112 protein-coding genes (1 of these 112 only partly in view) are annotated in these 112684 nt (G+C 72.0%); 55 read left to right on the plus strand and 57 right to left on the minus strand.

Annotation, left to right across the window (positions count from 1 at the left end):
• The first annotated feature begins 33 nt into the window (after positions 1-33).
• The gene (locus tag ACFPFQ_RS43755; RefSeq protein ID WP_379629183.1) at positions 34-1314 is read left to right on the plus strand and encodes an MFS transporter; all 1281 of its coding nucleotides are present in this window, start codon (positions 34-36) and stop codon (positions 1312-1314) included.
• A gap of 73 nt (positions 1315-1387) precedes the next feature.
• Here the strand turns inward: ACFPFQ_RS43755 and ACFPFQ_RS43760 are convergent, their stop codons facing one another.
• Entirely contained in the window at positions 1388-2566 is a 1179-nt protein-coding gene (locus tag ACFPFQ_RS43760) for a citrate synthase 2 (RefSeq protein ID WP_379629184.1), read from the minus strand.
• Positions 2567-2800: 234 nt separating this feature from the next.
• Here ACFPFQ_RS43760 and pdxH point away from each other — a divergent pair, with 234 nt between their 5' ends.
• The 4 genes from pdxH (at position 2801) to ACFPFQ_RS43780 (ending at position 7941) form a co-directional block, all read left to right on the plus strand.
• Complete coding sequence (gene pdxH / locus ACFPFQ_RS43765; RefSeq protein WP_379629294.1) at positions 2801-3487, plus strand: pyridoxamine 5'-phosphate oxidase; 687 nt, start codon at positions 2801-2803, stop codon at positions 3485-3487.
• A gap of 230 nt (positions 3488-3717) precedes the next feature.
• The gene (locus tag ACFPFQ_RS43770) at positions 3718-4995 is read left to right on the plus strand and encodes an MFS transporter (protein WP_379629185.1); all 1278 of its coding nucleotides are present in this window, start codon (positions 3718-3720) and stop codon (positions 4993-4995) included.
• A gap of 120 nt (positions 4996-5115) precedes the next feature.
• Positions 5116-6411 (plus strand): citrate synthase, encoded by a 1296-nt coding sequence (locus ACFPFQ_RS43775; RefSeq protein WP_379629186.1) that lies wholly within the window; start codon positions 5116-5118, stop codon positions 6409-6411.
• 144 nt (positions 6412-6555) lie between these two features.
• Positions 6556-7941: a cryptochrome/photolyase family protein gene (locus ACFPFQ_RS43780; protein ID WP_379629187.1), complete on the plus strand. Its 1386-nt coding sequence runs from the start codon at positions 6556-6558 to the stop codon at positions 7939-7941.
• 240 nt (positions 7942-8181) lie between these two features.
• On the opposite strand, the gene ACFPFQ_RS43785 is transcribed toward ACFPFQ_RS43780, so the two are convergent.
• Positions 8182-8778 carry a pentapeptide repeat-containing protein gene (locus ACFPFQ_RS43785; RefSeq protein WP_379629295.1) on the minus strand — a complete coding sequence of 199 codons (597 nt, stop codon included), beginning with the start codon at positions 8776-8778 and terminating at the stop codon, positions 8182-8184.
• 58 nt (positions 8779-8836) lie between these two features.
• On the opposite strand from ACFPFQ_RS43785, the gene ACFPFQ_RS43790 reads away from it, so the two are divergent.
• Entirely contained in the window at positions 8837-9370 is a 534-nt protein-coding gene (locus tag ACFPFQ_RS43790) for a hypothetical protein (RefSeq protein WP_379629188.1), read from the plus strand.
• A gap of 106 nt (positions 9371-9476) precedes the next feature.
• Here ACFPFQ_RS43790 and ACFPFQ_RS43795 read toward each other — a convergent pair whose 3' ends face one another.
• Genes ACFPFQ_RS43795 through ACFPFQ_RS43805 form a run of 3 tightly spaced genes read right to left on the minus strand, consistent with a single transcriptional unit; the run spans position 9477 to position 13318 of the window.
• Positions 9477-10664 (minus strand): ABC transporter permease, encoded by a 1188-nt coding sequence (locus ACFPFQ_RS43795; RefSeq protein WP_379629189.1) that lies wholly within the window; start codon positions 10662-10664, stop codon positions 9477-9479.
• The gene (locus ACFPFQ_RS43800) at positions 10661-11572 is read right to left on the minus strand and encodes an ABC transporter ATP-binding protein (protein WP_379629190.1); all 912 of its coding nucleotides are present in this window, start codon (positions 11570-11572) and stop codon (positions 10661-10663) included. Before ACFPFQ_RS43800 ends, ACFPFQ_RS43795 begins: the two co-directional genes overlap by 4 nt.
• Before the next feature lie 30 nt (positions 11573-11602).
• Entirely contained in the window at positions 11603-13318 is a 1716-nt protein-coding gene (locus tag ACFPFQ_RS43805) for a sigma-54-dependent Fis family transcriptional regulator (RefSeq protein ID WP_379629191.1), read from the minus strand.
• Between the two features lie 466 nt (positions 13319-13784).
• On the opposite strand from ACFPFQ_RS43805, the gene ACFPFQ_RS43810 reads away from it, so the two are divergent.
• From ACFPFQ_RS43810 to ACFPFQ_RS43835, 6 genes are all read left to right on the plus strand, one after another.
• Complete coding sequence (locus ACFPFQ_RS43810; protein ID WP_379629296.1) at positions 13785-15419, plus strand: methane monooxygenase; 1635 nt, start codon at positions 13785-13787, stop codon at positions 15417-15419.
• Between the two features lie 105 nt (positions 15420-15524).
• Entirely contained in the window at positions 15525-16586 is a 1062-nt protein-coding gene (locus ACFPFQ_RS43815) for an FAD-binding oxidoreductase (protein WP_379629192.1), read from the plus strand.
• The gene (locus ACFPFQ_RS43820) at positions 16583-17770 is read left to right on the plus strand and encodes an aromatic/alkene monooxygenase hydroxylase subunit beta (protein ID WP_379629193.1); all 1188 of its coding nucleotides are present in this window, start codon (positions 16583-16585) and stop codon (positions 17768-17770) included. The genes ACFPFQ_RS43815 and ACFPFQ_RS43820 overlap by 4 nt, the downstream gene beginning before the upstream one ends.
• The gene (gene mimD, locus ACFPFQ_RS43825; protein WP_379629194.1) at positions 17767-18144 is read left to right on the plus strand and encodes a propane 2-monooxygenase effector subunit MimD; all 378 of its coding nucleotides are present in this window, start codon (positions 17767-17769) and stop codon (positions 18142-18144) included. The genes ACFPFQ_RS43820 and mimD overlap by 4 nt, the downstream gene beginning before the upstream one ends.
• Positions 18145-18278: 134 nt before the next feature.
• Positions 18279-19964, plus strand: a complete 1686-nt coding sequence (gene groL / locus ACFPFQ_RS43830) for a chaperonin GroEL (protein ID WP_379629195.1) — start codon at positions 18279-18281, stop codon at positions 19962-19964.
• Positions 19965-20083: 119 nt separating this feature from the next.
• Positions 20084-21184 (plus strand): amidohydrolase family protein, encoded by a 1101-nt coding sequence (locus tag ACFPFQ_RS43835; protein WP_379629196.1) that lies wholly within the window; start codon positions 20084-20086, stop codon positions 21182-21184.
• Between the two features lie 144 nt (positions 21185-21328).
• Here ACFPFQ_RS43835 and ACFPFQ_RS43840 read toward each other — a convergent pair whose 3' ends face one another.
• Together ACFPFQ_RS43840 and ACFPFQ_RS43845 are read right to left on the minus strand one after the other, a co-directional pair.
• Positions 21329-22672, minus strand: a complete 1344-nt coding sequence (locus ACFPFQ_RS43840; RefSeq protein WP_379629197.1) for an MFS transporter — start codon at positions 22670-22672, stop codon at positions 21329-21331.
• A 34-nt stretch (positions 22673-22706) separates the two neighbouring features.
• Complete coding sequence (locus ACFPFQ_RS43845; RefSeq protein ID WP_379629198.1) at positions 22707-23423, minus strand: gamma-glutamylcyclotransferase; 717 nt, start codon at positions 23421-23423, stop codon at positions 22707-22709.
• A 27-nt stretch (positions 23424-23450) separates the two neighbouring features.
• Between ACFPFQ_RS43845 and mtnA the strand changes: the two genes are divergently transcribed.
• Positions 23451-24419, plus strand: a complete 969-nt coding sequence (mtnA, locus tag ACFPFQ_RS43850) for an S-methyl-5-thioribose-1-phosphate isomerase (protein ID WP_379629297.1) — start codon at positions 23451-23453, stop codon at positions 24417-24419.
• A complete protein-coding gene (locus tag ACFPFQ_RS43855) occupies positions 24416-25588 on the plus strand; it encodes an MFS transporter (protein ID WP_379629199.1) in 1173 nt (390 codons plus the stop codon). Before mtnA ends, ACFPFQ_RS43855 begins: the two co-directional genes overlap by 4 nt.
• A 173-nt stretch (positions 25589-25761) precedes the next feature.
• Here ACFPFQ_RS43855 and ACFPFQ_RS43860 read toward each other — a convergent pair whose 3' ends face one another.
• The 4 genes from ACFPFQ_RS43860 to ACFPFQ_RS43875 form a co-directional block, all read right to left on the minus strand.
• Positions 25762-26145: a type II toxin-antitoxin system VapC family toxin gene (locus tag ACFPFQ_RS43860; RefSeq protein WP_379629200.1), complete on the minus strand. Its 384-nt coding sequence runs from the start codon at positions 26143-26145 to the stop codon at positions 25762-25764.
• Positions 26142-26432, minus strand: a complete 291-nt coding sequence (locus ACFPFQ_RS43865) for a type II toxin-antitoxin system Phd/YefM family antitoxin (RefSeq protein ID WP_379629201.1) — start codon at positions 26430-26432, stop codon at positions 26142-26144. The genes ACFPFQ_RS43860 and ACFPFQ_RS43865 overlap by 4 nt, the downstream gene beginning before the upstream one ends.
• A gap of 111 nt (positions 26433-26543) precedes the next feature.
• Positions 26544-27167 carry an MBL fold metallo-hydrolase gene (locus ACFPFQ_RS43870; RefSeq protein WP_379629202.1) on the minus strand — a complete coding sequence of 208 codons (624 nt, stop codon included), beginning with the start codon at positions 27165-27167 and terminating at the stop codon, positions 26544-26546.
• On the minus strand, positions 27164-28249 hold the full coding sequence (locus tag ACFPFQ_RS43875) for an S-(hydroxymethyl)mycothiol dehydrogenase (protein WP_379629203.1): 1086 nt from the start codon (positions 28247-28249) through the stop codon (positions 27164-27166). Before ACFPFQ_RS43875 ends, ACFPFQ_RS43870 begins: the two co-directional genes overlap by 4 nt.
• Positions 28250-28331: 82 nt before the next feature.
• On the opposite strand from ACFPFQ_RS43875, the gene ACFPFQ_RS43880 reads away from it, so the two are divergent.
• Together ACFPFQ_RS43880 and ACFPFQ_RS43885 are read left to right on the plus strand one after the other, a co-directional pair.
• The gene (locus ACFPFQ_RS43880; RefSeq protein ID WP_379629204.1) at positions 28332-29084 is read left to right on the plus strand and encodes an enoyl-CoA hydratase/isomerase family protein; all 753 of its coding nucleotides are present in this window, start codon (positions 28332-28334) and stop codon (positions 29082-29084) included.
• Between the two features lie 68 nt (positions 29085-29152).
• A complete protein-coding gene (locus ACFPFQ_RS43885) occupies positions 29153-29545 on the plus strand; it encodes a DUF3224 domain-containing protein (RefSeq protein ID WP_379629205.1) in 393 nt (130 codons plus the stop codon).
• Here ACFPFQ_RS43885 and ACFPFQ_RS43890 read toward each other — a convergent pair.
• Entirely contained in the window at positions 29530-29961 is a 432-nt protein-coding gene (locus tag ACFPFQ_RS43890; protein ID WP_379629206.1) for an acyl-CoA thioesterase, read from the minus strand. The two genes, ACFPFQ_RS43885 and ACFPFQ_RS43890, sit on opposite strands and share 16 nt — an antisense overlap.
• The gene (locus tag ACFPFQ_RS43895; protein WP_379629207.1) at positions 29958-30683 is read right to left on the minus strand and encodes a MerR family transcriptional regulator; all 726 of its coding nucleotides are present in this window, start codon (positions 30681-30683) and stop codon (positions 29958-29960) included. Before ACFPFQ_RS43895 ends, ACFPFQ_RS43890 begins: the two co-directional genes overlap by 4 nt.
• Positions 30684-30766: 83 nt before the next feature.
• Between ACFPFQ_RS43895 and ACFPFQ_RS43900 the strand changes: the two genes are divergently transcribed.
• From ACFPFQ_RS43900 to ACFPFQ_RS43915, 4 genes are all read left to right on the plus strand, one after another.
• Positions 30767-31987 carry an acetyl-CoA C-acetyltransferase gene (locus tag ACFPFQ_RS43900; protein WP_379629208.1) on the plus strand — a complete coding sequence of 407 codons (1221 nt, stop codon included), beginning with the start codon at positions 30767-30769 and terminating at the stop codon, positions 31985-31987.
• Between the two features lie 2 nt (positions 31988-31989).
• Positions 31990-34146 (plus strand): 3-hydroxyacyl-CoA dehydrogenase NAD-binding domain-containing protein, encoded by a 2157-nt coding sequence (locus tag ACFPFQ_RS43905; RefSeq protein ID WP_379629209.1) that lies wholly within the window; start codon positions 31990-31992, stop codon positions 34144-34146.
• A gap of 153 nt (positions 34147-34299) precedes the next feature.
• On the plus strand, positions 34300-35259 hold the full coding sequence (locus tag ACFPFQ_RS43910; RefSeq protein WP_379629210.1) for a hypothetical protein: 960 nt from the start codon (positions 34300-34302) through the stop codon (positions 35257-35259).
• 162 nt (positions 35260-35421) lie between these two features.
• Complete coding sequence (locus ACFPFQ_RS43915) at positions 35422-35820, plus strand: VOC family protein (RefSeq protein ID WP_379629211.1); 399 nt, start codon at positions 35422-35424, stop codon at positions 35818-35820.
• Positions 35821-35844: 24 nt separating this feature from the next.
• On the opposite strand, the gene ACFPFQ_RS43920 is transcribed toward ACFPFQ_RS43915, so the two are convergent.
• The 4 genes from ACFPFQ_RS43920 to ACFPFQ_RS43935 all read right to left on the minus strand — a co-directional run bounded on the left by ACFPFQ_RS43920 (position 35845) and on the right by ACFPFQ_RS43935 (position 40502).
• Positions 35845-39006: an ATP-binding protein gene (locus tag ACFPFQ_RS43920; protein WP_379629212.1), complete on the minus strand. Its 3162-nt coding sequence runs from the start codon at positions 39004-39006 to the stop codon at positions 35845-35847.
• A gap of 46 nt (positions 39007-39052) precedes the next feature.
• Positions 39053-39505, minus strand: a complete 453-nt coding sequence (locus ACFPFQ_RS43925) for an SGNH/GDSL hydrolase family protein (protein WP_379629213.1) — start codon at positions 39503-39505, stop codon at positions 39053-39055.
• Positions 39506-39515: 10 nt separating this feature from the next.
• Positions 39516-40049: a YbhB/YbcL family Raf kinase inhibitor-like protein gene (locus ACFPFQ_RS43930; RefSeq protein ID WP_379629214.1), complete on the minus strand. Its 534-nt coding sequence runs from the start codon at positions 40047-40049 to the stop codon at positions 39516-39518.
• Positions 40050-40142: 93 nt separating this feature from the next.
• Positions 40143-40502 (minus strand): DUF1330 domain-containing protein, encoded by a 360-nt coding sequence (locus ACFPFQ_RS43935; protein WP_379629215.1) that lies wholly within the window; start codon positions 40500-40502, stop codon positions 40143-40145.
• Positions 40503-40600: 98 nt separating this feature from the next.
• On the opposite strand from ACFPFQ_RS43935, the gene ACFPFQ_RS43940 reads away from it, so the two are divergent.
• From ACFPFQ_RS43940 to ACFPFQ_RS43965, 6 genes are all read left to right on the plus strand, one after another.
• Positions 40601-41419, plus strand: a complete 819-nt coding sequence (locus ACFPFQ_RS43940) for an ABC transporter ATP-binding protein (protein ID WP_379629216.1) — start codon at positions 40601-40603, stop codon at positions 41417-41419.
• Positions 41416-42084 carry a hypothetical protein gene (locus tag ACFPFQ_RS43945; protein ID WP_379629217.1) on the plus strand — a complete coding sequence of 223 codons (669 nt, stop codon included), beginning with the start codon at positions 41416-41418 and terminating at the stop codon, positions 42082-42084. Before ACFPFQ_RS43940 ends, ACFPFQ_RS43945 begins: the two co-directional genes overlap by 4 nt.
• 303 nt (positions 42085-42387) lie before the next feature.
• Complete coding sequence (locus ACFPFQ_RS43950; protein WP_379629218.1) at positions 42388-42750, plus strand: GntR family transcriptional regulator; 363 nt, start codon at positions 42388-42390, stop codon at positions 42748-42750.
• The gene (locus ACFPFQ_RS43955; RefSeq protein ID WP_379629219.1) at positions 42747-43652 is read left to right on the plus strand and encodes an ABC transporter ATP-binding protein; all 906 of its coding nucleotides are present in this window, start codon (positions 42747-42749) and stop codon (positions 43650-43652) included. The genes ACFPFQ_RS43950 and ACFPFQ_RS43955 overlap by 4 nt, the downstream gene beginning before the upstream one ends.
• Positions 43649-44395: a hypothetical protein gene (locus ACFPFQ_RS43960; protein ID WP_379629220.1), complete on the plus strand. Its 747-nt coding sequence runs from the start codon at positions 43649-43651 to the stop codon at positions 44393-44395. The genes ACFPFQ_RS43955 and ACFPFQ_RS43960 overlap by 4 nt, the downstream gene beginning before the upstream one ends.
• A gap of 45 nt (positions 44396-44440) precedes the next feature.
• Positions 44441-44764: a DHCW motif cupin fold protein gene (locus ACFPFQ_RS43965; protein WP_379629221.1), complete on the plus strand. Its 324-nt coding sequence runs from the start codon at positions 44441-44443 to the stop codon at positions 44762-44764.
• Here the strand turns inward: ACFPFQ_RS43965 and ACFPFQ_RS43970 are convergent, their stop codons facing one another.
• The 6 genes from ACFPFQ_RS43970 to ACFPFQ_RS43995 all read right to left on the minus strand — a co-directional run bounded on the left by ACFPFQ_RS43970 (position 44765) and on the right by ACFPFQ_RS43995 (position 47433).
• The gene (locus ACFPFQ_RS43970; RefSeq protein ID WP_379629222.1) at positions 44765-44944 is read right to left on the minus strand and encodes a hypothetical protein; all 180 of its coding nucleotides are present in this window, start codon (positions 44942-44944) and stop codon (positions 44765-44767) included. It abuts the gene before it with no gap.
• Positions 44941-45141 (minus strand): hypothetical protein, encoded by a 201-nt coding sequence (locus tag ACFPFQ_RS43975; protein WP_379629223.1) that lies wholly within the window; start codon positions 45139-45141, stop codon positions 44941-44943. Before ACFPFQ_RS43975 ends, ACFPFQ_RS43970 begins: the two co-directional genes overlap by 4 nt.
• A complete protein-coding gene (locus ACFPFQ_RS43980; RefSeq protein WP_379629224.1) occupies positions 45138-45569 on the minus strand; it encodes a hypothetical protein in 432 nt (143 codons plus the stop codon). Before ACFPFQ_RS43980 ends, ACFPFQ_RS43975 begins: the two co-directional genes overlap by 4 nt.
• 150 nt (positions 45570-45719) lie before the next feature.
• Positions 45720-46295 carry a DUF1349 domain-containing protein gene (locus ACFPFQ_RS43985; RefSeq protein ID WP_379629225.1) on the minus strand — a complete coding sequence of 192 codons (576 nt, stop codon included), beginning with the start codon at positions 46293-46295 and terminating at the stop codon, positions 45720-45722.
• Between the two features lie 18 nt (positions 46296-46313).
• The gene (locus ACFPFQ_RS43990; protein ID WP_379629226.1) at positions 46314-46445 is read right to left on the minus strand and encodes a hypothetical protein; all 132 of its coding nucleotides are present in this window, start codon (positions 46443-46445) and stop codon (positions 46314-46316) included.
• 37 nt (positions 46446-46482) lie between these two features.
• Entirely contained in the window at positions 46483-47433 is a 951-nt protein-coding gene (locus ACFPFQ_RS43995; RefSeq protein WP_379629227.1) for a LysR family transcriptional regulator, read from the minus strand.
• Positions 47434-47520: 87 nt separating this feature from the next.
• Between ACFPFQ_RS43995 and ACFPFQ_RS44000 the strand changes: the two genes are divergently transcribed.
• Genes ACFPFQ_RS44000 through ACFPFQ_RS44010 form a run of 3 tightly spaced genes read left to right on the plus strand, consistent with a single transcriptional unit; the run spans position 47521 to position 51163 of the window.
• A complete protein-coding gene (locus ACFPFQ_RS44000) occupies positions 47521-48555 on the plus strand; it encodes a maleylacetate reductase (RefSeq protein ID WP_379629228.1) in 1035 nt (344 codons plus the stop codon).
• Entirely contained in the window at positions 48552-49409 is an 858-nt protein-coding gene (locus ACFPFQ_RS44005) for an intradiol ring-cleavage dioxygenase (RefSeq protein WP_379629229.1), read from the plus strand. Before ACFPFQ_RS44000 ends, ACFPFQ_RS44005 begins: the two co-directional genes overlap by 4 nt.
• Positions 49406-51163, plus strand: coding sequence for an FAD-dependent oxidoreductase (locus ACFPFQ_RS44010; protein ID WP_379629230.1), 1758 nt, complete (start codon positions 49406-49408; stop codon positions 51161-51163). Before ACFPFQ_RS44005 ends, ACFPFQ_RS44010 begins: the two co-directional genes overlap by 4 nt.
• Positions 51164-51190: 27 nt before the next feature.
• Here ACFPFQ_RS44010 and ACFPFQ_RS44015 read toward each other — a convergent pair whose 3' ends face one another.
• Entirely contained in the window at positions 51191-52009 is an 819-nt protein-coding gene (locus tag ACFPFQ_RS44015; RefSeq protein WP_379629231.1) for an alpha/beta fold hydrolase, read from the minus strand.
• An 82-nt stretch (positions 52010-52091) separates the two neighbouring features.
• On the opposite strand from ACFPFQ_RS44015, the gene ACFPFQ_RS44020 reads away from it, so the two are divergent.
• Together ACFPFQ_RS44020 and ACFPFQ_RS44025 are read left to right on the plus strand one after the other, a co-directional pair.
• The gene (locus ACFPFQ_RS44020) at positions 52092-53423 is read left to right on the plus strand and encodes a PLP-dependent aminotransferase family protein (protein WP_379629232.1); all 1332 of its coding nucleotides are present in this window, start codon (positions 52092-52094) and stop codon (positions 53421-53423) included.
• Positions 53424-53445: 22 nt separating this feature from the next.
• Positions 53446-54066, plus strand: a complete 621-nt coding sequence (locus tag ACFPFQ_RS44025) for a GNAT family N-acetyltransferase (RefSeq protein ID WP_379629233.1) — start codon at positions 53446-53448, stop codon at positions 54064-54066.
• A gap of 131 nt (positions 54067-54197) precedes the next feature.
• Here the strand turns inward: ACFPFQ_RS44025 and ACFPFQ_RS44030 are convergent, their stop codons facing one another.
• Positions 54198-55052, minus strand: coding sequence for a YsnF/AvaK domain-containing protein (locus ACFPFQ_RS44030; RefSeq protein WP_379629234.1), 855 nt, complete (start codon positions 55050-55052; stop codon positions 54198-54200).
• 37 nt (positions 55053-55089) lie between these two features.
• On the minus strand, positions 55090-55992 hold the full coding sequence (locus ACFPFQ_RS44035) for a CAP domain-containing protein (RefSeq protein WP_379629235.1): 903 nt from the start codon (positions 55990-55992) through the stop codon (positions 55090-55092).
• Between the two features lie 65 nt (positions 55993-56057).
• Between ACFPFQ_RS44035 and ACFPFQ_RS44040 the strand changes: the two genes are divergently transcribed.
• Entirely contained in the window at positions 56058-57275 is a 1218-nt protein-coding gene (locus tag ACFPFQ_RS44040) for an amidohydrolase family protein (RefSeq protein WP_379629236.1), read from the plus strand.
• A gap of 15 nt (positions 57276-57290) precedes the next feature.
• Positions 57291-58235: an asparaginase gene (locus ACFPFQ_RS44045; protein WP_379629237.1), complete on the plus strand. Its 945-nt coding sequence runs from the start codon at positions 57291-57293 to the stop codon at positions 58233-58235.
• A 310-nt stretch (positions 58236-58545) separates the two neighbouring features.
• Here the strand turns inward: ACFPFQ_RS44045 and ACFPFQ_RS44050 are convergent, their stop codons facing one another.
• From ACFPFQ_RS44050 to ACFPFQ_RS44145, 20 genes are all read right to left on the minus strand, one after another.
• Positions 58546-60063, minus strand: a complete 1518-nt coding sequence (locus ACFPFQ_RS44050) for a PucR family transcriptional regulator (RefSeq protein ID WP_379629238.1) — start codon at positions 60061-60063, stop codon at positions 58546-58548.
• Complete coding sequence (locus ACFPFQ_RS44055; protein ID WP_379629239.1) at positions 60060-61112, minus strand: DUF917 domain-containing protein; 1053 nt, start codon at positions 61110-61112, stop codon at positions 60060-60062. Before ACFPFQ_RS44055 ends, ACFPFQ_RS44050 begins: the two co-directional genes overlap by 4 nt.
• A 59-nt stretch (positions 61113-61171) precedes the next feature.
• Positions 61172-61891, minus strand: coding sequence for an SDR family oxidoreductase (locus ACFPFQ_RS44060; RefSeq protein ID WP_379629240.1), 720 nt, complete (start codon positions 61889-61891; stop codon positions 61172-61174).
• The gene (locus tag ACFPFQ_RS44065) at positions 61888-62982 is read right to left on the minus strand and encodes a DUF917 domain-containing protein (RefSeq protein WP_379629241.1); all 1095 of its coding nucleotides are present in this window, start codon (positions 62980-62982) and stop codon (positions 61888-61890) included. The genes ACFPFQ_RS44060 and ACFPFQ_RS44065 overlap by 4 nt, the downstream gene beginning before the upstream one ends.
• Entirely contained in the window at positions 62982-64052 is a 1071-nt protein-coding gene (locus ACFPFQ_RS44070) for a DUF917 domain-containing protein (RefSeq protein ID WP_379629242.1), read from the minus strand. Before ACFPFQ_RS44070 ends, ACFPFQ_RS44065 begins: the two co-directional genes overlap by 1 nt.
• Complete coding sequence (locus tag ACFPFQ_RS44075; RefSeq protein WP_379629243.1) at positions 64049-65602, minus strand: hydantoinase/oxoprolinase N-terminal domain-containing protein; 1554 nt, start codon at positions 65600-65602, stop codon at positions 64049-64051. Before ACFPFQ_RS44075 ends, ACFPFQ_RS44070 begins: the two co-directional genes overlap by 4 nt.
• Positions 65603-65605: 3 nt before the next feature.
• Positions 65606-66958: a purine-cytosine permease family protein gene (locus ACFPFQ_RS44080; protein ID WP_379629244.1), complete on the minus strand. Its 1353-nt coding sequence runs from the start codon at positions 66956-66958 to the stop codon at positions 65606-65608.
• Positions 66959-67159: 201 nt separating this feature from the next.
• Positions 67160-67924 carry a sugar isomerase domain-containing protein gene (locus ACFPFQ_RS44085; protein ID WP_379629245.1) on the minus strand — a complete coding sequence of 255 codons (765 nt, stop codon included), beginning with the start codon at positions 67922-67924 and terminating at the stop codon, positions 67160-67162.
• A complete protein-coding gene (locus ACFPFQ_RS44090) occupies positions 67921-69153 on the minus strand; it encodes a hypothetical protein (protein WP_379629246.1) in 1233 nt (410 codons plus the stop codon). Before ACFPFQ_RS44090 ends, ACFPFQ_RS44085 begins: the two co-directional genes overlap by 4 nt.
• Positions 69150-69830, minus strand: coding sequence for an N-acetylmannosamine-6-phosphate 2-epimerase (locus tag ACFPFQ_RS44095; RefSeq protein ID WP_379629247.1), 681 nt, complete (start codon positions 69828-69830; stop codon positions 69150-69152). Before ACFPFQ_RS44095 ends, ACFPFQ_RS44090 begins: the two co-directional genes overlap by 4 nt.
• On the minus strand, positions 69830-70768 hold the full coding sequence (locus ACFPFQ_RS44100) for an N-acetylglucosamine kinase (protein WP_379629248.1): 939 nt from the start codon (positions 70766-70768) through the stop codon (positions 69830-69832). The genes ACFPFQ_RS44095 and ACFPFQ_RS44100 overlap by 1 nt, the downstream gene beginning before the upstream one ends.
• Before the next feature lie 7 nt (positions 70769-70775).
• On the minus strand, positions 70776-71612 hold the full coding sequence (locus tag ACFPFQ_RS44105; RefSeq protein WP_379629249.1) for a carbohydrate ABC transporter permease: 837 nt from the start codon (positions 71610-71612) through the stop codon (positions 70776-70778).
• Positions 71609-72523: a carbohydrate ABC transporter permease gene (locus ACFPFQ_RS44110; RefSeq protein WP_379629250.1), complete on the minus strand. Its 915-nt coding sequence runs from the start codon at positions 72521-72523 to the stop codon at positions 71609-71611. Before ACFPFQ_RS44110 ends, ACFPFQ_RS44105 begins: the two co-directional genes overlap by 4 nt.
• Before the next feature lie 2 nt (positions 72524-72525).
• Positions 72526-73845 (minus strand): ABC transporter substrate-binding protein, encoded by a 1320-nt coding sequence (locus ACFPFQ_RS44115; protein ID WP_379629251.1) that lies wholly within the window; start codon positions 73843-73845, stop codon positions 72526-72528.
• A gap of 42 nt (positions 73846-73887) precedes the next feature.
• Positions 73888-74652, minus strand: a complete 765-nt coding sequence (locus tag ACFPFQ_RS44120) for a GntR family transcriptional regulator (protein WP_379629298.1) — start codon at positions 74650-74652, stop codon at positions 73888-73890.
• Positions 74653-74967: 315 nt separating this feature from the next.
• Positions 74968-75705 carry an SIMPL domain-containing protein gene (locus ACFPFQ_RS44125; RefSeq protein ID WP_379629252.1) on the minus strand — a complete coding sequence of 246 codons (738 nt, stop codon included), beginning with the start codon at positions 75703-75705 and terminating at the stop codon, positions 74968-74970.
• Between the two features lie 25 nt (positions 75706-75730).
• Positions 75731-77173, minus strand: coding sequence for a glutamate decarboxylase (locus ACFPFQ_RS44130; RefSeq protein WP_379629253.1), 1443 nt, complete (start codon positions 77171-77173; stop codon positions 75731-75733).
• 68 nt (positions 77174-77241) lie between these two features.
• Positions 77242-77961: a helix-turn-helix transcriptional regulator gene (locus ACFPFQ_RS44135; RefSeq protein ID WP_379629254.1), complete on the minus strand. Its 720-nt coding sequence runs from the start codon at positions 77959-77961 to the stop codon at positions 77242-77244.
• Positions 77958-78488, minus strand: a complete 531-nt coding sequence (locus ACFPFQ_RS44140) for a 3-keto-5-aminohexanoate cleavage protein (protein WP_379629255.1) — start codon at positions 78486-78488, stop codon at positions 77958-77960. The genes ACFPFQ_RS44135 and ACFPFQ_RS44140 overlap by 4 nt, the downstream gene beginning before the upstream one ends.
• Positions 78489-78550: 62 nt before the next feature.
• Positions 78551-80029, minus strand: coding sequence for a PLP-dependent aminotransferase family protein (locus ACFPFQ_RS44145; RefSeq protein ID WP_379629256.1), 1479 nt, complete (start codon positions 80027-80029; stop codon positions 78551-78553).
• Between the two features lie 6 nt (positions 80030-80035).
• Here ACFPFQ_RS44145 and ACFPFQ_RS44150 point away from each other — a divergent pair, with 6 nt between their 5' ends.
• Together ACFPFQ_RS44150 and rnhA are read left to right on the plus strand one after the other, a co-directional pair.
• Positions 80036-80593, plus strand: a complete 558-nt coding sequence (locus tag ACFPFQ_RS44150) for a hypothetical protein (protein WP_379629257.1) — start codon at positions 80036-80038, stop codon at positions 80591-80593.
• Between the two features lie 42 nt (positions 80594-80635).
• Positions 80636-81118: a ribonuclease HI gene (gene rnhA / locus ACFPFQ_RS44155; RefSeq protein WP_379629258.1), complete on the plus strand. Its 483-nt coding sequence runs from the start codon at positions 80636-80638 to the stop codon at positions 81116-81118.
• Between the two features lie 414 nt (positions 81119-81532).
• Here rnhA and ACFPFQ_RS44160 read toward each other — a convergent pair whose 3' ends face one another.
• The 3 genes from ACFPFQ_RS44160 to ACFPFQ_RS44170 all read right to left on the minus strand — a co-directional run bounded on the left by ACFPFQ_RS44160 (position 81533) and on the right by ACFPFQ_RS44170 (position 86733).
• Positions 81533-85621, minus strand: a complete 4089-nt coding sequence (locus ACFPFQ_RS44160) for a molybdopterin-dependent oxidoreductase (protein ID WP_379629259.1) — start codon at positions 85619-85621, stop codon at positions 81533-81535.
• 137 nt (positions 85622-85758) lie between these two features.
• Positions 85759-85992, minus strand: a complete 234-nt coding sequence (locus ACFPFQ_RS44165; protein WP_379629260.1) for a hypothetical protein — start codon at positions 85990-85992, stop codon at positions 85759-85761.
• A 66-nt stretch (positions 85993-86058) separates the two neighbouring features.
• Positions 86059-86733 (minus strand): MerR family DNA-binding transcriptional regulator, encoded by a 675-nt coding sequence (locus ACFPFQ_RS44170; RefSeq protein WP_379629261.1) that lies wholly within the window; start codon positions 86731-86733, stop codon positions 86059-86061.
• Between the two features lie 155 nt (positions 86734-86888).
• On the opposite strand from ACFPFQ_RS44170, the gene ACFPFQ_RS44175 reads away from it, so the two are divergent.
• Positions 86889-88127: an erythromycin esterase family protein gene (locus tag ACFPFQ_RS44175; RefSeq protein WP_379629262.1), complete on the plus strand. Its 1239-nt coding sequence runs from the start codon at positions 86889-86891 to the stop codon at positions 88125-88127.
• Positions 88128-88203: 76 nt separating this feature from the next.
• On the opposite strand, the gene ACFPFQ_RS44180 is transcribed toward ACFPFQ_RS44175, so the two are convergent.
• Positions 88204-89463, minus strand: a complete 1260-nt coding sequence (locus ACFPFQ_RS44180) for a bifunctional 3,4-dihydroxy-2-butanone-4-phosphate synthase/GTP cyclohydrolase II (RefSeq protein WP_379629263.1) — start codon at positions 89461-89463, stop codon at positions 88204-88206.
• Positions 89464-89631: 168 nt separating this feature from the next.
• Between ACFPFQ_RS44180 and ACFPFQ_RS44185 the strand changes: the two genes are divergently transcribed.
• Complete coding sequence (locus tag ACFPFQ_RS44185; RefSeq protein WP_379629264.1) at positions 89632-90135, plus strand: flavin reductase family protein; 504 nt, start codon at positions 89632-89634, stop codon at positions 90133-90135.
• 13 nt (positions 90136-90148) lie between these two features.
• Here ACFPFQ_RS44185 and ACFPFQ_RS44190 read toward each other — a convergent pair whose 3' ends face one another.
• The 3 genes from ACFPFQ_RS44190 to ACFPFQ_RS44200 all read right to left on the minus strand — a co-directional run bounded on the left by ACFPFQ_RS44190 (position 90149) and on the right by ACFPFQ_RS44200 (position 93388).
• A complete protein-coding gene (locus ACFPFQ_RS44190) occupies positions 90149-91060 on the minus strand; it encodes a hydroxymethylglutaryl-CoA lyase (protein WP_379629265.1) in 912 nt (303 codons plus the stop codon).
• 13 nt (positions 91061-91073) lie between these two features.
• Complete coding sequence (locus tag ACFPFQ_RS44195; protein ID WP_379629266.1) at positions 91074-92294, minus strand: CaiB/BaiF CoA transferase family protein; 1221 nt, start codon at positions 92292-92294, stop codon at positions 91074-91076.
• 86 nt (positions 92295-92380) lie between these two features.
• Entirely contained in the window at positions 92381-93388 is a 1008-nt protein-coding gene (locus tag ACFPFQ_RS44200) for an AraC family transcriptional regulator (RefSeq protein ID WP_379629267.1), read from the minus strand.
• A gap of 266 nt (positions 93389-93654) precedes the next feature.
• Here ACFPFQ_RS44200 and ACFPFQ_RS44205 point away from each other — a divergent pair, with 266 nt between their 5' ends.
• Positions 93655-95145 carry an aldehyde dehydrogenase gene (locus ACFPFQ_RS44205; protein ID WP_379629268.1) on the plus strand — a complete coding sequence of 497 codons (1491 nt, stop codon included), beginning with the start codon at positions 93655-93657 and terminating at the stop codon, positions 95143-95145.
• Positions 95146-95184: 39 nt separating this feature from the next.
• Positions 95185-96363, plus strand: coding sequence for an LLM class flavin-dependent oxidoreductase (locus ACFPFQ_RS44210; protein WP_379629269.1), 1179 nt, complete (start codon positions 95185-95187; stop codon positions 96361-96363).
• Positions 96364-96441: 78 nt separating this feature from the next.
• Here ACFPFQ_RS44210 and ACFPFQ_RS44215 read toward each other — a convergent pair whose 3' ends face one another.
• Complete coding sequence (locus ACFPFQ_RS44215; protein ID WP_379629270.1) at positions 96442-96822, minus strand: MarR family winged helix-turn-helix transcriptional regulator; 381 nt, start codon at positions 96820-96822, stop codon at positions 96442-96444.
• A gap of 72 nt (positions 96823-96894) precedes the next feature.
• Between ACFPFQ_RS44215 and ACFPFQ_RS44220 the strand changes: the two genes are divergently transcribed.
• Positions 96895-97299, plus strand: a complete 405-nt coding sequence (locus ACFPFQ_RS44220) for a RidA family protein (protein ID WP_379629271.1) — start codon at positions 96895-96897, stop codon at positions 97297-97299.
• 14 nt (positions 97300-97313) lie between these two features.
• Here the strand turns inward: ACFPFQ_RS44220 and ACFPFQ_RS44225 are convergent, their stop codons facing one another.
• Positions 97314-97718, minus strand: a complete 405-nt coding sequence (locus tag ACFPFQ_RS44225; protein WP_379629272.1) for a tautomerase family protein — start codon at positions 97716-97718, stop codon at positions 97314-97316.
• Positions 97719-97804: 86 nt separating this feature from the next.
• On the opposite strand from ACFPFQ_RS44225, the gene ACFPFQ_RS44230 reads away from it, so the two are divergent.
• The gene (locus tag ACFPFQ_RS44230; RefSeq protein ID WP_379629273.1) at positions 97805-98362 is read left to right on the plus strand and encodes a CGNR zinc finger domain-containing protein; all 558 of its coding nucleotides are present in this window, start codon (positions 97805-97807) and stop codon (positions 98360-98362) included.
• Positions 98363-98583: 221 nt separating this feature from the next.
• Here the strand turns inward: ACFPFQ_RS44230 and ACFPFQ_RS44235 are convergent, their stop codons facing one another.
• Positions 98584-100059, minus strand: coding sequence for a carboxylesterase/lipase family protein (locus ACFPFQ_RS44235; RefSeq protein ID WP_379629274.1), 1476 nt, complete (start codon positions 100057-100059; stop codon positions 98584-98586).
• 297 nt (positions 100060-100356) lie between these two features.
• On the opposite strand from ACFPFQ_RS44235, the gene ACFPFQ_RS44240 reads away from it, so the two are divergent.
• From ACFPFQ_RS44240 to ACFPFQ_RS44265, 6 genes are all read left to right on the plus strand, one after another.
• Positions 100357-100596, plus strand: a complete 240-nt coding sequence (locus ACFPFQ_RS44240) for a helix-turn-helix domain-containing protein (RefSeq protein WP_379629299.1) — start codon at positions 100357-100359, stop codon at positions 100594-100596.
• 25 nt (positions 100597-100621) lie between these two features.
• Complete coding sequence (locus ACFPFQ_RS44245; protein WP_379629275.1) at positions 100622-100759, plus strand: hypothetical protein; 138 nt, start codon at positions 100622-100624, stop codon at positions 100757-100759.
• Positions 100753-101301: a hypothetical protein gene (locus ACFPFQ_RS44250; RefSeq protein WP_379629276.1), complete on the plus strand. Its 549-nt coding sequence runs from the start codon at positions 100753-100755 to the stop codon at positions 101299-101301. The genes ACFPFQ_RS44245 and ACFPFQ_RS44250 overlap by 7 nt, the downstream gene beginning before the upstream one ends.
• Positions 101279-101548: a cytochrome P450 gene (locus ACFPFQ_RS44255; RefSeq protein ID WP_379629277.1), complete on the plus strand. Its 270-nt coding sequence runs from the start codon at positions 101279-101281 to the stop codon at positions 101546-101548. The genes ACFPFQ_RS44250 and ACFPFQ_RS44255 overlap by 23 nt, the downstream gene beginning before the upstream one ends.
• Positions 101549-101617: 69 nt before the next feature.
• Positions 101618-102103 carry a DUF2975 domain-containing protein gene (locus ACFPFQ_RS44260; protein WP_379629278.1) on the plus strand — a complete coding sequence of 162 codons (486 nt, stop codon included), beginning with the start codon at positions 101618-101620 and terminating at the stop codon, positions 102101-102103.
• Positions 102103-102324 carry a helix-turn-helix domain-containing protein gene (locus ACFPFQ_RS44265; RefSeq protein WP_379629279.1) on the plus strand — a complete coding sequence of 74 codons (222 nt, stop codon included), beginning with the start codon at positions 102103-102105 and terminating at the stop codon, positions 102322-102324. The genes ACFPFQ_RS44260 and ACFPFQ_RS44265 overlap by 1 nt, the downstream gene beginning before the upstream one ends.
• A 22-nt stretch (positions 102325-102346) precedes the next feature.
• On the opposite strand, the gene ACFPFQ_RS44270 is transcribed toward ACFPFQ_RS44265, so the two are convergent.
• Positions 102347-102838: a DUF4357 domain-containing protein gene (locus tag ACFPFQ_RS44270; protein ID WP_379629280.1), complete on the minus strand. Its 492-nt coding sequence runs from the start codon at positions 102836-102838 to the stop codon at positions 102347-102349.
• 381 nt (positions 102839-103219) lie between these two features.
• Between ACFPFQ_RS44270 and ACFPFQ_RS44275 the strand changes: the two genes are divergently transcribed.
• From ACFPFQ_RS44275 to ACFPFQ_RS44310, 8 genes are all read left to right on the plus strand, one after another.
• Positions 103220-104077, plus strand: coding sequence for an ABC transporter ATP-binding protein (locus ACFPFQ_RS44275; protein ID WP_379629281.1), 858 nt, complete (start codon positions 103220-103222; stop codon positions 104075-104077).
• A complete protein-coding gene (locus ACFPFQ_RS44280; RefSeq protein ID WP_379629282.1) occupies positions 104074-105099 on the plus strand; it encodes a FecCD family ABC transporter permease in 1026 nt (341 codons plus the stop codon). The genes ACFPFQ_RS44275 and ACFPFQ_RS44280 overlap by 4 nt, the downstream gene beginning before the upstream one ends.
• Complete coding sequence (locus tag ACFPFQ_RS44285; protein WP_379629283.1) at positions 105096-106181, plus strand: FecCD family ABC transporter permease; 1086 nt, start codon at positions 105096-105098, stop codon at positions 106179-106181. Before ACFPFQ_RS44280 ends, ACFPFQ_RS44285 begins: the two co-directional genes overlap by 4 nt.
• A 242-nt stretch (positions 106182-106423) precedes the next feature.
• A complete protein-coding gene (locus ACFPFQ_RS44290) occupies positions 106424-106684 on the plus strand; it encodes an MbtH family protein (protein ID WP_379629284.1) in 261 nt (86 codons plus the stop codon).
• 8 nt (positions 106685-106692) lie between these two features.
• A complete protein-coding gene (locus ACFPFQ_RS44295; protein ID WP_379629285.1) occupies positions 106693-108303 on the plus strand; it encodes an amino acid adenylation domain-containing protein in 1611 nt (536 codons plus the stop codon).
• A gap of 4 nt (positions 108304-108307) precedes the next feature.
• A complete protein-coding gene (locus tag ACFPFQ_RS44300; RefSeq protein WP_379629286.1) occupies positions 108308-110683 on the plus strand; it encodes a phosphopantetheine-binding protein in 2376 nt (791 codons plus the stop codon).
• Between the two features lie 84 nt (positions 110684-110767).
• The gene (locus tag ACFPFQ_RS44305; protein WP_379629287.1) at positions 110768-111805 is read left to right on the plus strand and encodes an ABC transporter substrate-binding protein; all 1038 of its coding nucleotides are present in this window, start codon (positions 110768-110770) and stop codon (positions 111803-111805) included.
• A 69-nt stretch (positions 111806-111874) separates the two neighbouring features.
• A protein-coding gene (locus ACFPFQ_RS44310; protein WP_379629288.1) for a non-ribosomal peptide synthase/polyketide synthase crosses the window boundary here: on the plus strand, positions 111875-112684 show its 5' portion. The gene runs 17931 nt beyond the window's last position; only the first 810 of its 18741 coding nucleotides appear in the window; its start codon is at positions 111875-111877; its stop codon lies beyond the right edge, outside the window.

A 112684-nucleotide genomic window follows, 5' to 3' on the forward strand; every position in this document is an offset into this window, starting at 1 on the left:
TTCCGCGACGGCCGCCGGGTGAGGCTGCATGGTGTGACTGAGCTGAAGGCCGCGCGCACGCGGCGCATCCACCCCGCGTGGTGGGTGGCCGCCGTGACGTTCCTGGCACTGGTGGGTGCCTCGGGATTCCGGTCGGTGCCCGGCGTGCTGATGGAACCGCTGCACCATGAGTTCGGCTGGTCGGTGTCCACGATCTCGGCCGCGGCCGCGGTCAACATGGCGCTCTACGGCCTGACGTCGCCGTTCGCGGCGGCGCTCATGGAGCGCTTCGGCATCCGCAGGGTCGTCACCGGCGCGTTGCTGGTCGTGTCGGCGGGCAGCGGGCTCACGGTGTTCATGACGGCGAGCTGGCAGCTGATCCTCTGCTGGGGTGTGCTCGTCGGGCTCGGTACCGGGTCGATGGCGCTCGCGCTCGTCGCCACCGTCACCGGGCGCTGGTTCGTGGCGCGGCGCGGGCTCGTCTCCGGTGTGCTGACGGCGGGTGGCGCGGCAGGGCAGCTCGTGTTCCTGCCCGTGATCTCCCAGGTCGCCGAGACCTACGGGTGGCGGCCTGCCGCGCTCGGTGTCGCGTTCGCGGCGCTGGCCGTGGCCCCGTTCGTGGTCTGGCTGTTGCGCGACCGCCCGAGCGACGTCGGGGTGGTGCCCTACGGCGGCACCGCGGCCGACAACGTCGCGCCGGTGCGTACGGGCGCCGCCCGCATCGCCATGCGCGCACTGTTCTCGGCATGGCGGACCAAGCCGTTCTGGTACCTCGCGGCCGGCATGATGATCTGCGGCGCCACGACGATGGGCCTGATCCAGCCGCACTTCATCCCAGCTGCGCACGATCACGGCATGCCGATGACGATGGCCGCCGGGCTGCTGGCGGTGGTGGGGCTGTGCGACATCGCCGGCACCATCGCGTCCGGCTGGCTCACCGACCGCATCGATCCGCGCCTGCTGCTGCTGGCCTACTACGTGCTGCGCGGGCTATCGCTCATCGCGCTGCCGTCGCTGTTCGGGCCGGACATCCAGACCAACATGCTGGCGTTCATCGTCTTCTACGGGTTGGACTGGGTGGCCACGATCCCGCCGACGATGGCGCTGGCGCGGGCCCACTTCGGGGCGTCGGCACCGGTGGTGTTCGGCTGGATCTTCGCCTCCCACCAACTGGGGGCCGCTCTCATGGCGTTGGGCGCCGGGATCGTGCGCGACGAGCTGGGCTCCTACGACCTGGCGTGGTACCTGGGCGGCGCGCTCTGCGTCGTTGCCGGCGTGCTGTCGCTGATGGTGCGCCGGACCGCTGTGCCCGCCGCCGGGCCCGCTCTCGCCTGACGGCGCCAACACAATGGCCGCCGCGCCGACGTCAGGACGTCGGCGCGGCGGCCATGTGGTTGGCGCGGTGGTGTCAGCTGTGCCGGATCTCGCTCCAGCCCTCGACGTCCTCGGGCTTGCGGGGGCCCGGGCCGATGTACTGCGCCGACGGGCGGACGAGCTTGTTCTCCCGCTTCTGCTCCATGATGTGGGCCGACCAGCCTGCCGTGCGGGCGCTGGTGAACATCGCCGGCATCATGTGCGGGGGCACCTCGGCGAAGTCGAGGATCACCGCGGCCCAGAACTCGACGTTGGTCTCGATCGGGTGGTCGGGGCGGCGTTCGCGCAGGATCTTCAGCGCCGCCTGCTCCAGGGTGGCGGCCACCTCGTAGCGCGGTGCGTTCAGCTCCTTGCAGGTACGCCGCAGCACGCGGGCGCGGGGGTCCTCGGCGCGGTAGACGCGGTGCCCGAAGCCCATGAGCTTCTCGTGCCGGTCGAGGATGCCCTTGACCAGGCCCTCGGCGTCGTCACTCTGCTCGACCTCGGCGATCATCGGCAGCACGCGGGCGGGAGCGCCACCGTGCAGCGGCCCCGACATCGCGCCGATGGCGCCCGAGAGCGACGCCGCGACGTCGGCGCCGGTGGAGGCGATGACGCGGGCGGTGAACGTGGAGGCGTTCATGCCGTGCTCGGCGGCGGAGACCCAGTAGGCGTCGATCGCCTGGATGTGCGCCGGATCGGGCTCGCCGCGCCAGCGCGTCATGAAGCGCTCGGTGATGGTGGTGCACTCGTCGATGCGTGCCTGCGGGACGGCCGGGACGCCGATGCCCCGCGCCGACTGCGCGACGTAGGACAGCGCCATCACCGAGGCGCGCGCGAGCTGCTCGCGGGCCTCCTCGGGGGCGGTGTCGAGCAGCGGCCGGTAGCCCCAGTAGGGCGCGAGCATGGCCAGCGCGGCCTGCACGTCCACCCGGACGTCGCCGGTGTGCACCGGGATCGGGAACGACTCGGCCGGCGGCAGTCCGGGGCCGAACCGGCCGTCGACGAGCAGGGCCCAGACGTTGCCGAAGGTGACCTTGCCGACGAGATCCTCGATGTCGACGCCGCGGTAGCGCAGCGCGCCGCCGTCCTTGTCGGGCTCGGCGATCTCCGTGCGGAACGCCACATGTCCTTCGAGGCCGGATTTGAATCCCGGCGGTGGCGGCGGTACGGAATCGTTGGCGTTCTGGGCAGGCGCGGTCGGCGCCGTCTCAGCGGTCGGCGCAGTGGACACCGCGTCCTCCTCATCGTGATCCCCGACTTGGCAGCCCCGGCCGTCGACGCCGGTGCGGCATCGTTGACCAGGAGTCGCCCCCTCCTCGGACACGGTTGTCCGACTCGGGTGCTGCCCACGGCCGTCCGGGACGGCTACCGTGGTTGGCGTCACCCTGCCCGCGCAGCACGCGTGAGGCAACGGTGCAGCTGGGTGGCATCGGTCACCGGCCACACCGGCGTGATCGTCGGGCACGTGGTCGCGCCGACGGGGGCAGGGAAGGACTCGCTGGTGGATCAGCATGTGGCGGGGATGCGGGTGGACTACCGCACCTCCGGATTCGACGTGGACGCGCTCGCTCCGACGTGGCACGAGCAGTTGCAGGCCTGGTTCGCCGAGGCCGAGGCCGCCACCGTCGTCGAGCCCAACGCGATGGTGCTGGCCACCACCGACGACGACGGCAGGCCCTCGTCGCGCACCGTGCTGTGCAAGGGCATCGACGCCCGCGGCGTCGCGTTCTTCACGAACTTCACCTCGGCCAAGAGCCGTGACCTGCGAGCCTCGCGCTACGCGTCGGCCACCTTCCCCTGGTACCTGGTGCACCGGCAGGTGCATCTGCGCGGCGGCGTCGAGCTCGTGTCACCGGCCGAGACCAGGGCCTACTGGAACAGCAGGCCGCGCGGGTCGCAGCTGGGTGCGTGGGCGTCGGCGCAGTCGGCGGTGGTGCGCGACCGCCGTGCGCTCGACGACGCGCTGGACGCGGTGACGCAGCGGTTCGCCGACACCGAGAACGTGCCACTGCCCGCCCACTGGGGAGGGTGGCGCATCGTGCCAGAGCACGTGGAGTTCTGGCAGGGCCGCACCGATCGCCTGCACGACCGCCTGCGCTTCGAGCAGAACGCGATCGACCGCACGTGGACGGTGCGCCGGTTGGCCCCGTGATCGAGAATCCGCCTACCGGGAGGGCTGCCGCAGCTGCTCCGGCCCGGCCGAAGTGGTAGGTCTGATCTGTGACACCGCCCGTTCCCGATGATCCGACCCGGCCCAACGCGTTCGTACAGGACGGGCCGACCCGCCCCATCCCTTCGGGAGCCGAAGCACCCACCCGTCCGACGCCCGCGGCGCAGCAGCCCACCGCTGCGCTCCACGGTGGCGGCCCGACCACGGTCGCGATGGCCGCAGAATCGCCCACCCGCCGGATCGCCAGGGCCATCCGGGGCACCCTGACCGACACCCGCCCGCTGCGCACCCCCGCGTACCGCAGGCTCTGGACGGCCGGGGTGATCACCACCGTCGGGGCGCAGCTGTCCGTCGTCGCGGTGCCGGCGCAGATCTACGAGCTCACCGGATCGTCGGCCTACGTCGGGCTGACGGGGCTGTTCGGGCTGGTGCCCCTCATCGTGTTCGGGCTCTGGGGCGGCGCGATCGCCGACGCGGTGGACCGGCGCACCGTCCTGCTGCTCACCGGCGGCGGGATCGCGCTGTCCTCGCTCGCGCTGTGGGTCACCGCCGCGAGCGGGATGGGCGGGGTGTGGGCCGTGCTGTGCCTGTTCTCCGTGCAGACGGCCTTCCTCGCGATCAACCAACCGGCGCGCAACGCGGTGATCCCGCGGCTGCTGCCTGCCGCCGAGCTCCCCGCCGCCAACGCGCTCAACATGACGGTGTTCCAGGTCGGGGCCATCGCCGGACCGCTGCTGGCCGGCGTGCTGATCCCGGTGCTGGGCCTGCCCACGCTGTACCTGATCGACGCGATCGCGCTGCTGGCCACGCTGTGGGCCACCTGGAAGCTGCCGCCGGTGCCGCCGCACGCGTCGCCGGAGCGCAGGCGCGCGGGGATGCGCGAGGTCGTCGACGGGTTCCGCTACGCCTCACAGCACAAGGTGCTGCTGGTCTCGTTCCTGATCGACGTCGTGGCGATGCTCGGCATGCCCCGCGTGGTCTTCCCGGAGATCGCCCAGACCAGGTTCGGTGACCCGCCCGGTGGCGGGTTCGCGCTGGGCATCATCTTCGCCGCCATCCCGCTCGGCATGGTCGCAGCCGGGGTGTTCTCCGGCAGCCTCACCCGGATCCGGCGCCAGGGCGTCGCCGTCACCGCCGCGATCTGCCTGTGGGGCATCGGGGTGGCGCTGTTCGGGCTCACGAGCTCGCTGTGGCTCGCGGTGCTCTGCCTCGCGCTCGCCGGCGCCGGTGACATGGTCAGCTCGACGTTCCGCAGCTCCATGCTGCAGTCGGTGGCAACCGACGAGATGCGCGGGCGGATGCAGGGCGTGTTCCTCGTCGTCGTGGCGGGCGGGCCACGGCTCGCGGACCTCTGGCACGGGCCCGCCGCGGCCGGCTGGGGCCCCGGCCCGGCGGCCACCGTCGGCGGTTTCATCGTGATCGTCCTCGCGGCCGTCGTGGTGGTCGCGTTCCCGGCGTTCTGGAGGTACCGGGCACCCACATCCGGGTGAGAGCGGTGATCACCACACCCGTCGCGCGCCACGTCACACAGCCTGCGCAGGCGCGAAACCCGCCCTGCGCACTAGCGTTGTTCCCAACCACGGAAAACAAGAGTGTGAGGGAACCTCCACATGGCTGACGACACGACCGCCGTACTTTCCTACCCCGGCGGCGAACACAAGATGGCGATCAGCAACGCCACCGAGGGGGCGCCCGGGTTCGACATCAGCAAGCTGCTGCCGACCACCGGTCTCGTCACCCTCGATTCGGGCTACGGCAACACCGCGTCCTGCACCTCGGCGATCACCTACATCGACGGCGACGCCGGCATCCTGCGCTACCGCGGCTATCCGATCGATCAGCTCGCTTCCGGCTCCACGTTCATCGAGACCAGCTACCTGCTCATCTACGGCGAGCTCCCCACGCCGAGTGAGCTCGAGGCGTTCACCAACAAGATCAGCCGGCACACGCTGCTGCACGAGGACCTGAAACGGTTCTTCGACGGCTTCCCCCGCGACGCGCACCCGATGCCGGTGCTCTCGAGCGCCGTCAGCGCGCTGTCCACCTTCTACCAGGACAGCCTCGACCCGTTCGACGAGGACGCCGTCGAGCTGTCCACCGTGCGCCTGCTGGCCAAGCTGCCGACGATCGCCGCGTACGCGTACAAGAAGTCGATCGGCCAGCCGTTCCTCTACCCGGACAACTCGCTGGGCCTGGTGGAGAACTTCCTGCGCATGACGTTCGGCTTCCCCGCCGAGCCCTACGACGTGGACCCCGAGTTCGTGCGCGCGCTCGACACGCTGCTGATCCTGCACGCCGACCACGAGCAGAACTGCTCCACGTCGACGGTTCGGTTGGTCGGTTCGTCGCACGCCAATCTCTTCGCCAGCATCTCCGCGGGCATCAACGCCCTGTTCGGCCCGCTGCACGGTGGTGCCAACCAGGCCGTGCTCGAGATGCTCACGCGCATTCGCGACGTCGAGAACGGTGACGTCGAGGCGTTCGTCAACCGGGTCAAGAACAAGGAGCACGGCGCGAAGCTCATGGGCTTCGGGCACCGCGTCTACAAGAACTACGACCCGCGGGCGAAGATCGTCAAGCAGAAGGCCGACGACATCCTCGCGAAGCTGGGTGTCACCGACCCCCTGCTCGACATCGCGAAGGCGCTGGAGGAGAAGGCGCTCGCCGACGACTACTTCATCGAGCGCAAGCTCTACCCGAACGTCGACTTCTACACCGGCGTGATCTACCGGGCGATGGGCTTCCCCACCAAGATGTTCACCGTCCTGTTCGCGCTGGGCCGGCTCCCGGGCTGGATCGCCCAGTGGCGCGAGATGATCAACGACCCCACCACCAAGATCGGCCGCCCGCGCCAGCTCTACGTCGGCGCCACCGAGCGGCCCTACGTCCCGATGGCCGACCGCTGACTCCCTGATCGTGAGCGCTACCGACCGAGCACCTTCCAGCGGGGTGACATCGCTGACGTTCAACGTCAGCGATGTCACCCCGCTGGACGTCGGTATGGCTGCCCAACGCGCCGGATCGGCTCACCGACGCTAGCGTCGGTCCCCATGCCCGATGCCGCTGTGGTCTGGTTCCGGCGCGATCTGCGCGTCGCCGACCAACCCACGTTCCTGGCCGCTGCCGACGCCGCACCCGCGTCGCTGGCGCTGTTCGTGCTGGACCCGGCGCTGCTCGGCCCGTCAGGTGCTGCGCGCCTCAGCTACCTCTACGCCTCGCTGCGCGCCCTCGACGACGCGCTGGGCGGGCGGCTGCTGGTGGTGCGGGGCGATCCGGCGGAGGTCGTGCCGCGGGTCGCCGCCGACGTCGACGCGGCCACGGTGCACGTCGCTGCCGACTTCGGTCCCTACGGCCGCAAGCGCGACGGCGCCGTCGCCGCGGCGCTGGAGTCGGGCGACCGCGAGCTCGTGGCCACCGGTTCGCCGTACGCGGTGGCGCCCGGGCGGGTGCGCAAACCAGACGGCGAGCCCTACCGCGTCTTCACCCCGTTCCGCAGTGCCTGGGCCCGGCACGGCTGGCGCGGACCCGCCGAGACGGACGCCGCCACCGTGGACTGGATCGACCCCGACGGCCTCGACCGCGTCGCGATCCCCGCGGGCGACGCGGTGCCCGCCGACCTGCCGGAGGCCGGGGAGACCGCTGCGCTGAGGTGCTGGCGGGAGTTCCTCGACGGGGTCCTCGACGACTACGCCGGCGACCGGGACCGCCCGGACAAGCCGGGGACGTCGCGGATGTCGCCGTACCTGAAGTACGGGCAGATCCACCCGCGAACGATGCTCGCCGACCTGTCGGGCCGCCGCTCGCAGGCCGTGGACACCTACCGCACCGAGCTCGCCTGGCGCGAGTTCTACGCCGACATCCTGTACCAGCGACCCGACTCCGCCCGTGGCAACTACGACCGCGCCTTCGACGCGTTGCCGCTGGCGTCCGGTGCCGCTGCGCGGACGAGCTTCGCCGCGTGGTGCGAGGGCCGAACCGGGTTCCCGATCGTCGACGCGGGGATGCGCCAGCTCCGGGAACAGGCATGGATGCACAACCGGGTGCGGATGATCGTCGCGAGCTTCCTCGTCAAGGACCTGCACCTGCCGTGGTGGTGGGGCGCCCGGCACTTCATGCAACTGCTCGTGGACGGCGACCTCGCCTCCAACCAGCACGGCTGGCAGTGGACGGCCGGCAGCGGCACCGACGCGTCGCCCTACTTCCGGGTCTTCAACCCGATCACGCAGGCGGAGCGGTTCGACCCCGACGGCGCCTACGTACGACGGTTCGTGCCGGAACTGCGTGGAGTGGAGGGCAGGGCCGTGCACCAGCCGTGGAAGCTGCCCGGCGGTGTCCCGGAGGGCTACCCGGAGCCGATGGTCGACCACGCTGCGGAACGGCGCGTGGCACTGGAGGGGTACGAGCAGGTCAAGGCGGCGCGTAGCGCGAGTGCATGAGCGGGCCTTGCTCCATGTGGAGGCGTGCTGATCGGATGCCCTAGTCTGCGACAGCAGCGAGGGAGGGGTTCTCATGGCCGAGGAATCGACGCGGGAATCGAGGCCACGGCGCCGTCGCCGGTGGATCGTCCTGCTGGCGATGCTGGGCGGAGCCGCCTGGTACCTGCGATCGCGACGTGCCGCCGAGGATCTGCCGTGGCCCGAGCCGCGGCTGATCCCGCCGCCTGCCGCGCCCACTGCTCACGTTCCAGCACCTGCTGCGGCCGTTCCAGCACCTGCTGCGGCGGCACCCGTTGCTCCGGCGGCTCCGGCCGCTCCGGCGGAGAAGCCCCCTGCCGCGGCTGCTCCAGCGGGAGATCCTCCTGCCGGAAAGCCCGTCTCGGCCCCGGCGGCCCCGCCGGCCACCGCTGAGAAGCCCGCCGCCCCGGCCCCGGCTGCTCCGAAGGCGGCTGCTCCGAAGGCGGCCCCGGAGAAGGTGGCCCCGGAGAAGGCGGTCCCGGAGAAGGTGGCCCCGGAGAAGGCGGCCCCGGAGAAGGTGGCCCCGGAGAAGGTGGCCCCGGAGAAGGCGGCCCCGGAGAAGGCGGCCCCGGAGAAGGCAGCCCCGGAGAAGGCAGTGCCGGCGAAGGCGGCACCGGCCAAGGGAGCCACGTCCGCGCCAGCTGCACCCCAGGACACCCCGGCCACGGACGCGGTCCAGCAGGCCCCCGCGAAGGCGGCTCCGGCGAAGGAAGCGCAGGTCAAGGAGGCTCCGGCCACGGCAGCGCCGGTCGCGGAGCCGCAGCAGGCCCCGCCCGCGCCGCACCGGATCGCCGCCCCACCTGCGGCGCCGAAGCCCACGGCGTCGGCCCCGGCAGCACCGCAGCCGGTGGCCGCCAAGCCGGCCCCCCCAAAGCCGATGCCCGATCAGCCGGCGGCTCCCGCCGCGGCCGCGCCGCCGCCCCGCCCCGTGCCGCCGCGACCCGCCCAGCTCCCGCAGACCCAGCCCCCGCCGCGCCAGATGCCACCGACGGCGATGCCGCCGGGCCGCCCCGCGGCGCCCCGCCACGCGGCACCGCAGCAGGTCACGCCGAAGCCGGCGCCGCCGCTCAACCGGCCGGGCACCAACGGTCATGCCGCCAATGGCCAGGTCCCGGGCGGCCAGGCGCCGCGCCCGGCCCCGTCACCGCGTCCGCGCCCGGCCCCTGCACCGCAGGCCCCGGCCGCCGAGCCGTCCCGGCGCGCTCCCGCAGGCGGGGCGATCCCCGGTCCCGACGGGGCCGCGCCGAGCCCGGAGTACACGATCAAGGGCAACGCCGACTCGATGCTGTTCCACACCCCGGAGAGCCCGTACTACCGGCGCACCAAGGCCGAGGTGTGGTTCCGCACCCCCGCCGAGGCCGCTGCCGCGGGTTTCACGGAGTGGACGCCGAAGAAGCAGCCACGCTCCTAGCGTCGCCGCCCCACCCTCGCCCCGTTGCAGGAAAGCCACTTTGCCGCAACCTCCTTGCGGGAAAGTGGCTTTCCTGCAATGTGGGGGAGCAGGGGAGCGGGGTAGATCACCCCCGCAGCGCCTCCCGCAGCGACACCCTGGCCCCGGTGCGCAGGATCGAGTTCTGGTAGATCCGCCCGGCCAGCCGCACCACCACCACGATGGCGACGAGTTCGAGCAGGGCCGCCAGCGCCACCTCCCACAGCGACGCCACCCCCAACGCGTAGCGGGCCGGCATCACCGTCTGGGAGAAGAACGGGATGAACGACAGCACCGCCGCGAAGCCGTTGCGCGGATCCCTGGGCAGCAGGTTCACCGCCAGCACGAACGGGATCACCAGCACCATGATCATCGGCGCGATCAGCGTGCTCAGCTCCTCCTGCCGCGAGACGGTCGACCCCACCGCCGCGTAGAGCGCGGCGAACAGGAAGAACCCGAGCAGGTACCAGACGATCACCATCGCGAACAGGCTCGCGGCCGCACTCGGGACGGTCAGCAGGCCGGTGACGGCGCCGCCGGCCACGCCGATCACCCCGAGGATCACGAGTTGCAGCAACCCGACCCCGCCGAGCCCCAGTATCTTCCCGCCGAGCAGCTGCCAAGGCTTGATGGTGGCCAGCAGGAGCTCCACCACGCGGCTCTGCTTCTCCTCGACCACACCGGAGGCCACCAGCTGGCCGTAGCCGGAGATCGAGAAGAACAGCAGCACCGTGCCGACGATCGCGAGTGCGAGCTGCTCACCACGGTGCGGGTCGACGGGTTCCACGGTCGACGTCGTCACCCGTGCCTTCGCGGCCACCTGCGCCGGGTCGATGCCCGCGCCGCGCAGCGCGGTGGCGAGGGTGTTGCTCTGCACCGCCGCGGTGACCACCGACTGGACCGACGGGTCGACGGTGTCGCGCGCCACCAGCTGGTAGGCGCCGGGTTCGCCGGTCAGCAGCGTGTCGAGGTCGTCGGCCGCCAGCGCGGCGCGACCGCCGGCGTCGTCGACGGTGCGGAACTCCAGCGCGGTGTCCTGCGCGGTGGCCGCCTGCTCCAGGTCGGCGCGCAGGCCCGCGGTGGCGGTGGTGAGCCCGATCGAGTGACTCGACGTCTGACCGGCGATGATGGTGATGAGCAGGCCGATGCCGCCGAACAGCACGAGCGTGACGATCAGGCTGATCACGAAGCTGCGCGAGCGCACCTGGGTGCGGAACTCGCGGCCGGCCACCAGCAGCACGGCTTGTGCGGGGGTCAGCGGGGCGTCGACGGTCATGACGCCACCTCGGCCGCAGCCGGGGCGTCCGACACGACGTGTCGGTAGAGCTCGGTCAGGGGTTGACGCCGTCGCCGGAACTCGTGCACCGGTCCGGCTGCGAGTGCCGCGGCCAGCACCACCTGGTCGTCGAACGGTGCGACGAGCCGGACCTGCGTCGCGGTGCCGGAGCTGGTCACGACCTCGACCCCGGTGAGCGCGTCGGCCCAGCCCGCGGGCGGACCGTCGACGTCGAGCACGACCGCGTCATCGCGTGAGCGCAGCTCCTCGACGGTGCCGACGGCCACCATGCGACCTGCGGAGATGATGCCGATCCGGTCGCAGAGCCGTTCCACCAGCTCGAGCTGGTGGCTGGAGAAGATCACGGGGACGCCCTCGGCTGCCTTGTCGCGCAGCACGCTGCTCATCACCTCGACGGCCGTCGGGTCCAGCCCGGAGAACGGCTCGTCGAGCACCAGTACCTGGGGTTCGTGGCTCAGCGCGGCGCACAGCTGCACGCGCTGCTGGTTGCCGAGCGAGAGCTTCTGCACCTCCTCGCCGACACGGGCGGAGATGCCGAGCCGCTCGGTCCACTGCTCGACGGCCGTGTCTGCGGCCGCGGCCGGCATCCCGTGCAGCCGGGCGAGGTAGCGCAACTGCTCGCCGACCTTCATCTTCGGATAGAGCCCGCGCTCCTCGGGCATGTAGCCGATCCGCCTGCGGACGTCCGCATCGACGGGTCCGCCCTGCCACCGGACCTCACCGGCATCCGCCGCCAGTACCCCCAGCACGATGCGCATGGTGGTGGTCTTGCCGGCGCCGTTGCTGCCGACGAAGCCGAAGACCTCGCCGGGACGCACGGCGAACGAGACGTCGTCGAGCGCCCGCAACCTGCCGAACCGTTTCGCTATCCCCCGGATGTCCAACATGAGTCGGACCCTAGAGGGCGTCGACGACGATCACCTGATCTCGGGCGTGCTCGTGGCGATGCCGTAACCGCGGATCTTGCGGTAGATCGTGGCGCGCGACATCCCCAGCTGGCGGGCGGCCTCTGCCTTGTTGCCGTTGTTGTCGAGCAGGGCGCCCACGATGGCGTCGCACTCGATGGCCTCCAACGGGGTGAGCACCCGACGGGTGATCGCGTGCGTCTCCGGCGGCAGGTCGGCCGCGGTGAGCACACCCGCGCGTCGGCGGGCCACCGTCTTGCGCAGCACGTGGTAGAGCTGCTCGACGTTACCGGGCCAGCGGTTGCGCATGAGCACGCGCAGCGCCTCCGGCGAGCACGTGAGGTCGGAGCCCCGCGTCAACCGGGCGATCATGTGCGGGACGAGCTCGGCGACGTCCTCGACGTGGTGGCGCAGCGGCGGCACCTCGACCGTGCGCGGGAAGAACTCCAGCAGGTCGGCGTTGGCATCGCTGCCCGCCAGCCCGCCCGTGCCGACCGTGACGGCGACCCATGGCCGGCCGGGGTCGGTGGAGTCGCGGTGCGGCTCGAGAGCGTCGGTGAGCGCCTGCATCCCCTCCGCCGAGAGCCGGTCGACGTGGGAGATGACCAGCGTGCCGTTGTCGGTCTCCAGCTCCTCGACGAGCTCGGAGATCCAGCGGGGGCCGTAGTCGTCGGCGTCGAGCAGGCGCATGTGCCCCGCGGGGGTGCGCATCTGGTGGGTTGCCCTGGCCAGGGTGGTCTTGCCCGTGCCGGGCTCACCCTCGAGCACCAGCCATTCGCGGCTGCGGAAGTGACGGTCGACGGCCTGGCAGCACTTGGCCCACAGGACGCTCGAGCCGACGGCTGCCGGCAGCGCGGCGGGGTGCGCGACCGCGACCGCCCGGCCACGGGTGGCGTGATCAGGAGCGGCGAGCTGCACGTGGAGCACGCCACCGACCGAGCTGCGATCGCTCCAGCTCGGGCGGACCTGCACGCGCGCTACGGCGCCGCTGGGCAGGTCGACGAGCAGCAACCGCTGCCCGGAGGTCATCGCCTCGGTGGCGCCCGCGATCAGGGTGACCTGGTCAGCGGGGTTGATGAGGTCGCGGGCCTTGTCGTTCATCATCACGAGCCCGGGGCTGATGGCGAACACGGCACCGCGGTTGCGGCCGCAGGCGGCCAGGTAGTCGTGCAGCAGCGCGAGCTCACGCGGGCCGGACTGGTCGAGCAACGCGCCCTCGATCTGGCGGGCGATCCGGGCGACGGCCGTGGACATGAAGCGACCGGCGTCGGGACGCCAGCAGGTGAGGTCGACGACGCCCAGCAGCTTGCCGCTGACGGGGTGCCAGATGGGTGCTCCGGCGCAGGCCAGATCGGCGAGGTGCTCCACGTAGTGCTCGTGGCCGAACACCTGCACCGGACCGCGACCCTCGAGTGCTGTGCCGATGCCGTTGGTGCCGATGAACTTCTCGGCGTAGCTGAAACCGGGCGCCAGCCAGACCTTGTCGAGGTGCTGGTGCAGGGCCGAGTCACCCGTGCGCCGGTCGAGTACGACCCCGTCGGCATCGGTGAGGATGACGCTGACGGGCTCGCCAGCCAGCTGGTCGGCGACGTCGGACAGGATCGGTGCAGCGGCCCTGGTCAGGGGCGAGTCGGCCTCGGGATAGAACTCGGAAGACAGTTCCACGCTCTCGGCGGCCACGTCCCACTCGCGGGAACGTGTCCACGACGCCAGGATGGTGTCGCGCACTGCTCCTTCTTCGACCTTGTCATCGACAAGGAACGAAGTACGAGCGCGCACAAGGCCCGCGGCGGACCGTTCGATCCGTCGCGCTGGCGTAGGGGCGTGTGGGCGGCCCAAGCGGTGCCCTCCTCGGCGCAACCGACGCTCCGCCTCGGTGCGGAGCGAACGCCTACGAACCGTACCCCCAAATGCACTCCTCGTCGAAGAGCCGCTGGGGACTGCCCATCGTCTCATATTGAGACCTCAGGGCCGGTGGCAGGGCGGTGTGATTCCCAGCACGAGATGAGGAGCGGGTTCGGCCATGCGCCGACCCGGTCATCGCCTCGGGTCCACCTTCGCAGCCGGAGCCACCCGCGTCACACCCCGGCATCGCGGATGGGGGCAGACCACGGGAACTGTGATGCGCGTCCGCGTCGCGCAGAACGAGCCCCGGCCCACCACCATGTGAGGAGACGCCGTGAGTCGGCAGAGTCTGGCTAAGGCTCACCAGAAGATTCAAGAGCTTTCCTGGGAGCCGCAGTACCACGAGCCGTACATGAAGTACGGCACCGACTACACGTTCCGTAAGGCGGCTAAGAAGGACCCGCTCAAGCAGGTTCTTCGGTCCTACTTCCCGATGCAGGAAGAGAAGGACCACCGCGTCTACGGCGCGTCCGACGGAGCGATCCGCGGAAACATGTTCCGCCAGGTCCAGGAGCGTTGGCTGGAGTGGCAGAAGCTGTTCCTGTCGATCATTCCGTTGCCTGAGGTGTCCGCTGCACGGTCGATGCCGATGCTGTTCCACGTTGTGCCCAACCCGGAGCTGCACAACGGCCAGGCGATTCAGATGATCGACGAGGTTCGCCACTCGACGATCCAGCAGAACCTCAAGCGCCTGTACATGAACAACTACATCGACCCGGCAGGCTTCAACAACAGCCTGCGGAACTTCCACAGCGACTACTGCGGCACCATCGGCCGTCAGTTCGCTGAGGGGTTCATCACCGGTGACGCCATCACCGCGGCCAGCATCTACCTGACGATCGTCGCCGAGACGGCATTCACGAACACGCTGTTCGTGGCCATGCCGGCCGAGGCTGCGGCGAACGGTGACTACCTGCTGCCCACGGTGTTCCACTCGGTCCAGTCCGACGAGTCGCGTCACATCTCCAACGGCTACGCGACCCTGCTGATGGCGCTGTCCGATGAGGACAACCGTCAGCTGCTCGAGCGCGACCTCCGCTACGCATGGTGGAACAACCACCGTGTCGTGGACGCCGCGATCGGCACCTTCATCGAGTACGGCACCAAGGACCGTCGTAAGGACCGCGAGTCCTACGCCGAGATGTGGCGCCGTTGGATCTACGACGACTACTACCGCTCGTACCTGGTCCCGCTCGAGAAGTACGGCCTTGTCATCCCGCACGACTTGATCGAAGAGTCGTGGAAGCAGATCTGGGAGAAGGGCTACGTCCACGAGGTCGCGCAGTTCTTCGCCACCGGTTGGCTCGCCAACTACTGGCGCATCGACGCGATGACCGACACGGACTTCGAGTGGTTCGAGTACAAGTACCCGGGCTGGTACGACAAGTACGGCGCATGGTGGGAGAACTACAACCGCCTCGCCGTGCCGAACGGGCACAACCCGATCGTCTTCGAAGACGTCGACTACGTCTACCCGGCCCGCTGCTGGACCTGCATGGTCCCGTGTCTGGTCCGTGAGGACATGGTCATGGCCGACATCGACGGCGTGACGCGCACGTACTGCCACGAGGTCTGCCGCTGGACCGATGTCGAGGCCTTCCGGCCCACGTACCAGGGTCGCGAGACCCCGAACATGGGCAAGCTGGTCGGGCACCGTGAGTGGGAGACGCTGTACCACGGCTGGAACTGGGCCGACGTGGTCTCGGACATGGGCTTTGTCCGCGACGACGGCAAGACGATGACGGCACAGCCCCACCTCGACTTGGACCCCAAGAAGATGTGGACGCTGGACCACATGCGGCGTTGTCCCCCGCTGGGCAGCCCCAACGTGTTGATCAACGAGATGGACGCTGCCGGTAAGGCCGCGTTCCACGCTGATTACATCCGTCAGGGCCCTGCAGGACGACCGGCACCCAGCGCCTGAGCGCGGGTCAGGTGAGGGGGGAGGGCCGGCGACTCCATCGTCGGTTCCTCCCCCTGCCAGGCCGGACTCAGCACTGCACACAGGTCGACCGGTGAAGGAACAATAATGGGTGAGAAGCACACCGTACGGTTCGAGCCGGTCGGCATCGAAATCGAAGTCGACGAGGATCAGAACATTCTTCGTGCGGCAGCCGAGCAGGGCGTTCAGCTCATGCACGGTTGTAAGGAAGGCCAGTGTGCGGCCTGTAAATCGTTCGTCCTCGAAGGCGATCTCGACGACATCGATCTCGATCGGTACTCCACCTTCGCTCTCCCTGACCAGGAGAAGGAGGAGGGCCAGACACTTCTCTGCCGGGCTCACGCCTACGGCGACCTGGTGATCGAACTCCTCAATTACGACGAGGAGATCATCAGGTCCGGGTTGCCCTTGAAAAAGGGTGTGGCAGAGGTTGTGTCCAATGAGTCGGTGACGCATGACATGCGTCATCTGGTGTTGAAACTGGTCGAGCCGGCGGAGATCAAGTTCTTCCCCGGTCAGTACATGGACATCATGGTGCCCGACACGGAGGAGAGCCGCTCGTTCTCCATGGCCAACACTCCGGGCCGGGAAGGGCACTTCGAGTTCGTCATCAAGGTCTACCCCGATGGCTTGTTCTCGGAGTTCCTCGCCAGCAAGGTCCAGATCGGCGATCGGCTCGATGTCGAGGGGCCGTTCGGCACGTTCACGCTCCGGGAGAGCAGGTCCGCACCGCTGATCTTCGTCGGCGGTGGGGCCGGGCTCGCTCCGGTGCTGGGACTGCTTCGTTCGATGGCTGAGCGCGGGGTGGAGCGCCAGTCCGTCTTCTACTACGGGGCCCGGCAGCAGCGGGACCTGTGCTTCGAGAAGGAGCTTCGGGAGCTGGAGGAACTCCTCCCCGGCTTCCGATACGTCCCGGCGCTCTCCGAGCCTGCCGAGGGCGACGAATGGGACGGTGAGGTCGGGCTGATCACCGACGTCGTCCAGCGGTGCGAACCCGACCTGAGCGGGCGGGAAGCCTATGTCTGTGGACCGCCGCCGATGGTGGACGCGGCGATTCCGCTGCTCACGGCGCTAGGAGTTCCCGAGCAGTACATCTTCTACGACAAGTTCACCACCACTGGTGAACAAGGAGGCGAGGACGGCCAATGACGACCACGCAACGCCCGGAACGCAGCGTTCCGAAGCCAACCTTCACGGATGCGGAAGCGGGTGCGCAGGAGTTCCCCGACTCCAGCGCCTCCGCCCGCCGGTACAACTACTACACGCCGGCGAAGCGGAAGCAGACCCACTACGAGGACGTCACGGTCGACGTCCAGCCGGATCCCCGCCACTACCTGTCGCAGGGTTGGATCTACGGCTTCGCCGACGGCTCGCGCGGCTACCCGTTGACGTGGACGAAGCTCAAGGCGTGGGGTGTCGACAAGCCAGAGCCGGAGAACGGCCCCGGCTCCGGCAGCAACCACGTCGTGGACTGGCCCGCCCACGGCTGGCACGAGTTCCGGGATCCCAACGAGGAATGGGAGATGACGTTCTATCGCTACAACGCGAACGTCGTCCGCCAGACCACCCAGAACATCGAGAACGCCCGGCAGGCCAAGGCGTTCGACAACTGGGCTCCCAACTGGAAGACCTTCGTCGAGCGCAACGTCGGCGCGTGGATGCACATCGAGCACATCCTCGGTCTGTACGTCTTCGCTGCCTGTAACCGTTCGGGTCCGACGAACATGCACAACACGGCCATGGTCGTGAACAGCATGCACAAGATCCGCTTCGCGCAGGACCTCGCGATGTACAACCTCACGCTGTCCGAGGAGATCGAGGGCTTCGACGGCGCCGCGCACATCGACGCCTGGAACAACGACGCCGAGTGGCAGGGCGTCCGCAAGGTCACCGAGGCTCTCACGGCCATCGACAACGACTGGGGCGAGTCGATCTTCGCCACGAACGTCGTGTTCGAGCCGCTGCTCGGTGAGCTGTTCCGTTCGAACCTCGTGCAGCAGGCCGCTGCCAGCCACGGCGACTTCGTGACGCCGACGGTCATCGGCGCCGGCGAGTACGACTACTCCCAGCGTGACCTGCGCTGGACCCAGGTGTGCTTCGCTCCGCTGACTTCCGACAAGGAGTTCGCGGCGCACAACAAGGAGCTCATGCAGGGCTGGCTCTCCAAGTGGGTGCCCCTGTGCCTGGAGGCGGCCCGCGCCATGCAGCCCCTGTGGTCGCAGGCTGACCACAAGCCCCCTCGTTTCGAGGACGCCCTCGACCGGGCCAAGAGCCGGTTCGCCGGCATCGTGACCGAACTCGGACTGGAGCCCCCGAAGGAGCTGTCGCAGTGACCAGTTTCAAGACCAGTGAAAGCCCGTTCAAGGTCAACAACACGGCTTCCAACATGGCCGGCGTCACCCTGATGAACAACCAGGTCGGCGTCATCGTGGCGGAGGTGATGGATCGTCAGGACAACGTCACCATCACCCACCTGCCGTCCATGATCCGTGTGGACTGCGTGGGCCGGATGGATTTCGTCTACGACGAGATCTCGGAAGCACTCGGCGAGGAGGAGGGCTTCTACGACGCCTCCGAGTTCGAGGAGAACATGTCCACGCACTACGGCAAGATGATCCACATGGATGACCGCACGGTCATGTTCGGAAACCTCGAGGAAGCCGCTGAGTTCATCGGCGACATGCTTCCGCCCGAGGTTTCGGCCTAACTGGCGGAACCTTTCCACACCATCCCCGGGTCGCAGTCCGCGCATTCCGGCGCGGACCGCGACCCGGGCCGCTTTCAGCACGATTCTCAATTACCCCGCGCAGTTGTTGAGATCTCTATTTCCGGGAGGGCCACGTGGCCAAGGAACTGAAGTTCGGACAGGAAGCCCGCGATCTACTGAAGGCGGGAGTCGACCAGCTGGCCGAAGCCGTCAAGTCCACGCTGGGGCCGAAGGGCCGCAACGTCATCCTGGAGAAGATCACCGGTACCCCTGAGGTCACGAACGACGGTGTGACCATCGCCCGTGAGATCTATCTGAAGGACCCGTTCGAGAACATGGGTGCTCAGATCCTCAAGGAAGCGGCGATCAAGACCAACGACATCGTCGGTGACGGCACCACCACGGCCACGGTCATGGCGCAGGCCATCGTCCGCGAGGGCATGAAGGCGATCACCTCGGGTGGTAACCCGGTGCTCGTCAAGCGCGGGATCGACGTCGCGGTCGCTGCGATCGTGGAGCACCTGTCCACGGTGGCGCACCCGGTCGACAACCTCGAGCAGCTCTCCCGCGTGGCCGCCATCTCCGCCAACGACGACGAGTCGATCGGTTCGGTCGTGGCCCGGACGCTGCACACCGTCGGCGACGACGGCGTGATCTCCGTCGACGACGGCCCCGTGCTGGGCCTCTCGGTCAACTTCGTCGAGGACTTCGAGTTCGACAACGGGTACGTCTCGCCCTACCTCGTCACCGACCCCGGTTCGATGATGGCGATCCTCGACGACTGCTACATCCTGCTGTCGGCGGAGAAGATCACCGACGTCCGGTCGCTGATGCCGATGCTCGAGCGGGTCATGCGTGACCCCCGGCCGCTGGTGATCATCGCCGAGAAGGTCGAGGGCTCTGCACTGCAGATGCTCGTGCACAACCACGTCAACGGGCACCTGAAGGTCACGGCCATCCAGGCACCCGGCTTCGGTGAGAAGCGCGTGCACATGCTGGAGGACATCGCCGCACTGACCGGCGGCAAGGTGCACAGCAAGGCGTCGTCGTTCTCGCTCGACCAGATCACCCTCGAGCACCTCGGCCGCGCCCAGCAGGTCCGCGCCACCAACGAGCACACCGCGATCATCGGTGGTGCCGGCGCCGCCGACGCCGTCGAGGTCCGGCTCAGCCAGCTGCGTGCGGAGATGCACCGCGCCAGCATCGGCACCGACGAGGACTGGCTCAACGACCGCATCGCGCGGCTGTCGGGCAAGGCCGCGATCATCTCGGTCGGCGCGCCCACCAACGCCGAGCTCAAGGAGATCCGGCACCGCGTCGACGACTCCCTGCAGGCCACGCGTGCGGCCATGGCGGAGGGCATCGTCGCAGGCGGTGGCGCTGCGCTCCTGCACTCCGAGGCCGCGCTCGACAAGCTCGAGGTCTCGGGCGACTACGAGATCGGCGTCGAGATCGTCCGGCGGGCGCTCACCGAGCCGGTGCACCTCATCGCCTCCAACGCCGGCTACGACGGCGTCGACGTCGTCAAGCAGGTCAGCGACCTCGGTATCGACGACGGCTTCGACGCCCTCGAGGGCCGCTACGGCAACATGATCGAGATGGGCATCATCGACCCGCTGCGCGTGGTCCGCTCTGCCCTGCAGAACGGCGCCTCGGTCGCCGGCCTGATCCTCACCACCAACTCGCTGGTGGCCGAGGAGCAGACCCCGTGGAACAAGTCGCTGATGACCGAGTTCGGGCCGCTCGACGACGGCATCCCGCAGCCGTCGCCTGACTCGAGCACGCCCCAGTCGATGGGGCTCGGCCCGCAGATCGGCTAGATCGCCGCGTCGAGGGGTGCCGGACAGCTCGGGCCGCGCGTGTCGTGGACCGGGTTGTTCGGCGTACCCCGAAGTGCCACCAGCTGATCGCAACGTTCGGACGACGAGAGGAGGCCGGCGTGTACACCATCGGGGGTCGGCGCGTCCTCGTGGTCGACGCCCAGGTGCATGCCTGGGACGCCAGCCCGCACAACCAGGCGATCCCGGACGGTGAGGTCTACGCGATGGACCTCCTGCGCCGGCATCGCGAGCTCGACGGGGTCGGAGTGCCACGCCACGAGGTGGAACGGGTATCGGAGCACAGCCTCACGCGGGACGTGTTCCAGGCGGGCCACGTCGATCGCGCTGTTCTGCAGCCGGTGGTGCTCGACGACCTGTTCGTACTCGGGTTCAGCCCGTTGGCGTGGCACGCCGAGATCGCCGGCTGGATGCCCGACCGGTTCGTGCTGAGCGGCGAGCTCGACCCCGGCGCCGGACGCACCGGGGCACGTGGCCTCGTCCCGCAGGTGCGGCGTTTCGACCTGCGCGGGATCACGCTCTGCGAGCGGCGGCGACCGGTCGGCCGGATGCGCCTCAATGACCCGTGGCTGCGCCGCGCACTGGCCCAGGCCGGTGAGTCCGGTGCGGACGTCGTGCACATGGGTGTGGGCCCATCGGCGCGGCCCGCACCGTGGCGGCGGCAGCAGCCACGGCCCAGCGCGATGTCGGCGGGGCCGCCGCGCGTGCCGGACTGGGCCGAGCCGCTGCGCACCGGATCGGCGCTGCCGGCCCGGGAGCGCGCCGCCGAGCGGGTGGCGCCCCCCGGGTTCGACGCCGACCAGTTCCGCGAGCTCGCCGCCGGGCTGCCCGACATCCGGTTCGTGCTCGGTGCGGCCTGCCTGACCACCGAACAGCTGTGCCCGCTGGCCCGGCTGCCCAACGTGTACGTGATGCTCACCGAGATCCTGCCCTGGATGGGCTCGCTCGACTTCGCGCACGCGTTCGGCAGGCTCCTGCAGGCGTTCGGTCCGAGGCGGCTGCTGTTCGGCAGCGGCTACCCGATGGTGCGCCCGGCCCGTCTCGTGCGGGAGCTCGCCCGCTACCGCTTCCCCGCCGAGGTGGCGGGCCGGTACCCCACGTTCGATGCCGCTGCTGCGTGCGCGGTGCTGGGTGGCAACGCCGCCCGGCTCTACCGCATCAGCGTTCCGATGTCCCAAACCGTCGCCGCGGCGGGTGCATGAGCTGCGCCCGCCGCGGTTGATCAATCGCCGCCGATTTCGCACTCTCGGCACGGTGATCTCGCCGAATCGTCACGCGCGCCGGCCGACGGCCCCGTGTCGGAACGGCGAAATCGCCGTGCCGGAACGGCGAAATCAGCCCTGCGGTCAGGCGGGCACGGCCTCCTTGTCCGTTCCGGGGATCCGCGTCGGGTGGGAGATCGAGATCCGCGCGGTCTCCGGCATGAGCATGATCGGCACGATCGCGATGGCAGCCGCGGCCATCAGGTAGTAGGCCGGGATGTCGGTGTTGCCGGTGCCGCTGATCAGCGCTGAGATGATCAGCGGTGCCGTGCCGCCGAACGCGGCCGTCGACGTCGAGTAGCCGATGGAGAAGCCGCCGTAGCGGTTGCGGGTGGGGAACATCGCGGGCAGCGCCGAGCCGATCGTGCCCAGGATCACGACCAGCAGGCCGCCGAGGATCGCGATGCCGAGCGCCACCGGGAGCCAGTCGCGCAGGGCGATCAGGCGGATCGCCGGGTAGCTCAGCACGACGAAGCCGATCGCGGCACCGAGCAGCAGCGGCTTGCGGCCGATGCGATCCGACAGCGCCCCGATGGGAGCGATCACCACGAGCATGACGAGCATGACGCCGATCAGCAGGAGCAGCGACTCGGTGTCGCTGATCTGGAGCACCTGAGTCAGGTACGTGGGCAGGTAGGTCAGCAGCGTGTACACGGCGACGTTCAACATGATCACGAAGCCGATCAGGTTGAGGATCTGCGGCCAGACGTTGCGGATGACCTCCTTGAACGGGGCCTGCGACGTCTCACCCGCCGCTTCGGCGGTGCGGAACGCCGGGGTGTCCTCCAGCTTCGAACGCAGGTAGAACCCGATCAGGCCGAGCGGGCCCGCCACGAGGAACGGGATGCGCCAGCCCCACGAGTTGAGGGACTCGGGGGACAGGCCGAGCTGCACGATCGTGGCCAGCACCGCGCCGAGCACGGTGCCGGTCAGCGTGCCGAACTCGAGGAACGCCCCGAAGAACCCGCGCCGCTTGTCCGGCGCGTACTCGGCGATGAAGGTGGCGGCCCCGCCGTACTCGCCTCCGGTGGAGAAGCCCTGCACGAGCCGTGCCACCAGCAGCAGGATCGGGGCGAACACCCCGATCGTGGCGTAGCTCGGGATCAGCCCGACGCAGAACGTCGCCACCGACATCATGACGATGGTGGTGGCGAGCACCCGGCGCCTGCCGAACCGGTCGCCCAGCGGGCCCAGGATGATGCCGCCGAGCGGTCGCAGGATGAACGGGATCGCGATGCCGGCGAACACGAACAGCTGCCGTGCGGCCGGGTCGGCGTCCGGGAAGAAGTTGATGCCGATGCTGGCGGCGAGGTAGCCGTAGATCGCGTAGTCGAACCACTCGACGGCGTTCCCCATCGCGGCCCCGGCAACCGCACGGCGCACGGTGCGCTCGTCCGGTTGGGATTCTTTGCGCAGCTCAGTGGCCATTCCTCGACGCTCCCAGGATCGTTTGGCATCGAAGCTAAACCCGTTCGGCGCAACCTGCAGGGTCTGGCGGCCACGGCGGCGGGCCACCGACGACGGTCTCGGCGTCGAGCCCGTCGCCCGCCGCCGCCTCTCCGACCAGGTGCTGGGCGGCGGCCTGGGCCACGTCCGTGCAGCGCACGAGCTGTCCGTCGACGAGCAGCGGGCGGCGGATCCCGGAGTGCCCGAGGTAGCACCACGGCCGCTCGATCACGGTGCCGTCCTCGGTGCGGACGGAGCCCGAGTGCAGCCGGGCCAGCCGGTAGCGGTCGCCGCGGCCCTCGCAGCGGTCGAGGACCGTGACCTGCTCGGCGGTGGCCAGCCATACGGCGTGCCGCTCGGTGCTGCCCGGTGCGAGTGCGAGCACCGCGGGGCGCTGGCCGTCGCGCGTCCGCAGCCCGGCGGCCCACACCGCGGCGAGGTCGCGGGTCTGCACCCGCACCACCACGACGGGGTCGGCGCCCAGCCCGAGCTCGCTGCGCAGCCAGGTGATCTTCGAAGGGCAGCGGTTGGAGCCGTAGGTGAGCACCGGGCCGCGGGCCGCGACCGGTGCCGCCCCCCGCCCGGACAGCCACGCGTCGAGTGAACCCCCGCCGACGACCCAACCGGACGGGCCGCTCGTCATCGGGTAGGAGTGGCCGCTGACGTGCACGAACGACCCCGGCGGCACGGCGCCGGGATACGGATCCGCGGGGAACTCGGCGTCGGGCCACACCGCCTGGACACTACTGTCGATGCCGTGCTGCCACGGACGATCGACTGGGTGGACGACCGGATCGCGCTGCTCGACCAGACCGCGCTGCCCGACGTGCGGATGCTCGCCGTCGGATCGGTCGACGAGCTCATCGACGCGATCCAGCGGCTCGCGGTGCGGGGAGCCCCGGCGCTCGGGGTGGCCGGCGCGTTCGGTGTCGCTCTCGCCGCACGCACCGCGCAGGGGCCGGAGCTCGCCGCCACGGCGAAGCGGCTCGCGGCCGCCCGTCCGACGGCGGTGAACCTGGCCGTCGGGGTGCGGCGGGCGCTCTCGGTTGCGCCCCAGGGCGCCGCGGCGGTGCTGGCTGCCGCGTGCGCGCTGCGCGACGAGGACGTGGCGTCGTGCCGGGCCATCGGCGCACGCGGGGCCGACCTGCTCGGTGAGCTGTGCGGTCCCGGCCCGTTGCGGCTGCACACGCACTGCAACGCCGGCGCGCTGGCGTGCGTCGAGTGGGGCACCGCGCTCGGGGTGGTGCGCTCGCTGCACGAGCAGCGGCGCGTCGAGTTCGTCGTCGCCGACGAGACACGGCCGCTGCTGCAGGGATCCCGCATCACCGCCGTCGAGCTGGTGGACCTGGGCATCCCGCACCGCATCGTCGTCGACGGCGCCGGCCCGTCGATCATCGCGCGCGGCCTGGTGGACGCCGTGGTGGTCGGTGCCGACCGCATCGCGGCCAACGGCGACGTCGTCAACAAGATCGGGACGTATTCTCTTGCGCTCGCCGCGGCGCGCAGGGGTATCCCGTTCCTCGTCGCGGCTCCGGAGACCACCGTCGACCTCGCGACCCCCGACGGCGGCGCCGTCGAGATCGAGGAGCGGGCGGCGGCCGAGGTGCTCACGGTCGCCGGTACGCGGATGGCACCTGTGGGCAGCGAGGCCTGGAACCCGGCGTTCGACGTGACCCCGGCCGACCTCGTCACGGCGATCGTCACCGATCGCCGGGTCTGGCGTCCGTGACCCGGACGGCGCGCCCGGCCGCCGGGCTCGGTGGCGTGCCGTTCCGGCTGATGCTGGGCGCGTCGGTGCTCGCGTTCAGCGGGTACGCGATGCTGCTGGCCGTCGTGCCGCTCTGGGCGGCGCGGGGTGGTGCCGGCGCGCTCGGGGCCGGCGCAACCACCGGTGTGTTGATGCTGGTCACCGTCGCGACGCAGGGCGCCACGCCGTGGCTGCTCGCGCGGATCGGGCACCGCTGGGTGCTGGGGCTGGGCGCGCTGCTGCTGGGTGCACCGACCCCGCTGCTGGCGCTGTCGGCAGAGCTGGGCCCGGTGCTGGCCGTCTCGGCGCTGCGGGGGATCGGATTCGGACTGGCGACGGTGGCCGGGAGCGCACTGGTCGGCGAGCTGGTGCCACGTCGGCAACAGGGGCGCGGCGTCGCGGCGTACGGGCTGGCGACGGGGCTGCCGCAGCTGGTCTTCCTGGCCGCGGGCGTCGCGCTGGTGGACCGGCTGGGATTCACCGTGGTGTTCGTGGCGGCCGGGATCCTGCCGGTCGTGGGGGCGCTGATCGTGCCGGCCGTCCGGCCGGTGGAGCGGCCCGCGGCGGTCGAGACGGTGGCCGGGGCATCCGTCGCGTCGCGGGTGTCCGCGGCCGCGCTGGTACCGGTCGTGGCCATGCTGGCCTGCTCGATCGCGCAGGGCGGCCTGATCACGTTCCTGCCACTGGCGGTCCCGGACGCCGGCCCGCTCGTGGCGGGCGCGTTGTTCGGCACCGCGGGCGGGGCCATGGTCGGGCGGCTCGCAGGCGGTGAGCTGGTGGACCGGCTGGGCTGGGGCGGACGGCTGCTGCGCCCCGGCGCGCTGCTGGCAGCGGCCGGGATGGTGGCGGAGGTGCTGGCGATCGGGTCGGCCGGCGGCGGGGTGCTGCTCGTCGTCGGGGCGGTCGCGGTCGGGCTCGGGTTCGGCGTGGTGCAGAACGATGCGATGACGGGCCTGTTCACGGCGTACGGCAGCGGCCGCTACGGCCCGGCCAGCGCCGTCTGGAACGCCGCCTACGACGCCGGCACGGGCCTGGGAGCCGTGGGGTTGGGGGCGGTGGCCGACCCCTTCGGCTACGGCGCCGCCTTCGCAACGGCCGCGGGATTGTGCCTGGGCACGGTGGTGGTGCGGGGGCGGCGGTCGGCTCGCTAGCGGCGAGTGATCCCGTTGCAACGCGAGAGCCCGGAGCGCCGGTCGGGTGATCAACGCCCACAGGTTCCGGTTCGATCATGAGCCACTGCGCGCTCGACCAGGTTGTCACCTTTCATGGCGGCACGCAGGCCATGACGGGCTCCTGCAACTCGGATGCGGTGGGGACCGCGGCCTCAGACCGGGGCGGCTGTCGGGATGCGGTGGCTCTTCGCGGCGGCGGCGAGGCGCGTGTCGTAGGTGAGCAGCACGTCCAGCTCGTCGCGGAGCAGGAGCGCGGTGGCGAGGTGGATGGCATCGAGCGTGCGGAGCAGTGGGTCGGGCAACCGGCCGGCGGACTCCAGCACCGCATCGGTCAGATCGACCTGGGTGACCTCGCCGAGCAGGAGGTCGGTGCGGGGGAGTTGGGTGGCGTCGACCCGGATCGTGCTGCGCCGGGCCTCGACGGCCAGGAGCGCGCTGGAGACGGTCGGTTGATCGCCGATGGCGCGGAGCAGCGCCGTGGACTCGGGTTCGGCCCACACCGCCTTGAGGAACGCGGACGTGTCGAGGTAGATCACCAGCGCTCCTCGTCGCGCATCTCCTGCAGGACCTCGCTCAGCGGCCGGCTCCCCGCGGGTGCGGGCGGCGGTGGCATGTGATCCATGAGCCGCCCCCGACCGCGGCGGAGCCGGCCCGCAGCCTCCAGCCGGTCGAGCACCGAGCCGGGCTCCTCCGCGGGCACGAGGTAGGCGACGAGCTTGCCGCGATCGGTGACCGGGATCCGCTTGCCCGCCTTGGCCATGGCCACGTAGCGCGAGGCGTGCTGGCGCAGCTCACGGATGCCGACGCTCTCGGGCTCATCCATCCGCAAAAGGTAGCACCTATGTGCTACATCGGTTTGGGCGGCCCGTTGCAGGAAAGCCACTTTCCTGCAACGACGTTGCGGCAAAGTGGCTTTCCTGCAAGGCGGGGTGCGCTAGTGGCCCCGCTCGATCCATTCCTGCAGCTGCGGCAGCTCGGCTCCGACGGTCGTCGAGCCGCCGTGGCCCGTCCGGACCACCGTGTCGCCCGGCAGCGTGAGCAGCCGGCCCCGGATCGAGTCGATGATCGTCGGGAAGTCGGAGAACGAGCGACCCGTTGCCCCGGGCCCGCCCTGGAACAGCGTGTCTCCCGTGAACACCGTGCCGAGGTCGGCGGCGTAGAGGCACGACGAGCCGGGCGAGTGGCCCGGCGTCGTCAGCACCTGCAGCGCCACACCGCCCGCCTCGAGTCGCTGCCCGTCGGTGAGCTCACCGTCGGGCTTGCGGTCGGGGTGGGTCATCTTCCACAGCGGCGCCTCGGCCGGGTTGAGCAGGATCGGGGCCGAGAAGCGGTCGGCGAGCGCCGGCGCCTGGTTGACGTGGTCGTCGTGCGCGTGGGTGCACACGACGGCGATGACACGCCGGTCGCCGACGGCCGCCGCGATCTTCTCCACGTCGTGTGCGGCGTCGATGACGAGCACCTCGCGCTCGTCACCCACGAGCCACACGTTGTTGTCGACGTCCCAGGTGCCCCCGTCGAGGGAGAACGTGCCGGACGTGACGACGTGGTCGACACTCACAGGACCACGACCGAGCGCAGGACCTCGCCGCGCTCCATGCGGTGGAAGGCCTCTTCGACATCGCCGAGGCCGATGGTCTCGCTGACGAACTTCTCCAGCGGGAGCCGGCCCTGCAGGTGCAGGTCGATGAGCATGGGGAAGTCGCGGCTGGGCAGGCAGTCGCCGTACCAGGAGGACTTGGTGGAGCCGCCGCGGCCGAAGATGTCGATCAGGGGCAGGTCGACGGTCATATCGGGGGTGGGGACACCGACGAGCACGGCGGTGCCGGCGAGGTCGCGGGCGTAGAAGGCCTGCTTGAAGGTCTCCGGCCGGCCGACGGCGTCGATGACGACGTTGGCGCCGTTGCCACCGGTGAGCGCCTGGACGCCCTCGATGGGGTCCTGCTGGCGGGAGTTGATGGTGTGGGTGGCGCCGAAGCCCTTGGCCCACTCCAGCTTCCGGTCGTCGATGTCGATGGCGATGATGGTGGTGGCGCCGGCGAGCTTGGCGCCGGCGATGGCGGCGTTGCCGACGCCACCGCAGCCGATGACGGCGATGGAGTCGCCCCGTCCGATCTTGCCGGTGTTCATGGCGGCACCGATGCCGGCCATGACGCCGCAGCCCAGCAGGCCTGCGACCTCGGGCTTGGCGGCGGGGTCGACCTTGGTGCACTGGCCGGCGTGGACGAGGGTCTTCTCGATGAAGGCCCCGATGCCCAGTGCGGGGGACAGTTCCCGGCCCGACTCGAGGGTCATCTTCTGGGTGGCGTTGTGGGTGGAGAAGCAGTACCAGGGCTCACCGCGACGGCAGGCGCGGCAGGTGCCGTCGACGGCGCGCCAGTTGAGGATGACGAAGTCACCGGGTGCGACGTCGGTCACGCCCTCCCCGACGGATTCGACGATCCCGGCGGCCTCGTGACCGAGCAGGAACGGGAACTCGTCGTTGATCCCGCCTTCGCGGTAGTGCAGGTCGGTGTGACACACACCGCACGCCTGTACCTTTACGACGGCCTCACCGGGCCCGACGTCCGGGATGGTGATCGTCTCGAGCGACACCGGCTTGCCCTTGCTGTGGGCGACGACCCCGCGGACCTGTTGTGGCATGGGTACTTCCCTCATCTCGGCTCTGAGCAGACTTCGCTGCGTAGCGTGCCATGTGACCTGCGCGCCGGTAGGTTCAGATCTCGTGATCGAGCGGGTGAACGACGGCGACGTCGCGGTGCTGACGTTGAACCACGGCGCTGTGAGCGCCCTGGACATCGAGCTCTGCCAGGCACTCGCCGAGCAGTTCCGGGCGCTGGCGGGCGATCCGGCTCGTGCGGTGGTGCTCACAGGTACCGGCCGGGCCTTTTCGGCAGGTGTCGACCTGCGCAAGCTGGTCGACGGCGGCCCGTCCTACGTCGAGGAGTTCCTGCCGGCCCTCTCGCAGGCGTTCCGGGCCATGTTCGCGCTGCCCAAGCCGATGGTGGCGGCCGTCAACGGGCACGCGATCGCCGGCGGCTGCGTGCTCGCCGCCTGCGCCGACGCCACGATCATGGCCGACGGCAATGGCCGGGTCGGGTTGCCGGAGACGCGGGTGGGGGTGCCGTTCCCGCGGGTGCCGCTGGAGATCGTGCGCTTCGCGGTCGGTGACGTCACGGCCCGGCGCCTCGTCGTCGGCGGCCAGACCTATCCGGTCGCCGACGCCCGGACCCTCGGGCTCGTCGACGAGATCGTCGCGGCCGACGAGTTGCTGCCCCGGGCCGTCGCCGTGGCTGCCGCGCTCGCAACCGACATCCCGGCCGACACGTTCGCCGTCACCAAGGCCCAGTTGCGCCGCGACGCCGTCGAGCGGATCGATCGCTACGTCGACGAGGACGAGTCGATCGCGGAGATCTGGAGCAGCCGCGTCGCCGACGGGTGGATCGCCGAGTACCTCGCGTCCGTCACGCGCAAATAGCCGTCACGCGCAAGTAGGCTGTCGCGTTCGTCCAATACCGGCTCGCGCCGCATCGCGACGATGGACGCATGACGACGACGACAGGGCGCTTCGACCTCCCCCGCTGGGACGAGGAGGTCTACGACGACGCTGAAGGCGCGAAGCTGGTGCGGGTGAGCAGCGCCAAGGTCTTCGAGGGCGGCATCACGGGCACCAGCGAGGTGCAGATCCTGCAGGCGTTCGCGCAGGAGGGCGCGGCGGCCTACGTCGCGATCGAGCGCGTCACCGCCGCGGTCGACGGCAGCAAGGGCACGTTCGTGCTGATGCACGCCGCGGTCGGCTCGGCCGCGGGCGGCTCGATGGACGTCTCGGTGGTGCCGAACTCCGGCACCGGTGAACTGTCCGGGCTCACCGGCAGCCTGGTGATCGCCCGCGCGGCCGACGGCGAGCACACCTACACGTTCGACTACGCGCTGGACTGAGTCGGTCGCAACGCCGCGGGCTCACCCAGGACCGCTGCGACGGACGGCGGGATCTCGCGCTTGCCGGAGCCGTCGGTGGCGATCACCACGTAGACGGTGCGGGCCGAGCACGTCACCTCGGTGCCGTTGCGGCGGATCTCGAAGTCGAGCGCGAAGCTGGTGCGCCCGATCCGGGCCGTCGAGACCGCCACCTCGACCGTGTCGTGCCAGCCGATGCCGGCCTTCCAGTCGATCTCGGTGTTGACCAGCTGCACGTCGAAGCCGGACGCGATCAGCTCCGGGTAGGGCAGGCCGCGCTCGGCGAAGAACGTGGCCATCGCCTCGTCGAAGTACGACAGGTACCAGCCGTTGAACACGACACCCTGCGCGTCGACCTCGAAGTAGCGCACGGTGAACGGGTGGATCACCGGCTTCATCCGACCCGCTCCCTGATCGTGCGGTTGACCGCCCGCCCGAACGCGGTGACCACGCCGCGCACCGTGATCGGCTTCAGCTGGGCCAGTGCCGCGGCGAGGCTGGTGCGCTCCGTGGCCGGGCGGCCGCGGTCGCGGTAGGGCTGCAGCACCTCGCGCTGGAACATCGCCATCAGCTCCTCGGCGAGCGCGGTGGTGTGCTTCTCGATGATCGCCGAAGCCAGCCGCCAGGTGTCGCCGGGCAGGCCCGAGTCGAGCACCGCGAGGCCCTCGCTCAGCAGGGCCACGCCGTTGAGCCGCAGGCGCCCGCCGTCGAGGGTGACGATGACGCCGAGGCTCTCCAGCGCGTCGAGGTCGGCGGCGGAGAGGTGTCGACCGGCACGGCGCTGCAGCTCGACGACGGTGAGCTCCTCGATCTGCTCGGGCACCCACGGCGTGAGCAGCGCGCGTTGCAGTGCGAGGTCCTCCGCGCCCGCCGTGGCGGGCAGCCGGGACATCTGCGCCTCGATCGCGGCGAGGGTGAACCCCAGCGCCGACAGCTCGCTGACCAGCTCCAACCGGGCGAGGTGATCGGGCCCGTAGAGCCCGGTGCGCCCGCGCAGCTGCGGTGGCGGCAACAGGCCGCGGCCCGCGTAGAACCGGATGGTGCGGATCGTGATGCCGGTGCGCTCGGCCAGCTGATCGATCGTCAGCAGATCCTGATCGGGTAGCGATGGTGCCGCCATGGGTGGTGAGACTACGCGTAACCTTGACCTATGTGACAGTGCTGCTGTAACAAAGGCAGTACATCCCCTGAGGAGAGGTCTGCATGTCCGAGATCCCCGAGGCATACGTCTACGACGCCATCCGCACGCCGCGCGGCCGGGGCAAGGCCTCCGGTTCGCTGCACGAGGTCAAGCCGGTGTCGCTGGTCGTCGGCCTGATCGACGAGATCCGCAACCGTTTCCCCGAGCTCGACACGAACGTCATCGACGACGTCGTGCTCGGTGTCGTGTCGCCGATCGGCGACCAGGGCGGTGACATCGCGAAGACCGCCGCCATCGCGGCCGGCCTGCCCGACACCGTCGCCGGTGTCCAGCTCAACCGCTTCTGCGCCTCCGGGCTCGAAGCCGTGAACACCGCAGCGCTGAAGATCCGCTCCGGGATGGAGGAGATGGTCCTCGCCGGTGGCGTCGAGGTGATGTCGCGCGTGCCCATGGGCTCCGACGGTGGCGCCTGGGCGATGGACCCCGACACCAGCTACGAGACCGGTTTCGTGCCGCAGGGCATCGGCGCCGACCTCATCGCCACCCTCGAGGGCTTCTCGCGCACCGACGTCGACACGTTCGCCGTCGAGTCGCAGTCGCGCGCCGCCAAGGCGCAGGCCAACGGCTACTTCGCCCGGTCGGTCGTGCCGGTGAAGGACCGCAACGGGCTCACCGTGCTCGACCACGACGAGTTCATCCGCGCCAACGCCAGCCTGGAGGGCCTCGCCGGCCTGCAGCCGTCGTTCGCGATGATGGGCGAGGCAGGCGGCTTCGACGCCGTGGCGCTGCAGCGCTACCACTGGGTCGAGAAGATCGACCACGTGCACCACGCGGGCAACTCCTCGGGCATCGTCGACGGCGCGTCGCTGTGCCTGATCGGCACCGAGGCCGCAGGCAAGGCCAACGGCCTCACCCCGCGCGCCCGCATCGTCGCCACCGCGCTGTCGGGCGCCGACCCCACGATCATGCTCACCGGCCCGGCCCCGGCCAGCCGCAAGGCGCTCGCCAAGGCCGGCCTCACCGTCGAGGACATCGACCTGTTCGAGATCAACGAGGCCTTCGCGGCCGTCGCCATGCGCTACATGAAGGACATGGGCATCTCGCACGAGCAGACCAACGTCAACGGTGGCGCCATCGCCATGGGCCACCCGCTGGGCGCCACCGGGGCGATGATCCTCGGCACCCTCATCGATGAACTGGAACGGCGTGACCTGCGCTACGGCCTCGCCACGCTCTGCGTGGGTGGCGGCATGGGCATCGCGACGATCGTGGAGCGGATCTGATCATGACGGAGCAGAAGGCAGTTCGCTGGGAGTCCGGTGCCGATGGCATCGCGATCGTCACACTCGACGATCCCGGCCGCAGCGCCAACACGATGAACGACCGCTACAAGGAGGCGATGGGCCAGGTCGTCACCGAGCTCGTCGCGGCCAAGGACGAGCTGACCGGCGTGATCATCACGTCGGCCAAGAAGACGTTCTTCGCCGGTGGTGACCTCGAGGCGCTGTCCTCGGCGGGGCCGGACGACGCCGGCACGGTGTTCGAGAACGTCACCGAGGTCAAGGCCCAGCTGCGCACGCTGGAGAAGCTGGGCAGGCCCGTCGTCGCGGCGATGAACGGCACGGCGCTCGGCGGTGGCCTGGAGATCGGCCTCGCCTGCCACCATCGCATCGGCCTCGACGCCAGGGGCGTGATCTACGGGCTGCCCGAGGTCACGCTGGGCCTGCTGCCCGGCGGCGGCGGCGTCACCCGTATCACCCGCATGCTCGGGATCATGAACGGCTTCATGAACGTGCTGGCCCAGGGCCAGCGCCACAAGCCGGACAAGGCGCTCGAGCTCGGCATCATCGACGAGCTCGCCGCCACGCCCGAGGAGATGCTCGAGAAGGCCAAGGCGTGGATCGCGGCCAACCCCGATGCGGCGCAGCCGTGGGACAAGCCGGGCTACAAGATCCCCGGTGGCGCCCCGTCCAACCCGAAGCTCGCCGCGATGCTGCCGGCGTTCCCGGCCAACCTGCGCAAGCAGCTCAAGGGCGCCCCGATGCCGGCCCCGCGCAACATCCTCGCGGCCGTCGTCGAGGGCGCGCAGGTCGACTTCGACACCGCGCTGCGCATCGAGGGCCGCTACTTCGCGGAGCTCGTCACCGGCCAGGTCTCGAAGAACATGACCAAGGCATTCTTCTTCGACCTGCAGCACATCAACGGCGGCGGCTCGCGGCCCGACGGGTTCGAGAAGTACACGCCGCGCAAGGTGGCCGTGCTCGGCGCCGGGATGATGGGTGCGGGCATCGCCTACACCTGCGCGCTGTCGGGCTGGGAGGTCGTGCTCAAGGACGTCTCGCTGGAGGCGGCCGAGAAGGGCAAGGCGTACTCCGAGAGCCTGGTCGCGAAGGGCGTCAAGCGCGGCAAGACCACGCTGGAGAAGGGTGAGGCGCTGCTCGAGCGCATCACGCCCACCGCCGACTACAACGACCTCGCGGGCTGCGACATCGTCATCGAGGCCGTGTTCGAGTCGGTCGCGCTCAAGCAGGAGGTGTTCGCCGAGGCCGCCAAGTTCATCGAGCCCGACGCCCTGCTGTGCTCCAACACCTCCACGCTGCCCATCACGGAGCTGGCCGCGGGCGTCGACCGTCCGGGCGACTTCATCGGCCTGCACTTCTTCTCGCCGGTCGACAAGATGCCACTCGTGGAGATCATCCGCGGGGAGCGGACGTCCGACGAGACGCTGGCCAAGGCGTTCGACGTCACCATCGGGATGAAGAAGACCCCGATCGTCGTCAACGACAGCCGCGGCTTCTTCACCAGCCGCGTGATCGGCACCTTCATCAACGAGGGCGTCGCGATGATCGCCGAGGGCATCGACCCCCAGACGATCGAGCAGGCGTCGTCGCAGGCCGGCTACCCGGCCCCGGTGCTGCAGCTGATGGACGAGCTCACGCTCACGCTGCCGCAGAAGATCCGAAAGGAGACGCGCGCGGCCGTCGAGTCGGCGGGCGGCACCTGGGAGGCGCACCCGTCGGAGATCGTGATCGACCGGCTCGTCGACGAGTTCGGACGCAAGGGCAAGAGCAGCGGCTCGGGTTTCTACGACTACGCCGACGGCAAGCGCACGGGGCTGTGGCCGGGGCTGCGCGAGCAGCTCGGCGCCACCAACCACGACGTCGACCTGCACGAGCTGTCGGAGCGCATGCTGTTCGTGGAGGCGCTCGAGACGCAGAAGTGCTTCGACGAGGGCGTGCTGACGTCGATCCCCGACGCCAACATCGGCTCGATCTTCGGCATCGGCTTCCCGGCCTGGACCGGCGGCGTCGTGCAGTACATCGAGGGCTACCCCGGTGGGGTGGCGGGCTTCGTGGCGCGGGCCGATGAGTTCAAGGAGAAGTTCGGGGAGCGTTTCGACGTCCCGGCGAGCCTTCGCAAGCGGGCTGCCGTCGCGGCCTGATCCCGCTCTGACCGCACGAACGGCGCGTTCGTCCACTTCGGGTGGACGAACGCGCCGTTCGTTCGTGGGGGAGTTGTCCACATCGGCTCCCCGTTGTCCACAGGTTGTCCTTCCGGGCACGGCGCCACGGCCGGACGTCGCACCATCGTGGGCATGGCTCGACGAGCAGCAGTCCTGCGTCCCGATGAACCCGCTCCCCTCCTCGGCAGTCACATCGTCCGCGTCACCGATCTCGAGGAGCTCCGGATCGGCCGCAGCACGGTGGCCGCGCGATGTCGCGCGGGTGGTCCGTGGCGGCGGCTGCTGCCGGGCATCGTCGCTCTGCACAACGGGCCGCCGACTCGCGACGACCGCCGCCGAGCGGCATTGCTCTACGCCGGACCGGGTGCCGTCCTGACCGGGCTCGACGCGCTGCAGCCCCACGGGATGGAACGGATGCCGAGCCCGTCGGGGCCGGTGCACCTGCTGGTGCCGGCCGACCGTCGCCGCGTCGGTGCGGGCCGAGTGCTCGTCGAGCGCACCGAGAACCTGCCGGTGGCCGAGCTCGGGCGCTGGCCGCTGGCGCCGATCCAGCGGGTCGCGCTGGACTTCACCCGGCGGACCTCCGACCGCAACGAGGTCCGGTCGGCGCTCGCCGAGGTGGTGCAGCGGGGTCGGTGCACGCCTGCCCAGCTCAACGCCGAGCTCGCCGCCGGCAGCGGACGCGGCAGCGCGCTACCGCGGCTGGTGCTGGAGGAGATCAGCGACGGGGTGCGGTCGGTGGCCGAGGCGAACGCCCGGCGGCTCGTGCTCCGCAGTGGTCTGCCGGCCCCGATGTGGAACGCGAAGCTCTACGACCGCAACGGTCTGTTCATCGCCATGCCCGACGCGTGGTTCGACGACGTCGGCATGGCGTGGCAGATCGACTCGAAGGAGTGGCACCTCAGCCCGGACGACTACGAGCGCACGGCCGACACCCGCTCGGCGATGATGATCGAGAACATCCTCGTCGTGCACACGGTGCCGAGCAAGATGGCGGCTCGCGGCGACGACGTGATCGCCGAGCTGCAGGCGAACCATCGGCACGCCGGGCTGCGCCCGCGCCCACCGGTGATGGCGATCCCGCAGCCCTGACGGGCGGATCTCCCGAGCGAACGGCGCGTTCGTGCAGTTCGGGTGGACGAGAGTGCCGTTCGCTCGACCTTCCCCAGCCGCGCTGCGCGAGGGAAGGTTCCGGGAAGGACTCGTTCCTAGGGTGGGCCCATCAACGATCCGCACGAACGCAGGAGTTGCACCGTGGCTACACCGACCATGCCGGCCCTCACCCACGTCGCCGTGACCGTGTCCGACCTCGCCGTCAGCGAGGCCTGGTACACGCGGGTGCTCGGGGTGGCGCCGGTCCTCGACGAGGACACCGGCCCGTTCCGGCACATCGTCTACCCGCTCGGCACGACCTTGCTGGGGCTGCACGGCTTCCCGGACCTGACCGAGGACAAGGCGTTCGACGAGCGCAGGCCGGGCCTGGACCACATCGCCTTCGGCTGTGCGAGCCGCGACGAGCTCGTGGCCTGGGCCGCGCACCTCGACGAGCTGGGCATCGCACACGGCGGCATCGTCGACGCCGGGTACGGCTCCGGCCTGTCGTTCCGCGACCCCGACAACATCGCGCTCGAGCTGTTCGCGCCGCCGGCCTGATCCCTGCAACGGGGGGTCAGCGGGTCAGTACGCCGCCAGCGCCGCCCGGCAGCGGGCCTCGTCGAGCGGCTGGCCGGTGCGCTGGAACAGCTCGGCGGCGGCGCGCATCCGGGTTCGGGCCCGGTCCGGGTCGCCGTCGGCCATCGCGACCACGGCCTGGGCCTCCGACGTGGCCGCCTCCCACGCCGTGCCCGCCCACAGCGCCGTGGCCCGCTCGGCATCGGCCAGGTGCCGCCGGGCCGCCGGGAGGTCGCCTGCCCGGACGCACGCGAGTGTGGCCGGCACCGAGAACATGATCGAGCAGAACAGGCAGACGTCGTCCCAGCCCTCGGCTGCCTCGGCGCGGTCGACGAGTGCACGCGCCTCCTGAGGGTCTGCAGCGGCGAGGATCATCGTGCCGAAGATGCGCTGCAGCAGGTGCCGCGCCACGTACGACCCGCGGGCCAGCGGGAACGCCTGCCGGCACAGCGCCGTCGCCGTGGCCGCATCGCCCTTGGCGAGATGCACCTCAGAGAGGCGCTGCAACGAGTGCGCCTCGCCGGCGCCCGACCCCAGCTCGTGGTGCAGGTCGACGGACTCGGCGAGTTCGACGGCTGCCAGCGCGAGGTCGCCGGAGAGGAACGCGGCCTCACCGATCAGCGCCGCCGCGAACGCCTCCGCCCGCACCGCCCCACTGCGCCGGGCGGTGGTCCGCATGTCGCGAGCGAGCTCGATGACCTCCGCGTAGGGCATCGGCCCGTAGAGCATGTACTCGGCAGGGCAGAGGTAACCGTCGAAGATCGCGTTGGCGATCTCGGGGTTCTCGCGCGTGCGCCGCAGTTCCAGGCGCATCCGGTCGAACCAGCTGTCCGTGCTGTGCGCCAGCATGCCCTGCAGCGACACCAGGTCGAGCACCACCCAGTTGCGGTCGCCGGCGAGGATCAGCTCCTGCGCGGCGTCGGCAGCGGCCTGGGCCGTCACGTAGTCGGAGCGGAAGTAGGCGCACTTGCCGCGGGCCAGCAGGATGTCGGCGTCCTCCGCACCACCGTCGGTCTCGATGCCGGCGATCGCCGCGCTCGCGGTGTCGACGTCACCCGCCATCACCGCGCAGCGGGCGAGCCGCACTCGCAGCCGCCGCGCCGCGGCCGGTTCGGCGCCGTCGAGTGCCTCCCGGTAGGCGGACGTGGCGAGCGGGTCGCCGATCGCGTTGAGCAGATCGGCCCGCAGCGCCAGCGCCACGCCCCGCTCGACGGTGTTCGCGTGCGGGCGCAGCGCTTCCACCAGCGCCAACGCGTCGCGATAAGCACCCACGGCGGCCTCGGTGCCGGCGGCCCGCAGCAGGTAGGGCACGGCGCCTGCGGGCGTTCCGGAGTGCAGCAGGTGGTGCCCGATCCGGACGGCCGACGCGCCGAGCTCGATCAGCCTGCTGGCGGCGTCGCGATGGATCCGGCGGCGCCGGTGCGGCGGGATCGCGTCGAGCAGCGCGTCGCGGACGAGGCCGTGCCGGAAGCGGTAGCCGGTGGCGGACGGCTCGACGACCTCGGCGGCCAGCGCCGCGTCGAGATGGTCGAAGGCGTCGGCCTCCGCGATTCCCGACAGCGCGACGAACTCGTCGGTGTCGAACGCCGCACCCGCCACCGCGACCCGTTGCAGCGCCTCGCGGGTGGCGGGCTCGATGCCCCCGAGGATGGTTGCGTCGAGCGCGGGGACCCAACCGGCCGTGCCGGCAGCGCCGTGTGCATGGTGCTCGCCCGCGGCGTTGCGGGCGAGCTCGGCCACGGCGAACGGGATGCCGCGACCCAACGTCGCGATCTGCTCCAGCAGCCCGGCGTCGGGTTCCTCGACGTGGCGGCGCACGAGCGCGGCCACGCCGGCGCTGTCGAGCGGTCCCAACGCGACCTCGGTCGCGCCGTGACGGTCGAGCAGGCTTCGGCGGGTCTCGGCCAGTGTGCCCGCGAGCGGCGCCGGCCGGTGCGTGATGGTGATGCAGATGTGGCGGTCGCGGGTGGACCGCGCGATGTAGTGCAGCAGCCGGAGGCTCGCGTCGTCGGCGTCGTGCACGTCGTCGATCGTGAGCAGCAGCGGCGTGGTGGCCGATGCGAGCCGCACGAGCTCGGCCGCCGCGACGAACAGCCGCTGGTGGGTGCCCTCGCCGGTCCAGGCCAGCTCGGCTCCTGCCAGTGCCCGGTCGATCTCCTCGCGGTATCGGACCGCCAGCCCGTCGAGCAGCCCGGGGTGGCTGCGGCACAGGTCGGCCAGCGCCTCGACCACCGGCGCGTAGGGCCACGAGCCCTCGACCGGCGCGGACATGCCGTGGCCGATCCGGAAGCCGCGCCGTGTCGCGCTCGCCGTGATCGCGGCGAGCAGTGCCGACTTGCCGACGCCCGCCGGCCCGGTCAGCAGCAACGTCGCGCTGTGCCCCGCCGCCGCGGCGGTCAGGGCCCGCTCCGCGGCTGCGAGCTCCGCGTCGCGCCCGATCAGCGCGGTGTCGTGGCGGGGCTCGGCCGGGGGGCCGGCATCGAGTCCGGTCCGGAGCCGGTCGCGCAGGGTCACCGCGTCGCTGCCGGGTGCCACCCCGAGCTCGCGGCGCAGCGCGCGGTCCATGCGCTCGAACTGGCGCAGCGCGGCGTGCCGGTCGCCCTTCGCGGCGTGCAGTCGCATGAGGGCGAGGTGGGCCGCCTCGTCACCCGGGTCGAGCTCGACGACCTTCTCCCAGTCGCCGTCGAACCGCAGCAGCTCCAGGTAGCGCAGCTGCAGCTGGTCCCGGCGCTTCTCCGCCCACGGCTCGTAGCGGTCCTCGGGGAGCAGCTCGCCGCGGTAGGCCGCGATGGCCTCCCGGGCCAGTGCCGCGTCCTCGGTGCCCAGCGCCTGCCGCGCGAGGTCCTCGAACCGGTCGACGTCGATGGTGGTCTCGACCTCGGGGGTGAGCATGACGTTGTCGCCGCGCAGCACCACAGCGTTGGTCACGTCGATGGCGCGGCGGGCGAAGTGCGCCGCCTTGTGGAGTTTCGGGACGGCCTCGCCCACGGTGTCGTCCGGCCAGACGAGGTCGATCACCTGTTCCCGGTGCAACCGCCTGCCCGGCGCGATCGCGAGCACCTTCACGAGCGCGGCGGCGTGCCGGCGACTCCAGTTGCCCGCAGGGACCGGGACGGTGTCGACGGCCACCTCGAACCCGCCGAGGAGCCTGATGTGGATCATCGCCATCGACCGAACGCCTCCTGCCGCCCGCACTGGTGGCAGCCGGAGAACCCTACGGCCCGGACCGCCCACAACGGTCACGTTCGCGGCATCGATCCGGTTCGACACCCGACCGGACGAGCCGGTCACCCGACGGCGGCCCCGAAGACGTCGGCCATGCCCGCGTACCCGGCCTCGTCGGGGTGGAAGTGGTCGGCGGCACGTCACGAACCCGACCGCCGCTGATCGCGAGGTTGACCACCCGCCATCCCGGCTTCCGCGCGGCGAGCAGGCCGACCCAGCCGCGGTCGTACGCGGACGCGCCGACCCCGATCGTCATCGAGTCGCCCAGCGCCACCCACAGCGGCCCGGTGCCGGCCAGCGCCTCGCGGTTGTGGCGCTGCCACGCCAGCGCGTACGGCTCGATCTGCTCCTGGACCTCGCGGACGCCCGGCAGCAGCCGGGATGCCAGCGCGACGAACCGGCCGGGCGGGCGGCCGCTGAGGTTCGAGTGGTCGAGCGTCACGGAAGGATCGTCAGCCCTTGTTCTCGTAGACCGGCACGATCACGGCACGGGCCAGGGTGTGGCTGAACAGGTTGAAGCCGAGGAACGCCGGGGTGGCGCCGTCGGGGATGCCCAGGCTCTCCACGTCGACGGCGTGCACGGCCGTGAAGTAGCGGTGCGGGCCGTGGCCCGCGGGCGGGGCGGCGCCCAGGTACTGCTTGAGACCGGCGTCGTTCGCGAGCTGGAAGGCGCCGTCGGGGAGCCCGGAGCCCTTCTCGTCGCCCGCGCCGGTGGCCAGCGAGGTGACCGAGGCGGGGATGTCGACGACGGCCCAGTGCCAGAAGCCTGCGGCGGTCGGGGCGTCCGGGTCGTAGACGGTGACCACGAACGACTTCGTGCCCTCGGGGAAGCCGCTCCAGGTTAGCTGCGGGGAGACGTCCTCGCCGCCGGCGCCGAAGATGCCGCTGATCTGGGCGGTGGGCAGGGTGGCGCCGTCACTGACGTCCGTGCTGGAGACGGTGAACGTCGGGACGTCGGGAAGCTCGTCATAGGGGTTACGGGACATGTGTCCGGTTGCTCCTTCGCCGTGTGGCCCCGCCGGCCGGGGCCTCTCCCCAGAACCGTATGACCGCCGGATTCAGTCCTGCCACCCGGAGCACTACCGCGCAACGGTCGGCTGCAGCACGGCCTCCGTCAGCGCCTCGCTGCGCAGGTGGGTGCCCTGCTGGTAGCCCGGGTCGCGCACCATGTCGGAGAACGCGCGCCGCGTCGGGTAGCTCACCAACAGCACGGCGTCCCACTCCTGGCCCGGCTCGGCGACGATCGGGGCCGCGCCGTGGCCGTAGTACAGGACCTGCGCTCCCACCTTCTCCGCGTACGGTCGGAAGTGGGCGATGTAGGCGTCGTAGCGCTCGGCTCCGCCCTCGGCGAAGCGCAGCAGGTTGAGCATGACGATGGGCTGGTCGGGGCCTGCGGTGAGGAACGCCTTCATGTCCGCCCCGGTGGGATCAATGGCCATGCCACCATCCTGCGCCCGATCGGCGCGGGAATCGACCGCGCGTGGTTCCGCCGCGGGGCTGCTGCCGTCGGCCTCCGGAGATGCGGCACGATGCTGAGGTGATCCGGCTCGAGGGGGTGCGCAAGTCGTACCGAGGTCCCGGCGAGGTGCTGGCCGGGATCGATCTGGAGCTGGCACCGGGTCGCCCGGTCGCGGTCGTGGGCACCAACGGCTCCGGGAAGTCGACGCTGCTGCGGATCGTCGCGGGCTGCTCCGCACCCAGCGCGGGCGCGGTCACGGGACGCCCGCCGGTGGTCGGGTTCCTGCCCGGCCAGTTCCCGGCGTCCACGCGGATGCCGGCGGGCGCGTACCTGCGCCGGATGGCCGCGGTGCACGGCGTCCCCGACGCCGACACCACGTCGTTGCTGGAGGAGCTGGGCTTCACCGGGGTGCTCGGCGCGCCGGTGTCGCAGCTGTCCACCGGCAACGCCCAGAAGGTCGGGCTCACCCAGGCGCTGAGCTGCCGGCCAGCGCTGCTCGTGCTCGACGAGCCGTGGACGGCGCTCGACGTGCGTGCGGCCGCGGCGCTCGATCACCGGCTGGCCGCGGAGGCCGCCCGGGGAGCCATGATCATCGTCACCGATCACGGCGGCCGGGCCGACGGGCTGCCGGGCGCGCTCGTGATGCGCATGGCCGCCGGTGTGCTGACGGCCGACGTGATGGCCGGGCGTCGCGATCCGGGACATTCCGTGATCGAGCTGCGCTGCCCGGGTGCTCCTGCCGACGCGCTGCGCGGGCTGCCGCCGGTGGGCGAGTCCTGGTTCGGGCCCGGCCGGTTGACGGTGCGCGTGCCCGCGGATCGCGGCGACGCGCTGCTGGCCGCGGCGCTCGCCGGCGGCTGCTCGGTGCTCGGTGTGTGGCGGGAGAGCGCGTCGTGAACACGACGCGGGGACGGATCGGCAGGGCGCTGTCCGTGGCGGCCTACCTCGGCGCCGACGTGCTGCGGTCCCAGCGGTTCCTGCTCCCGCTGATCGTCTTCGGCGCCGTGCTGGCCGTGCTCTTCGGCGGCGATCCGGGCGCCCCACCGGCTCCATGGGCCGCGTCGGTGCTGGCGATCTACCCGACCGCGGCGTGGTTCGGGCTCATCGTCGCCAACACCGAGGATCCCGTCCAGCGCACCGTCACCATGGCGTCGGCCGGTGGGCCCGGGGCGGTGGCCGCCGGATCCCTGCTGGTGGCGCTCGTCGGCGACGTCGTGCTCGCGGCGATGGCCGTGGTCTGGCCGGTGGTCACCACCCACTACTCCTACCCGCCGCCGTTGCTGCTGCACGGCGCGCTCGCCCATCTCGCCGCCGCCGCCACCGGCACGGCGGTCGGCCTGCTGTGCGCCCGGCCGCTCGTGCGCCGGATCGGCTGGTCGTTCTGCATCGCCGTCACCGTCGTCGTGATCACGGCGGTGCAGCCGCTGCTGCCTCCGGTCGGTGCCGCGGCCCGGACGCTGACAGTGGCGGAAGGGCAGCTCCCCGTTCTCGACGTCGGGCTCGGGCTGGCACTGGCCTGCGCGGCCGCCGCCGTCATCTGGCGGGTCGACCTGCGGCGCTGACGGGGTGTGCGAGCCGGGCGCCTGCCGGGAGGGCCAGCACGGCACCGAACAGCACGACCGCCACCGCGACCATCGCCACCGCCAGCAACCGGGCAGGCGTAGCTGATCGGCTCAGCAACGCGAAACCGGCCAGGCTCGCGGCGAGGGCGAACGTGGCGGGAAGAGGATGCCCAGCACCGACGGGACGCCCACGACCAGGCACAGGACGATCGGGGCCGTCGTCGGCTTGACTTCCGGCCGGTTCGGTTGCATGGTTACCTACATGAGTAACGAACCGACGGACCGGAGCTGCCGGTGGTCGGCGTGAAGGACGACGGGCGGCCGCTCTTCCTGCAGATCGCCGAGCAGATCGAGAGCTCGATCGTCGACGGCTCGCTCGCCGAGGAGGCGCAGGTGCCCTCCACCAACGAGCTGGCCGCCTTCCACCGGATCAACCCGGCAACCGCAGCCAAGGGCGTCAACCAGCTCGTGGTCGACGGCGTCCTCTACAAGAGACGAGGGATCGGGATGTTCGTCGCAGCCGGCGCACGCACGCTGCTGCTGGAACGCAGGCGCGAGGACTTCGCGCGGCAGTTCCTCGCCCCGCTGCTGGCGGAGGCGCACAAGCTCGGCATCGACGCCGAGCAGCTCAAGAAGATGATCGATGTCTCGGGGGAGGCGGAATGAACGTCATCAGGATGGCGGGGGTGTCGAAGCGCTACGGCGACGTCATGGCGCTCGACGGGGTGAGCCTCGAGCTCGCCGAGAACACGATCCACGGACTGCTCGGGCGCAACGGCGCCGGCAAGACCACGATCATGCAGATCCTCACGGCGCAGGGTTTCGAGAGCTCAGGCACCGTCGAGGTCTTCGGGCAGCACCCGTACGAGAACGCCGACGTGCTGTCGCGGGTCTGCTTCATCAAGGAGAGCCAGCGCTACCCCGACAACTTCAAGGTGCGGCACGCATTGCGGGCCGCGGAGATCGTGTACCCGCACTGGGACGCCGCGTTCGCCGCGCAGCTGGTGGCCGACTTCGGCCTCCCGGCCAACCGCACGATCAAGAAGCTGTCGCGCGGCATGCTGTCGGCCGTCGGGGTGATCATCGGGCTGGCCTCGCGCGCCCCGCTCACGTTCTTCGACGAGCCCTACCTGGGCCTCGACGCCGTTGCGCGGCAGCTGTTCTACGACCGGCTGCTGGCCGACTACGCCGAGCACCCGCGCACCGTGGTGCTCTCCACGCACCTGATCGACGAGGTCAGCGACCTCATCGAACACGTCGTCGTGATCGACAAGGGTCGCATCATCATCGACGAGAACGCCGACACGCTGCGCCACCAAGCGGTCACCGTGTCCGGGCCGGCAGGCGCCGTCGAGGCGTTCGTCGCGGGCCGCGACGAACTGCACCGGGAGCAGCTGGGCGGGTTCCTGCGCGTCACGGTCGCGGGTGTGCCCGAACCGGCCGCCGGTGGTGGCCTCGAGTTCGAGCCGGTGTCGCTGCAGCAGCTCGTCGTCCGCACCACCCAGCGTGAAACAGCCCACAACGGTCGGCCGGTCGCGGTCGGCACAGCGGACGGAGGACGCCGATGAGCGCGTACACGATCGAGGCACCCGCGGTGCCGCGCAAGACCCCGCTGCGGCGGATCGTCGACGTCGCGCGCATCCAGACGGTGAACTGGCAGGCGCTGATCGCCTGGCCGTTCGGGATCCTCGCCGGCACGTTCCTCATCAACATCGTGGTGTTCGCCGTGCTCAGCGACGGGCCGCCGACGCAGGCCCGGGTCACCGGGGCCGTGGTGTCGATCTACATCATCTCCGCCGTCACCCACCTGCAGACGATCACGCAGCTGTTCCCGTTCGCGCTCGGCATCAGCATCACCCGCCGGGCGTTCTACGCGGGCACGGCGCTCGTCGCGGTCGTGCAGGCCATGCTGTTCGGGCTCGGGCTGACGCTGCTCGCGCTGGTGGAGCGCGCCACCGACGGCTGGGGCCTGCGCTTGTCGTTCTTCCAGGTCGGCTTCATGCACCAGGACAACCTGATCGCGCAGTGGGTCACCTTCACGGTGCCCTTCATCGCGCTGTCGGCGATCTTCGTGTTCGCCGGTGTCGTGTTCAAGCGGTGGGGCCAACCCGGTGTCTTCGTCATGGGTCTGAGCTTCGGTGTGCTGCTGGCGCTGCTGGTCGTCGTGATCAGCTGGCAGCGGTGGTGGCCCGCGGTCGGGTCGTTCTTCGCCGGCTCGTCGCCGCTCGCGCTGTTCGCCGGTTACCCGTGGGTCATCGTGGTGCTGGCGGGAGGCGCCGGTTACCTCTTCCTGCGCCGCGCCACCCCCTGACGAGCGCCCCGACCGGCACCGTTGTCCCCCGGAGGAAACGTGAAGATGTCCGAGATCCCCTTCGGCACCACCGACTGGGCGACGATCGAGCCGACGTCGCACGCCGGTGCGACCGGCACGGCGACGTGGCGCACCGCGACGTTCGGTGACGTTCGCGTCCGGATGGTCGAGTACTCACCCGGCTACCTCGCCGACCACTGGTGCTCGAAGGGCCACATCCTGCTGTGCCTCGACGGTGAGCTGGTCACCGAGCTCGACGACGGCCTGGAGTCGGTGCTGACGCCCGGCACCAGCTACCAGGTGGCCGACGGTGCCGAGGCCCACCGCTCGCGCACGGCGGTGGGGGCCCGGCTGTTCGTCGTGGACTGATCAGGAGCCGGCGCGGCGCCGGGCCGCGTCGTGGCGGTCGATCCACAGCAGCTCGCCCAGCATCACCTTGGCCGCTGCGGCGGCGTTCGGGAAGACCGTGGGACGCCCGCTCGGCCCCCGGTCGGCGTCCCAGAACTGCACCTGCCAGCCGTTCGCGCTGCCGGGTGCCGGCTCGATCACCAGCGCGTCCGGCTTCGGCTCGATGATCCCGTACTCGAACGGTGCCACCCCGAACGCGTCGAGGCGGGCCTGTTGGCGCGGACGTCGAGGGTCAGCAGGCTCCAGTCGCCGTGCAGGGAGTGCACGAGCAGGGCGGTGAGCGACTCCAGCACCGCGGCCTGGCCGCGCTGGTCGAGCCGCGGTGGCGGGACCGTCATGCGGGCTGCTGCTCGAGGATCGTGCGCAGCCACGGCGGCACGAACTCCGCGGCGCGGGGGTGGTTCTCGAGGTCGCGCCGCCAGTAGGAGCCGTCGAGCGGCGGGGACCAGTGCGGGTCGTGGTCGGCGTTGTAGCTGATGGCGACCGAGCCCGGCGGGTCGATCGAGAGGCGGGCGGCGAACCACGCGCCCCGGCCGGGCCGGTAGGTGAGCCTGCGGAGCTCGACGAACGCGGGAGCGACCGAGGTGGGCGGCACGACCTGCGCGGTGGACCCGTCGGCCAGGTAGACGGCCAACGTCGAGTCGACCACCCCGGCAGCGATCTTCACGAGCAGGTCGATGCGGCGCCAGCCGTCCGGGGTGGCGTCCAGCAGCGCGCCACCGATCGCCTGCATGAGCTCGTCCTGGCGGGCAATGTCCTGCGTCATGGAAATCTCATACTCGTAGGGGTCGGTGGGCGCGCGACGGTTTCGACACCGCTGATCGTCAGCGAGGGTACGTAGTGCGCTGCCGCCGTCGCGCTGCCGGTCACGACGTCGCCCGGGTGCGGTTGCGGTCGCGCAGCGGGTGCCCCTGGATCAGTGCAGTGCCGCGTCGGCGGGGCCGCGGTCGAAGCGGGTGAAGCGCACGACGAGGCCGTCGCGTTTAGGGGCGGCCAGCAGCGGCCCGGCCCGCAGCGCCGCTTCCGGGTCGATGGGGGCGACGCGCACGAGGCGCCACGGCTCGCCGTCCACCCGGGCCCGGACGGTGAGCGCATCACCCGAGCGGCTCGTGCGGATCGTGACGACGCGGCCGGACCACTCCGGGACCGGCGCGACCGACCAGTCCGACACCCCGCGGGTGACGACGGCGCCGACCTGGGGCGCTCCGTCGCTGAACTCGACCGCGGCCTTGATCCACCGGTCCGGTGCCGCCACCACGAACACGCCTGCCTGGTCGAACGTGCCGTCGAAGTCGAGCAGGAACGCGACCTCGACCGCGCTGCCGTCGGGCAGGTCCACCAGCAGCGCGTGACCGGTGTCGTGCACGAAGCCGTAGGCCGTGGTGCGCCAGAAGTCGCTGCCGCGGGCCGCGGTGACCAGCAGGTGGTCGCCGTCGGGGCGGGTCGCCGGAGGGGGGTTGAGCCAGTCACCGTCGGTCCACGGGATCTCCACCACAGCAGTGTCACAGGATCACCAGTCCGGCCGCGACGGCGCGCGTGATCGCGACGGCGAACGTGGCCGGGGCAGCAGCGGCAGCGCCGAGAGCGACGCGACGACGAAGGCGTCGGCCTCGCTGCACGGCGCCAGCAGGACGGCGAGCACGGCCAGCGCACTTACGATGATCCACAGGGCCTGATGATCACCGTAAGTGCGTTCTCGACGGGGTGGGGCGGGCGTAGGCGGGGCCCAGCGCATCGGGTTCGGGGGTGTCGAGGGCCAGCCGCAGGAACCGCTGCACCGGGGGGCTCGGGGCGTCGGCGCGGCGGCGCAGCACCCCCGTCTCGACGACGGGGACGTGGCGGGTCAGCGTCCGCGTCACCGCGTCCGGTCCGCACAGCCGCTGCACCGACGCGGGCAGCACCGACACCCCGAGCCCGGCACCCACGAGCGCGACGGCCGTCTGCACGAGGTCGACCTCGCGCAGCCGCGGCTCGAAGCCCGAGAGCCGGCAGGCCCCGACGAGGTGCGTGCCCAGCCCGCCCCACACCTCGCGGGCCGGGCCGAGGAACGGCTCGTTCGCGAGCGTCGCCAGGTCGATGCGCTCGGGCGCGTCGCGGTCGGCAGGCAGCACCGCCACCAGCGGCTCGCGCCGCACCACGGCCACGTCGAGATCGGGACCGACGCCGGAGGCGGCGCCGCCCGGCGGGAGGTGCACCAGCCCGACGTCGGCCCGCCCGGCCCGCACGTGCTCCGCGACGGCATCCGTCCCGGCTTCCAGGAACCGCAGGTCGACGTCCGACGATCCGGCGTGGAACGCGCGCAGCAGGGGCGGCAGCACCGACCAGGCGACGGCGGGCACGAACGCGAGCGTGAGCTGCCCGCGGCGGCCCTGCCCGGTGTGGCGCACCGCGTCGGCCGCGGCGTCGACGTCGGTGAGCAGCTTGCGCGCGTGGTCGACGAGCTGGCGGCCGGCCTCGGTGAGATCCACTCCGCGCCGATGCCGGACGAACAGCGCCACCCCCAACTCGTGCTCCAGCCGTGCCAGCTGGGCCGAGAGCGGTGGCTGGGTGAGGTGCAGCCGGGTGGCCGCCCGCGTCACGGAACGCTCCTCGGCGACGGCGAGGAAGTAGCGCAGCTGCCTCAGGTCCATGGTTCATCGTATGACTCGGCTTCGAAACCGGTATTGGACGAATGGCTCCCGGTACGCGACGGTGAACAGGCTCATCGAGGAGGCCTGGTGTTGGACTTCACCTACGAAGCGCTGCCCGCGCGGATCCTGTTCGGCGCGGGCGCGGCCCGCACCCGGCTCGCGGCGGAGGTGCAGCGGCTGGGCAGCACCCGGGTGCTGCTGGTCGCCTCCGAACGCGACGCCGAGCGGGTGCGCGAGATCGTCGCCCCGTTCGCCGGGAGCGTCGCCGCCACGTTCACCGCGGTGCGCGAGCACGTCCCGATCGCTACCGCGCAGGCCGCCCGTGAGCTGGCCGCCCGGTCGCAGGCCGATGCGGTGCTCTGCATCGGCGGCGGGTCGACGATCGGCGCCGCGAAGGCAGTGGCGCTGACCGCCCGCATCCCGATCATCGCGGTGCCCACCACGTACTCCGGTTCCGAGGTCACCCCGATCTGGGGCCTGACCGAGGGTGACCGCAAGACCACCGGCGTCGACCTCGCGGTGTTGCCCCGCGTCGTCGTCTACGACCCGGAGCTGACGGCGTCGTTGCCGTCCGAGCTGGCCACGGCGAGCGGCCTGAACGCGATGGCGCACGGCGTCGAGGCGCTGTGGGCGCCCGGACACAACCCGGTGAGCAGCGTGATCGCCGAGGAGGGCATCGCCGCGCTGGCGGTCGGGCTGCGGGCCGGTGATCCCGAGCCGCTGCTGCGCGGGGGCTGGCTCGCGGCGTCGGCGTTCGCTGTGACGGGCTCGGGGCTGCACCACAAGCTCGCGCACGTGCTGGGCGGCCTGGGACTGCCGCACGCGCGCACGCACGCGGTCCTGCTGCCGCACGTGCTGGCGTTCAACGCGCCCGGTGCGCCGGAGGCCGCGGCCCGGGTGGCCCGCGCGCTCGGCGTCGACGATCCGGTGGCCGGGCTGCGGGCGCTGGCGGCCGATCTCCGCATCCCGCGCGGCCTGCGCGAGCTGGGCCTGCGCGAGGAGCAGCTGGCCGAGGTGGCGGCGCTCGCCGAACCCGCCGTCCCGAAGGACAACCCCGTGCCGGTCGGCGACGGGGCGTTGCTGCGGCTGGTCACGGCCGCATGGGCAGGGGAGGACGCATGACGGAGGACCGCCTGCAGGCCGTGACCGACGAGGTCGTCGCGAGCTTCGCGGAGACGAAGGACGATCGGCTGCGCGAGATCGTGACGAGCCTGACGCGGCACCTGCACGCCTTCGCCCGCGACATCGCGCTGACGCAGGAGGAGTGGGAGGCCGGGATCGACTTCCTGACCCGCGTCGGGCACATCACCGACGCCAAGCGCCAGGAGTTCATCCTGCTCTCCGACGTGCTGGGGCTCTCGATGCTCACCGTCGGGATCAACGCGCCCACCACGGCGAACGCCACCGAGTCCACGGTGTTCGGTCCGTTCTTCGTCGACGACGCGCCCGAGGTGGCGCTGGGTGGCGACATCGCGGTCGGTGTCAAGGGGCGGCCCTGCTGGGTGTCGGGCAGCGTCACCGCCACCGACGGTTCGCCGATCGCAGGCGCCCGCATCGAGGTCTGGGAGGCCGACGAGGACGGCTTCTACGACGTCCAGTACGCGGGCGACAAGCTGGCCGGACGCGGCTGGCTCAGCTCCGGCACGGGTGGTGAGTACCGGTTCTGGTCGGTGCGGCCCTCGGCGTACCCGATCCCCGAGGACGGTCCGGTCGGTGATCTCCTGCACGCCACCGGCCGCGGCCCGATGCGCCCGGCCCACCTGCACTTCAAGGTCAGCGCACCCGGTCACCGCACGGTGATCACGCACATCTTCGACTCGAGCGACACCTACCTCGACCGCGACGCGGTGTTCGGCGTCAAGCCGAGCCTCGTCGTCGACTTCGCCGAGCACGGCCCGGGCACCGCGCCCGACGGCCGAGAGCTCGATTCCGGGTGGGCGTCCGTCGCCTTCGACATCGTGCTGGAGAAGCTGTGACCGCATCTGCGACCGACCTCGAGACCGACGTGCTGGTCATCGGCAGCGGACCGGCGGGTGGCGGTGCCGCGCTGGCGCTGTCGACCCTCGGCGTCGACCACATGGTGATCACGAAGTACCGCTGGACGGCCAACACGCCGCGGGCGCACATCACCAACCAGCGCACGGTGGAGATCTTCCGCGACCTCGGCATCGAGGAGGACGTGCTCGCACAGGGCACCGAGCACTCGCTGATGGGGGAGACGGTGTTCTGCACCAGCCTCGTGGGCGACGAGATCGGCCGCGTCCGGACCTGGGGCACGCACCCGGCGCGGGAGGCCGACTACACGCTGGCCAGCCCCTCGCCCAACTGCGACATCCCGCAGACGCTGCTGGAGCCGATCGTCATCGGCCACGCGGCGTCGCGCGGCAGCCGGATCCGGTTCGACACCGAGTACGTCGGGCTGGTGCAGGACGCCGACGGCGTCGACGTCACGGTGCGCGACCGCGTCACCGGCCACGAGTACGCGATCCGGGCCAAGTACGTGATCGGCGCCGACGGCGGCCGCAGCGCCGTGGCCGCCGACATCGGGCTGCCGTTCGAGGGCGAGATGGACCTCGCCGGCTCGATGAACATCGTGTTCCACGCCGACCTCTCGCACCTCGTGGAGCACCGGCCGAGCGTCCTGTACTGGATCCTGCAGCCGGGCGCCGACATCGGCGGGATCGGGCTCGGCCTGGTCCGGATGGTCCGGCCGTGGAACGAGTGGCTGATCGTCTGGGGCTACGACATCAACCAGCCGCCGCCCGCGGTCGACGACGAGATGGCCACCAAGATCGTCCATGAGCTGGTGGGCGACCCGGACGTCGCCGTCACGATCCGGTCGACGTCGCTGTGGGGCAACAACAAGATGTACGCCACGCGCTACCGCTCCGGGCGCGTGTTCTGCATGGGTGACGCCGTGCACCGCCACCCGCCGTCGAACGGGCTGGGCTCCAACACGTCGATCCAGGACTCCTACAACCTGGCGTGGAAGCTCGCCTACGTGCTGCGCGGCACCGCGGGCGAGGCGCTGCTCGACTCCTACGACGCCGAGCGCGCGCCCGTCGGCAAGCAGATCGTGCTGCGGGCCAACAAGAGCATCGAGGAGTTCGGGCCGATCTTCGACGCGCTCGGCCTCATCGGCGAGACCGATCCGGAGCTCATGCAGAAGCACATCGCCGAGCGTGCGGCGAACACGCCGGAGGCGGCCGGGCAGCGGGCGGCGCTGCGCGCGGCGTTGGAGCTGAAGAACTACGAGTTCAACGCGCACGGCGTCGAGCTGGGGCAGCGCTACTCGTCCGGCGCGGTGGTGCCGGACGGGACGCCCGAGCCCGCGTACACCCGCGACGCCGAGCTCTACTACCACCCGACGACGTGGCCGGGGGCGCGGCTGCCCCACGTCTGGCTCGGCCGCGGCGGGCAGCGCGTGTCCACCCACGACCTGGCGGGCAAGGGCCGGTTCTGCCTGCTCACCGGCATCAGCGGCGAGCAGTGGGCCGCGGCCGCGGCAACGGTGGCTGCCGAGCTGGGCGTCGAGCTCGTCGCGCATGTGATCGGGCCAGGTCGCGAGCACATCGACCTCTACGAGGACTGGGCCCGCGCTCGCGAGGTCGAGGAGGACGGCTGCGTGCTCGTCCGCCCCGACGCGCACGTGGCGTGGCGTTCGCACACCCTCACGGCCGACCCCGAGGCTGACCTGCGCCGCGTTCTGGCCGCCGTACTCGCCCGCTGAGCCCCGTCGAGAACGACGTTGCCATGATCAACAGGCCCTTTCGATCATGACAACGTCGTTCTCGACGGCTGCCACGCGAGACAGCAGGCGCTCCAGTGCGGCGTCGAACACCGCGGGCTGCTCCAGGTTGGGCATGTGTGCCGCGCCCTCGATCACGACGAGCTCGGCGTCCGGGATCCCGGCGGCGAGCACCTGAGCGTCGCTGATCGGGGTGAACCTGTCCGCGGTTCCCACCACTACGGTCGCGGGCACCGTGATCGCGGCGAGGCTCGCTCGGTAGTCGGGCCGGTCGGCACGGGCGCGCTGTGCCGCCGCGGCGCCCACCGGGTCGGTGCCGCGCATCATCGCCAGCACGTGCTCGGCGACGCGGGCAGGGGAGTTCGGGCTGACCATCCCGTAGAGCGACTCCACCGCGTACGGGTCCATGCCCTCTCGGAGCAATCGGTCGGCCGCGGCTCGCCGGACGGATGGATCCGGCTCGGCCGCCGCAGTGGTGTCGGCCAGCAACAGTCCGGCCACCCGAGAGGGGTATCGCCACTGCAGGTCGAGCGCGATCTGCCCGCCCATCGACAGCCCGGCGACCACCGCCCGCTCGATGCGCAGCGCGTCGAGCAGCCCGGCCAGCTCGTCGGCGAACGCGGACCAGTGCGCGACGGCCCCCGGGCTGGCGCCGTATCCGTGCAGGTCGGGGGCGATGACGCGGTGGCTTTCGCCGAGGCGGGCGAGCTGCGGGTGCCACATGGTCCGATCGAACGGGTGCCCGTGCACGAGCAGCAGCGGCGTCGCGACGTCCGGACCGACGTCGTCGAACGCGAGGGTGGTGGAGTCGAGCTCCAAGGTCTGCATGGGGGCCTCCTCGGGGGTTGACTCCTCGATGATGCGCGGTGCATCGTGTCGGTTCAATACTGACAATTAACTCGGAGCAATCGTGGACGACTTCCGGGCGCTGGCCGATGCCGTGGCCGCCGACATCGAATCCGGTCGGCTCGGCCCGGGCGATCGGCTGCCCACCCAGCGCCGGTTCGCGCGCGACCACGGCGTCGCCGTCTCCACCGCGTCCCGGGTCTTCGGTGAGCTGGTACGCCGCGGGCTCGCCGTCGGCGAGGTCGGGCGCGGCACCTTCGTCAGGGCCGGGCGGCACAATCCCGCGGCGGCCATCGCGGAGCCTGCGGCGTCGCGCATCGATCTCGAGCTGAACTTCCCGGTGCTGCCGCAACAGGCCGGCCTGCTGGCCCGCTCGCTGGAAGGCCTCCTGCGCGCGGACGCGCTGGCGGCCGCGCTGGTGGGTCCCCGCCCGTCGGGGACGCCCGCGGCCCGGGCCGTCGCCGCCACGGCGCTCACCCGGCAGGGCTGGACGCCCGATCCGAGCCAGATCCTCTTCGCCGGCAACGGGCGCCAGGGCATCGCCGCGACGATCGCGGCGCTCGTCCCGATCGGGGGGCGGCTCGGCGTCGAGGCCATGACGTACCCGGTGGTGCAGGGCGTCGCGGCGCGGCTCGGGGTGGAGCTCGTGCCGATACCGATGGACGCCGACGGGCTGCGCCCGGATGCGCTGGCGGCCGCCGGGCCACTGCGCGCGGTCTACCTGCAGCCGACCCTGCACAACCCGCTCGGCGTGACGATGCCGGTGCAGCGCCGTGCCGCGCTCGCACGCGTGCTGACCGATCTGGACCTGCCGGTGATCGAGGACACGATCTACGCGTTCCTCCGCGCGGACGCGCCCGCGCCGCTGGCGGCGCTGGTCCCGGAACGGACGATCGTGGTGGACAGCCTCTCGAAGCGCGTCGCACCCGGGCTCACCGTCGGCTTCGTGGTGCCGCCGCTCGCGATGGTCGAACGGATGGCGGCCGCGCTGCGCACCGGCGGCTGGACGGCGTCCGCGTTCGCCATCGAAGCGACGATGCGGTGGGTGGCGGACGGCACGCTGCAGCTCGTCGAGCGGGCCAAGCACGCCGACGCCGCCGTCCGGCAGCAGGTGGTGCGCGAGCGGCTGGCCGGCTTCGCGGTGCACGCCGACCCGGCTGCCTACCACTGCTGGTGGGAGCTGCCGGCGCCGTGGCGGGCGGAGACGTTCGTGGCAGCCGCCGCGCGGCGCGGGATCGCGATCACGCCCGCCGCGGCGTTCACCGTGGGTGCCGGGCGCGCGCCCAACGCGGTGCGGCTGGCCGTCTCGGTGCCGCCCGTGCCGGTGCTGGCGGCCGCGCTCGACACGCTGGCGAGCATCGCCCGCAACCCCGGAGGCGACAACGGCCTGGAGTGACGGCCGAGGCAGACTGCGAGGTGTGTCCGATTCCCTGATCCGCCCGTACCGGCCTGCCGACCGGGCGGCAGTGGCCGACATCTGCATCCGCACCGGCGACGGGGGTGTGGACGCGACCCCGGTCTACCCGGATCCACAGATCCTGCCGGCGATCTTCGCCCTGCCCTACGTGGAGCTGGAGCCCGACCTCGCGTTCGTCGTCGACCACGAGGGCACGGTGGCCGGCTACGTGCTGGGCGCCGCCGACACCGCAACGTTCGCGCGGCGCTTCGCGGCGGAGTGGCTGCCGACGGTCGCCGACCGCTACCCGTTGCCGGTCGGCCCGCCGTCGACGCCTGCGGAACGGATGGCCCTGCTGCTGCACCACCCGGAGCGGATGGTCCGGCCCGAGCTGGCCGACTACCCCGCCCACCTGCACATCGACCTGCTGCCCGGCCACCAGGGCGCGGGCTACGGCCGGAAGCTGATCACCGCGCTCTTCGCGGCGCTGCACGCGAAGGGGGTCGCGCGGGTGCACCTGGAGATGGCGACGTCCAACACCGGCGCGCGGGCGTTCTACGACCGCGTCGGCTTCCACGAGCTGTGGCGCTCGCCCGCGCCGGGCACCACGGTGCTGGGCCGCTCGACGGCGCCAACCCCGTAGCCACGGCGCCAACGTCGAGACGTCGGCGCCGTGGCCACGGGGTTGGCGCGGTGGTGTCCCGGACGTCAGGAGGGCCACCCTGCTGACGTTCAACGTCAGGAGGGCCACCTTGCTGACGTCCCGGCGAACCGTCAGCGGCGGGTATCGCGACCCCGGTTGTCGCCCTTGTCGACCTCGATCTCCTCGTGGCGCAGGTCGCCACCGACCTCCTCCGTGCCGCGCACGGCCTCGGTGCGCAGGCGAACCTGCTCCACCGGCACGGTCTCCTTCGACACGACGGCGCGCTCCTCGTGGAGCGTGACCTCGTGCTCCTGCTCCGAGATGGTTGCGCCGCGGTGCCGGTCGGCGTCGGTGATCGGCGCGCGCTCGACGTGGACCTCCTCGTGCGACACCGGCACCTGCACGGTCTGGTGCTCGGTGACGACGCGCTTGCGCAGGCGGGGCCGGCCGGTCTCGTGGGTCTCGGTGCCGACACGGAGCTGCTCCTCCGAACGCGTCATCGTGGCGTCGCCGTTCTTGCCCGCGGCGGTGCCCATTGCGGTACCCGGCGCATTGCGGCCCGTGCCGGTGTGGCCGTCGGCCTGGTGCGTCACGCCGCCATCACCCATCCCGTAGTGGCGGAACAGGTCCTGCTCGTCGCGCGGGCTGAGCTCGCGACCCGGGTCGTGGTGCGGCGCCGACTTCAGCGCGTCCTTGTCGAAGGGCACCATCGGCTCGTCGTTCTCCATGCTGGCGCGGCCCAGCGGCACGAGCGACACGTGGGTGCCGAACAGTCCGGTCCGGACCGCCGCCCAGGTCGCGTCATGGCTGGTGGTGTCGTAGTAGAGCGCATCGACGTTGCCGAGCTTCCTTGCCGTCGCTGCCGGTGACCGTCGTGCCCTCGAGCCGGGCCGGGCCGTCGATCGAGATCGCCATGATCGGAACTCCTTCTCGTGAAGCGGAACGTGATCCGGTACGAGACAGGGGTGCTCGGTGAGGGCGGCCACAAACCGTCCACAGCGGATTGCGGACCTTAGGGTGAAATCAGTGTGGAGTGCCGAAAACCTGGGTCCAGTACACCCCGTAGCTGCCGCCCAGCGCGTGCCCGACGCCGATCTGCGTGAGCTCGCCGTCGAGGATGTTGCGCCGGTGACCAGGGCTTTCCATCCATCCCCGCACCACCTCCGCCGCGGTGCGCTGACCGGCGGCGATGTTCTCGGCGACCTTGCGGTACCGGTATCCCGCGGCCGAGGTGCGATCGGCGGGCTGCCCACCATCGGGGGACGTGTGATCGAAGAACGAGCGGCGGACCATGTCCTCGCTGTGGCGCTGCGCGGCCACGGTCAGCCGGTCGTCGACGGTCAGCGGGCGCAGTCCGTGCTGGGCACGCTCGGCGTTGGTGGCGGCCACGACCTCGGCGGTGATCGAGGTTGCGCGCACCGGTGCGGAAGGGGCGGCAGGCGGCCCGTCGGCCACGTCGACACCGAAGTCGCGGGCGAGCCCGCCGAGCCCGTCGGCGTACCCCTGGCCGATCGCGCGGACCCGCCATGCGGTGTCGCGCCGGTAGAACTCGGCGAGCAGCACCACCGTCTCGGCCTGCAGCCGCGGCGCCGCCAACCGCGCGAACGCGCTGCCCGTGCCGTCGGTGAGGGTCGTCGCGGGTGCCGGGAGCGCACCGAACCGGGTGCCCGGCTGTTCCGGCGACGCGATCACGACCACCCGGTCCGCGCCACGACGCAGCCCTGCGGGCGTGACCCGCAACCGCCCGGATCGCAGCTGCACGCCCGGCGCTGCCGGCGCGTTGTAGAAGATCATGTCGGCGTCGCCCGAGACGAGGCCGTTCGCGCCCACCACCAGCGCTGAGAGATCGAACGGGCCCGCGGTCCGCACCTCGACCACGGGTCCGGGGAGCGCCAGGTTCGCGCCGGGTGCGAGGTCTGCCGTCACGTCCGTCCAACTCGCCGGGTCGGGGCCCGGTTCCCCGGAGGCCGGACAGTGGGCACGATGACGGGGTGCCGAACATCAACTCCGCACCCCTGCTGATCACCGCTGCCGAGCTGATCCGCGGTCCCGTCGCGGACCGGATCGACGGCGGCGCGGTACTGGTGCGCGACGGCCGCATCGCCGCGGCCGGCAGCGCGGCGGAGGTGACGGCCGGCCTGCCCGCCCACGTCGCGACGTTGGCGTTCCCGGGTGCGACGATCCTGCCGGGGCTGATCAACGGGCACGTCCACCTGTCCTTCGAGCCGGGGCCGGATCCGGTGCGCGCCGTCCTGGAGGCCGACGATGCCGAGCTGCTGCTCGTCATGGCGCAGGCCGCGCGCACGCTGCTCGACGGTGGTGTCACCACCGCACGTGACCTGGGCGATCGCGGCGGGCTGGCGCTGCACGTGCGGGACGCGGTCGCCGCGGGGCGTCTGGCCGGGCCCCGCATCCTCGCCGCCGGTGCGCCGCTGACGCCGACCGGCGGGCACTGCTACTTCCTCGGCGGCGAGGTCGATGGGCCCGACGCCATCCGCGCCCGGATCCGCGCGTCGGCGGCCGCGGGCGTCGACCTCATCAAGGTCATGGCGTCCGGCGGTCAGATCACGAAGGGCGGCGCCGCGATGTGGGAGTCGCAGTTCGACGTGGACGACCTGCGGGTGATCGTCGACGAGGCCGCTCGACACGGGCTGGGCGTGGCGGCACACGCCCATGGCTCCGACAGCATCGCCGCTGCCGTCGAGGCGGGGGTGGCGACGGTCGAGCACTGCACGTGGATGGCCGGTCCCGGTGCCAGCGACCAGCGCGCCGACGTCGCCGAGCGGATGGCGCAGCGCGGCATCGTCGCCTGCCCTGCCTCGTCGGGGGACTGGCGCGCGATGGGCCGCATCGTCGGCGAGGAGCGCGCGTTGCAGCTGTTCTCGCGCCTGCGCTGGATGGCCGATCTCGGCGTGCGCGTCGTGCCGGGCACCGACGCCGGCCTGACCCCGTTCGATGGACTGCCTGCCACGCTGGGGCGCTACCGCGACTTCGGCTTCACCGCCACGGAGATCCTGGACATGGCCACCACCGGCGCGGCCGACGCGCTCGGCGTCGGCACGTTCACCGGACGGCTCCGGGCGGGCTTCGCGGCCGACCTGATCGTCGTCGACGGGGACCCGGTGGCCGACCTCGACGCGCTCAGCCGGATCGAGCTGGTGATGGCACAGGGGCGGTTGCACCGACCGGCACCGATCCCGACCGTCTGACGTAGCGTTCCGGCCGTGATCGACGAGAACGCGCAGCCGCTCGCCCACGTGGTGCGCGGCGGGCTGGTGGAATCGGTGCACCTCGGCCACCTCGTGGCGCTCGACGCGACGGGTGCGGAGGTGTTGCGCCGCGGCGACCCCGGCGTCACGTTCTACCCGCGCTCGTCGGTGAAGCCGGTGCAGGCCATCGCCATGCTGCGCGCGGGACTCGACCTCGACGGCGAGCTGCTCGCGCTCGCCGCGTCCAGCAACTCGGGGGAGCCCGCCCACGTCGAGGCAGCCCGGGAGATCCTCGCGAAGGCCGGGCTCACCGAGGCCGACCTGCAGAACACCCCGGTGCTGCCGATCAACGCCGACGCGTCGTTCGCCTGGCGGGCCGCAGGCAACGGGCCGTCGTCGCTCACGCAGGACTGCTCCGGCAAGCACGCGGCCATGCTGACCACGTGCGTGGTGAACGGGTGGGACCTGCGCACCTACCGCGACCCCGCACACCCGCTGCAGCAGGCGATCCGCGCGACGATCGCCGAGTTCACCGGCGACGGTGACCCCGCCCACGTCACCGTCGACGGTTGTGGGGCGCCGCTGTTCTCCTGCACGGTCGGCGGCCTGGCCAGGGCGTTCTCGAGGATCGCGACGGGCGCGCCCGGCACGCCGGAGCACCGCGTCGCCACCGCGATGCGCAACCACCCGTGGTTCGTCGGGGGCACCGGCCGCCGGGCCACCCGCTTCATGGAGACGGTGCCGGGGCTCATCGCGAAGGACGGCGCTGACGGGGTGCTCGCCGCCGCGCTCCCCGACGGTGCCGCGCTGGCCGTCAAGATCCTGGACGGGAGCGGGCGGTCGCACCGGGCCGTGGTGGCCGGGGCGCTTGCGGCGCTGGGCGTCACCGGCCTCGACGAGATCGGCCACGTCGACGTGCTGGGCCACGGCGAACCCGTGGGCGCCATCGTCGCGGTGTAACCCGCCAGCACCGATTCGCCGCCCTGACCCGACTCGCGGTGCCGTTCGTCCCGACTCGCGGGTCGTTTGAGCGCAACTCGCGGGGCCGATGGCCCCAACTCGCGGGTCGTTTGAGCGCAACTCGCGGGGCCGATGGCCCCAACTCGCGGGTCGTTTGAGCGCAACTCGCGGGGCCGATGGCCCCAACTCGCGTGCGGGCGTGGTCACGAGCGCCCGCGAGTTGGGGTGGATTGCACCGCGAGTTGGGGTGGATTGCACCGCGAGTTGGGGCGGATGGGACCGCGAGTTGCGGTCGGTTGGCCGCGGCGGATCAGGGGCCGGACAGCGCTACGGCGCGGCAGGCCAGCTGCAGGGCCAGCCGGTTGTCGGTGCGTCCGAGATCGATGTCGAGCAGCCGCTCGATCCGCGCGACGCGGGCCGCGACCGTGTTGCGGTGCACCCCGAGCACGGCCGCCGTCTCGGCCAGCGACGACTCGGCGTCGAGGTACGTCGCGAGCGTCCGCACGAGGTCGCCGGTCTCCCCCAGCAGCGGCGCGAGCAGCGTCCGCGCCGCGGGCTCGAACGTGTCGGTGCGCGTCCACTCCAGCAGCAGCTGGGCCATCCCGAGCTGGTCGACGTGCAGGAAGTGGCCGGTCTCCGGGCGCGCGGCCGCCAGCCGCGCCGCGTCGGTGGCCTCCGCGACGGTGCCGGCCAGCCCGTCGGGCTGCGGGTGCGGCCGTCCGACGCCCATGTGGGCGGCCAGCGTGCGGCGCAGCTCGCGGTGGGCCGTGCGCAGGTGCGTGGCGAGCGCGCGGATCCGGTCGGCGGACGGTTCGGCATCGAAGGTGGTCCAGCCCGTCCAGCCGTCGCCGTGCCCGACGAGGACGGCATCGACGCCCGCGGCCTGCAGGACACGCAGCACATCGGGTTCGCGGCCGACGATGTCGGTGCCGACCGCGGCGCCGATACGGATGCCGACGTGCCAGCCGCCCAGCCGCCAGCCCGCGTCGGTGGCGCGCCTGCGCAGGTCGGCGGTCGGCTCGCCGGCCAGGCGCAGCACGTCGCCCAGCAGCGCGGCGCGGTAGCGCGCGTCGCGTTCGGACTCCAGCCGGTGCACGAGCAGCCAGCGCTGCGCGGCGGACGCGGCGATGGCGAGCGCGGGCGGCACGGTGTCGGCCCACGCCGCCCGGACGTCGCGGATCTCGGTGACCAGCCACAGCGCGGGCCGCGCGGCCCGGGGGAGCAGGACGGGGTGCGCGAGCAGCGTCCCGCCGGGCACCGGGGAGCGCTGGGGAACGGGCTCGTCGATCCGTACCGTCGCGGCCGCGACGGGATCGCCCGCCAGCTGCTCCCCGTGCCCGTCGAGCAGCGCGACGGGTGCCCGCAGCAGCCCGCGCAGGACGGTCGCGATCTCCTCCGGGGGCCGCAGCCGCTCGGCCAGCTCGGCGTGCGTGGCGAGCACGAGCTCGGCACGGTCGAGATCGGGTGCAGCGAGCAGCAACCGGGCGGCGACGAGCAGGTCGAGCGGCCCGGCCGCGGTGACCAGCAGCGGCACCGAGATCCGATCGGCCAGCAACCGCGACGCCACCAGCGGCCGGCCGGCGAGCAGCACACCGGCCCCACCGGCGTCGGCGACGCGGCGCAGCAACGTGTCGACCCGCCAGTCGGCGGCGGCCAGGGGCTGCGCCACGACGGTCAGCTCCGCCGCGCCGACGGTGTGATCGCGGCCCAGGTCCAGTACCGGCCGCAGCCGGCTGACCGCCCGCTCCACCCCCGCCGCGCCGGCCAGCACCTCGACCGCATCCGACCACGCCGGCAGCGCGAGGAGTCTCCGCACTGTGACGGTCACGGCTGCCCCGCCAGCAGGACGGGATCGCTGTCGATGCCGTACGCGCGCGGTGCCACCGGGCCGCAGTGGCGCGGATCGGTCCAGAACGACGGCGCGGGCAGCTGCAGCACCGCCACCTCCATGCCGTGGCGGATGTCCTCGCAGGCGATCGGCACGGCCGTGCGCCGGTCCAGCACCGCCAGCACGTCCGGGGTCGTGGCGACGACGACGCCGTCGCGCATGGCGAGCAGGTACTCGTTCTCCATCTCCAGCCGCAGCAGCATGCCGGCGGCGTCCTGGACGGTGACGCTGCCGCGGCCGAACCCGGGGTTGTCGGGCCGCTCGGGGTCGACGCGACGCGCCACCTCCACCACCCGGCCCTGCGCGAGCAACCGTCCCCCCACCGCCGGGGCGAGCTGGGCGGGAGCCAGCGCGAGCGCCAGCCTGCCCAGCTCCGCGGCCGCCCCGACGCTGCCGATCACCGCGCAGTCGGCGAGCTCACGTGCCGGGATCGGGGCCAGCGCGAGCACGCCCCAGCCGGTCAGGGTGAGCACCGCCCGCATCGTGCGTTCGATCTGCACGGGCGTGGAGTGGTCGAGCAGCAGCACCTGACCGCCGGGCTCGCCGAACGCGACGGGCCCGAGCTCGCGACCGGCAGCGACGGGGGAGAACTGGTTGAGCCGCGGCAGCGTCCGGCCCGACAGGTCGGCGTCGACGCACGGCAGTCCGAGCTGCTCGGCGGCGACGAGCCCGAGCAGCCCGTTGAGCCCGCCGATCTCGATCGTCATCGCGGCGTCGGCCCGGGTGCCGGTCCACCGCTCGACGGCCCCCACCGCATCGCGGAACTCGTGCCCGCCCGGGAGCTTCTCGGTCAGTGCCGACGTGGCGCCGACGGCCCCGACCGCCACCACGAGCGCGTCGCCGGGCAGCTCCGACACGGGCGTGACGGCGATGTCGTGCCCCGCCGCGTGCCGCATCCGCAGGAGCGTGGCCGCGGTGTCGGTGCGCCCGCCACCCCCGGAGCCGAGCAGCGCGACCCCGCGTTCCAGCGCGACGAGGTCGATGCGCACGGCGGCTCCCGGGGGCGAGGATCGCCGGAACCTATCCGACGCTCGGTGGCAGGTGGGCCTCAGCGCAGCGCGTACCCACCGTCGGGGTACAGCACCGAGCCCGTCGTGTAGCCGCTCGTGAACAGGTACAGCACCGCGTCCGCCACCTCCGCCTCCGTCCCGACGCGGTGCAGCAGCGTGTCGCGGCGGTACTGCGCGAACGCCGCCTCGCGCACGTCATCGGGCCGCTGCGACCACAGGTGACCGTCGATCGTTCCCGGTGACACGACGTTGACGCGGATCGGCGCGAGCTCGGTGGCCAGCCCGCGGCCCAGCCCCTCGATCGCGGCGTTGCACGCCACGTACGCCGACGCCGGGCCCGGCGGCCGCACGCTCGCGGCCCCGGCCATCAGCACCACCGACCCGTCGGTGGCCAGCACCGGCAGCGCGTGGCGGACGACCCGGTACTGCCCCCAGAACTTCGACTCGAACGGGCTCGCGGCGTCGGTCTCCGAGAGCTCGCGCAGCGACCCGACGCGATAGGTCGCGGCGGTGGTGAACACGTGGTCGACCCGGGGGACACCGGCGAAGAACGCGGCGACCGACTCGGGGGAGGCGGTGTCGACAACCCGCCGGGTCGCAGCCGAGCCCAGTTCCGCGACGGCCGCGTCCAGCGTCGCCGCCGTCCGGCCGCCGAGCACCACGCTCCCGCCGGCGGCGACGACCCGCCGGGCCACCTCCAGCCCGATGCCGGCGCCGCCGCCGATGAGCACGACCGTGCGGTCCTGCAGTGCGGTCACGCGATCAGCTCCACCGGTCGGAAGTCATGGGCCAGTCCGAACGCGGCCGGCCCGAACGTCGCCAGCGCAGCCGGCGTGCGCATCAGCGCCGGGGTCGAGATCCCGATCACCACCACGCGCTGGCCGTAGCGCAGGTGCTCGGTGGTGATCGGCTCGGCCGTCTCGGCGTCGAGCACGCAGATCAGGTCCGGCACCACGCACCGCATCTCGCCGTCGACGAGCGCGACGAGGTTCTCGTTCTGGAACTGGATCTCCAGCCCGTGCTCGCCGTCGAACGACGCCGCCGCGGCCCGGCCGCGGGCGAAACCCTGCTCGGTCCGCCGCTCCACATCGGTGATCTTGCCGCGGAACAGCACCCGCAGGTGGCCGTAGAGGGTGTCGGCCAGCACGTCGGCGAGCCGGTCGAACGGGTCGGCGTGCTGTTCGCGGGCCTCGCGGATCGCCCGGCCGACGGTGAGCGCCAGCGTCAGCGTGCGCGGCACCGCCGTCCGTTGCACCTGCGCGCCGCTCATCGCGTACTCCGCGATGTGGGCGACCCCGCCGAGCCGGATCGTGACGCCGCGGGCGTGCCACTCCATCGCCGCGTTGTCGGTGCCGGTGTCGATCACGACGGTCTCGCCGCGCTCGCCGGCCACCGCCATCGGCGATCCGGGCACCCCGTAGACGGCGAACGTCTCCATCTGCAGCTCGGGGAACGCGCGCCCCATCCCGTCGGCGTCGACGACGGGCAGGCCGGTCCGCGCGCCCACGAGCAGCGGGATCATGGAGTTGATGCCGCCGCACTCGATCGGCATCGTGGCATCGGCGCGCCGACCGAGCCGCCGCTCCAGCGCGCGCAGCGCCGAGACCGGTTCGGTACCGTGCGGCAGCTTCTCGAAGCACACCGTCGGGGCGCCCATCTGCGCGGTCGGGATCACCAGCGCGTCGTCGGCGAGGTCGTCGGGGTCGAGGATCGTGATCGGTCCCGACTCCCGCATCGCCTCGCGCACCAGCAACCTGCCGACGTACGGATCGCCGCCTCCGCCCGTGCCGAGCACCGCGGCACCGCGGGCCAGGTCGGGCAGCATGTCGGCGGTCAGCGACCACGCCATCAGGCCACGACCGGGTCGATGTCGTAGCCGAAGTAGCGCGGTCCGGCCAGTGCCAGCCCGGCCTCGCTGTGCCAGCGCGGGTCGGCAGGCGCGGTGAACACCGTCATCCGCTGGCCGTAGCGCAACCCCTCGGTGGTGATCGCCACTCCGGTCTCCTGGTCGACCGAGCAGATCAGGTCCGGCACCGACGCCGTCACCGCACCGTCGCGCTCGGCCACGAGGTTCTCGTTCTGGAAGCGCAGCACGAACTCGGCGCCGGTGTCGTCGCCCATCCCGGAGAGCCGGGCGACGCCGCGGGCGAAGCCGTCGGCGGTGCGCCGCTCCACGTCGACGACCTTGCCGGTGAACAGGTGCCTGCCGCCCATCCGGGCGATCACCGCGGCCGCGGGGTCGGCGTGGGTCTCCCGTGCCGACCGCACCAGCGCACCCAGCTCGGCGCACAGGCTCAACGTCGCGGGCACCAGTGACTCACGCGCCTGCGGGCCGCTCATCGCGTACGCGCTGATCATCGCCGAGCAGCCCATCTCGATGGTCGCCGTGCGCGCCAGCCGCTCGGCCCACATGTTGTCCACCGTGTCGAAGACGCTGCGGTTGCCCTTCTCGTCGGTGAGCGCCATCGGTGTCGTCGTGATCCCGTAGATCGTCGGCAGGATCATCTGGATCTCGGGGAACGCGCGGCCCATGCCGTCGGCGTCGATCAACGGCAGCCCCAGCTGGGCGGCCGCGACCACGGGGATCAGCGAGTTGACGCCGCCCGCCTCGGCACACGCGATGTGCGTGAGCTTTCGGCCGAGGTAGGTCGCGAGCGCTCGCGGTGCCAGCCCGACCTGATCACCGGAGGGCAGCTTCTCGACCATGACGGTGGGCGCGCCCATCATCGCGACGGTCAGCACCTCGGCGTCGTCGGGCACCTCGGCCAGCGGCACGAGCCGCACCGGGCCGTGCTCGCGCAGCGCGGCAGCGGCCAGCAGCCGCCCGATGTACGGGTCGCCGCCGCCACCGGTGCCGAGTATCGCCGCGCCGCTCGCGATGTCCTCGACGTCGTCGACCGTGATCTCGCGCATCGTCATCCCTCCACCTGCAGGTCGCCGACGGCACTGACCCGGATCCGTGTCGCGTTGCCGGGCAGGTACGGGATCGGCACCTCGTCGAAGTCGACGATCGTCACGCTCGAGGGCACCGCTCCGGCCGCGACGGCACGGTCGACGGCCTCCTGCTTCGCCTGGTCCACCACGGATTCGCGACGGCCCGGCTCGATGGCGTACACGCGGTCGACCTTGCCGCTGATCTGCGCGATCGCTGCGCCGATGGCGTTGGCCACCGCGTAGTTCTCCGGCCGGTGCACCTGCTCGCCCGCCCCGTCGAGGAAGTCCGGGAGCAGCACCGAGCCGCCGCCGACCGCGACGACGGGCAGCGGGTCGGCCGACGTGCGCATCCGCTCGACGGCGTCGGACACGTCGCGCGACACCCGGTCGAGCGCGTAGCGGACGAGCTCGGGGTCGAGGTGCGCGACGCGGGCGGCGTCGCCGATGTCGGCCCGACCGGCCGCGACGGCGACGTCCGTGGCGGTGAGCGTCGTACCGCCGAAGACGAGCGCCTGCGACGTCAGCTCGTAGCCGACCGAGTCCGGGCCGACCGTGACCTCGGCGCCCGTTCCGCGGATCCGGCTGCCGCCGCCGATGCCGATCGACAGCACGTCGGGCATGCGGAAGTTGGTGCGGATGCCGGCGACGCTGATGTCGGTGGTGGCCTCGCGTGGGAAGCCGTCGCGCAGCACGCCGACGTCGGTGGTGGTGCCGCCGACGTCGACGACCGCGCAGGTGCCCAGCCCCGACAGCACCGCGGCGCCGCGCATCGAGTTCGTCGGGCCGGACGCGAACGTGGCCACCGGGTAGCGGCGGGCGAAGTCGACGTCCATGAGGGTGCCGTCGTTCTGGCTCAGGTACAGCGGCGCCCCGATTCCGGCCCCGGTGACGGCGGCGCCCAGGCCGTCGACGATGGTGGCGGCGAGCTCGCGCAGCGCGGCGTTGATGATCGTGGCGTTCTCGCGCTCCAGCAGCCCGATCCGGCCGATCTCGTGTGACAGCGAGATCGCGACGTCGGGCAGCTCCTCGGCGATGATCTCCGCGGCCCGCGCCTCGAACTCGGCGTTGACCGGGGAGAACACCGACGAGATCGCGACACTGCGGATGCCGGCGCGGCCCATGTCGTCGGCGGCCTTGCGCAGCTCGGCCTCGTCGAGCTCGGCGATGTGGCGCCCGTCGAACTCGTGGCCGCCGTGCGCCATGTAGCTGCGTCCGGCGATGGCGTCCACCAGCCGCTGCGGCCAGTCCACCAGCGGCGGCAGTGACGCCCCCGCCGGCAGGCTCAGCCGCAGCGCCGCGGTGGGGGCCAGGCGCCGGGCCTCGATCAGCGCGTTGATGAAGTGGGTGGTCCCGATCATGACGGCCTGCACGTCGCCCGGCGCGAACGGCCGCTGCGACTGCAGCGCGGCCATCGCCGCGACGATCCCGGACGTCACGTCCGCGGTGGTGCTGGTCTTGATGCTGGCGAGCACCTGCACGCCGTCCAGCAGGACGGCGTCGGTGTTGGTGCCGCCGACGTCGATTCCGATGCGCACCGCTCAGCTCTCCTTGTGTGCGGGAACGGGTCCCGCGGGGACGGGTTCGGCCGTGGCCGTCCGGTAGACGCCCGCGCCGCGCACCAGGCCGAGCCGGCCCGCCACGACGTAGAGCACGAACGCGATCACCAGCGAGTTGATGCTCGGCAGCCCGATGCTGACGAACAGCCCGACGAGCGCGGCCACGAGCCAGATCACCAGGGTGGCGGGCACCCAGTCGGGCGCGGCCGCCGGCAGGCTGTAGCCGTCGGCGCGGGCCGCCTCGAGGTCACCGCGCCAGCGCTTCACCACGAAGTACTCGGCCACCATGATCCCGGCGATCGGCGGGAACGCCGATCCCAGCACGATCAGGAACGTCGTGAAGTTGCCGAGGATGCCGAACGCCGCGAGCAGGCTGCCTGCCACGCCGATCACGGCGGTGAGCGCGCCGCGGTGCACCCTGCGGCCGAAGACCGTGGCGATGAAGTTCACCACGCCGAGGCCCGACGAGTAGAGGTTCCAGTCGTTGATCTTCAGAGTGCCGGCGATGATCACCAGGATGCCGATCCAGCCGACCGACGACGTGATGATCGTGGTGATCTCGGCCGTCTTCACTGCGTGGGCCAGCAGCACCCCGGCCAGCCCGATGACGTACTCGCCGAGCGTGACGCCCACCAGCGTCTGCTTGACGACGTCGGCGACGCTGCGGTTGAACCGCGTCATGTCCGGCGTGATCACCGCGCCGACGATGAACCCGCCTGCCACCAAGGTCGTGCCCTGTACCAGCGTCATCGCCGGGCCGGCCGGCGCCGAGGCCACCAGTTCGGCGAAGTTGTGGCTCGACAGCTCGGAGATGATCGACCAGCCGACGAGCACCAGGAACGCGGGCACCGTCACGTAGGCCGTCCAGGCCATGGACTTGAAGCCCCGCAACACGATCGCGGTGACGAGGAGGCCGAACAGCAGCGCCCACACGCCTTCGGGCAGCCCACCCAACAGCTGGACGAGGCCCTGCGCCGACACCGCCGACTGGATGCCGAACCAGCCGATCAGGCTGATGCCGACGGCCAGCCCGATGAGGGCGGAACCGCCGCGGCCGAAGCCGGTCCAGCGGGCCAGCACCGAGAGCGGGAGCCCCTCGCGGACGCCGATGATCCCGACGAGGATCGCGACGAACTCGAGGATCACCGCGCCGAACGTGAGCGCGAGGAACGCGTCCCAGAACGTCATGCCGAACCCGAGCGTCGCACCCAGGAGGAACTGCGTGAGCGCCGACATCTGCCCGAACCGTTGTACCGCTACCGACCACCACGAGTAGCGGGCGCTCTGCGGCACCCGGGTCATGGCGTGGTCATCGACTCCGACGTGCGAGGCCATGGCGGCCTCCTTGTCCACTCGATGGGGGGATCGAGCGGCCAACGTAAACGGCAGGTCAGGACCTCGTCAGCGGGCGATGTGCACAGTTCCTACCCACAACCTGTGGATAGTGCACTGCCCAGCGTCCGAGAACCGTCGAGAACGACGTTGTCATGATCAACAGGGCCATTGGATCATGGCAATGTCGTTCTCGACGGAGTGTCAGGGCTCCATGGGGCGCACGCGGGAGCCGTAGCGGGCCAGCAGTACCGCGTTGTGCGCGTCGCCGCCGTCGATGTTGGCCGAGCGCAGCACCGGGGGCTCGATCCCGCGCGCCAGCAGCCGGGCGCAGATCTCCGCGGTGATCAGCTGCGCGATCAGCACCCCGGTCATCGTCGACGTCGACGCGATGCGCGAGCCGCCGGGCAGCGGGTAGCCCGCGTCCCCGGGCACGGCGCAGTTGTCGATCACGACGTCGGCCAGGTCGGCCAGCCGCAGTCCCGACGGGTGCCGCGACGTCATCGACGCGCTGTGCGCCAGCGACGTGACAGCGACGACGCGGTTGCCGTTGGCTCTCGCCAGCCGGGCCATCTCGACGACCGAGCCGTTGATCCCGGAGTTGGACGCGATGAGGAACAGGTCCTCGGGGTGCACCTCGTGCAGTGCGAGCACGCGCGGGGCCAGCCCGGGATCGCGCTCGCAAGTCGGGTCGATGATCTCCGCGGCCGGGGCGCCCCCGAACAGCGCGAGGTCGTTGATGGCCAGCTGGTTCGTCGGCACCAACCCGCCGGCTCGGCCGGTGATCTCCATGGCGAACGCGCGGGAGTGGCCGGTGCCGAAGGCCTGCAGGACACCGTCGCCCGCCAGCGCATCGGCGCCGAGCGCGGCGGCGGCGGCGATCGCGTCGTGCTGGGTGTCGACGACGCGGTCGATGGCGTCCTGCAGCACGCGCAGGGGGGTCTCGCGGTCGAGCGTCGGGTTGGTCACGCGGGCCTCTCGTTCGGGTCGATCGGGTCGGTCGGTTCGAGCAGGTCGACCGCAGCGGCGAGCGCGCGCTCGGCGCTGCCCGCCGCGGTCGGGGTGCGGAGCACCTCGTAGTCGGGCCGCCCGTAGGCGGCACGCGTCGGCAGGTAGCCGACGTAGCCGTTGGTGTAGCCGACCAGCACCGCGCCGCCGTCGAGCTCGTCGCGCAGCGCCAGGTAGGGCTCGGCGCCGAGACCGAGCAGCGTCAGCGATCCGAGCCGGACTGCGGCGACGGCGCAGTTCAGGTCGGCGGGCCGCGGCTCGGATCGGGCCAGCTCGGCTGCCTGCAGCGCCGTCGCGGCGGTGCGGATCGCGACCGGATCCCCGGCCCGTTCCGCTGCGGCGAGCGCCGTGGTCAAGGCGGCGATCGGCACTGCGGTGGCGGGCTTCGGGTCCAGTGCGACGGCGGCCGTGCGGCTGCGCAGTGGCGCGCCTGCCGTGACGGCGGCCGGGCCTCGCAACGACCGGACGACCGCCGCGGCCGCGACCCGTCCGAGCCGGGTGCACTCGGCCGGGGTCTGCTCCCGCCGGTGCGGCCGCGTGCTGACGTCGCCGGCGGCCCCGGTGGCGGCCACCGACCAGGCGCCGGTCCGCTCCCGCACCCCGTCGCGGACGGCGCCTGCCAGGTCCGCGCTGACGCACCGGTTCGCGGCGTCGAGCACGGTCGGGTGCACGGGCAGCACCGTGATCACCCCGGTCACCTCGCCGCCGGGAGCGTGCACCGACAGCACGTCCACCGGCACGGTCCGCCGCGGCCGGGCGCCGGAGCGCTGCCCGGCGACACCGCGCAGCGTCAGCCTGCGCAGCTCGACGGTCGCCGGTGCCTCGGCGGCGACCGCCCGTGCCGCCGCATCGGTCGCCGCGGCGGTGACGGCCGCCAGCCAGTGCGGCGGCGTGCGGGTGCCGCCGGGGGTGCAGCCGGTCTCCGGTCCGGCGTGGGTGTGGGTGGCCGAGAGCCAGACGGTGCCGGGCACGGCGTCCCGGATCGCCGCGGTGAGATCGACGTTGACGCACGGCAGGTCGGCCACGAGCCAGACGAACCGGTCCGTGCCGGCGCGGATGCTGACCGCGGCCACCTGCAGCGGGTCGAGCACGCCGGTCGACGGTCCGGGTCGGGCGGCGTACCCGCCCATGGGCGAGCCGTCCGGAACGGCGAGCTCCACGGCAGCCCACCCGACGGCCAGCCCCGTCACGACGCCGCCTGCAGGAAGTTCCCGGTGATCACGCCGGGGTCGGTGATGGACTGCCCGACCACCACGGCGTGCGCCCCCGCGTCGAGCGCCGCCCGGAACAGCTCGGGGGTGCCGAAGCGGCCCTCCGCGATCACCGGGCAGTCCAGCGCCGCCACGAGCGCGGCGACCAGCGCCAGGTCCGGGCCAGCCGGTACCGGTCCACCCCCGGTGTAGCCCGACAGCGTGGACGCCACGATGTCGGCGCCGGCCGCGCGCGCCGCCAGCCCGGCGTCGAGATCGTCGACGTCGGCCATCACCAGCGTGCCGAACAGCTCGTGGATCGCCGCGATCTGCCCGGCCAGCGTGGTGCCGTCCGGGCGGGGGCGCCGCGTGCCGTCGATCGCGACGACGTCGGCGCCCGCCGCGATGACCTCGGCCGCCGCGGCGGCCGTCGGGGTGATGAACACGCCGTCCGGGTCGCCGAGCTTATGGATCCCGATGATGGGCAGGGTGACGGCGGCCCGGATCGCGGCGACGTCGGCGGGCCCGTTGGCCCGGATCCCCGCGGCGCCCGCGGCGGCCACCGAGCGCGCCATCCGGGCCATCGTGTCCGGCCCGTGCAGCGGGCTCTCGTTGCCGGCCTGGCAGGACACGATGAGCGAGCGGGCGGGGAACGGGATCGGGAGCGGTGCAGACATCAGCGGAACCCTCCGTGCTTGTGCCGGTGCATCAGGGGCAGGTAAGCGAGCGGTTCCGGCGTCGAGGCGAGCAGGCAGGCGCCGTCCAGCGGTGAGCCGGCCGCCGGGACGGGCCGGGCGCGCGGCACCCCGGCCAGCGCCGCGTGGAACGCCTCGCGCAGCGCCGTCCCGCTCTCGACGAGGCGACCGGTTGCGGCGACGGCAACGTCGTCGCTGCCGGGGATCGCCTCGATCCCGGCGGCCGCGGTGCGGGCCAGCTCCCCGCCGGCCGCGGTGACGATCCCGGCCGCGACGGCGTCACCCGCCGCAGCGGCGTCGAGCACCTCGACGGCGAACCGCGCGACGTCGTCCACCACCGTCGGGGACGTGTAGAGCACCTGTGCGAGCTGCCCGGGGGCGCCGAAACGCCGGCCGGTGCTGTTGAGCAGCGCCGTGGTGGGCCCACGCCCGTCGTAGGCGCGCAGCGCGGCGGCGATGCCCGCGCGGCCGATCGCGAAGCCGCTGCCGTCGTCGCCGAACAGGTGGCCCCAGCCGTCCACTCGGTGCCGGACCTCGTTCCGGACAGCCAGGCAGCCCACACCGGTGCCGACCGTCAACGCCACTCCTGGCCCACCGCCGAGCGCGCCCGCGTGCGCCGTGACGTTGTCGGCGCACAGCAGCACCTCCTCGGCGGGCAGGAGTTCGGCGATCGCGGCGCCGAGCCGCTCGCGGTCGGACTCGAGCACCGGCAGGCCCGTCAGCCCGAGCACCGCACGGGCCACCGGATCGCCGGAGGCGGCGGCGGTGAACCCGGCCCATGCCTGCGCCACGGCCGCGACGATCCCCGGCACGTTGTCGGTGCCCCGGTAGACGAAGCCCGGGCCCGCGTGGACCTGCCCGCTGCCGACGACGGTGAGCCGCAGGGTGGACTGGCCGCCGTCGACGGCGACGAGCCTCATCGCCTGCTCACCGGATCCCCGCGCTCATCGTGATGCCCTCCACGAACCGGCGCTGCAACGAGACGAACAGCAGCACGGTCGGCAGCAGCGCCAGCACTGCGGCGGCCATCATCATCGGCAGCCCGCTTGCGCCGAGGTTGTTGGCCTGCATGGCCGCGAGCCCCACCGGTAGCGTCCGGTGCTCGTCGTCGCTGCCCACCAGCAACGGCCAGAGGTGGCTGTCCCAGTTCATCAGGAAGATGAACAGCGCCAGCGCCGCCATCGGCCCCCGCACCAGCGGCCCGACGATGCGCAGCAGCGTGCGCACCACGCCGGCGCCGTCCAGCCGGGCGGCCTCGATCAGCTCGTCGGGCACCGCGTCGATCGCCTGGCGCATCAGGAAGATCCCGAACGCGCTGGTGCCCGCCGGCACGATCAGCCCGGCGAAGCTGTTGACCCAGCCCAGGTCGTAGATCAGCGCGTACAGCGGCACGTAGATCACTTCCAGCGGCACCATCAGCGTCGCCAGCACCACCACGAACGCCGTGTTGCGTCCGGGGTAGGAGAACTTCGAGAAGCTGTAGCCCGCCAGCGTGCACGTCACCAGGTTGAGCACCGTCACGGCGACCCCGACGACAACGCTGTTGAGGTAGTACCGGGCGAACGGTGTCTCCGTGAAGGGCAGCGCGAAGTTGGACCACAGCCAGTCCGGGATCCAGCGCACCGGCACCGCCAGCACCGCCGCGGGCGTCTTGAGCGCCGACACCAGCGCGTAGACGAGCACGGAGGCGAACACGATGCCGCCGAGCGTCACCACCAGCCACAGCGGCACCCTGGCGATCCGGCGCATCGTCGATGTCGTCACGTGTCGGTCCTCCGGAACACCCGCAGCTGCACCATGGTCACGATCAGCAGGACGGCGAACATCAGCACGGCCACCGCGCTCGCGCGGCCCATCCGGGCGCTCTCGAACGCGGTCTTGTAGACGAACAGGTTGACGACCTCCGTGTCGAACGCACCGCCGGTGAGCACCACCTGCGGGCTGAACGCCTGGAACCCGCGGATCACCGCGATCACGCTGCACACCGCCGTGATCGGCTTGAGCAGCGGGAACGTGATGTGCCAGAACCGCTGCCAGGCATTCGCGCCGTCCACGACCGCGGCCTCCTGCACGTCGATCGGCAGCCGGGAGAGCCCGGCGAGGAACAGGATCAGGAAGAACCCGGTCTCCTTCCAGATCCCCATGATCACCAGTGCCCAGCGCGCCCACGTGGAGCTGGTGAGCCACGCGACGTCGATCCCGAGGCTCTGGTCGAGCAGCCCGTCGGGGTGCAGGACGAGCCGCCACACCACGGCGATCGCCACCCAGCTCGTGGCTACGGGCAGGAAGTACAGCAGCCGTACCAGCCCGAACCCGCGCATCCGCCGCTGCAGGCCCAGCGCCAGCAGCATCGCCAGCATGAGCGCGGGGACGTACGTGCCGACCGTGTAGACGAGCGTGTTGAGCAGCGCCGCGTGGAAGCGCGGATCGGCCAGCAGGAACCGGAAGTTGTCGAGGCCGGTGAACTCCGGCGGTGAGGTCAGGCTGTAGTCGAACAGGCTCAGGTAGAACACCCGCAGCCCCGGGTAGATCGCGAAGAGCGCGAAGAGCAGCAGTGCGGGCAGCGACAGCAGGGCGCCGACCAGGTCCCGCCTGCCGTCCACCTTCCGTCGACGGGCCGGACGGCCGGTCGGCGGGGTGGACGTGCGCGGGCGGGCCCGGGTCGACGTTGCCACGCTCAGCTGATGCTCCGCTGGGCGGCGGCGTTGGCGTCACGCAGGACGTCGGCCACCGGCGCCCCGTCGAACACGGCCTTGTCGACGGCGGTGTGGATGATGTCCTGCACCTCGTTCCAGTGTGGACCGACCTGGTCGAACCGCCCGTTGCCGTACGCCTTCGCGATCACGTCGATGAACGGGATCTTCTGCGCGGCCGGGGTCGTGTCCCAGCCGACGACGGGCTGCACGAAGCTGACGTCGGTGAGCCACCGGTCGTGTTGGCTCGACAGGTAGGAGATGAACTTCCACGCCTCGGCCTGCTTCTTGCTGGCCGCGTTGACGGCCCAGAAGTAGCCGTAGATCCGGTTGATCGGCGGCGTCGCGGTGTCCACTGCGGGCAGCGGCACGAGCTGCAACTGGGAGTAGACCTCGGGGTTGTCCTGCTTGATCTGCTCCATCGCCCACGGGAACATGATCGCCATCGACTGCGTGCCGCTCGTGATGTCCTGGTAGGGCGAGGTGGCGTCGCGCGAGGACGTCTTCGGGTCGGCGATGCCGGACGTGCGGGCGAGGTCCACCCAGGTCTGCAGGGCCTTGATGTTGCCGGGGGAGTCGAGCTGGGTCGTCTTCCCGTCGGGCGTGATCATCGTGGCGCCGGTCTCGTTGGCCAGCGTCTGGAACCACTGCGCGTACCAGCCCGAGTGGAGGTAGAGGAAGTTGAACGCCTGCTTGTGGCCCGCCGCGTTGAGCTTCTTGCCGTCGTCGATCACCTCCTGCCAGGTGGCCGGCGGCTTCGCGGGGTCGAGCCCGGCGTCGGCGAAGTGCTTCTTGTTGATCGCGAACACGGTGCCGTTGAACTCGCTGGGCAGGCCGTAGAGCTTGCCGTCGGGACCCTTGGCGCCGTCGAGGGTGCCGGGCACGAAGCCGGCTTCGACCTCGGCGGCCGAACCCTTGCCCAGCGCCGCTGGATCGACCGGCACCAGCAGCTTCTTGGGGATGTACTCGCCGCGCAGCGCGCCGTCGTCCATGTTGATGATGTCGGGCCCGGCGCCGGTGGACAGTGCCGTCAGCATCTTCGTGGCGAACTCGGTGTTGGGGACCGTCTGGTACTCGATCTTGACGTTGGGGTGCTGGGCCTCGTACTCGCTGATGATCTTCTTGTTGAGCTCGACCATCGGCGGGTGGGTGTGTGTCCAGAACGTGAGCGTGACGGGTCCGTCGCCCGCCGCGGGTGCGGAGCCGGTGGCGCTCCCGCCGGAACCGCAGGCGGCCACCGCGGCGAGCGCCAGCGCGGCGGCCGCCGCCATGAACACGCGGTGATGCCGTAACCGACCGTGCATGAGTTCCTCCTGGGCGGTGGACCGGACTCGGGTCTCGACGTGCTAGTTCGCGCGGGGCCGGGATCGGACGTTGTCGCGTCCCGGGAGCAGCTCGACGGTGATGGCCATCTCGTCGCCGCGGTAGATCGATTCGCCGTACTCGACGATGCGGCCGCCGCGGTCGCGCACGATGGTGCGCACGCGGAAGCAGGGCTGCGTGACGGCGATGCCGAGCAGTTCGGCGGTGCGCTCGTCGGGCATCGCGGGCTCGACGTTGGCGACGCCGGACATGATGTCGATGCCGTAGCGCTCGGCGAGCAGTGCGTACCAGGATCCGACGAGATCGGCCTCGGCCAGCCCGGGCACCAGCACCGCCGGCACGTGGTTGGTCTCCACGGCCAGCGGCTCGCCGTCGCCGAGGCGCAGCCGCACGAACCGGATCACCGGGTCGCCGACGGGCAGGCGCAGCTGGCGCGAGACCGCGGTGGTGGCCTTGATCCGGCGCAGCGCCAACGTGCGGCTCGTGGCCTGCACGCCGCGGCGGGTCATCTCCTCGGTGAACGAGGAGATCGTCAGGTGCCGCGGCACGCGCGGGCGGCTGGTGAACGTGCCGCGCCGCTCCCGACGCTCCAGCAGCCCGTCGAGCACGAGGCGGTCGATCGCCTTGCGCAGCGTCATCCGCGCCACGCCCCAACGCTGCGCCAGCTCCCGCTCGGCCGGGATCTTCTCGCCGGTGCCGAGGGTGTGGATGAGGTCGAGCAGCCGTGCCCTGGCCTCGGCGGTGCGGTCGCCTGGGGTCACCGGGAACACCGTCTCCACCTCCTGCACCAGGATCAACAGTGCAGGCAAACTAACCGCGCGATCACACCTCGCGGTAGACCACAGGAGCGGTTGGGATGGACCAACACGTGACGACGTGGCAGAAACTCCCAGCTCAATGCTTCGACCCGGAACTCGGTGGTCTACCCGGGTAGGCGCATTTCGCGCTGGGTGGTGCTTGGTTCGCCGGTTGGACCCGCGGGTGGGTGGCCTTGCGGGCGGCGACCGTCGGGATCAAGCGCCTCATGGTTCTGTGAGGTGCTGTGGTGGCTGGCTGAGCAGCCACACGGTTCCATGAGGCGCTTGATCCAGCCCCAGCCGCGCTCAGCCGATGTCGTAGACCACGTCCACCAAGACCTGCAGCTCCTGGCTGCCCGGCAGCACCGGAGCGGGAGCGCCACTGGCGGCCTTCAGATCCGCCGAGGCTGCATACGGCATCGGCGTGCTCACCGGCACCTCGCTGATCGTGCGGACCTTCCCCAGCCCGACCCCCGCCGCATCGGCCATCTGCTTGGCCTGTGCCTGGGCCTGCTTGACGGCGTCGGTGCGGGCCTGGGCGCGCAGCGCGCTGTCGTCGGCGATCGAGAAGCTGAGCTGCTGCACGCGCACGGCGTCGCCCGCCGACTCGCCTGCGGCGTCGATGATGGCGCCCGCCCCGGTGATGTCGTGGAGCGTGGCCGTGACCAGGTTGGTGACCTGGTATCCGGTGATCCGGCCGCCGTCGGGGCCGTAGGTGGGGTTGACGTTGAGCTGGCTGGTGCGCAGGTCCTTCTCGGCGATGCCCTTGCCCTTGAGCATGTCGATCAGGCCGTTGGCCTTCGCCGTGTTCGCGTCGAGCGCGGCCTTGGCGCTGGGCCCCTGGGTCTGCACGCCGAGCTCGACGGTGACGGTGTCGGGTGTGCCCGTCACTCTTCCCACCCCGCGCGCGACGATGCCGGCGTTGTCGGAGCCGCCCGCCGCCGCCGCCGGTCGTACGGACGCCGCGGCCGGCGCGTCGGAGCACCCGGCCAGCGTCAGACCGCCGATCGCCAGTACCGCCATGGTGGACAGGACACGCCTCATCGGAACTCCTTCGTCGCCCTTTCCCCTAGGACGGACCGGCCGCGGATTCGGTTGGCCGGGTGTCGGACCGATGCCCGGCGCCGTGCGAGAACGCCGCAGCCTCCACACCCCGCTGCGGCTCGGGCTGGGCGTGCAGCCGAGGCAGCACCCGGCGCAGCGCGTCCAGGAGGAGGTCGGCGAGGTCGTGGGAGAAGCCGTTGCGCACGACGATGCGCAGTGCCGCGATGTCCTCGCGATGCGCGGGGAACGTGTACGCGGGCACCAGCCAGCCCTCTTCACGCAGCGCGGCGGAGACGTCGAACACCGAGAACGGGTGGTCGTCGGCAACGGTGAACGCGAACACCGGGAGCTCCGAGCCGTCGGTGAGCAGCCGGAACGGCCCGAGTGCCGCGATGGCGGTGGCCAGCGTGGTGGCGACGTCGCGGCAGCTCAGCTGCACCCGGCGGAAGCCCTCGCGGCCCAGGCGCAGGAAGTTGTAGTACTGCGCCACGACCTGCCCGCCCGGTCGGGAGAAGTTCAGCGCGAAGGTGGGCATCTGCCCGCCCAGGTAGTTGACCTTGAACACGAGGTCTTCCGGGAGCGCGGCCTCGTCCCGCCACACGACCCAGCCGACGCCGGGGTACACGAGCCCGAACTTGTGTCCGGAGGTGTTGATCGAGGCCACGCGGGGCAGCTGGAAGTCCCACGCGAGGTCCGGGTCGCAGAACGGCGCGATCATCGCGCCGGAGGCGCCGTCCACGTGCACCGGCACGTCGATCCCGGTGCGGGCCTGCAGGTCGTCGAGCGCCGCACAGATCTCCGCAACCGGCTCGTAGCTGCCGTCGAACGTGGAGCCCAGGATCGCGACCACGCCGATCGTGTTCTCGTCGCACATCGCGACGGCCTCCGCGGCGCCGAGGTGCAGCCGGTCGCCGTCCATCGGCACCAGCCGCGCCTCGACGTCGAAGAAGTTGGCGAACTTGTCCCAGCAGACCTGCACGTTGACGCCCATGACGATGTTCGGCCGGTCGGACGGCTTGCCCGCGGCGCGCCGCGCGTGCTGCCAGCGGCGCTTGAGCGCGAGCCCGCCGAGCATGCAGGCCTCGCTCGACCCCGTGGTGGAGCATCCGATCGTCGTGTGCGGTTCGGGTGCGTGCCACAGGTCGGCGAGCATCCGCACGCAGCGGTTCTCCAGGTCCGCCGTGCGCGGGTACTCGTCCTTGTCGATCATGTTCTTGTCGAACGACTCGGCGAGCAGCGTGCGCGCCTGCGGCTCTGCCCACGTGGTGACGAACGTGGCCAGGTTGAGCCGCGCGTTGCCGTCGAGCATCAGCTCGTCGTGCACGATCTGGTACGCGACGTCCGGGTCGAGCTCGTCGTCGGGGATCGTGAACCGCGGCACCCGCACGGGCTCGCGGCCGAACACGGGGTTGACCGACAGTTCCGGGCGGTGGCCACCGGTCTCGGACGGCGGGTGCGCGATGGGCATGGCTGCACCGTAGGCCCGCGCGGGTAGCTGCCGGGCTTCCCGCTCGGGTGAGCGGGAAGCCCGGCAGCTCAGGCGGTGCGGCCGGAGCGGCGCTGGAACGGCTCGATCCACGGCATCGCCCGCGGTGGGGCGTGCTCGCCGATGTCGTGGGCAGCGACGATGCGATCCAGCCGGAACAGGCGCATGCCGTCGCGCAGCCGGCACCAGCCGGCCACGTACCAGCCATGGCGCCCCGACACGAAGGCCGTGGGCTCGACCTCCCGCTCGCTGATCGTGTTGTCCTCATCGCGGTAGCGCAGGCGCAGCACGCGCCGCGTGATCAGCGCCTCCTCGACGGCAGTGGGCACGGGCACCGAGCTCGGGGGGCGGACGGCGGGGTCGGCAGTGCCGGCCCCGGCCCCGGACCGGGACTCCGCCAGATCGGCGAGCTCCGCCGCGGCCGCCGCATCGCGGGCCGGCATCGCGGCGAGGATCTTGCCCAGCGCGCTCTCGGCCGCGCGGTGCAGCGGCGTGTGGACGGCGCCGTGCAGCGCCACCGCCACCGCGACGGCCTCGGCCGGGCTGAAGTCGAGCGGCGGGAACGACATGGCCCCGCCGAGGCGGTACCCACCCGCGCGGCCCGGTGCCACGCGGATCGGCACGCCGGAGCGCTGCAGCGAGTGGAGATCGCGTTCGATGGTGCGGACACTGACCTCGTGGTGCTCGGCCAGCGACCGCGCGCTGCGCGTGCGCGGGGCGACGGAGCGGAGGTCCTCGACGATGGCATGCAGGCGATCGGTGCGGTTCACACCACGAAAGCTACGGGGCACCACCGACAGTTTCGGTGACAGATCCGCAGGTCACGATGCTGATCAGGGAAGAATTTCCGGAAACTTCGGCATCCTCGGGGCCGGTGAGCACATCCTCGAGACCCGACGCCGATGCCGCGCTCGGCGAGCAGCCCGGCCACGGCTGCGGCTCCGTTCTCGTGCCAGTTGACGCTCGCGAAGGCCGGGCCACCGTCGGCGGGAGCGGGCCACTCCGCGATCAACCGCAGCCGCGTGGGGACGTCGGGCTCGATCTGCTCCCGGGTGGACACGCCGATCGGGAGCCCGGGACACCGGGCGCGCACCGCCGCGACGGCTGCACCGACGTCGGTCCAGCGCATGCTCTCCACGCCGTCGGCCCCGCGAGGGTGCATGTGGACAGCAGTGGCGCCGGCGCCGCGAGTGGCCGCGGCGTCGGCCGCGAGCTGGGCCGGGGTGAGGGGAACCGCCGGGTGGTGCTGCGGGGTCCGATCGCCGTTGAGGCAGGCCTTCAGCGTGGGCGAGGGCATGGCGGCGACGCTATCGAGGCCCACCGTGCACCGCATGCCGTGATCGCCGTGCTTCCTGCGGGTCAGAGCAGCGCGCGCAGGGCGCCACCGAGAGCGGCCATGCCGGCCTCGATGTCGGACGGCGCGCTCGCGGCGTAGCCCAGCACGAGCCCGGGTGCGCCCGGTCGTTGCCGGTGCCAGGACAGCGGCTGCACCTTCACGTCCGCGGCGAGGGCGGCCATCGCGAGCTCGGCGTCGTCGACGGGCGTGGAGAACGTGATCATCAGGTGCAGCCCGGCCGCGGCGCCGTGCACGACGGCACCCGGCAGGTGGCGCCGCACGGCGGCGATCATGGCGTCGCGGCGGACGCGGTGGCGCCTGCGCACCATCCGCAGGTGGCGCTCCATCTCGCCGGACTCCATCAGCCGGGCCAGCGCGAGCTGGGGCAGCACGGCGTTGCCGAGGTCGGAGTTGCGCTTGGCGGCCACCACGTCGTCGTGCAGCATCGCAGGAGGGATGACCCAGCCCACCCGCAGCGCCGGGGCCAGCAGCTTGGAGACGCTCCCGGCGTAGCAGACGTGCTCGGCGAGCATCGAGTGCAGCGCCGGTACCGGTGAGCGGTCGTAGCGGTGCTCGGCGTCGTAGTCGTCCTCGATCACCAGCCCGCCATCGGCTGCCCAGCTCATCAGCTCGCGGCGGCGCTCGCCGTCGAGCACCACCCCGGTCGGGAACTGGTGGGCGGGGGTGAGCAGCACCGCCGGGGCGCCGCTGCGGCGCAGCGCATCGACCCGCAGGCCGTCGCCGTCGACGGGTACGGGCGGTGTAGTGAGCCCCCAGACCTGCAGTTGCTGCCGGGCCCCGAGCGAGCCGGGGTCCTCCACCGCCACCGTGGTGATCCCGCGCGTCGTCAGCACCTGCGCCAGCAGGGCCAGTGCCTGAGCAACGCCGGCCACGACGACCACCTCGCGCGGCTGCACCCGGATGCCACGGTTGCGGGCGAGCCAGTGGGAGACCGCGACCTGCAGCGCAGGCGCCCCCCGCGGGTCGCCGTAGCCGAGGTCGGTGGCCGACAGCGAGCTCAGCACCGTCCGCTCGGCACGCAGCCAGGCCGCACGCGGGAACGCGGCCAGGTCGGGCAGCCCGGGGGAGAGGTCGAACCGGGCCGACGTCGCGCGCAGCGCCTCGAAGACCTCGGTGTCGGGTTCACCGGCGAAGACGGCGCTGATGCCCGTCGGGCGCGGTGGGCGCTCCGGTGCGGGCACGGTCAGCGGGGCGGCCACCACGACCGTGCCGGCCCGCCCGCGGCCCGCGACGTGGCCGTCCTCGATCAACCGCTGGTAGGTCTCCGTGACGACGCCCCGCGAGACCCGCAGCTCCGCGGCGAGCACGCGCGTGGCCGGCAACCTGGCGCCGATCGGCAACCGCCCGTCGGAGATCGCGAGCCGGAGCCGGTCGGCCAGCCAGTCCGAGAGCCCACCCGGTGGGGCGTCGCCGATGCGGAGCTGCAGGAAGTCCGACCCAGTTGTGGTCCGGTCGTCGCGGCCCTGGGGCGCGGAGTCCATGGGGCCATGGTGGCACTCGCGCCCGCGCTCGACGACCGCGCCGACGTGGTGGCCACGGCGCCGATGGCGGGACGTCGGCGCGGTGGCGAACTGGTTGGCGCGGTGGGCCGGGCACGCCTGGTCCGCAGCGCCCGATTGCGGCAGGCTGCGGCCATGGAGCAGACCCTTGATCCGCAGTTGGCGGGCGGCAGCAGCATCGCCGTGGCCGGGAGCCTGGCGGCCGACGGCAGCATCGCGGTGGCCGGCAGCATCGCGACCGGCGGCAGCATCGCCGTCGCGGGCAGCGTGGCCACGGCGGGCAGCATCGCGGTGGCCGGCAGCGTGGCCACCGCGGGCAGCGCCGGGGTGGCCGGCAGCGTCGCCACAGCGGGGAGCCTCGGCATCGTGATGAGCCTCCTGACGATCTTCTCGGTCGCCTTGCGGGCCTGCATCGCGTGTGTGGGCTGCGTGGCGTGCCGAAAGTGCGTGGCCTGCGTCGGCTGCGTGGACTGCGTGGGGTGCGTCGGCTGTGTGGGGTGCGTCGGCCTGCGTGGTGTGGTGGGCGCGGTCGGGGTGCGCGCCTGACGGCGACCCGGAGCCTGCCGGCAGCGCCGATAGGGTGCCGGGGTGACGGAGCCGGGTGTGCAGCAGGTCGTGGAGATCTACACCGACGGTGCCTGCAGCCCCAATCCCGGCCCCGGCGGATGGGGCGCCGTGCTGCGCTACGGCACCGTCGAGAAGGAGATCTGCGGCGGCGACGCGGGGGAGACCACCAACAATCGCATGGAGCTCACCGCGCCGATCCGGGCACTGGAGAGCCTCACCCGACCGGTTGCGGTGCGGATGTACACCGACAGCACCTACGTCCGCAACGGCATCACGAGCTGGGTGCCGAAGTGGAAGGTCAACGGCTGGCTGACGGCGGCGAAGCAGCCGGTCAAGAACGCCGACCTGTGGCGTGAGCTCGAGTCAGCCGCCGCTCGCCACCAGGTGGAGTGGCACTGGGTGAAGGGTCACGCCGGGCACCCGGAGAACGAGCGCGCCGACCGGCTCGCGGTGCGTGGCATGGAGGAGGCCGTGGGGCGGCCGATGAGCCAGCCCGGCCGTTGACGACGCCTCCGCTACGGGATCACCGACCCAGGCTCGGCCGGGGTGGTGGCGGTGGCGGAGCGGGCCGTCCGTTGCCTGTGCACATGGTGGGTCCTCTGCGGGGTGCTGGTGGCGTCCGTTGTGGACCTGAGTGACGACCCCGATCATATGGGCGGCCGACCCGCAGCGACTCACTCACGATGGGGTGGTAGCTGCCGGTATTTCTGCTACGCAACGTGATGTCGACTCCGGACGTCACGCATCGTCGCCATTTCCGCAGGCACCTCCCCCGTCCGGCCGCTTGCCTGTTCGGAGGCGTCCCAATCTGCGACAGCCGGTCCGGCCGGGCGCTCCTAGCGTCAGGACGGGCGCGCCTCGCACCGTGTGCCCCCACGGTGCGAGGCGGGCTCTCATCGAGCAGGTGATCGACGCGCGTCAGTAGACGTCGCGGGCGTAGCGCTTCTCGGTGGCCAGCTGCTCGACGTAGGCGGCGGCCCCGGCCTCGGTGAGGCCGCCCCGAGCGACGGCGATGTCGCGCAGCGCGCGGTCGACGTCCTTGGCCATGCGGGTGGCGTCGCCGCAGACGTAGAGGTGCGCACCGGCCTGCAACCACGACCACAGCCGGGCCCCGTGCTCGCGCATCCGATCCTGGACGTAGACCTTGGAGCGCTGGTCGCGGGAGAACGCCGTGTCGAGGCGCGTCAACGTGCCGTCGTCACGGAACGCTGCGAGCTCGTCGCGGTAGTAGAAGTCGGTGGCCGCGCGCTGCTCTCCGAAGAAGAGCCAGTTGGAGGCGACGTGCCCGCGGGCGCGGCGCTCGTCGAGGAACCCGAGGAACGGCGCGACCCCGGTGCCGGGGCCCACCATCACCATCGGCGTGGTCGGATCCGGCGGTGGCCGGAAGTGCGGGGTGCGGTGCACGGCCACCTGCATCGCGCTGTCGGGGGCGGCGTCGGCCAGGTACGTCGAGGCCACGCCCTTGCGCCGCCTGCCGTGCTGGTTGTCGTAGCGCACCACCGACACCGTCACCTGCAGCAGGCGCGGATCCGTCAGCGGGCTCGACGAGATCGAGTACCGCCGCGCAGCGAGCGGTTTGAGGGCGTCGACCCAGTCCTGCGCAGCAGCCCGCACCGGGTGTTCGGCGAGCAGGTCGACGAGCTGCCGGCCCCAGGCCCACTTGGCGAACTCGATCTTGTTGTCCGGCCGCAGCAACGTCCGGAGCGTGCCGTCACCGCTGCGCTCGGCGACCAGCGCCATCAGGTCCGGGGTGATCCGGGTGATGTCGAGGTGGTGGCGCAGCGCGTCCTGCAGTGACATGGCGCCGGTGCCGGCGAGCTCGACCGTGGCAGCCGGGTCCAGGTGGGCGACGGCCAGCCACTCCGCGACCAGTTCGGCGCAGTTCTCCGGCCGCACCGCGAGCGCGTCGCCCACCTCGTAGGTCAGCGGCACGTCGCTGTCGCGGGTGTCGAAGGTGAACTGCCGCACCTCTTTCGCCGATCCGGGCCCGCTGAGCTGCCGGTTCCCCACGAGGCGGGCGGTGCCCGGCGTGGATCGGGTCGACCCGCCGGACGGCTCGGCGCCGGTGGGCCTGCCCAGCAGCGGCAGCACCTGGTCCAGCCACTGCTGCGCCGTCTCGTGGTAGTCGGGTTCGCACTCGACCCGCGGGACGAGCCGGGCGGCGCCGAGCTCCGCGAGCCGCCCGTCGAGGCGCCTGCCGTGCCCGCAGAAGTCGGCGTAGCTGGAGTCGCCCAGCGCCAACACGGCGAACCGGACGTCGTGCGGCAGCGCGCTGTCGGGTCCCGACAGCGCGGCCCAGAACCCGGCGCCGTTGTCCGGGGCGTCGCCGTCGCCGAACGTGCTGGTGACGACGAGCAGGTCGGACCCGGCAGGCACGGTGTCCGGCCGGGCGGCGTCCATGCTCAGCAGCCGAGCGGCGCGGCCGTGCTCGGTCAGCCGCCGGACCGCCGCCGTCGCCGCCGCCTCGGCGTTGCCCGTCTGCGACGCCCACAGCACGAGGACCTCGCGGCCGGCGGTGGGCGCCGGGTCGGGTGCCGCAGCGGGCGCGGTGGCCGGCGCCGCGCGGGAGAACATCCCGGCCAGCACGCCGTCGACCCACAGCGCGTGCTCGCGGGTCAGCGGGGCCCCCGGCGGGAGGACCGGGACGCCCGGGCCGCCGGACCCGAGCCCCGTGAGGAAGCCGGACAGGTAGCGGCGTTCGTCGTCGGCGAGTGCTGGCGGTGCGATCGCGTCGGTCCCGAACAGCGCGGCGAGCGCTGCGGGGGTGCATCCGGTGACCGGTGCCGGGACGGGCAGCGCGATGGGCGCCTCGTGCGGCACGACCCGGGCGGCCGCGTCCGCGACCCGGACCAGCGACACCGCACAGACCTTGAACTCGGGCTGGAACGACAGCGGGTCGACCGCGTCGTTGGTGACGGCGTTGACGCTGAGGTACTCGCCGAAGACGTCGTTCCAGTGGAAGGGTGCGAAGCACTCGCCGGGCCGCACCCGGTCGGTGACGACGGCGGGCAGCACCGCCCGGCCCCGGCGGGACGCGACCTCCACCGCGTCGCCCTCGGCAACGGCCAGCGCCGCTGCGTCGTCGGGGTGGATCTCCACGAACGGGCCGGGGTTGAGCCGGTTGAGCTTGGCGACCTTGCCGGTCTTGGTCATCGTGTGCCACTGGTGCGGCAGGCGGCCGGTGTTGAGGACGAACGGGAAGTCGTCGTCGGGGCGCTCGGCGGCGGGCAGGTGCGGGCGGGCGAAGAACGCGGCGTGGCCGGTCGGGGTGGGGAACGACAGCCGCGGCACGCTGCCGTCGGACCGCCGCACGAGCGGCTGGCTGATGCCGTCGTTGCGGTAGCGGATCGGGTTGCGCTCGCCGCCGCCGGGCGCGGCGGGCCACTGGACGGGCGTCGCGCGCAGCCGCTCGTAGGTGACCCCGCGCAGGTCGTAGCCGGTGGCGGGGTTCCAGGCCCGGGTGATCTCGGTGAAGATCTCCTCGGCGCTGTCGTAGGCGAAGCCGTCGGCGTGGCCCAGCTCCGCCGCCATGGCGGCGATGATCTTCCAGTCCGGCCAGGCGTCGCCGGGCGGATCCACCGCGCGCGGCGCCAGCGTCAGCGTTCGCTCGGAATTGATCATCACGCCGTCCGACTCGGCCCACATCGCGGCGGGCAGCACGACGTCGGCGTAGGCGTTGGTCTCGGTCTCGGCGAAGGCGTCCTGGGTGATGACGAGCTCGGCGGCCTCCAGGCCCTCGATGACGGTGCGGCGGTTGGCCACCGATGCGACGGGGTTCGTGCAGATCACCCAGCACGCCTTGATCTCGCCGGCGGCCATGCGCTGGAACATCTCAATCGTGCCCTTGCCGGCACCGTCGGGTCGCAGCGTGCCGGGCGCGACGCCCCACAGGTCCTCGACGAACGCGCGGTCGGCCTCGACGAGCACGGAGCGCTGCCCGGGCAGGCCGGGGCCCATGTAACCCATCTCGCGCCCGCCCATGGCGTTGGGCTGGCCGGTCAGGGACAGCGGGCCGCTGCCCGGACGGCAGATCGCCCCGGTGGCGAGGTGCAGGTTGATCAGCGCGTTGGTGTTCCAGGTGCCGTGGGTGCTCTGGTTGAGACCCATCGTCCAGCAGCTCGTCCAGTTGCCGGCCTCACCGATCCACTGCGCGGCCAGCCGGATGTCGGCCTCGGCGATGCCGGTGAGCTCGGCGACCGCCGCCGGGGAGTAGTCGGCGAGGAACTCCGGCAGCGCCTCCCAGCCGGTCGTGAACTCCGCGATGAACGCCGGATCGGTGTGGCCACCTGCCACCAGCAGGTGCAGCAGGCCGTTGAGCAGCGCGAGATCGGTGCCCGGGCGGATCTGCAGGAACAGGTCGGCCTTCGCGGCGGTGGCGGTGCGCCGGGGATCGACGACGATCAGCTTCGCGCCGGCCTTGACCCGGTCCATCATGCGCAGGAACAGGATCGGGTGGCAGTCGGCCATGTTGGCGCCGGTCACGAGGAACGTGTCGGCGTGGTCGAGGTCATCGTAGGAGCCCGGCGGACCGTCGGCGCCGAGCGAGAGCTTGTACCCGGTGCTCGCGCTGGCCATGCACAGGCGCGAGTTGGACTCGATCTGGTTGGTGCCGACGAAACCCTTGGCGAGCTTGTTGGCCAGGTACTGCGCCTCGAGGCTGAGCTGGCCGGACACGTAGAAGGCCACGGCGTCCGGACCGTGCTCGTCGATGATCGCGCGGAGCCGGCCGGCCGCGTCGGCGATGGCGGCAGCGGTGCCGACGGCGGCGGGCTCGTCGTCGCGGTGCGCCCGGACGAGCGCGGTGCCGAGACGTCCGGGGGACGCGAGCATGTCGGCGCTGGTGGCGCCCTTGGTGCACAGCCTGCCGCGGTTCGCGGGGTGGGCCTTGTCGCCTCCGGATCGCTCCGCGACGCGCCTGCCGTCCGGGCCCGTGGTGATGTCGAGGACCAGCCCGCAGCCCACACCGCAGTAGGAACACACGCTGCGCACCTGGTCGTGCACGATCACCGACGGCCTTCCTGTTCGGGCGACTCCTTCCGGCCCGACGCTACGAAGCGCTCGTTACCGCGGCATCACGCCGGTCTCGCGTCGCTGGTTACGGCGGTCGCACACGGGGGGCCGCCGAATCGTGAGGTTGCCGCGGGTTACGTGGGGTCGAGCCCGAGCAGCGAGAGCAGCGCCTGCCAGATCTCGCTGCCGAACGCCTTGTCGGCCTCGACGTTCCCACCCCGCGCCATCGCCGCGCCGCCGGTCGCGGGCTGCCCCCGATCGGCCTCGATCCGCCCGCTCGAGCCCGAGAGCACGAGGACCGCACACTGCGGCTCCCCGTCGTCGGGGAGCACGAGCAGCCCGTCCGGGTCCGTCAGCGCGTACTCCACGGGCGCATGCTGCCAGCCGGATGAGCCGCCTGCATGCCCTGGCTGCATGCCCTTTCGGCGGGGAGTTCACCCCGCGTCGAGGTACCGGTCCAGCGCCGCGGCTGCGGTCAGCGTGGCACGGGAGCGCGCGTTCAGCGCCCGGCGGCGATCGGCCAGCGCGCGTGTGACCTGGGCCGGATCCCGGGTGCCGCGCAGCTCGTCGAGCAGCGTGCGGATGTCGGCGATCCGGTGTCCCGCCCGCCGGAGCTGGCCGATCAGATGGGCGTCGCGGGCATCACCGGCGACGTAGACCCGGTGGCCCTGGCGGTCGCGGCCGGGATGCAGCAGGCCGTCGGCCTCCCAGCGGCGCAGCGTCGCGGGTTGTAGGCCCAGTTGGTGCGCCAGCGGGCCGATCGAGATCGGGCCGCGATCCCACTCCCGGAACGTGATGTCCCGCAGCGAGATCTCGACCGCATCGACGATCGCGCGCGCGGTGACGAGCCCGGCGTGGCCTCGATCGATCAGGTCGAGCGCGTCGTCGAGCCGGTCCGTGTTGACCGCAACCATGATCGCGCAGGCGGTCGGGTGCCCGTGCGCGGCGACCAGTGCCACGAAGGCGCCCAGCGCGAGCTCGTGGCGCCGGGTGTACTGCCGGTACCCTGAGGGGGTACGGGCAGCCGGCGGCAGCAGCCCCGCATCCTCGTAGTTGCGCACCGCCTGGGTCGAGAGGCCGTGTGCTCGCGCGAGGTCGATCGGCCGCATCGGGCTCCTTACCCATCGATTGAGGGTTGTCGACGGGGAACCTGCAGAGTTGAGCGCCAAGTTTCCACCGAGTGTTCAACGATACGGTTGAGCTGGTCAACGCGCCCACCCGCAGTCCGGAGGGATCACACATGACCGGCGGTATCCCCGCACCCGTGTTCAGCACCGATAGCACCGACGGCGATGCCACGCAGCTCATCGGCCGCGCCGTCGCAGCAGAGATCACCGGGCTGTCGCACCGGCCCCGCCTGCTCGGACTCGGCGAGCCCCTGCACGGCGCGGAAGGGTTCCCCCGCATCCGCGACGCCGTCTTCGCTGCGCTCGTCGAGGAGGCAGGCTTCACCTCGATCGCGCTGGAGACCAGCGCCTGGCACGCCCGCATCGTCGACGCCTACGTCGCGGGCGGCGACGGGGTGGAGGACGACGTCATGGCGGCCGGGTTCACCCACGGCTTCGGGGAGTCACCCGCCAACCGCGCGCTGGTCCGCTGGATGCGCGAGCAGAACCGGCAGCGCCCCCGTGATGCCCGGCTGCGCTTCGCGGGCTTCGACGCGCCCACCGAGATGACCGCGGCACCGAGCCCGCGCGCGGCGATGCAGGTGCTGCACGCCTTCCTGCACGGGTCTGCTGGCGGCGCGTCCGACCTCCCGTCCTGGGAGACGATCGACGGGTTGCTCGGTCCGGACGGGCCGTGGGAGGAGCCGGCCGCCGCGATGGAACCCGCTCGCTCGATCGGCAGCGACCCGCGGGTGCACGAGCTGCGGGCGATCCTCGACGACCTGCGGTGGGCGCTGGCCTGCGAGATCCCCGCGTTGCGGCGCGACGCGGGCGCCGACGCGCTGGCGGACGCCCTGCTCGCCGCGCGCACCGCGGCGTGCCTGCTCGCCTACCACGAGGTGATGAGCCGCGACACCGACAGTCGCTGGCACCGCCTCGCCGCCGTCCGGGATCTGGCGATGGCCGAGAACCTGCAGGCGATCGCCGAACGCGGTCCGACGCTCGCGTTCGCCCACAACGAGCACCTGCGCACCGGGACCACCACGGTGTCGTTCGGTCCGATGACCCTGCGCTGGCACCCCGCCGGAGCGCATCTCGCCGACCGGCTCGGCAGCGACTACCGCGTCATCGCGACCGCGTTCGGCGATGCCGCCCGGCACGACATCCCGGTGCCGGCACCGGACACCGTCGAGGGGGTCCTGCACCGCGGGCTGCCGCCCGGTGCGCACCTGCTGCCCGCGGCGGCGCTGCACGACCTCCAGCGGTCACTGACGCCGCGCAGCAGCCCGAACTTCCGCTACCTCCCGCTCGACGCCACCATCCTCGGTGAGGTCGACCAGGTGCTGTTCCTGCGTACCATCGCGGCCGACCGCCCAGCCACCGCGCCAACGTCGTAGCCACCGCGCCGACCGCGTAGCCACCGCGCCGACGGCGAGACGTTGGCGCGGTGGCCAATGGGTTGGCGCGGTGGCGTCACACCGCGCGACCCCCGGCCGCGCGGTCGTGGCCCATCCGCTCCTGCTTCGTGCGCAGGTAGCGCACGTTGTGGGGGTTCTCGACCGGCGGCATGGAGACCCGTTCGACGATCTCGAGCCCGTGCCCGTCGAGCCCGCCGTACTTGGCCGGGTTGTTGGTGATCAGCCGCAGTCGCCGGACCCCGAGGTTGGTGAGGATCTGCGCGCCGGTGCCGTAGCTGCGGGAGTCGATCGGGAGCCCCTGGACGACGTTGGCATCGACGGTGTCGAGTCCCTGCTCCTGCAGCGAGTAGGCGCGGATCTTGTGGGCCAGCCCGATGCCGCGTCCCTCGTGGCCCCGCAGGTAGACGACCGCGCCGCAGCCCTCGTCCGAGATCGCGCGCAGCGCCTGTTCGAGCTGGGCGCCGCAGTCGCAGCGCAGCGAGCCGAGGATGTCGCCGGTCAGGCACTCGCTGTGGACGCGCACGAGCGCGCCGCGGGCCGAGTTGCCGGCGGCCGCGACGTCGCCGAGCACGATCGCGAGGTGCTCGGTGCCGTCGAGCGTGGAGCGGTAGGCGACGGCGCGGAAGTCGCCGAAGACGGTCGGCATCGCCGCCGTGGCAACGTGTTCGACGAGGTTCTCGGTCGCACGGCGGTAGCGGACGAGGTCGGCGATGGCGAGCACGGGCAGGTCGTGCTCGTGGGCGAACGCGCGCAGCTGCGCCCCGCGCGCCATCGAGCCGTCGGGCGCCACGATCTCCCCGATGACGGCCACCGGCTCCACGCCGGCCAGCGTCATCAGGTCGATGGCCGCCTCGGTGTGGCCGGCGCGGACGAGCACGCCGCCGTCCTTGGCGCGCAACGGGAACACGTGGCCGGGGCGGCGGAGGTCGTCGGGTCCGGTCGCCGGCTCGGCGAGGGCGCGCAACGTGCGTGCGCGATCGGCGGCGGCGACCCCGGTGCCGCTGTCGCGGTGGTCGACCGTGACGGTGAAGGCGGTTCCGTGCGCGTCGGTGTTGTCGGCCACCATCTGCGGCAGCCGCAGTGCATCGGCCCGCTCGCCGGTCATCGGCGCGCACAGGATCCCGGTCGTGTGCCGCACGACGAATGCCACCTGCTCGGCGGTCACCGCGGCGGCTGCCATGATCAGGTCGCCCTCGTCCTCGCGGTCGGCGTCGTCCACCACCACGACCATCCGACCCGCTGCGACGGCGGCAACCGCTCGCTGCACGGCGGCGATCGCGGGGAGCGGTGTGGCGTCGTCGGGAGAGCGCGTCATCGGGACTCCTTGTCGGGGCGAGGATTCGGACGCTACGAGCCGTGCCGCCGCCGATCTATCCGCGCAGCGCACGGCTCCATCCGTTACGCGCTCCCCGGATCGACGATGGACACAGGCCTGCGTTCTGCGGCTATCGCGTTGCTGCGGCGCGACCTAGCGTCGGGCGCCATGGATCAGAGGTCGCTCGTCCCCGCAGCCGTCGAGCCCGCCCGGATGCGGGAGGTGCTGGGCCACTTCGCCTCCGGCATCGTGGTGATCACCGCGGTCGGCGACGACGGCCCGTGCGGCTTCACGTGCCAGTCCTTCGCGTCGCTGTCACTCGACCCGCCGCTGATCAGCTTCGCACCGGCCAGGACGTCCTCGACCTGGCCGCGGATCCGCGACGTCGGGCGGTTCTGCGTCAACGTGCTCGCCGAGCACCACGCCGAGCTCAGCACGGCCTTCGCGCGCAGCGGCACCGACAAGTTCGCCGGCGTCGGATGGCAGCCGTCGACGTCCGGCATGCCGATGCTCACCGGCGCCTGCGCGTGGATCGACTGCGTGCTCGCCCACGAGTACGACGGCGGCGACCACACGATCGTCGTCGGCCGCGTGCACGACCTGCGTGCCGACGCGAATCGACTCCCGTTGCTGTTCCACCGCGGCGGGTACGGCATCGCGCCGTCGGCATGAGCCGCCCGGCTCGTCAGGCGTCCAGCCGGGGACGTGGTCGCGACGGTCCGCCCGCGCGGTAGAGGCTGCTGGGCAGCGGGTGCCCGACGGCGCGCTCGACCACCGCGGCGGCCGCCAGCACCGCGTCGAGGTCGAGCCCGGTCGGCCGGTCGGATTCCGCGAGCAGGTACGCGACCTCCTCGGTGGCGATGTTGCCGCTGGCACCCGGCGCGAACGGGCAACCGCCGAGGCCACCGACCGAGGCGTCGATCTGCGTGACGCCGATCTGGACGGCAGCCAGCACGCACGCGATGCCCGCGCCGCGGGTGTTGTGGAAGTGCACCCCGACATCGATGCCGGGGCAGGCGGCCCGCACCGCCGTCACGAGCTCGACGACGCGGGCGGGCACGGTGGTGCCGATGGTGTCGCCGAGGCAGAGCTGGTCGGCGCCGAGCTCGACGGCGCGCCGCGCGACCTCGACGGTGCGGGCGACGGGGGTGCGGCCGTCGAAGGGGCAGTCCCAGGCCACGGCGATGATCGCCTCACACCGACCGCCGGCGTCGTGGGCCAGCCTCGCGATGTCGGTGACCGCGGCGACCGCCTCGTCGGTGGTGCGCCGCGCGTTGGCGAGGCTGTGGCCGTCGGAGGCGGAGATGACGTACTCCAGGTGGGGGAGCCCGGCGGCCACGGCGCGCCGCGCACCGCCGTAGCCCGCGACGAGCGCGGAGAACGCCAGCTCGGGCCAGCGTCCCAACTCGGCGACGACCAGCTCGGCGTCGGCGAGCGCGGGCACGGCCGTCGGCGAGACGAACGAGGTGACCTCGACGCGGCGCACGCCCGTCCGGGCGATCGCGTCGAGGATCTCGAGCTTCGTCGCGAGCGGGACGGGATCCTCCAGCTGCAGGCCGTCACGCAGGCCGACCTCGCGCACATCGATGGGGGACATGGGCTTCTCCTCGTCAGATGACGCCGTCGGCGGTGAGCGCCGCCAGCTCGCCTTCGGTCAGGCCGAGCAGGTCGCCGAAGACCTCCGCGTTGTGTGCACCGGGCGTCGGCGGCCCCGCCCACCGCACCGATCCCGGTGTGCGGTCGAGCTTCGGGACCACCCCCGGCCCGAGCACATCGCGGTCGATGGCCAGGTCGTGGTGGGGCACCAGCATGTCGCGGGCTCGGAACTGCGGATCGTCGACGACCTCGGCCACGGTGTTGACGGGCCCGACGACCACCCCGGCCGACTCCAGGATCGCGGTGAGCATGGCGGTGTCGTGGCGCGCCGCCCACTCCGCGACGATGGCGTCGATCGCATCCTGGTTGCGGCCACGCGCGGTGTGGGTGGCGAACCGCGGATCGGTGACGAGGTCGTCGCGGTCCATGGCCGCGCACAGCCGGGCGAAGACGGTGTCCTGGTTGGCGGCGATGATCAACCACCGGTCGTCGGCGCAGCGGTAGAGGTTCGACGGGGCAAGGCCTTCGAGGCGCGTGCCGCCCGGTCCGCGCACCAGTCCGGTGGCGGAGAAGTCGGGGATGGTGGACTCCAGCATCGCCAGGCACGACTCGGCGAGGGAGACGTCCACCACCTGGCCACGCCCGCCCGGACGCTCGCGGGCCAGCAGGGCGGTCAGGACACCTTGCGCGGCGAACATCCCGGCGAGCGAGTCACCGATCGACAGTGCTGCGCGCGGCGGCGGGCCGCCGGGGAACCCGTTGAGGTGCCGCATCCCGCTGACACCCTCGGCGACCGACGCGTAGCCGGGACGGCGGCTGTGCGGCCCGGTCTGGCCGTAGCCGGAGACCCGCGCGAGCACGAGCCGCGCGTTGCGGTCGCTCAGCACGTCGTAGCCAAGGCCCCACTTCTCCAGCGTGCCCGGCCGGAAGCTCTCGACGACGACGTCGGCGGTGGCGACGAGCTCCAGGAAGATCTCCCGGCCACGCTCGCCGCGCAGGTCGAGGGTGATGCAGCGCTTGTTGCGGGCGTGCACCGTCCAGAAGAAGTGGTGGCCGTCGAGCTCGGCCTGACCCCAGTCACGCAGCGGATCCGGGCGGTCGGGCGCCTCGATCTTGATGACGTCGGCGCCGTGGTCGGCGAGCAGGCGGCCGCAGAACGGTCCGGCTATGAGCGTGCCGAGTTCGAGGACCCGGTAACCGGTCAGCGCGGGGAGGGTGGGCTCGTCGTCGGACACGGATCGACAGTAGGAAACCGTGGGCACGGGCGCTATCCGGTCGCGGCACCCGACTATCCGTCCGGACTACCCGGTCGGCTGCCCGGTCAGCTGCGCAGCGTCTCGCGGGGCAGCTCGCCGAACCGCTCCCGGTACTGCTGGGCGAAGCGGCTCTGGTGCAGGAACCCCCACCGGACGGCCACGTCCGTGACGCGCGTCACCGCCGGGTCGCCGCGCTGCAGCTCCTCGCGCACGATGTCGAGCCGGATCCGGCGCAGGTAGCTCATGGGGGACTCGCCCAGCGCCTGCTGGAACGTGGCGTGCAGGGTGCGGACGCTCATGCAGCCGGCGCGGGCGAGCTCCTGCGGGGACAACGGCTCGTCGGCGTGCTGCTGCATGTACTCCAGCACCGGTGCCAGCCTGCCGTGGCGGGCGGGCTCGGCCGGGGCCGTCAGGTCGTCGGTGAACTGGTGACGGCCGGCGTGCAGCAGCTGTGTCATGACGAAGGCCTCGAGGTGCTCACGCGCCAGTGGCATGTCGGCGAGGCCGCCGGGCCGGTCGAGCTCGTGGGCGAGGAACTCGACGGACCGCAGCAGCGTGCTGCCCTGCGCCGTGGTGAGGTCGAGCCCGAACTCGAAGTCGACGACGTCGTGGATGGGACGTCCGAGCAGGTCACCCAGGTGGTTCTCCAGGCTGCGGCGCGGGATCTTGAGGATCAGCTGCTCGGCGTCGGGTGACCAGCGCACGGTGTTGCGCTGGTCGGGGACCAGGACGATGCCCCTGCTGCCGCCCCGCGTGGTGGCGCGGCCGCCGTCGGTGCGATCGGCGTACGTGCTGCCCCGCAGGGTGAGGTTGACGTGGTAGCAGTCCTCGGTCGGGGGCATGACCAGCCGTGCGGCGGTGCGGTAGGTGAGGTAGCCCAGCGTGAAGACACGGTCCGTCACGGCGTTGAGCACCATCGCGATGCGGTCGCTCGGGGCCGTGAGCTCGTGCGCCAGGTAGACGCGCGTGACGGCGTCCCTGGCCTCCTCGAGGCTCTCGGTGCCCAGCACCGGGAACCTGGCCAGCGCGGTGGCGGGGTCCGGATCGATCGTGGAGCCGGGGAGTGCGCTCATCTCGACACCTCCTCGTGTCGGGCCGCCGGTGGTGCTCGCAGCCTTCGCAGATCCCGACCCTATGCGCGGCGACCGCGCCCTACCAGCCGATGAGTGCAGCGCGATATCCGCTCAGCGCGACCGTGTGGCCCCCGTCCGCGGATCTGCGCTGAGGGGATCCAGGGGCGCAGCCGGCGGATATCGCCGGAACCCGGCCCCTCCTTAGCGTCGGGCCGCATCAGCTGCTGCCTCCCGGAGCAGACCTGATACCGACGAAGGAGAGGCCGATGTCGCCCGCCCCCACCGCGCAGGTCGAGGAATTCAAGCTGTTCATCCACGGCAGGTCCGTCGACGCGCGTTCCGGCAAGAGTTTCGACTCGCTGAACCCGTACACCGGCGGCGTCTGGGCACGGCTGGCCGACGGCGGCCCCGAGGACGTCGACGACGCCGTCGCGTCCAGCCGGACCGCGTTCGACGGGGAGTGGGGAGCCATCACCGGCTTCCAGCGCGCCGCGATCATGCGCCGCTGCGGAGACGCGATCGCCGCCAACGCCGAGCGCCTCGCCCGGCTCGAGGTGAACGACTCCGGCAAGCTGCTGCGCGAGATGCTCGGCCAGCTCCAGGCGCTGCCGCAGTGGTACTACTACTTCTCCGGGCTGGCCGACAAGCTCGAGGGCCGCACGGTGCCGCCGGTCAACCCCAACTACTTCGGCTACACGCGGCGCGAACCGGTCGGCGTCGTCGGCGCGATCACCCCGTGGAACTCCCCGCTGCTGCTGCTGACGTTCAAGCTGGCTCCGGCGCTCGCCGCGGGCTGCACGATGGTCGTCAAGCCGTCGGAGCACGCGCCTGCCTCGACGGTCGCCTTCGCCGAGGTGCTGCACGAGGCCGGGTTGCCCGCAGGCGTGCTGAACGTCGTCACGGGCTGGGACCGTTCCACCGGCGAGTCGCTGGCGCAGCACACCGGCGTCGACAAGATCGCGTTCACCGGGTCGTCGGCGACGGGGGCGAAGGTCGCGCAGGCGGCCGTCGCCAACTTCAACCGCGTCACGCTCGAGCTCGGCGGCAAGAGCCCGCAGATCGTCTTCGCCGACGCCGACCTCGACGCGGCCGCCAACGGGCTCGTCGCCGGTGTCTTCGCCGCCACCGGGCAGACCTGCATGGCCGGTTCGCGCCTGATCGTCCACGCCGACGTCCACGACGAGCTGGTGGCGAAGGTGGTGGCCAGGGCTAACGCGATCAAGCTCGGCGACCCCACCGAGGCCGACACCGAGATGGGCCCCGTGGCCAACCGGCCGCAGTACGAGAAGGTCCTCGGCTACCTGGCCGGTGCCGCGAGCGAGGGCGCCACGTTCGCCTGCGGTGGTGAGCCCGACGCCGAGCGCGGCGGGTTGTTCGTCAAGCCCACCGTCGTCACCGGCGTCGGGCCCGACAGCACGATCGTCCGCGAGGAGGTGTTCGGGCCGGTGCTCGCGGCCTACACCTTCACCGATGAGGATGAGGCGCTGAAGCTGGCCAACGACACGCCCTACGGGCTGGCCGGGGCGGTGTGGACGAAGGACGTGCACCGCGCGCACCGCGTCGCGGCCAAGCTCCGCGCGGGCACCGTCTGGATCAACGCCTACCGGGTGATCGCCCCGAACATGCCCTTCGGCGGGTACGGCGCGAGCGGTATCGGCCGGGAGAACGGCATCGACGCGATCGGTGAGTACACCGAGAACAAGTCCGTGTTCGTCGAGCTCACCGGCGGCACGCGCGACCCGTTCCAGCTCGGCTGAGCCCGCCTCCCCTTTCCAGGACAAGCGAAGGAGTCCGCCATGACCGTCACCGCCAACGAGCGCCTCGGCCTCGCCCCCACCGACCCGCGACCCGTCGAGGAGACGGCGCCGCTGGTCGACCGCACGCAGACCAACCCGCTGTTCGGCGACCAGAAGATGAAGCTGGGGCTCTTCGGCACCAACTGCTCGTACGGGCTGATCATGAGCCACGCCCCGAGCTCCTACAAGATCACCTGGGAGCACACCAAGGAGATCGCGCGGCGCGCCGACCAGCTCGGTTTCGACGTCATGGTTCCCGTCGCCCGCTGGAAGGGCTTCGGCGGCTCGACGAACTTCAACGGCAACTGCTTCGAGACCTACGCCTGGGCGGCCGGGATCGCCGAGGCCACCGAGCGGATCGGGATCGCCGCCACGTCGCACCTGCCGACGGTGCACCCGATCGTCGCCGCGAAGTCCGCCACCACGATCGACCTGATCTCCAGCGGCCGGTTCGCGCTCAACCTCGTCATGGGCTGGGTGCCGCCGGAGATGGAGATGTTCGGTGGTGAGCAGCGCCAGCACGACGAGCGCTACGAGTTCGGCCAGGAGTGGATCGACTTCGCGCTGAAGCTGTGGACCGAGCCGGGCTCGTTCGACATGGACACCAAGTACTTCCAGGGCCACGACATCGAGGCCTATCCCAAGCCGCACCAGGCCCCGCGGCCCGCGCTGATCAACGCCGGCAACTCGCCGCGCGGCATCGAGTTCTCCGCGAAGAACGTCGACATCAACTTCGCCTCGCTCGACACGCTGGAGAACATCAAGAGCTACACGACCGCGCTCAAGGAGAAGGCGCGCACCGAGTACCAGCGCGAGATCAAGGCGATGACCTACGGCCTCGTCGTCTGCCGCGACACCGAGGAGGAGGCCAAGGCCGCCTTCCAGCAGGTCGTCGACGAGGGTGACTGGGGCGCGGCAGGCAACGTCATCAAGATCGCCGGGTCGGGCGCGAGCCAGTCCTTCGACCACGCGGTCAAGGAGATGCAGGAGCGCTTCATCGCCGGCTGGGGCGGCTACCCCATCGTCGGCACCCCGGAGCAGGTCACCGAGGAGCTGGGCAACCTCAGCGACGCCGGCATGGAAGGCATGATCTTCGGGCTCATCGACTACAACGAGGAGCTCAAGTACTTCGGCGAGAAGGTCATGCCGCTGCTGAAGGAAGCGGGCCTGCGCCACTGACCCAACCCGACGTCGCACACCCGCACGTGTCCTCGCACGGCGTGAAGCCTCTGCGAGGACCTGCGAGGGTGTGCGACGTCAGCCGGTGGAGAGCGTGACCACCACCGGCCCCAGCGCCTTCTGCAGCGACTGCCGGTACAGCCCGTCGACCTCCGCGCGGCGCTCCCGGCCCCGGTCGGTGATCACCGTGTAGACGCCGCGCCGGTCGTCGGGGCACAGGTCGCGCCGGGTGAGGCCGTCGCGCTCCAGCCTGGCGACGAGCCGGCTGACCGAGCTCTGGTTGAGGCCGATCTCGGCGGCGAGCTCCTGCATGCGCAGCTCGCCGCCTGCTGCGGCTTCCAGCCTGCAGAGCGCCCGGTACTCCGACGGGCTGAGCCCGTGGCGCTGCAGTGCGCGGCCCAGCTCCTGCTCGACCCGCGCATGCAGCGCGACGACCTGGTCCCACTGCTCGGCGTCCATGCGTCCTCCTTGACACACCATAGCCTGCATGTCCATCATCTGCATGTACATGCATGCAAATATGGAGGTGCCATGGCGACCATCGAACGCATCGCGACCACGCCCGACTGGTACGAGCCGTACAAGATCTCGCAGGCCATCCGGGCCGGCGGCCTGCTGTTCCTGTCCGGGCAGGCCGGCATCGACGAGCGGGGTCAGACGGTGGCCGCGGACTTCCTGGCGCAGGGGCGGCAGGCCTTCGCCAACATCGAGCGCGTGCTCGCGGTGACCGGTGCCGGGATGCGTGACATCGTGAAGGTGACGATCATGGTCCGGGACATGGCCGCGCACCTGGAGCAGGTGATCCAGCTCCGCGGCGAGTTCCTGGCCCAGCCCTATCCTGCCGACACGCTGATGGAGGTGTCGTCGCTCGCCCAGCCGGACTGGCTGATCGAGGTGGACGTCGTCGCCCTCGACCCCGTCGTCGCGGTGGGGTGACGGCGGGCGGCCGGTCAGTCCTTCGTGACGGGGTCGTCGAGCCGCCGCTGCGCCTGAGTGACGCCGTTGTAGCCGTAGGCGTTGCCGTCCAGTTCGATGAGCGCGACGTAGACGGCATCGGGCAGGGCGCCGAGGGTGTCCCGGATCGTGGTGTAGGCCTCGCGGACGAACGCCGACTTCTCCTCCGGCGTGTTGGTGCCTGCGGTGATGCTGACCTCGAGGTGGGCGCCCGTCGCCGCGGTGACGTGGTCGCCGCCGACGTACCACTGCTGCGGGCTGGTCAGGTTGACGTGGGTGACGACCACCTCCGGCTCCTTGTCGAGCACGTCGACGAGGAGCTTGCTGATGCCCCGGACCAGGTCGTGCTGGACCTCGGTGGGCGTCGCGGGGTCGGCGATGGTGATGCGGGCGAACGGCATGGCGGCCTCCGGGTTCGATGTGTAATGGGTGAAGGCATTACACGCCGAGATCCTGTAATGTGTCAAGGCGTTACGGAGGTGTGCTGATGACCCGGTTCCCGAAGCCGACCGATCGCCCCAGCCTCAACCTCGTGGCCACCGTCGGTAGCCGGTTGAGCGACGACCCGGTCGATCGGCTGGAGCGGCCCGCCGACCTCGCTGCCTGGCTGGCCGCCGAGGGGCATGCCGACCTGGTCGTCGACGATGCGGCACTGGTGGACGCGCGTGCCCTGCGCGAGGCGATCCACCCGCTGCTCGTCGCGGCCTGGGCCGGCGCGCCGCCGCCGGAAGCGGCCGTTGCGGCCGTGAACGCGAGCGCGACCGCGCATGCCCCGCGGCTGCGCTGGGACGGCACCGGGTTCACCGTCGAACGGTCCGATGGAGTGGGCGCTGCGCTGAGCGCCATCGCCGCGGACGCGGTGCGGCTGCTGAGCGGCCCGGACGCGTCGCGGTTGCACCAGTGCGAATCCGAACCCTGCGCCACGTTCTTCCTGGCGCCGACCTCGGCCCGGCCTCGGCGCTGGTGCTCGCCGGACGTGTGCGGCAACCGCGCCCGGGTCGCCGCCCACCGGCGCCGGTCCCACCCCACTACGCCCGGTGGCTGACCGCGGCGGGCCCCGCGCTGGCCCGTTGCAGGAAGGTGGCAGTGGCCCTCCCGCAAGAAATTGCGGCAAGGCCTTCCTGCAACGCGAGGGCCGGGCGCGCGCCGGGCGAGTGATCAACGCGCACAGGTTCCGGTTGGATCATGAGCCAGTGCGCGCTCGACCACCGGCACGAAGATCAACGCCCACTGGGTCATGGTCAACACCGAACCGGTGGGCGTTGATCACCCCAGCGTGAAGCGGTGAGCTACCCCCACCAGGTCCAGCACGCCGAACCGCTGGTCCCGCCAGATCCGGCGGGACCGGTCCTCGGGGTACCGGGCGACCGTCGACACGGTGTCGTAGATCCGGGTGCTGCGCTCCTGCGGCCGGTAGCGGTCCCAGCCGGGCTCCCCGGTGGCCGCGAACGACACGTGTTCGGCGCGCATGAGTCTCGACAACCGGTGGGCCTGCGCGAGGACGTCCGGCCCGGCCTCCGTCAGCCCGGTGTTGATGTGGGCGGTGCCGAACACGAGCAGTGTGTCCAGGCCGTGGGAGGCGCCGGCGTCCCCGAACCCCCAGCACAGCTCGTAGAGCCACACCCGCGCCCCGCCCGCGTGGGCCGCCTCGGCGAGGTGCACGGCGGCCATCCGGAACAGCCAGTCCGACAGGGCCGTGTCGCGCAGTTCCACATCGGACAGTGAGGGGTGGGCCGCCCGGTAGCGGTGCGCGCCCGGGGTCGGTGTCAGGCCGTCGATGAGCGTGTCGACGCCGGCTCCGTCGACGGCACCGAGCCTCCTGGCGAGGAGGCTGAACTCGTCACGGGTGTGGCCGACGAGCAGTTCGACGTCGCGCGCCGCGCCGGCAGCGAGCCCGGCCCAGGGGTCGACGGGCAGGACGTCGCCGTCCACGACAGGGGAGAACGGCGTGGGTGTGTGGGCGACGGCGCCCCACCGGTCGGTCAGCCGGGGGAGCCGGGCCGTCACCGTCCGCGCCGCCTCGACGAGGTCGTCGGGGGCGAGCCCGGTGAGGTCGTCGACCCGCGGCGAGCGGCCGAGCTCCGCGGTGATCTCGGTGGCGATGTCGGTGGCGAGTGCGGGGGTGAAGTAGGTCTCCGGGATGCTCTGCAGGACGGCGCGGCGGAACAGCCCGGACGCTGCCGGCATCACCAGCAGCGCGGCGATCGAGCCTGCTCCCGCGGACTGGCCCAGCACGGTGATGCCGCCCGGGTCGCCGCCGAAGGCCGCGATGTTGTCGTGCACCCAGCGCAGCGCGGCGAGCTGGTCGAGCAGGGCGCGGTTGTCCGGCGCGCCGTCGAGCCGGGCGAAGCCCTCGAACCCGCTGCGGTAATGGGCACTGACCACGACCACCCCGGAGCCGGCGAGCGTCGCGCCGTCGAGGTGGGGGTTGGACGCGTCGCAGTTCAGGTAGCCGCCACCACTGATCCAGACGATGACCGGTAGTCCGGTTCGACCGGGATCGGGCGTCCAGACGGCGAGGCTCAGCCAGTCGTCGCCCGCCAGTGGACGGCTCGGCTGCGGCGGGGGAGGGCCGAACCGGGTGACGTCGCGCACACCGTCCCACGGCACCGGCGGCTGCGGAGCGGCGAAGCGGTGGGGCCCGACCGGGGGCGCGGCGAAGGGGATGCTCCGGAAGATCGCCACCCCGTCCTCGAGGCGTCCGCCCACCGTCCCCGCCGACGTCTGCACCTGAACGCTCATGATCTGCACCCTCGCACCACCCGCGGGCCCGGTCACGTGAATGCGCGTGATCTCCGGCTTCCCGCGTCCTACGATCGCCGCCATGCCCTACCGGGAGAGCGCACCGCCCGCGGATCTGGCGGGTGACGTCGCGCGCGTCTGGGTTCGGCAGGGGTCGGGTCCCGTGCCGCGCGCGCTGCCCGTCCCGGCCGTCGACCTGCTGGTGCTCGACGGCGGTCGCGTGCTCGTCGCGGCGCCCGAGCTCACGGCCCGCGAGGGTGATCTGCCACCGGGTGGGGGACGTACGCGGCTCGCCAGCTGCGGCGACGGTTCGACGCGGCGGTCGGCCTGGCACCCGAGGAGTACCTGCGCGTGGCCCGGCTGCACGCCGTGCTCGGCGCGGCGCGACGCGCGGCCACACCGGACTGGGCGCGGATCGCCGCCGAAACCGGCTTCTACGACCAGCCGCACCTGCTCGGCGAGTTCCGCCGCACCGTCGGCTGCTCGCCCGATGCGCTGATCCGGGCAGGCGATGACCGATTTCTCCACGACCGCTGACCGGTCCACCAACAGACTCGGCGGCATGACCGACCATCCTGCCGAGGAGATCTTCGACTGGCACGAGAACGTCGCCGTCGACGGCGCCACAACCCCGTCCGGTTCCTCGAACCGCTGGGCGCCTGGCTGGTACACGGCCACGCCGACGTCGACCGGGTGCTGACCGAGTACCGGGTCTTCTCCTCCGACGAGCTGCGCCACAGCGCGCAGGAGGTGCCGCATCGGGACAACCCGGTGCTGCGGACGCTCGTCACGACCGACCCGCCGCGCCACCACGTGCTGCGTCGCATCGTGAGCAGGGCGTTCACCCCGCGGTCGATCGCTGCGCTGGAGGAGCGGATCGCCGCGACGGCTCACGAACTGCTCGACCGGGCCGGACCGCGCCTCGACGTCGTCGAGGGCTTCGCCTACCCCCTTCCGATCGCGACGATCGGCGCACTGCTCGGCGTCGAGGCCGCCCGACAACCCGACCTCGTGCGATGGACCGAGGCGATCACGTCCTTCGCCGGCTCCTTCGCCGCGGACGAGCGCCGCCGGGCGGCGTTCGCGGCAGCGGTCCGCGGTCTCGGCACCTACCTGCGTGACGTGGTCGAGCAGCATCGCCGCCACCCGACGGACGACGTCATCGGCGCGCTGATCGCGGCGGAGCCCGACGGCACGCGGCTGAGCACCGGTCGTCGCCATGATCGTCTCGGCCAACCGTGACCCGCGGGTGTTCCCGCGGCCGCACGCGTTCGACATCGGCCGGGACCCGAACCCGCACCTGTCGTTCGGTCACGGCGTCCACTTCTGCCTCGGCGCGCACCTCGCGCGCCGGGAGGTGCGGATCGCGGTGGGGGCCCTGCTGGCCCGGCTGCCGGGCGAGTGGTCACTGCCTTCCGAGCTGTTCCGGACGGAGCGGACGCCCGTCGGCATCGACGTCACGGGGGTCACCGTGGAATCGGGCGGCTGACCGGCGACGCTTGCTCAATCTATCGAAAATCGATAGATTCGCATCGTCATTCGATGGGAGGTGGGGGTCATGGGGAAGCTGACCGTGCATGCGCTGCGGGTGGTGCTCGTGCTCGTGTTCACCGGTGCCGTGTTCGTGCAGGCCATGATGGTCGTGGCGCTGGCCACGAAGGCGGACGACGGGTCGCTCCCGCTGACCGCGCTGCGTGTCGTCACGATCCTGGGCATGGTGACGGTCGAGGTCGCGCTGTTCTGCGTGTGGCGGCTGGTGACGATGGTGCGGCGTGGAACCGTGTTCTCCCACGCCGCCTTCCGGTACGTCGACATCGTGATCGGCGCGATCGTGGCGGCTGCGCTCGTGTGGTTCGCGGTCACCGTCATCAACGCGCCGGGCCAGCGGGACGACCCGGGCGTCACCCTCATCATGGGCGGGATCGGCGTGGCCATCCTGGGGGTCGCGCTCATCGTGCTCGTGCTGCGGATGCTGCTCGCCAAGGCCGTCGCACGCGACGGCGAGGCGGCGCAGCTGCAGGCCGAGCTGGACGAGGTGATCTGATGCCGATCACCGTCGACATCGACGTGATGCTGGCCAGGCGGAAGATGTCGGTGGGCGTGCTCGCCGATCGCGTGGGCATCACGCCTGCCAACCTGGCGGTGCTCAAGAACGGCCGGGCCAAGGCGGTGCGCTTCGCGACGCTCGCTGCGCTCTGCGAGGTGCTCGAGTGCCAGCCGGGCGACCTGCTCCGCTGGGAGGCCGGCAACGGTACGGGCGGCTGATGCGAGTGATCAACGCGGACGGTCAGAGGGCTACGGAGCCATTTGGCGAGCCATCGACACCTTGCTGCTGCCACGCGCCGTAGGTCGTGCCATCGGCCAGCTTCCGGTCGAGGCGGCCGTTGACCGGACGTCCCACGACCACAGCGGCGGCGGCACTGGGGCTGGCGAGGACCTGGTCCCTGGCAAATTGCACCTTCGTGCCGTCGGGCAGCGGACGCAGCGTCTGATCCTGCTCGAGCTGTTCGCGAAGCCTGCGGTAGCCATCGGTCGGCGTGCCGGTCCAGGCGTGCCGCGCAAACGACCCCTGGTCGACGATGAACTCACCGTCGACCTCGCGTGCGGAGGCCGTGATGCCCTCCTTGAGGAGCGTCAGCGTGAACGTGGGCGAGGATGTCGGCCCTGTCAGGGCGCCGTCCGTCGCCAGCGGTTCTGCGATTGCTGTTGCGACCGAACGAAGGATGTTGATCCCGAGTACTGGGAGAACGATTCGTGCCTGGGCGATGAAGTAGTCCATGTCGGACACGTCTGCCTCCGGCAACGAGGCCTGAGGTGACGTGGTCGGTGGCCGGGAGTGATGCGGTGACATCCGGGCGGGCCGAGTCGATCATGGAGTCCTCGGCCTCAGCTCGAGTGGCGGCCGAGAGCAGGCTTCGCCTACCCGCGCGATCGCGGGCGGGCAGTGCCGTTCGCTCGACACCCGGGGAACGTCGCACCGAGTTCGCCGAACCCCCACGGGCCCGGCCACGCAGCCTGCAATCGGAGCGGCCCACCGGCCACCTGCTTGGCGTCTGGCCCCCATCTGGGGGTCTCGCTGGACCACGTCGGTGCCTGCCGGTGACAGACGATCCCTCCAAAGGTGGGTTAGCCTAACCTCGCCCGGCACGGAGGAGATGCGATGTTCGAGACGCACGGCCCACGCGTGCGGGGGGAGGACCTCACCCTCTCCTACGACCAACGCACCGTCGTCCACGAGCTTTCGGTGAAGATCCCGGACACCGGGTTCACCGTCATCGTCGGCCCGAACGCCTGCGGGAAGTCGACGCTCCTCAAGGCGCTCGCCCGGATCCTGAAGCCGGTCTCGGGTGCGGTGTACCTGGATCACCAGCTGATCGAGAGCTACTCCACCAAGGAGGTCGCGCGCCGGATCGGGCTGCTCCCGCAGACCTCGATCGCGCCGAGCGGGATCACGGTCGGCGGTCTGGTGTCGCGGGGTCGCTACCCCCACCAGCGGCTGCTGCGCCAGTGGTCGCCGCAGGACGAGTCGGCCGTCTCCGCGGCGCTGGAGCTGACCAACACCGCAGACCTCGCCGAGCGGTTCGTCGACGAGCTGTCGGGCGGGCAGCGACAGCGGGTGTGGTTGGCGATGGTGCTCGCGCAGGAGACGCAGGTGCTGCTGCTCGACGAGCCCACCACCTACCTCGACATCGCCCACCAGATCGAAGTGCTGGACCTGTGCGCCGAGCTGCACGAAGAGCGTGGCCGCACGCTCGTCGCGGTGCTGCACGACCTCAACCAGGCATGCCGCTACGCCACCCACCTCATCGTGATGCGGGAGGGGCGGGTGCTCTCGGAGGGCCCACCCGAGGTGATCGTCGACGCGGAGCTGGTGCAGGAGACGTTCGGCATCGCGTGCCGGGTGGTGCCGGATCCCGAGTCGGGCACGCCGATGGTGGTGCCGCGCTGGCGGGGCCGACCGGATGCGCCGCAGGAACTCCGCCGCACCGGCGGGCTCGACGCCTCTCGCGTCTCGTGACCGTAGCGACACCCCGCGCCGGCACGAGCATCGTCGCTGCCCGGTCCGCGGGCCTTCTCGTGGCCATCGCCGTACTGGTGCTGCTCTGCCTGGTCGGCCTGGCCGTCGGCGCCAAGTACATCCCGATCGGGGTGGTGTGGCACGCACTGTGGCGCGATGACGGCTCCGACGACGCGTTCCTCGTACTCGACGGCCGCGTGCCACGCACCCTGCTCGGACTCGGCGTCGGCGCGGCGCTCGGCCTCGCCGGCGCGCTGATGCAGGCACTCACCCGCAACCCCCTCGCCGACCCCGGCCTGCTCGGTGTCGACATCGGGGCGTCGGCCGCGGTCGTCGTCGCCATCGGGGTGCTCGGGGTGACGGCCCCCGCCGGCTACGTGTGGTTCGCGTTCGCGGGAGCAGGTGGGGCCGCGGTGCTGGTCTACCTGCTCGGCGCGACCGGTCGGGTCGTCTCGCCCGAACGCACGATCCTCGCCGGCGCCGCGATCAGCTCGGCCTTCGGGGCGTTCGTCTCCGCCGTGCTGCTGCTGTCCCCCGAGACGTTCGACTCGTTCCGCTTCTGGGCGGTCGGCTCGCTGGCCGGGCGGACGATGGACATCGTCGTGGCGCTGGGGCCGTTCCTCGTGGTCGGCGTGCTGCTGGCGCTGAGCCTCGGCCCCGCCCTCAACGCACTCGCGCTCGGTGACCAGGTCGGCGCCGCACTGGGTGTGCGCGTCGGTCGGACCCGCCTGCTCACGGCGCTCGCGGTCACCCTGCTGTGCGGCTCGGCCACCGCGGCGATCGGGCCGATCGGCTTCGTCGGTCTCACCGTCCCGCACGCCGCCCGGATGATCGTCGGCCCCGACCAACGCTGGGTGCTCGCGTACTCGCTGGTGCTGGCTCCCGTGCTCCTGATCGGCGCCGATGTGCTCGGCCGGGTCGTGCTGCCCTCCGGTGAGCTCCAGGTCGGCATCGTCACGGCCGTACTGGGCGCGCCGGTCTTCCTCGTGCTGTGTCGCCGCCGACGGATCGCGCAGCTGTGAGCGCCCCGACCCGGATCAGGCCCACCAGGACGGCCCCGCGCAGGAACCGGACGTTGCGCCTGTTCGGTGGTGGCGTCTCGCTGCGGTGGGAGGTGCGGGCGGCCCTGACGGTGGTGGGCCTGCTGCTCGTGCTGGTGCTGCTCGGGGTGGCGGCCCTGCTGACCGGCGCGGTGGCGATCCCGCCGTCCGAGGTGCTCGCGGGCCTGCTCGGGCACGGGAGTCGGAGCACCGACTACGCGGTGCTCGGGCTGCGCCTACCCCGGCTGGCCACCGGGATCGTCGTCGGAGCCGCGCTCGGGATCAGCGGAGCGATCTTCCAGACGGTCTCGCGGAACCCGCTGGGCAGCCCGGACATCATCGGGTTCACCACCGGTGCGGCGTCCGGCGCCATCGTCGCCATCCTGGTCTGGGGATCGGGTGGCGGGTCGAGCGTGACGTCGTCGGCGGCGGTCATCGGTGGCCTGGTGACGGCCGTGATCGTGTACGGGCTGGCGTACCGCCGTGGGGTGGACGGCTTCCGGTTGATCCTCACCGGCATCGGGGTCGGCGCGCTGCTGGCCTCGCTCAACGCCTACCTGATCACCCGGGCGCAGCTGCGCAACGCGCAGGAGGCGCAGGCCTGGCTGGTGGGCAGCCTCAACGGTCGGACGTGGGAGGACGCCTTCTGGGTCATGATGGCGCTGCTCGTCACGGTTCCGATCGCGCTGGGTCTCGGGCGTCGGCTGGCGATGCTGGAGATGGGGCCCGAGGCCGCGCGGGCCCGCGGGGTGCCGGTCGACGGGACGAGCCTGGTGCTGGTCGCCGTCGCCGTCGTGATGACCGCGGTGGCGACGGCCGCGACCGGTCCGGTGGCGTTCGTCGCGCTGGCCGCCCCGCAGCTGGCTCGCCGGCTCAGTCGCACCGAGGGCGCTGGGCTGGTCACCGCGGCCCTGATGGGTGCCGCCCTGCTCACCGCGAGCGACATCGTCGCCCAGCGCCTCGTGCCGTCCCGACCGCTGCCGGTCGGGATCGGGACGGCCGCGGTGGGCGGGGTCTACCTGGCCTGGCTGCTGGCGCGGGAGTGGCGTCGGGGCCGAACCTGACCCTCGGGGCAGGGCGAGTGCGGCGCAACCTCGCAGCCCCGTTCCCGACCTCGCATGCCGTTGCCAGTCCTCGCACACCGTCGGACGTGTGCGAGGACCTGCGACGGCGTGCGAAGTCGCCTCGGGGCAGTGGGGGAGATCGCTGAAACGGCCTAACCGGACCCGATCTTATTTGGATAGGCTAACCACTACTGAGGTCAACCAGTCATTGGCGTCCCCGGACGGTCACGAGGAGTAGAGCGATGTCCAGCAACCCGTTCGACGACGAGAACGGCGTGTTCTTTGCGCTCGTCAACGACGAGGGGCAGTACTCCCTCTGGCCCACCTTCGCCGAGGTTCCGGCGGGCTGGGTGATCGAGCACGGACCGCAGTCACGGGCGTCGTGCCTCGAGCACATCGAGACCAACTGGACCGACATGCGCCCGCGCAGCCTGGTCGAGCGCATGGAGCGTGACGAGAAGGCCCGCGCCGACGCCACGGGTCGCCCGACTCTGTCCGCGTAGTCGCGGCGATGAGTGGACCGACACCCCCCACCCCACCCGAGTACAGCAGCACCACGGCGGCTCCGACGCTCCCGGAGCTCTTCGCCGCCCGGGCCGGCCGCAACCCTGATGCCACCGCCGTTCTCGACGGCGAGCGCACGCTCACCTACGGCGAGCTCGACCGCCGCGCGGCGCGGCTCGCGCGGCGGCTCGTCGCGGCCGGTGCCGGTCCCGAGCGGATCGTCGCCATCGCCGTGGGGCGTTCCGTCGACCTCGTGGTGGCGATGCTCGCCGTGGTCCGCTCCGGGGCGGCGTACCTCCCGCTGGATCGCGCCTACCCGACGGCCCGCACGGCGTTCATGCTGGCCGACGCCGCGCCGGTGGCGGTGGTCGTCGACGACGCAGGCGCGCCGTCGGGGGCGGGTGGGGTGCCCACGGTCGCCGTGGCCGACCGGGAGCCACCCGCTGGGGTGCGGCTCGGTGCGGTCGACCCCGCCTCGCCCGCCTACGTCATCTACACGTCCGGCTCCACCGGCGCGCCGAAGGGCGTGCCGGTGCCCCACGCGAGCGTCGTCGCCCTGTTCGCGGCCACCCGGGAGATCTACGGCGTCGCGGCCGCCGACGTCTGGTCGTGCTGCCACTCCGCATCGTTCGACTTCTCGGTGTGGGAGATCTGGGGCGCGCTCGTCAGCGGTGGCGCCACGGTGATCCTGTCCAACGAGCTGACCTGGTCGCCGCGGGACCTGCTGGCGGCCTTCGCCCGGCACGGCGTCACGGTGCTGAGCCAGACGCCGTCCTCGTTCGACCGCCTGCTGGCCGCCGAGCAGGAGCGCGAGGTGGCAGGCGAGCCACCGCTCGCGGTGACGACGATCGTGTTCGGCGGCGAGGCGCTGGATCCCGCGCGGCTGCACGGGCGCCTCGCGACCCTTCCGCGGCTGGTCAACATGTACGGCATCACCGAGACGACGGTGCACGTCACGCACGTCGAGACCGGGCCGGGTGCGCCGCGCTCGGTCGGCTCGCCGCTGCCCGGCCTCACGGTGGTGTTGCGCGACGAGCGGCTCGCCCCCGTCGGACCGGACGCGATCGGCGAGATCTACGTCAGCGGCCCCCAGCTGGCCCGCGGTTATCTCGGACGGCCGACGCTCACCGCCACCCGGTTCGTCGCCGACCCCGACGGCGTCGGCGCCCGGGCCTACCGCGCGGGTGACCTCGCGGTCCGCGACGGCGGGTCGGGCGAGCTCGTGTTCGCCGGCCGCGCCGACGCCCAGCTCAAGGTGCGCGGGTTCCGCATCGAGCCCGGTGAGATCGAGGCCGTGCTGATCGTCCACCCGCGCGTCGCGGGCTGCGCGGTCACCGCGCAGCCGCTCGACGGCGGGGCGAGGGGGCTCGTCGCGCACGTCGTGGCGGCCGGCGCGCCGCTGGACGAGGGCGAGCTCACCGCGATCCGCGCGCATGCCGCCGACCGGTTGCCTGCGCACCTGGTGCCCGCTCTGGTCGTCCCGATCGCGGAGCTGCCGCTGACCCCCAACGGCAAGCTCGACCGGGCCGCGCTGTCGCCACCTGCCCCGGCCGCCGGCCGTCCCGACCGTCGCGAGCTCCTGCGCAGGCGGATCGCGGCCGCCTCTTCTCGAAGGTGAGTACATGAGCCAGTCCCTGCCGACCGCCGCCACCCTGCGGGCCGCCGTCGCCGCGCTCGTCGAGGAGGACCCCGACGAGCTGCACGACGACACCAACCTGATCGAGCTCGGCCTCGATTCGATCATGCTGATGCAGCTCGTCGCCGAGTGGCGCAGGGCAGGCCTCGCGATCACCGTCACGGAGCTCTCGCAGAACCCGACGCTCGGCGCGTGGGAGGGCGTACTGCTGGCCGCGGAGGCAGCGGAGGCGCCGGTACCCGCACCGGTGCGCGCCACCCGCAGCTCGTCGGCGGCCGAGCGGCCGTTGGGCCCGATGCAGCACGCCTACTGGGTCGGGCGCACCGAGGGGCAGCACCTCGGGGGCGTCGCCGCGCATCTCTACACCGAATTCGACGGGGCCGGCGTGGATCCCGACGCCCTCGCGGTGGCGCTGACCCGCCTCGTGCGCCGCCACGACATGCTGCGCCTGCGCGTGACCCCCGACGGCCGCCAGTCCGTCGGCCCGCTCCCCGAGCGCGTCGCCCCGACCGTGCACGACCTGCGCGATCGCTCCACAGAGGACGTCGCGGCCGAGCTCGCCGCGATCCGCGACCGGCTCTCCCACCAGGTGCTCGACATCGAGGCGGGCGAGGTGTTCTCGGTCGCGCTCAGCCTGCTGCCCGGCGGCCGGACCCGGCTGCACCTCGACGTCGACATGGTCGCCGCCGACGCCGTGAGCTACCGGATGCTCCTCGCCGAGCTGGCCACCGACCGCGAACTGCCCGCCCCGGGCTATGACTACGGCTCCTACCTCGCCGACCGGGCCGCGGTCGCCCGCCGCGACGGCGACCGGGAGTACTGGGAGCGCCGGCTGCCGGATCTCCCCGGTGCCCCCGCCCTGCCGACCGTCGCCGTCCCGGCCGGGACGGCCCCGTGGGTAGCCCGCCGCCACGTCCTGTTGCCGCCCGAGCGGCGGTCCGCGCTCGCCGCCGCCGCCGCACGCCACGGGCTGACCACCGCGGCGGCCGTCGCGACCGCGTTCGCCGAGACCGTCGGCCGGTGGAGCAGCGGGCCGCGGTTCCTGTTGAACGTGCCGCTGTTCGACCGCGAACCGCTGCACCCGGCCGTCGATGAGGTGGTGGGCGACTTCAGCAGCTCGGTGCTGCTGGAGATCGACCTCTCCGAGTCGGCGTCGTTCCTCGACCGGGCCCGCGCCGTGCAGCGGCGGCTGCACGCCGATGCGTCACACGCCGGGCACTCCGGCCTCGACGTGCTGCGTGACCTCACCCGGCGCGACGGTGAGCGGGCACTCGCGACGGTGGTGTTCACGAGCGCGCTGAGCCTGGGGGATCTGTTCGCCCCCGCCGTGATCGCGACGTTCGGCGAGCCGGTCTGGATCATCTCCCAAGGCCCCCAGGTGCTGCTGGACGCCCAGATCACCGAGCTCGGCGGCGGGATGCTGGTCAACTGGGACACCCGCGAGGAGATGTTCGCCCCCGGTGTGCTCGACGCGATGTTCACCGCGTTCCACACGCTGCTGGAGCGGCTCGCACAGGCTGAGGGCGCCTGGGAGCTGCCGGCCCCGGCCACGCTCGGTGCCGGGAGGCCGGTCGCGACCGGCGGCCGTGCGGTCGATCGCCGCGTCATCGACGGCCATGGCCACGACCGCCCCGACGGGGTGCTCGGAGCGGTCCTCGACTCCCACGGCGCGCCCACCGGGGAGCTCGGGATCCGCGGCGCCGACGGCACGGTCACGGTGCGCGGCCTGCTCGCCGAGCAGGTCGTGGTGCGCGGCGTCGCGGTGCTACCGGTCGACGTCGAGGAGGCGCTGCTGGCCGACGCCCGGGTGGCAGCGGCCGTGGCCGTGCTGCGGCCGGGCCGTCCGCCCGCGGCGCTGATCGTTGCGGCCGCGGGCGACGTCTCCGTCGAGTCGATCCGCAGCGACCTGCGCAGGCGAGCACCCGGCCACCTCGTCCCCGACGAGCTGCGCCTGGTCGCCGCACTGCCGGAGCGCGGTGCGGCACTCGCGCTGCTCGACGCCGCGGCGCCGGAGTCGGCGGCCGTCGCCCCGCGTACCGCCCTCGAACAGGTGATCGCCCGCGTGTGGGCGGAGGTGCTGCCGGTGCCCGAGTTCGGCGTGACCGACCGCTTCGTGTCGCTCGGCGGCGACTCGGTGCTCGCGGCATCGGTCGTCTCCCGGCTGCGGGAGACGCTCGACACCGACGTCGTGACGGTCCGAGCGCTGTTCACGGGGGAGACCGTTGCCGGCCTCGCCGGCCTGACCATCGACGCGGGGGGACCGCAGCTGGAAGACCTCGCCCACGTCGTGCTGGAGCTCATGGAGGAGATCGACGGTCTCTCCGACGAGGACGTGGCGGCGGCACTCGGCAGCGACCGATGACCGCGTTCCAGCCCTGATCCCGGGTTCGCGCCCGACGGCCGTTCGCGCCGCCACCGAACACCCGACACCCCCGGAGCACACCAGATGAACTCGTCGACGAGCCACCCGGCCGACCGCGGCCGAACACGCCACACCCGGCGCGGCAGCGGACCGCTCGCCGTGCTCGTTGCACCGCTGGTGGGCCTGCTCGTCGCCGCCTGCGGTGGCGGCGCAGCGCCCGCCGCGCCGGCGGCCCCGCCTGCGGCGGCTGCGTCGGCCACGGCCGACACGTTCCCGCAGACCCTGAAGAGCCCCTTCGGGGAGACGACGCTCCCCGCGGCGCCGAAGCGGGTCGTCGCGATCGGCGTGGCCGAGCGCGACACCACGCTGGCGCTCGGCATCGTGCCGGTCGCCGTCGGCGGGTACGGCCCGATCGATCCATGGTTCACCCAGAAGCTCGGCTCGGACCCGGCGGTCGAGAACCTCGAGATCACCGACGGCATCCCGTTCGAGAAGATCGCGAGCTTCACCCCGGACCTGATCATCACCGGCTGGGGCGACGAGGCCGCCTACAAGCAGCTCTCGGCCATCGCGCCGGTGCTCTGGCAGGTCAACGACTCGTTCAGCACGAAGTGGCGTGATCAGGTCACCACGATCTCGAAGGCGCTCGGCCGCTCCGCGCAGGGCGCCACGCTCGTCACCGACCTCAACGCGAAGATCAAGGCGACCGCCGCGGCCAACCCCGGCCTCGCGGGCAAGACGTTCACGTGGAGCACGTACGACCCGGGCCTGGTCAACCTCGTCGACCTGCCGACCGCCCCGGTCGTGCAGTTCCTCGCCGAGCTGGGTCTGAAGCTGAAGCCGGAGATCGCCGACCCGAAGAGCGTGTACTCGCGTGAGGTCAGCCCGGAGCAGCTCGCGACGATCGACGCCGACGTGATCATCATGTATCCGAGCTCCCCGGAGGCGAAGGCCGACCTCGAGCGGCAGCGCAACTGGCAGAGCCTCAGCGGGGTGACCAGGGGCGGTGCCGTCTTCCTCGACGACGCGCAGGCCAACGCGCTGAACTCGCCGACGCTGCTGTCCCTCCCGTTCGTACTGGACAACGTCACGCCGATGCTCGCCAAGACGACCAAGGGCTGACCCGCCGCCCGGCACAGCCCCTCGATCCGGCGTCCGCGCTCCGCAGTCCCTCCTGAAAGGCCCGTACCCGTGACAGACCTGCCTTTGGCGCGCCTCCAGAGCTCCGCCGACCGTCGGCGAGCCCTGTTGCGTCGCAGGCTGGCCGACTCGGGCCGGGCCGGGGATCGAGCCGCCGGCACCGACCGGCCCGTGCTGCACGCCACGGGCCGCACCGAGGGACCGCTCTCGCCCGCGCAGCTGCGGATGTGGTTCCAGCAGCAGCTGGAACCCGACAGCGCGGCGTTCAACGTGACGCTGCGGATGGAGCTGCGCGGGCCGCTCGACGCCGAGGCGTTGGCATGGGCGTACACGCGGCTCGTCGCGCGGCACGAGGTGCTGCGCACCACCTACGACGCGGGCGTCGACGGCGCGCCGGTCCAGCGGGTCGGGCCACCGGTCCCGATCCCGCTGCCGGTGCTCGCCGTGACGTCGGAGTCCGAGGTGGACGACCGTGCTGCGCTCGCCGCGGCGGCACCGTTCGACCTGCGCCGGGACCTGTCGATCCGCGTCGAGCTGTTCCGGATCGCGCCCGAGCACCACGTGCTGCTGCAGGTGGTGCACCACATCGCCTGGGACGGCATGACGTGGAGCGCCCTGTCCCGTGATCTCGGGGCGCTCTACCGGGCCCGCACCGACCCGGCGGCCACCGAGCCGGACCCGCATCCGGTGCAGTACCTCGACTTCGCCGCCTGGCAGCACGAACAGCGCGACTCCGCGCACCTGACCGCGCAGCTCGCCCACTGGCGGCGCACTCTCGACCCGCTTCCGGAGCGGTTGGACCTGCCCACCGATCGACAGGTGGCGCCGAGCTCGCGTGGCGGGCGCCGCACGCGCACGTTC

Source organism: Pseudonocardia sp. GCM10023141, assembly GCF_042653605.1.

Excerpts from the sequence above, each read along its gene's own strand:
- ACFPFQ_RS44225 (WP_379629272.1), bottom strand. The coding sequence starts at position 97,718 with ATGCCGTTCGCCCGCATCACCATCGCCGACCCCGCGACGCCCACCGAG.
- ACFPFQ_RS43775 (WP_379629186.1), top strand. The coding sequence starts at position 5,116 with ATGGCTGACGACACGACCGCCGTACTTTCCTACCCCGGCGGCGAACAC.
- ACFPFQ_RS44300 (WP_379629286.1), top strand. The coding sequence starts at position 108,308 with ATGAGCCAGTCCCTGCCGACCGCCGCCACCCTGCGGGCCGCCGTCGCC.
- ACFPFQ_RS44170 (WP_379629261.1), bottom strand. The coding sequence starts at position 86,733 with ATGCGGCCGATCGACCTCGCGCGAGCACACGGCCTCTCGACCCAGGCG.
- ACFPFQ_RS43790 (WP_379629188.1), top strand. The coding sequence starts at position 8,837 with ATGCCCGATCAGCCGGCGGCTCCCGCCGCGGCCGCGCCGCCGCCCCGC.
- ACFPFQ_RS43890 (WP_379629206.1), bottom strand. The coding sequence starts at position 29,961 with ATGAAGCCGGTGATCCACCCGTTCACCGTGCGCTACTTCGAGGTCGAC.
- ACFPFQ_RS44220 (WP_379629271.1), top strand. The coding sequence starts at position 96,895 with ATGGCGACCATCGAACGCATCGCGACCACGCCCGACTGGTACGAGCCG.
- ACFPFQ_RS44260 (WP_379629278.1), top strand. The coding sequence starts at position 101,618 with ATGGGGAAGCTGACCGTGCATGCGCTGCGGGTGGTGCTCGTGCTCGTG.
- ACFPFQ_RS44065 (WP_379629241.1), bottom strand. The coding sequence starts at position 62,982 with ATGGCGTGGTCGCTGACCGCCGACATGCTGCCCGACCTGGCCCGCGGT.
- ACFPFQ_RS44235 (WP_379629274.1), bottom strand. The coding sequence starts at position 100,059 with ATGAGCGTTCAGGTGCAGACGTCGGCGGGGACGGTGGGCGGACGCCTC.
- ACFPFQ_RS43795 (WP_379629189.1), bottom strand. The coding sequence starts at position 10,664 with ATGACCGTCGACGCCCCGCTGACCCCCGCACAAGCCGTGCTGCTGGTG.
- ACFPFQ_RS44290 (WP_379629284.1), top strand. The coding sequence starts at position 106,424 with ATGTCCAGCAACCCGTTCGACGACGAGAACGGCGTGTTCTTTGCGCTC.
- ACFPFQ_RS44180 (WP_379629263.1), bottom strand. The coding sequence starts at position 89,463 with ATGACGCGCTCTCCCGACGACGCCACACCGCTCCCCGCGATCGCCGCC.
- ACFPFQ_RS44150 (WP_379629257.1), top strand. The coding sequence starts at position 80,036 with ATGGTGGCACTCGCGCCCGCGCTCGACGACCGCGCCGACGTGGTGGCC.
- ACFPFQ_RS44215 (WP_379629270.1), bottom strand. The coding sequence starts at position 96,822 with ATGGACGCCGAGCAGTGGGACCAGGTCGTCGCGCTGCATGCGCGGGTC.
- ACFPFQ_RS43800 (WP_379629190.1), bottom strand. The coding sequence starts at position 11,572 with ATGTTGGACATCCGGGGGATAGCGAAACGGTTCGGCAGGTTGCGGGCG.
- ACFPFQ_RS43820 (WP_379629193.1), top strand. The coding sequence starts at position 16,583 with ATGACGACCACGCAACGCCCGGAACGCAGCGTTCCGAAGCCAACCTTC.
- ACFPFQ_RS44255 (WP_379629277.1), top strand. The coding sequence starts at position 101,279 with ATGATCGTCTCGGCCAACCGTGACCCGCGGGTGTTCCCGCGGCCGCAC.
- ACFPFQ_RS44245 (WP_379629275.1), top strand. The coding sequence starts at position 100,622 with ATGACCGACCATCCTGCCGAGGAGATCTTCGACTGGCACGAGAACGTC.
- ACFPFQ_RS43895 (WP_379629207.1), bottom strand. The coding sequence starts at position 30,683 with ATGGCGGCACCATCGCTACCCGATCAGGATCTGCTGACGATCGATCAG.
- ACFPFQ_RS44270 (WP_379629280.1), bottom strand. The coding sequence starts at position 102,838 with ATGGACTACTTCATCGCCCAGGCACGAATCGTTCTCCCAGTACTCGGG.
- ACFPFQ_RS43885 (WP_379629205.1), top strand. The coding sequence starts at position 29,153 with ATGACGACGACGACAGGGCGCTTCGACCTCCCCCGCTGGGACGAGGAG.
- ACFPFQ_RS43905 (WP_379629209.1), top strand. The coding sequence starts at position 31,990 with ATGACGGAGCAGAAGGCAGTTCGCTGGGAGTCCGGTGCCGATGGCATC.
- ACFPFQ_RS43840 (WP_379629197.1), bottom strand. The coding sequence starts at position 22,672 with ATGGCCACTGAGCTGCGCAAAGAATCCCAACCGGACGAGCGCACCGTG.
- ACFPFQ_RS43910 (WP_379629210.1), top strand. The coding sequence starts at position 34,300 with ATGGCTCGACGAGCAGCAGTCCTGCGTCCCGATGAACCCGCTCCCCTC.
- ACFPFQ_RS44140 (WP_379629255.1), bottom strand. The coding sequence starts at position 78,488 with ATGCCCTCGCCCACGCTGAAGGCCTGCCTCAACGGCGATCGGACCCCG.
- ACFPFQ_RS44305 (WP_379629287.1), top strand. The coding sequence starts at position 110,768 with ATGAACTCGTCGACGAGCCACCCGGCCGACCGCGGCCGAACACGCCAC.
- ACFPFQ_RS43935 (WP_379629215.1), bottom strand. The coding sequence starts at position 40,502 with ATGGCCATTGATCCCACCGGGGCGGACATGAAGGCGTTCCTCACCGCA.
- ACFPFQ_RS44080 (WP_379629244.1), bottom strand. The coding sequence starts at position 66,958 with ATGGCCTCGCACGTCGGAGTCGATGACCACGCCATGACCCGGGTGCCG.
- ACFPFQ_RS43995 (WP_379629227.1), bottom strand. The coding sequence starts at position 47,433 with ATGGACCTGAGGCAGCTGCGCTACTTCCTCGCCGTCGCCGAGGAGCGT.
- ACFPFQ_RS44295 (WP_379629285.1), top strand. The coding sequence starts at position 106,693 with ATGAGTGGACCGACACCCCCCACCCCACCCGAGTACAGCAGCACCACG.
- ACFPFQ_RS44185 (WP_379629264.1), top strand. The coding sequence starts at position 89,632 with ATGGATCAGAGGTCGCTCGTCCCCGCAGCCGTCGAGCCCGCCCGGATG.
- ACFPFQ_RS44230 (WP_379629273.1), top strand. The coding sequence starts at position 97,805 with ATGACCCGGTTCCCGAAGCCGACCGATCGCCCCAGCCTCAACCTCGTG.
- ACFPFQ_RS43980 (WP_379629224.1), bottom strand. The coding sequence starts at position 45,569 with ATGACGCAGGACATTGCCCGCCAGGACGAGCTCATGCAGGCGATCGGT.
- ACFPFQ_RS44125 (WP_379629252.1), bottom strand. The coding sequence starts at position 75,705 with ATGAGGCGTGTCCTGTCCACCATGGCGGTACTGGCGATCGGCGGTCTG.
- ACFPFQ_RS44265 (WP_379629279.1), top strand. The coding sequence starts at position 102,103 with ATGCCGATCACCGTCGACATCGACGTGATGCTGGCCAGGCGGAAGATG.
- ACFPFQ_RS43770 (WP_379629185.1), top strand. The coding sequence starts at position 3,718 with ATGGCCGCAGAATCGCCCACCCGCCGGATCGCCAGGGCCATCCGGGGC.
- ACFPFQ_RS43965 (WP_379629221.1), top strand. The coding sequence starts at position 44,441 with ATGTCCGAGATCCCCTTCGGCACCACCGACTGGGCGACGATCGAGCCG.
- ACFPFQ_RS44005 (WP_379629229.1), top strand. The coding sequence starts at position 48,552 with ATGACGGAGGACCGCCTGCAGGCCGTGACCGACGAGGTCGTCGCGAGC.
- ACFPFQ_RS44070 (WP_379629242.1), bottom strand. The coding sequence starts at position 64,052 with ATGACGATGCGCGAGATCACGGTCGACGACGTCGAGGACATCGCGAGC.
- ACFPFQ_RS44095 (WP_379629247.1), bottom strand. The coding sequence starts at position 69,830 with ATGTCTGCACCGCTCCCGATCCCGTTCCCCGCCCGCTCGCTCATCGTG.
- ACFPFQ_RS44205 (WP_379629268.1), top strand. The coding sequence starts at position 93,655 with ATGTCGCCCGCCCCCACCGCGCAGGTCGAGGAATTCAAGCTGTTCATC.
- ACFPFQ_RS44145 (WP_379629256.1), bottom strand. The coding sequence starts at position 80,029 with ATGGACTCCGCGCCCCAGGGCCGCGACGACCGGACCACAACTGGGTCG.
- ACFPFQ_RS44200 (WP_379629267.1), bottom strand. The coding sequence starts at position 93,388 with ATGAGCGCACTCCCCGGCTCCACGATCGATCCGGACCCCGCCACCGCG.
- ACFPFQ_RS44275 (WP_379629281.1), top strand. The coding sequence starts at position 103,220 with ATGTTCGAGACGCACGGCCCACGCGTGCGGGGGGAGGACCTCACCCTC.
- ACFPFQ_RS43920 (WP_379629212.1), bottom strand. The coding sequence starts at position 39,006 with ATGGCGATGATCCACATCAGGCTCCTCGGCGGGTTCGAGGTGGCCGTC.
- ACFPFQ_RS44015 (WP_379629231.1), bottom strand. The coding sequence starts at position 52,009 with ATGCAGACCTTGGAGCTCGACTCCACCACCCTCGCGTTCGACGACGTC.
- ACFPFQ_RS44115 (WP_379629251.1), bottom strand. The coding sequence starts at position 73,845 with ATGCACGGTCGGTTACGGCATCACCGCGTGTTCATGGCGGCGGCCGCC.
- ACFPFQ_RS43865 (WP_379629201.1), bottom strand. The coding sequence starts at position 26,432 with ATGGATGAGCCCGAGAGCGTCGGCATCCGTGAGCTGCGCCAGCACGCC.
- ACFPFQ_RS43900 (WP_379629208.1), top strand. The coding sequence starts at position 30,767 with ATGTCCGAGATCCCCGAGGCATACGTCTACGACGCCATCCGCACGCCG.
- ACFPFQ_RS44100 (WP_379629248.1), bottom strand. The coding sequence starts at position 70,768 with ATGAGGCTCGTCGCCGTCGACGGCGGCCAGTCCACCCTGCGGCTCACC.
- ACFPFQ_RS44190 (WP_379629265.1), bottom strand. The coding sequence starts at position 91,060 with ATGTCCCCCATCGATGTGCGCGAGGTCGGCCTGCGTGACGGCCTGCAG.
- ACFPFQ_RS43955 (WP_379629219.1), top strand. The coding sequence starts at position 42,747 with ATGAACGTCATCAGGATGGCGGGGGTGTCGAAGCGCTACGGCGACGTC.
- ACFPFQ_RS43815 (WP_379629192.1), top strand. The coding sequence starts at position 15,525 with ATGGGTGAGAAGCACACCGTACGGTTCGAGCCGGTCGGCATCGAAATC.
- ACFPFQ_RS43960 (WP_379629220.1), top strand. The coding sequence starts at position 43,649 with ATGAGCGCGTACACGATCGAGGCACCCGCGGTGCCGCGCAAGACCCCG.
- ACFPFQ_RS44210 (WP_379629269.1), top strand. The coding sequence starts at position 95,185 with ATGACCGTCACCGCCAACGAGCGCCTCGGCCTCGCCCCCACCGACCCG.
- ACFPFQ_RS44130 (WP_379629253.1), bottom strand. The coding sequence starts at position 77,173 with ATGCCCATCGCGCACCCGCCGTCCGAGACCGGTGGCCACCGCCCGGAA.
- ACFPFQ_RS43875 (WP_379629203.1), bottom strand. The coding sequence starts at position 28,249 with ATGCCACAACAGGTCCGCGGGGTCGTCGCCCACAGCAAGGGCAAGCCG.
- ACFPFQ_RS43780 (WP_379629187.1), top strand. The coding sequence starts at position 6,556 with ATGCCCGATGCCGCTGTGGTCTGGTTCCGGCGCGATCTGCGCGTCGCC.
- ACFPFQ_RS43975 (WP_379629223.1), bottom strand. The coding sequence starts at position 45,141 with ATGACGGTCCCGCCACCGCGGCTCGACCAGCGCGGCCAGGCCGCGGTG.
- ACFPFQ_RS43930 (WP_379629214.1), bottom strand. The coding sequence starts at position 40,049 with ATGTCCCGTAACCCCTATGACGAGCTTCCCGACGTCCCGACGTTCACC.